Consider the following 83,956-nt stretch of genomic DNA (forward strand, 5'->3'; position numbering starts at 1 on the left):
GCTGGACTGCACCCAGAGCTGGTGAGGAACCCGCCGAAGAGGCCATTCGATCCGGACAGGGTGTCCATAGTGTTCGACCACTTCGTGCCGCCGGCAACCGTAGAGCTGGCGGAGGGCACGAGCAAGATAAGGAAGCTTGCAAGGGCGTGGGGCATAAGAAACTTCTATGACGCCGGCAGGGGAGGCATATCGCATGCCCTCGGGGCCGAGCTTGGCTGGTTTGTGCCCGGGTCGATAATAGCGAACACAGATTCGCACTCGGTAGCAGCGGGTGCCTTCAACTGCCTGAGCAGGGGGCTGGGCACCCCGGAGCTCATGCAGGTGCTCTGCACGGGCAGGACGTGGTTCATCGTCGGGGAGACAGTGAGGATAGACTTCCAGGGTGGCCTCAGGAAGGGCGTTGAGGCCAAGGACGCCTTCTTCGAGATAGCCAGGCGGGTGGGTGACATATCCAACATGAACATAGAGTTCGGTGGAGACATGCACTCTCTCTCCATGGACGACAGGTCCTCAATATCCGCCATGACGGCGGAGCTGGGGGTGGAGTTCTCCATCTTCGAGCATGACAGCGTCTTATCTTCATACCTTTCAGGCCGGGTAGGTAACTACAGGCCCGTGGCACCGGATGCAGGTGCCCCGTACGCACAGACGCACACTGTTGACCTCGGGGAGCTGGAGCCAATGGTCGCGGTGCCCCACAACGTCGTGGGCAACGTAAGGCCAGTCGGTGACGTGCAGGGCACCAGGATAGACCAGGCTGTAATCGGCTCATGCGCCAACGGACGCCTGCATGACCTTGAGGTGGCCGCGCGGATACTGAAGGGCAGGAAGGTAAACAGGGACGTGAGGCTCATCGTCACTCCGGCCACGGTAAACATATACAGGGAGGCCCTGGAGCTGGGCTACATAAAGGCGATCGCGGAGGCCGGGGCGGTGGTCACAAACCCCACGTGCGGCTCGTGCTTCGGTGGCCACATGGGGCTGCTGGCCCCGGGCGAGGTTGCTGTGACCTCCACCACCAGGAACTTCAGGGGCAGGATGGGCTCCAGGGACGCCAGCATATTCCTGGCCTCGAGCGCCACAGTGGCCGCCTCCGCCCTGAACGGCTACATCTCAGACCCCAGGGAGGTGATGGCACAGTGACAGCCCACAGGGTCATGGGGAGGGCCTGGGTCTTCGGCGACAACGTAAACACCGATAATATGTACCCGCACATCTGCTACACGCTGCCGGAAAGGGATAGGCCAAAATACACCATGTGGGCCAACAGGCCGGGCTGGGCCGAGCAGGTCAGGCCCGGAGACCTCCTGGTGGCAGGGAAGAACTTCGGCCTTGGGTCTTCCAGGCCTGCGGCGACAAACCTCCTGATGCTCGGCATCAGGGCTGTATTCGCAGAATCGGTGAACGGCCTCTTCCTGAGGAACGCCGTGAACGTGGGCCTCCCGGCCGTGGCCGTGCCTGGCATAACCTCCGCGGTGACGGAGGGCCAGACCCTGGAGGCCGACCTGGACGAGGGGTGGGTGAGGACGGAGGAGGGGGAGGAGATAAGGTTCAGGCCCCTCCCGGCCTTCCTTATGGAGATAATAGACGCGGGAGGCATAATCGAAGTGCTCAGGGCCAGGGGGCTCCTGAGCGAGGAGCCGCTTTAGGTGGTGCCATGGACAGGAGGCTCAGGCTCGCAGTGGCTGAGGGCGATGGGATAGGCAGGGAGGTGGTGCCGCAGGCCATCAGGGTCCTCAGGAGCGCCCTGGAAGCGTATGGGGAGACTGAGGTCGAGTTGGTTGGCGTGCCCGTGGGCTGGGTATCGGTGGAGAGGTTCGGGAGGCCTCTGACTGACGCCGTCCTTGAGACCATAGCGGGGTGCGATGCACTGGTCCTGGGCCCGCTGGAGGTCGGCAGCTACCCGGGGACGCTGGAGGAGACGGTGAGCCCATCGGGCAGGATAAGGCGGCACTTCGATTTATACGCGAACATAAGGCCATCAAGGTCAAGGGGGAGGAACATCTGCGGGAAGGAGGTCGATATTGTCATAGTGAGGGAGAACACAGAGGACTTCTACGCGGACAGGAACATGTTCAGAGGCTCCGGTGAGTTCATGCCCACCCCGGACGTGGCTATGTCCCTGAGGGTCATAACGAGGGCTAAGAGCCAGAAGATCTCAGAGGTCGCGTTCAGGTACGCCATGGGGAGGAGGAAAAAGGTAACCGCTGTGCACAAGGGCAACGTGCTGCGCATGACGGATGGCCTCTTCCTGCAGGCATTCCGGCAAGTGGCCTCCAGGTACCCTGAGGTGAAGGCAGAGGACAGGATAGTGGATTCCACAGCCTACGACATGGTACTGCACCCTGAGAAGTTCGATGTCATCGTTACCACCAACATGTTCGGCGACATACTCTCCGATGAGGCGGCAGCCCTTTCGGGGACACTAGGGCTGGCACCCTCGATCAACGCTGGCGACAGCTTTGCCATGGCCCAGGCCGTCCACGGGTCCGCACCTGACATTGCAGGGAAAGGGATATCGAACCCCATATCCGAGATACTCTCCGTGTCCATGCTCATGTCCTGGCTCTCTGAGAGGAAGGGCCTCAGGGACCTGGAGAAGGTAGCCTGGGCCATCGATGGTGCCGTAGACAGGGTGCTCCGGTCTCCGGAGGATCTGACCCCGGATCTGGGCGGCAGAGGCACCACAGTGTCCCTGGCTGACAGCATCATCGCGGAGATGCGCTGATACGATCTCCTGAATGTACGGTACGGAATACGTAACAGACTGTCCTGATGGCTGGCAGGGAGACTGAGAGGTATATATTTTGAAATTTTCTGGAAAAGATGAAGAGAGACACGATCCGTCATCTATACGAAATTCGTAATCTGATTACGATTAATGATAATTTTATATCTCACATTGCCATGGGGGCAGGATAGCATGACACATGGGATCAGGGTTGGCCTCCTGGACTCCACCCTGCGGGAGGGCGAGCAGACACCGGGGGTCGTGTTCACGAGGGAGCAGAGGGTCGAGATTGCGAGGGCGCTTTCGGGCGCTGGCATCAGCATGATAGAGGTGGGCCACCCGGCGGTGTCTCCGGACGTTTACGACGGCGTAAAGGAGATTATGCGGCTTAGGCGTGAGGGGGAGATCACGAGCGAGGTGGTGGCTCACAGCCGTGCAGTGCGCTCTGACGTTGACATTGCGATGGGCCTGGAGGTTGACAGGATAGCCATATGGTACGGAGTGAGCGACATCCACCTGGCGGCAAAGACCAGGGACACAAGGGAAGCTGCACTGCAGAAGATAGGCGACGCAATACAGTACGCGCATGACCATGGCTTCAGGGTGCGCTTCACCCCGGAGGACGCCTCCAGGACGGACCAGGAGTACCTCATCCAGGTGATCAGGACAGCGAGGGAGTGCGGTGCGGACAGGATAGGCGTCGCGGATACTGTGGGCCTCCTTGACCCGGAGCAGACATCGGGCCTCTTCAGGAGGCTGAGGGCCGCAGAGCCAGGCGTTGAGTATGACTTCCACGGGCACAACGACCTGGGGTGCGCGGTGGCCAACTCTCTTGCCGCCATATCAGCCGGGGCGACCATAGTACACTGCACGGTCAACGGCCTCGGCGAGAGGGTGGGGATAACGCCAACGCAGGTCATTGCTGTCGCCATCAAGCAGAAGTTCGGCGTGGACGTGGCCAGGCTGGACAGGCTCAGGGATCTCTCGGTCCTGGTGGAAAGGTACAGCGGCATACAGATGCCCCCCAACTATCCCATCACAGGAGACTTCGCCTTCGTGCACAAGTCGGGCGTACACGTCCAGGGCATACTGAGCGACCCGAGGACCTACGAGTTCATGGACCCATCCCTGCTAAACAGGAGCAGGGACTATGTGATCGACAAGTACACAGGCAAGCACGCGGTGAAGGCCAGGCTGGAGCGCATGGGCATCCCGCTAAGCGATGACGAGCTCACCAGGGTCATATCTGCCATAAAGAGGGCTGAGGATACCAGGTCGTTCTCCGATGCCGATCTCGTCGAGCTTGTGGAGAGGGAGACGGGAAAAAGGGTCTCCTCCAGCACGCCGGACAACATCGAGGCCATGGTGTCCGTCAAGTGCGAGTCGAACATCTACACAACATCAGTGGCCAGGAGGCTCAGCTCCATCCAGGGCGTCAGGCAGGTCGTGGAGGTTTCCGGGGAGTACGACATTGTTGCATGGGTTGAGGGCAGCAGCACGAAGGAGATAAACAGGATAATAGAGGCCATGAGGTCGGTCAAGGGCCTCTCATCCACAAAGACGGACATGGTGCTCAAGAAGCTGCCCGCCTGAGGACCGTGCTAAGGGCAGGCTTGCTGCCGGTGGCCTAGCGGTACAGGGCATCCAGCCAACACATTCAGCAGGGGCACCATATGTGGCCAGCCCATGCCTGTGGTCAAGGGAGAGCGGAGTGCACAAGGCCCTACGGGCTAGGGATGCCAGGAAACGGTCTCACGCGGGGCTGTGCAGAGGGACTGGCCTATACGCCCTCATCAGGGGGCGCTATTATCTGCTGCCTGTCTAGCCTGGCCACCCTGAGCTTCAGGCCGTCCACGCCCAGGACTATGACCTCATCGCCCACGTTTATGCTTGGCCCCACAACGATGGCGGACCATAGCTGGGAATTCACGCTCACAGTTACGTTCCCGTTGCTTATGCTCTTCACTATGGCCCTGCTGCCTATGAGGGCCTCCTTGCCCGTAACGGGTTTCCTGCCCCACGGCCTCCTGAGGAAGAGCCTCGCGAACCAGGCGCCGAAGAAGAAGGCGAGAACCGCTGTGAGGATGATTTCCGCGTCGAATGTGAGGGAGGAAATATACATAATCCTTAATACAAAGTGGTGTTATAAAACCATTACCACCCTGCAGCCATGTTTTATAAGGGCGTGTATGCTGTATGCCCGTGTACATACCGAGGGAGTTCGCTGTCAGGGAGAGGGAGAGGATCGTTGGCTTCATGCAGAAGTACCCGTTTGCGCAGCTGCTGACGCCTGTTGATGGGGACATTGAGATGACCCTCGTTCCCGTGGTCACAGTCCCTGGCGAGCAGATAGAGGCCTACTTCCACCTCTCAGTATTCAATGAGCACTGGAAGAAGGCCCAGGGCAGGAGGTCATACCTCGTGTTCTTCGGGCCACACCACTACATATCAGCCAGGTGGTACGGCGACAGGAGGTCTGTGCCCACCTGGAACTACGCTGTGGTGAAGGCCGCTGGCAGTGCCCAGGTAACGGACGAGGAGAAGAAGGCTTGGATCCTGAGGCGGCTCTCAGAGGTCTTTGACGCCGAGTGGGCGTCATGGCACATGGAGAGGGAGGACTACTACCGCACCATGATGAGGGAGATCGTTGGGATGAGGTTCCTGGTCGAGTCTCTGGAGGCCAAGTTCAAGATGAGCCAGAACAGGCCTTTGCCTGACAGGCTCAGTGCCATAGAACACCTGAGGGGCCTGCCGGACGGCAGGGAAACTGCTGAGTTCATGGAGGGCCTCCTGGGAAATGTGGAGTAGGGCTCTGCCCTGAGCCCTCACTGTGATATCTCATCTATGTTTTCACTCAGCTTTTCTATGAGCCTGTAGAACTCCCTGAGCTCCTCCTTGGAGAACGACTTTAGCGATTTCTCCACGAACCTCATGTGCGTCTCCCTGGCCTTCTCGAAGGTCTGCCTCCCGAGGTCGGTGATGGCTATCTTTATGACCCTCCTGTCCTCGTCTCCCCTGACCCTCCTGACCAGCCCCCTCTCCTCAAGCTTGTCTATCAGCCCGGTCATCCAGCCCTGGGAGACGTGCAGCATTTCGGCCAGGTAGGCCATATTGCACTCTCCCTCCTCGGAAAGGATGCGTATGGTGGAGTAGTCGTTGACCCCGAGGCCCAGGGAGCTCAGGTTCCTTTCAACGCACCTGTACCACTTCTTCCACGTCCGCGAGTAGAGGCGCCATATATTTATCGGCTCAACGTCACTTCCCTCTCGGAGCACTGCTATCACCCCTCTGCACCTGTAAGCTGCCGTCCAGGTCGTGCACGTACTTCTTGCCCCTCATGGCGGACGCGACCGCCGCGATGAAGGAGAGTGCCATGCCGAAGTAGAAGGTTATGTGGAGTGCCTTCATGAAGGCAGGCGCTATGACATGCGGGAACCAGGTGTTGCTCTCAAGCGTCGATATTACCGAGGCGCTGAGGCCGCTGGTGGCGGATGATGGCAGGCTGCTGAGTATGGTGCCAACCGGGTTATAGCCCAGGAAGGCTGAGAAGAGCGCTGAGGTCGGCGGTATGTTGCTGAAGTACGGGACAAGCGAGCTGGCGCCAGCCGCTGTAAGCGTGGAAGCGAAAGCGTGTGGCAGGCTGTAGGAGAGGTCGAGTATCACTATTGAGAAGAATATGGCAAGGCTCGCTGTCATGCCTGCGTTCTGCATCGTCGTCCTCATGCCTGATGCAGCACCCCTTGTCTCCGGGGGCACGGAGTTCATTATTGAGGCGGAGTTGGGCGAGGCGAACATGCCGCTGCCGAGGCCGAAGACAAGGAGCACGAGGGCGAAGTAGATGTAGACGAAGTTGTACGGGAGGAGTGCCAGGATTATGAAGGCCACACCTGCGACGACCATGCCGAATGTGGCCAGGAACCTTGCCCCGTACTTGTCGGAGAGCGCACCGCTCAGCGGGCCCATGATCAGGAAGCCCGCGGTCAGGGGGAGCATGTAGACGCCTGCCCAGAACGGCGTCACAGAATAAGCGTAGCCATGGAGCGGGAGCCATATGCCCTGGAGCAGTATGATGAGCATGAACTGCAGCCCGCCCCTGCCTATGGAGCTGAGCATGCCCGCCAGGGTGCCATATGTGAAGGGCCTTATCTTGAACAGCTCCATCCTGAACATGGGCGAGCGCACCCTCTTCTCAACGAAGACGAAGGCCACAAGTACCGCGGCACCAACGACGATCGCTGCTATGACCAGCGGGTTTCCCCAGCCCATGGTGCTCTTGCCGTACGGCATCAGGCCGTATGTTGCACCTACGAGTATTGAGGTCAGGCCCGCAGCGAACATCATGTTGCCCACATAGTCGATCTTCTGCTGCGTGTCCCTCCTGCCGACGTCCTTCAGCTTGAGGTATGACCAGACCGTTCCGAGGATGCCCACGGGCACGCTAACCAGGAACACGAACCTCCAGTTTATCGTGGCCAGTATGCCCCCCAGGAGGAGGCCAATGAAAGAGCCAGAGAGGCCGGCCACCTGGTTCAGGCCAAGGGCCTTGCCCCTCTCCGTCGGCGGGAAGGCGTCCGTGAGTATGGCGGCGCTGTTGGCCATGAGGAAGGCTCCGCCGACGGCCTGGACAAGCCTGAAGAGTATGAGCTCGAGGGCGCCGGTTGTACCCTTGCCCGGCGTCAAGAAGAGCAGTATGGAGCCGATGGTAAATATGAGGAAGCCCATGTTGTAAAGCCTTGTCCTCCCGAATATGTCTGAGAGCCTGCCGAATGTCACGAGCAGTGTGGCTGTGACTATGTTGTAGCCCATTATGATCCACAGCAGGTACACGAACGAACCAGGGGCGAACGGGTTCAGGTCTATGCCCCTGAATATGGCTGGGAGCGAGATTATCAGGATCGTCTGGTTGATGAAGGCCATCAGTATGCTTATTGTGGTGTTTGACAGTGCTATCCATTTATACTGCACCATGATAATCATGTCCTAAATTATTTCAGCTATAAAACATTTCACTGGAAAAGTAAAATATCGGCGTTGATATACATCTCTTGGATGGAAAGGAACCGCAAGATACTCCTCATAGTGATCCTCCTCATAGTCGCGAACTTCGCGATGATGCTGATAGCGGCCATGATCAACGAGGGGATGCTGAACCCCTGAGCTAAGTTAAAATACCGTCTGGGGATTTTTGATACGATAGGGATGGCGCAGCTCAGAGAGCTCGAGCGTTTTGAGGAGAACTTCCTCGACCTGTGCCTAGATCCTGAGTACAAGGAAAAGCTGAGGCAGGAGATCGCCAAGAGGAGCGAGCCACTGGACAGGAAAGCCATGAAGAAGTACAAGGACAAGATAGAGAAGGTCAATGAGAAGTACAGGGAAAAGACGCTGAAGCACTGAGATTTTAAGTGGCCTGGCGATATCCATCCGATGCAAGCCGCTGTCCTGACCATAGGAAACGAGATACTTAAGGGAAAGACCGTTAACACCAACGCGGCCCACATCGGCCGCGTGCTCACATTTTCTGGCCACACCGTTGTCCTGGGCCTCACGGTAAGGGACGTGCGTGAGGAGATAGTCTGGGGCTTCAGGACAGCATCACAGTTCGCTGACATAGTGGTCTCCACCGGAGGCCTTGGCCCTACATTCGACGACATGACATCGTCGTCTTTCGCTGAGGCCCTGGGACTACCGCTCGTTGAGAACCCTGAGGCCATGGAGATGATAAGGTCCCGCCTCACCGCCAGGGGCCTGGAGATGACAGAGAACAGGAGGAAGATGGCCATGATGCCCCAGGGGGCCAGAGCCATCAGGAACCTGGCAGGGACTGCCCCCGGGATATATCTCGAAGCAGGGGGCAAGAAGTACCTGGTGACGCCTGGCGTGCCTGACGAGATGAGGTCTGTGCTCGAGAACGCCATAGAACTGATCGCTGACAGGAACGTCAGGTACGCGGAGAGGTCGACGCTGGTGCGCGGCATAATGGAGAGCTCCTTTGCGCCCCATGTGGATGAGGTGATGAAGATGTTTGCGGGCAGGGTATACATAAAGAGCCACCCCAGGCCCAGGGGCCCCAGGGGGCCTGAGATAGAACTGGAGGTTTCCGCTTCTGGCCAGGACCCCGAGGGGGACGTCGAGGGTGCCCTGCGGGAGCTGGAGAGAAGGGCAGCCTCGATGGGGGGCGAGTACTCCAGGATCTAGTGTGCCCCCGGCGGGAATACTATGCTGTCGTACCGCAGGTAGCGCTCGTCCTCGAACCTCAGGTAGTCAGGGTTGATGCCCATCCTCAGGGCTAGGTGGTAGGCGAAGAAGTAGACAGAGAGGATGTAGGTGAACGGCGACCTCATCTCGTCTATGTAGGGCACATCCATGCTGTGGTCGCCATCGCCGTTCACCACGAGCGTCTCTGTATCTGTCTCCCTGCACGCCCTCACTATGTCGGAAACCCTGTCCTCAACAGTGGGCGTGCTGAATATTATGACCAGCGTTTCCTGGTCTATGACCGAAGTGCAGCCGTGGTTGAACTCTTCGAGCTCGATGCCCTCAGCGTGGAGGTGCGTGGCCTCCTTGAGCTTCTGTGCGCACTCCCTGGCGCTGACCTGGTTTGGGCCAGCCCCAAGCACGAACATCCTCTTCGGCACACGGATGCCCTGGGCCATCTCCCTACCTAGCCTGTCTAAGTAGGGTATGTTCCTTGAGATGATGGAGGAGACCGTTTCCCAGTCGTCCCAGGCGCCTAGGGCATTTCCCGTCAAGATGTACGAGGCGATGGCGTTGTCGAAGAACGCCTTTGTGTTGCAGAGCGAGATATCGGGCGAGTTCCCTATGACAAGACCCGTGTCGCTCTCCCTTATGATGGGCGAGTCCCTGTAATGCGATATGCCCACGGTCCTGCACTTCCCCCTGTGCTTCCTGAGGGCGTCAACGGTGGACTTCGTCTTCCCGGTGTGGGAGATGCCTATGATGGTTCCTGATGGCCTCATGAACCTCTCCAGCTCGAAGGCCTGGACGCACCTGACCCTCATATCGTCCGCTGGCTGCGAACCGACAAGTGCGGAGTGGTAGCTCGTACCGTTTCCAGTGAAAAGGATCTGGCCTGTGTCACCACCAAGCCTGAAGTCCTCGCAGGCTGAGACCGTGGCCCTGAGGCCGTTCGGTATGTCCATGAGCATGTCGTACATTGCGTATGGGTGTCCGCTCCTCCTTGGTGGCAGCTCGTCTGTCATCGTGGAGTTCAGTCACTCATGATATAAAGGATTTTCACAAACGGCCCTTTGGATATTGCTCACAGTGAAATGAAAAAAGTACCCTGTAAGGGGTATCTACGAGAAGAAGTTCAGGTAGAAGTTTACGTCAGACTGGCCGTAGTAGACCACCAGCACTTCGGTGACAGGCGTGGAGGAGGAGAGGACTTTGGAGCTCTCTAGGCTGCTTATCAGTGCCGTGTTATACGAGAGTGTTGCACTGACCTTGTACTCCGTGTACTTGACCCCGGACACGGTCTTTGTCGTTCCTGTGGGTGAAATGCTGGGCGTTCCTGACAGCACTGCGACCATCCTGGAAGTGTTGTTGGATGTGACGTAGGCTGACGGGGTCGCTGTGGCCCACACCTCTGCGGTCACCGTGTAGGACGTGCCTGATATCGTAACGTTTGTCACCTGGGGCGTTGCGTTCATGACGTCGGGAATGTAAGTGGGAGATATCGAGGAGGAGGAGTGCATGAACGGGACATAGTATGCTGCTGCCAGCCCTATGCCCGCTATGATGGCAACTATGACCGCTGTACCGAAGACCATGAGGAACTTGTCATCCTCGAACTGTTCCTGGTTCTCATCCCTTTTCCTGCCAGGTCCCATTGGCATGAGTATCAGATCTAAATCGAAGATGTGGATTTTAAACTTGTGCGTTTCTGCGCTGGTGAAGGCCCCAGAGCGCCGGACATGCGCCAGCCGCATGTGGGAGGTGTGCGGGCGTTAAAATTCATTTCCGTATACACGGGATCCGGGATGTAAAAATTTCAATATTGGCCCGGTCTACAGGTGGACAGTTTGCCTGGCTCCATATTCCTTAAACTCCCCGGGAGGAGGTACAGCGAGGTCCTCTCCAGCCACCGCATTAGGAGGTATATACTCTCATACAACCTATTCTTTGTTTCGAACAGCGTGGCGTCAAGTTTCATAAATGTACTGCTCTTCTCAACCGGCAGCATAGCAAGGGTCGTGGAGTTCCAGGCCATGAACCAGGCCGCGCAGTTCCTCTTCTTCTTCATGAGCGGCTTTTTGAGCTCCCGGGCCAGGGACGAGACGCTCTTCGCCCTCGGCAACCTGCTGAGGGGCTTCTCAATGCTCCTGGCGATCCTGGTGGGTGGTGTGTTCTTCAACCCCCTGGTATTCGGCACCATCTACGGCATATCTGGCGGCCTCTTCTGGGGCTCGAACAACGTGATGCAGCAGGAGGTCACCAGGGGCAACGACAGGCTCACCTTCCTCTCCCTCAACTCCACAATCTCGGGCATAATCTCCCTCGTGGGGCCCGTGGCTGGTGCGCTCATAATAGGGGCAACACCTTTCCACGGTGTGGCCAGATACGTACCTGTCTTCTCAGTTTCCGCAGCTGCCCTCATAGTCGCGGCTGCGGTGGGGAGGACCATAGGCGTTTCCAGGGAGAGGCGCAGGCTCACTGCCAGGGACCTCAGGGAGGCGAACAGGAACATACCGCTTAGGTTCAAGGTCTTCTTCTTCTCATCTAACATCTACACCCTGGCCCTCTCCGTGGTGCTTCCAGTGTACTTATTCGCGCAGACGCACAACTACTACCTGGTCGGTGTCCTGGGGAGCGTCCTGGCCTCCGGCAGCGTGCTCGGCAACCTTCTCACCCCATGGCTCCTCTTCAGGGACAGGCCATGGGTGCACGCACTCTACGGCATAGCGGTGATCGCAACTGGCCTCCTGCTCATGGACAGTTCCCTTGCCGCTGTGGCGGCCTTCCTATCCGGCTTCACTGCCAACCTCCTGACTGTACCGATAAGCAACGGCACGCTTACGGCGTTCATGGGCATAATGGATGTACCTGCAAGCTCGTACCCGTACTGGATCAGCAGGGAGTATTACCTGGTGGGTGGCAGGGTGTCAATGCTCGTAGCCCTCCTGGCCAGTTCCATTCTGGGGGGCATCGGCGTTACAGCGGCTGTGGCATCCCTGCTCTCTGTGAGCTTCATGGCTATGGTTCCAGCGCTCTTCGTTACCGGTGCAGGGAAGAGGTGATGAACACGGCCGGATGGGTCTACAAAACAATATATACCCCACTAAATTCACAATCGGTCAGATGAGTCCAGCTGTTTATGAGCCGGTGAACACATCAATAGGCCTCAACCAGATATCCAGGGAAGTGCTAGACTTCTGGGAGAGGGAGGGCACAGTGAAGCGCGTCCTCTCAGACAGTTCGAGGCCCAGGGTCTTCTCCTTCCTTGAGGGGCCGCCAACGGCAAACGGCAGGCCGCACGTGGGCCATGCCATGACGCGTACAATAAAGGATATAGTGCTCCGTTACAAGTACATGCAGGGCTACTCCATCTCGAGGAGGTACGCAGGCTGGGACTGCCACGGCCTGCCGGTTGAGCTCGAAGCGGAGAAGCACTTCGGTTTCAAGGTCAAGAAGGAGATAGAGGACTTCGGCATAGAGAAGTTCAACTCTTACTGCAGGGAGAGCATTTTCCGGTACGTGGATGAGTGGGAGCAGGTCGACAGGCTCCTGGGCTTCTGGATCGACCACTCAAAGGCGTATGTGACGCTTAGGAACGAATACATCGAGAGTGAGTGGTGGGCCCTGAAGAACCTGTACAGCAGGGGCCTCCTGGTCAAGGACTTCAAGATCGTTCCCTACTGCCCCAGGTGCGAGACTTCGCTGAGCTCGCACGAGGTATCGCAGGGGTACGAGGAGGTCAAGGACCCCTCAGTATATGTGAAGTTTCCGGTCAGGGGCCAGGAGGGCACCTTCTTCCTTGCCTGGACGACCACTCCATGGACGCTTCCCTCGAACGAGTTCCTGGCGGTCAACCCCGACTTCGATTACTCCTTAATATTGGTTGGTGAAGAAAAATATTACATGGCCACCGCTGCAGTTGACCGGGTCATGGAGGGGAAGCAGTACAGGGAGGAAAAGAGGCTCAAGGGATCGGAGCTGCTGGGCATGGAGTACGAGAGGCCCATAGACTTCATACCAGCACCTGACGGCTCCTGCAGGGTTGTCGGGGGTTCCCACGTCACCCTCGAGGAAGGCACAGGCATAGTGCACACGGCGCCGGCCTTCGGGGCAGAGGACTTCGAGATAGGGAGGCGGGAGGGTGTTGCTGTCATAAACCCTGTGAACGCCTCCGGAAAGTTCGAGGACGACAGGCTCCCGTGGTCAGGCCTCTTCGTGAAGGACGCTGACCCGAAGATAATATCGTACCTCAAGGGCAGGGGCCTCCTGTTCAGGAGCGGCAAGGTGAGCCACACTTACCCGTTCTGCTACAGGTGCGGGACGCCACTCCTGTACTACCCCCTTGAGGCCTGGTTCATTAAGGTCTCCAGGATAAGGGAGGAACTGCAGAGGAACAACTCGAAGATAAACTGGTACCCGGACCACCTGAAGGACGGCAGGTTCGGCAACTTCCTAGCAGAGGCCAAGGACTGGGCGCTGAGCAGGAACAGGTACTGGGGGACGCCGCTCCCCGTCTGGGACTGCAGCAATGGCCACACGGTCTTCCTCGGCAGCATGTCGGAGATAAGGGAACTCGGCGGCGAAGTCCCGAAGGACCTGCACAGGCCCTACATAGACCAGGTCACTCTGAAATGCCCGGAGTGCGGCGGGGAGATGAGGAGGGAGCCGTACGTCATAGATACCTGGTTCGACTCAGGAAGTGCCACTTACGCAGCCATGCACTACCCGTTCTCGAAGGACTTCGACCCATCCTCTGACCTGCCGGTGGACTTCATAACCGAGGCCATAGACCAGACCCGCGGCTGGTTCTACACACTGCACGTGATCTCGTCCCTCCTGTTCCAGAAGAATGCTTACAGCAACGTCCTCTCCATAGACTTCATCCTTGACGAGCAGGGGAGGAAGATGAGCAAGAGCAAGGGCAACTCCGTCTACGCCCTTGACTTCATCAACGAGTTCGGTGCAGATGCTGTCCGCCTCTTCTTCCTCAGCAATGCGCCTTGGAGGCCCAAGGCCATAGACAGGAAGCTGATCCTGGAGATGTCCAGGAAGACCATATACACTATGCTTAACGTTTACCAGTTCTTCGCGTCCAATGCCAACCTGGACGGTTACATGTACAGGGGCCTGGTGCAGCCCAAGAACATACTGGACCGCTGGATAGTGTCAAGGGTCAACAGCACCGTCAGGGACGTGACCAGGGAGATGGACAACTACCAGGTGCACACTGCGCTGAAGCTCATAATGGACCTCATAGACGACATATCCAACTTCTACCTCCGCCTCTCAAGGAGGAGGTTCTGGTCAGATGAGATGGGCATAGAGAAGGAGAGGGCCTACTCTTCACTGTTCTATGCCATGTTGAACACAGTGAAAATGATGGCACCGCTGACGCCGTTCTTCTCCGAGTACCTATACAAGCGCCTTGTGCCCGGGGGAGGGAGCGTCCATGAGGAGCGTTATCCGGTGGCCGACCCGGACCTGATAGACAGGGAGATAGAGGGGGAGATAGAGTTCGCAAAGACCGTGATCGAGGGCGTCAGGAGGCTGAGGCAGGAATCCGGGATAAAGGGCAGGCAACCGGTGACGGAGATACTGATATCTGCACCCGGCAGCATACCGGAGGACATCATAGAGATAATAGCGCCGGAGTGCAACGCGAGGTCTGTAAGGTACATAGCAAAGGAGAAGAGGCCCCTGATGCACCAGGTCAGGGTCAACATGTCCAGGGCAGCGCCAGTGCTCCGTTCAAAGGTCAGGCAGCTCCAGGCCTATGTGGAGAGCACAGAGCAGGAGGAGATATACAGGGAAGTATCGGAGAAGGGCTACGTGACCTGGGAGGACAGGGAGATAGAGAAGGACATGCTTGAGATAACGGAGGTTCCAGACCCGAGGTACGCATACCTGCACGAGGCAAAGAGCGACATCGACATATTCCTGAACAAGGAGATCGATGAGGACCTGGAGATGGAGGGCCTGGCCAGGGAGGTCATAAGGAGGGTGCAGGTCATGAGGAAGGAGATGGACCTCGAATACGATGAGAGGATCGTAACGACCGTGGAGTGCTCTGACAGGGTAAAGAGGGCACTGCAACAGCACATGAAGATGGTGAAGAACGAGACACTCTCTGACTCGGTTATCTTCGCCGATGCGCCCGGCGGGAAGGAGTGGGAGATAGAGGGCGAGAAGGTGAGGATAAGCATAAAGACCTCTCCCGCCTAGCTGCCGGAGGCTGAACAGTTGGCAAAACCGAGGAAGGAGACGGGCAGGGCGTTCATGGTGGGCCGGTTCCAGCCCTTCCACAACGGCCACCTGGCTGTGATAAAGGAGATACTGAAGGAGAACAGGAGCATCATAATAGGTATCGGGAGTGCGCAGTACTCGCACACCCTAAAGGACCCCTTCACGGCAGGGGAGAGGCACCTCATGATATCCAGCTCGCTGGAACAGGAGGGCATCTACAACTTCTACCTCGTCCCGATCGAGGACGTGAACTCAAACCCACTCTGGGTGGCGCACGTGGAATCGCTCACCCCGGGCTTTGACAGGGTCTACACCAATAACCCCCTTGTGAGGAGGCTCTTCCAGGAGAGCGGCTATGAGGTGCGTTCGATGAAGCTGCTAAACAGGAAGGACTGGTCCGGGACGAGCATAAGGAAGAAGATCATAAGCGGTGAGGACTGGAAGTCTGATGTGCCGAAGGCCGTGGCGGAGATCATAGAGGAGATAGACGGCGTCACAAGGCTCAGGGAGCTGACGCAGTCAGACGAGTGAAAATGTTTAACTCTCCCATCGCCTTCATAATTGCAGATGCGTGACTTCTCGGGCACAGGCTTCATGGTCTCTGAGATTGGTGTCGGTACCTACTACGATCCTGGTTGGATCGTCCGTGCCAGGCTCTTCGGGAGCAGGCCGAACAGGGACATGAAGGTGAAGGCCATTTCGACCGCCCTGGAGTGCGGCGTTAACATGATCGATACTGCGGAGATATACCAGTCGGAGGACATGGTGGCCGAGGCGCTGGGGGGCAGGGACAGGTCCAAGGTGTTCCTGGCCACAAAGGTCTGGCCATCGCACTACAGGAGGGAGAGGCTCCTCAAGTCCCTGAGGGCAAGCCTGAGGCGGCTGGGCACAGACTATGTGGACCTCTACCAGCTGCACCTCAATTCATCCCGGGAGAAAGTGGGAGAGGCCCTCAAAGCCATAGAGGAGCAGGTCAAGGAGGGCACAGTCAGATACATAGGCATAAGCAACTTTGACGCCGAGCTAACGAAGTTTGCCCTGTCTGTGGTCAGGGATGCGAGGATCGTGTCAACGCAGATGCCGTTCAACCTGCTGAATAGGAAAATCGAGGCCGATATCTTGCCAATATGCAGAGAGAACGGCATGTCGGTGCTGGCCTATTACCCCCTCGGGCATGGCAGGCTTGTGACATCCAGCGGGAAATTCGCCGAGGCGGTCAAGAAGATACAGGAAGACCATCCAGGCAAGACCGTCCCGCAGATAGTGCTCAACTGGTTCCTGTCCAAGTTCGATAACGTCTACCCCATACCCAGGGCATCGAACCCTGAACACGTCAGGGAGAACACCGGCGCAATGGGCTGGAAGATGGATGAGGAAGAGATAAAGATGCTTGAACAGTCAGTTTCCTGACTGTTCCAGGTCAACCTCGATGAACCCCTCGTTCTCCCTCACTGCGAATGTCTTCTTGCCCATCTTGTCCATCATCGCGTTCGGTGCGACGAATGGTGGCTCCAGCATCCTGCCGGTCTTGACGTCGAATACAGCCTTGTGGCAGAAGCACTGCACCTGGTTCTTCTCCGCGTCGTACTTGCCCAGGATGCACTTGGCGTGGGAGCAAACAGCGTCCATGGCGTAGAGGTTGTTCCCGCTCTTTGCTATGAAGACGACCTCGTTATCTACCCTGGCAGCAAACGACCCTCCTGCAACCTCCAGTGCCTTCATTGACACTACTCTCTTCCAGGCCATGGCACACTGTATCTGCAGAGAGAGTTAAACTTTGTCACTCCATGAAAGACGGGCCCCCAGCCATACGGTGGTTACCGGAACTCCATTTCCATCTGCCAGCACATTTGGCCGTGGTCGAAAGAAAAACCTCCTTCCTCTCCGTCCGGCGTGGTGGCATCCACCACTCCGCTCTCTGTAAGGAACACAAACAGGCGACCTGGCACGGTAACGGGAAACCTTGTTGCCTCTGCCTCCTGAGAATGGCATAGGCGGTTGGGGTCTGGGAACAGCAGCCGGCAATTCCGTCATTGATTTGCGCGAAAGGACCGATCCGTAATTTTGGCCCGCACCGCCACTGCCAAGGCAGCAGGTCAGGGTTCATACCCCGGTGGTCTCCATTGCGGCCGGCGAGAAAGAAATATTTCAAGGGAGCGATACATACCCATGGACGCCAGGGAAGCCTATTCGGTCAAGGTCCTGTCCGACCCTTTCGTGAACGGTGACGAGTGCTACTTTGTCCAGAACTGGATAGAGGGTAATGAGTACGGGTCTTCCATATTCAGGATGGCCCACGGCAGGGTGGAGAGGGTCACCTTCGGTGGTTCCGAGAGGTCCCCTTCTGTATACGGTGGGTACCTCTATTACATATCCTCGGCTGGCGGTGAGGAGAGCCTCATGAGGATGGGCAGGATGTCAGGGCCAGAGAGGGTAGCAACCTTCGGCAAGATACACAAGTTCCTGCCCTACAATGATGACATGCTCGCCATAGTGGAGGCGAAGGCGGAGGCTGGCACACTCTTCGTGGCGAAGAGGCAGATGTACAGGTACGACACAAGGGGCTACCTGAGGAGCAGGAAGAAGCTCGTTTCAGTGAAGGGCGGCAGGGACATAGTGGCCGGTGACTTCGATGTGGTGGACTTCGCCGTTAGCGGTGACGATGTCATCGTGTCCACAACCGAGGAGGACGACAGCACAGGCCTGCACCAGGTCTACAGGCTCATCAGCGGCCTCTCAGGGAGGGAGAAGCTGACGGGCGGCAGGGGCCTGGCCACATCCGTGGGCTTCACGCCATCCGGCGAGGCTGTGTTCATCGGCCACAGGTCCGGCATTGCGCCGTGGAAGCAGAAGAGCGTAATGGCAGCTGATGGGAGGGTGCTGTCTGGCGGCGTGAACTGCTCCCTGGATGTCATCACGGACCTCTTTGTTGGCGGTGCACAGGGCCTTGTGACCGACGGCAGCCTCTACACCATAGCCCATGAGGGCGGAGACACTTACGTCTACGACGTCCTGGCCCGGAAAAGGCTGACGGGCCGGGGCATGTCAGTGAGGTACTTCCACTCCTCTGGCGGCAATCTGGCGTACATCCTCACGGAGCCAGGGAGACCGTCCCTGCTAAGGTTCGGCGAGCAGGAGTACGACCCGAACCCTGGAGTGAGGGGTGCTGAGGTGGAGAACTTCAGGACTGGCGGGGGAGAGTACTGGTTCATCCACTCAGGCAGTGAGCGCCCGACAGTCCTCTCCGTGCACGGTGGGCCCCATATGGCGTACGGAAACTGCTACTACATAGAGTTCAACTTCCTAGCGGCCAACGGCTTCAACGTCGTCTACGGCAACCCCAGGGGGAGTTCAGGGTACGGTGATGACTTCGCCAGGGCATGCGTGGGCGACTGGGGAGGGAGGGACTTTGAGGATGTTCTCTCCTTCCTTGACGATGCCAGGGACAGGTTTGGCCTCACCGGGAAGGTAGCCATCACGGGAGGCTCCTACGGGGGCTTCATGACCAATGTGGCCATCGTGAAGAGCAACAGGTTCGCCTGCGCTGTTTCCGAGATGCCCGTGTCGAACCTCCTGAGCATGCTCGGCACCAGTGACATAGGCTTCTGGTTCAATGCTGTGGAATCGGGCATAGAGGACCCGTGGAGCAGGGAATCGCAGGAGAGGCTGCTGCGCATGTCCCCGATATACAGCGTCAAGGATGCCAGGACACCCACCATGTATATACATGGCGAGGAGGACTTCAGGTGCCCCATCGAGCAGTCGGAGCAGATGTTCATGGCGCTGCGCTATTACGGCGTGGACAGCGAGCTTGTCAGGTACTCAGGGGACTCGCACGAGCATGCAAGGCACGGGAGGCCGCAGAACATGGTCGACAGGCTTGAGAGGAAGCTGGCCTGGTTCAGGAAATACATGGTGGACGGGGAGGGGGTGGGGCAGGGTGCCGCTCCTTGACGGCATGCTCTCGCTGGTCACGGGCGCATCAAGGGGCATCGGGAGGGCGGTGGCACTGCGCCTGGCCTCGGAAGGCAGTGACGTGGCACTGATATACAGGGAGGACCACGTGGATGCGGAGTCGACAGCCAGGGAGATAGAGGCCATGGGGTGCCGTGCTGTGGCAGTGAGGTGCGATGTGTCGGAACCTGAAGATGTTGCCAGGGCGTGCAGCCAGATCCGTGTTGAAGTGGGCTGGCCGGACGTTGTGGTGAACAACGCCGGCGTGATGCTGAACGGTGACATCATGGAACAGCCCCTCAGCGACCTGGACGCGATGATGCGCACCAATGTCTACAGCATAGTCCACCTCACCAGGGCCCTCGGTGAGAGGGTCAGGAAGGGTGACATGAGCATTGTGAACGTGGCAAGCAACGCAGGCCTGGGCACGGCGCTGGAGGGCTACACATTCTATTCGGTCACAAAGGCTGCTGTGATGGCTCTGACGAGGAGGATGGCCTTCGACCTGGGCAAATATGGCGTCAGGGTGAACGCAGTGGCACCCGGAACCGTGGACACTGAAATGATGAGGCGTGGGAGGAGCGAGGAGCAGGTCAATGAGGTCTACCCCTCTAGGGCATCCAGGACCATCCTCTCCAGGGTCGCACAGCCAGGGGAGATAGCAGATGCCGTCCTCTTCCTGGCGTCCCCGCTCTCACGCTTTGTCACGGGCCAGGTGCTCGTTGTGGACGGCGGGCGCCTCGACTACCTCACCCACTCCCTCTAGATGACTATCCTCTCCTTGGGGAGGTGCCTGTCCTCAACGCCCAGGGCGGCGACATCTATTTCCTGCCCGCCATAGAGCATTGCCTTCTCCCTGCCGGCGAGGAGTGCAGAGACGATCCTGCCCGCTGCGTCCCCCTTCATGATGCCGCTTCCGCTGGTGCCTGTGGCCACGATCACGTTCAGGTCCCTGAAGATGTAGTGTGTCCTGTCAATGGTGTTGTAGGCGTAGTGGCCAGCCCACATCGACGTCACCCTGGACCTTGAGACAGCCGGTATGTAGGCACTCACAACTGGCACTATGCTCCTCTCGTAGAACTCGGGTTCCGGCTGGGGGTCCTCCTCGAAGGAATAGGGGCGACCGTAGTCATCGGCAACAGAGAACCACACGGACCCACTTTTTGGTTCCGGCCTCATTATTATGCCGTGGGCTGGGAGTATCGTGAAGGGGAGGACGTCCTCCCCCTCCACCATGGGGTGCCTGACCAGGGAGGATATCTCGCTCCCGCTCACCTGGAAGACCTGCCTCTTCTTTGGCCTCGTGTGGCTGTCTATGCCTGTTGGGTCAAGGAGTGCGGTCGTCCACATGTCGGTGCAGAGCACGTACTGTTCCGCCCTGACCGTGCCCCTGCTGGTATCCAGAGTGTCCACATGCACAGACTGCCAGAGGAACGGCTCTCCCGGATAATTGAGTGGTTCCACGGGCTTCAGCCTCAGCGGCCTCACCTCTGTGTTGTAGAGGAACTCCACCCCCATTCTCCTGCACTCGCCCTCGTAGTAGGCTGCCAGCCTGTCCGGCTCTATTATGCCGCAGTTCCTGCCGAGGAGGCCGGCATCTATGTCAGGCACCGAGAGCAGGGCCTTCTCCTCGCTTGATGGCCTGGTGTTGAAGCCTGCCTCCCTTATCTCGTCCTCCTCCACTACCCTGGCCCTCCCCTCCCTTATGAAGCCCTGGACCACATCGCACTCCACGAACTTCCTGCCAGCGAGGAACAGGTAACCGTTGAACTTCATGCCAAGGTTGAAGCCAGATTCCTGCACCTTTCTGTAGAAGGAAATGGAGGAGGACGTGAGCTTCCTGTTCACCTCAGAGGAGAAGAGGTCCCTGAAGCCGGCGGCACTCCTTGCCGTGTTACCCTGGGCAAATGTCCCCTTCTTCTCCACAACCGCCACGTTCATGTCCGGGTTTTCCCTCTTTATGTGGTAGGCCGAGGCAAGCCCGGTTATGCCAGCACCCACCACAACTGTGTCGAAAGTGAGCACAACGGGGTATCGCTTGCTGGATTAACTTTTATCGCTCCTTTTTCCTGGAAAAACATTGGTTTTCAACGCAACAGCATGCCGGCCTTTGTGTTTTCCAGAGTCCATTGCAACAGTCTCCTCAGGTGCACCATGGAACCCTCATCCAGTGGCGGGAAAGGGTCCCTTGTCAGAGGTTCAGATATGACGCCCAGCTCCTTCAGTATGGCCTTCTTCACAGCCACAGTCCTCTCAGGGTAGAAGTTGGCCAGGGGAAGCGTTTTGGCGAAGAGATCGGTCGCCTCCTCCACCTTCCCCTCCCTGAAGAGCCTGTATATGGACACAAGGTGCTCCGGGATAGGTGCAGATGTCATCACCCCGTCCGCACCCTCAGCCAGCTCCCAGAGCAGGTTCCTGCCGTGGAGTGCCCCCAGTATGGAAATCGATGTGCCCAGCGCTGCCCTGATTGCCCTGACCTTGGGCGGCGAGGGCTGCTCCTCCACCTTCACGCAGACCACGTTCTCTGCCTCTGAGACTATGGCCCTCAGGGTGTCCACACCGATCCTGGCGAAGCCAAGGGCCGGGTTGTCCAGGACAACTGTGGGCAGTGCATATTTTTTGGAGACGGAGCGGTAGCGCCCCAGGATGGTGCTCATGGGTACCTGGCCCCTGTGCGGGCCCAGCAGGAACGCGTCAACCCCGAGCCTGGCCGCCCTCTCGGCCTCCATGAGGACCTGCCTGTCCGAAGGCATGGTAATGCCACACACCACGGGTACACTGCCGGACGTTTCCTCCATCACTGTCCTGATTATGCTCTCCCTCTCCTCCTGGGTGAGCGCTTCGCTCTCCGACACCTCCCCGAGGATCGTGAGGCCGTCCACGGACGCCCGCATGTAATAGCGAACCATGCGCCTTAGGCTTTCCAGGTCCAGAGAACCGTCGCGGCTGAAGGGTGTGAGCAGGATGGGGAATACGCCCCTGAACTCCATGGAATGGCATCACGGTCCCGGATAATTTGGTTTCCATTTGTGCGATCACCCGGGGCATCCATTTTTAAATCCAATAGCCATGTGGACGATCGGGAAGAGGGGAACGCAACACGATCGGGCAACATGGTGGTGCCCCTGCAGGGATGATATGGATGGAGAAGGTGGACCCCACAGTGAAGGAGGAGAAGCTGCCATCGGGGGTGGCATGCATAGACTACGTGATGTCAGGTGGCCTGGAACCGGGAGTCATGACAGAGCTCTACGGTGAGGGTGGTACGGGGAAGAGCAACATGTGCATGGTCTTCGCTGTCTCGGCCCTCTCCCTGGGCAGGTCCGTCATATTCCTGGACACGGAGGGCCTCTCCACAGAGAGGCTCCTTCAGGTCTCGGGGGGTGACACTGGCCTCCTGCGTCACCTGATGCTCTACAGGATCACCTCCCTGGACGACCAGGAGGTGGCCATCATGCGCTCCTCCAAGATGATGGAGAGGGAGAGGAAGGTCGGGCTCCTCATCATAGACTCGTTCACTGAGTACTTCAGGCTCGAGAAGAGTTCGGACACGAGGGAGAGGGTCGCGGCCATGCAGAGGCACATATCGCTCCTCAACTCCATCGCGGTCAGGTTCAGGGTGCCTGTTCTCCTGACAAACCAGATATACCTTGACCCTGAGGAGCAGAGGCTGGAGCCGTTCGGCGGCTATGTCATAGACCACTCCATGAAGGCCATATTCATGCTCGAGAAGTCTGACGGCGTGAGGAGGATCGTCACGGTGAAACACAGGTCCGTGGAGGAGGGCAGGTCGGCACAGTTCAGGATAACCGAATCTGGCATTTCATGCGAGGTGTGATGCATGGGCGTAGACCTGGGTGAGATCGTTGTCAGGTCCCCCACAACTCTGAAGGAGCACTCGGGGCAGACGGTCAGCGTGGATGCCTACAACATAATCTACCAGTTCCTGAGCAGCATAAGGGGCCCGAACGGAGAGCCCCTCAGGGATTCGCAGGGCAGGGTGACCTCACACCTGTCCGGGCTCTTCTACAGGACAGTGAACCTTCTGGAAAGCGGCATAAGGCCCGTCTTTGTCTTCGACGGAAGGCCTTTCGAGCTGAAGGCAAGGACTCTCGAGGAGCGGGCCATGGTCAAGGCCAGGGACCTTGAGGCGTACCAGGAAGCTGTGGAGGCAGGCGATGCTGAGAGGGCCAGGTCGCTGGCGTCCAGGATAAACTACATAACGGATGAGATTGTCCAGGAATCCAAGGCACTCCTGGGCCTCATGGGCCTCCCGGTGGTGCAGGCCCCTTCGGAGGGGGAGGCCCAGGCCTCGTACATGTCCAGGGCTGGCCTGGTCTACGGTGTCATAAGCCAGGACTATGACTGCCTCCTCTTTGGTGCCAGGAGGGTGCTGAGGAACTTCACGGTATCGGGCAGGCGAAGGGTGCCTGGAAAGAACGTCTACCAGAACGTATCGCCAGAGGTGGCCAGCCTGGAGGAGACGCTGAGGCAGAACGGCATAACGTACGAGCAGCTGGTTGACATAGGCATAATGGTCGGCACCGATTTCAACAGCGGACTCAGTAGGGTGGGCGCGAAGACTGCGCTGAAGCTGGTCAAGAAGTATGGCGATATCACCAGGGTGCTCGAGGCCAGGGGCGAGGTGATAGAGAACCTGGACAGGATCAGGTCGTTCTTCCTCGACCCGCCGCACGTGGACACGGAGATAAGGTTCGGCAGACCGGACAGGGAGGGCATATTGCGGTTCCTGTGCGGTGAGCACGACTTCTCCAGGGAGAGGGTTGAACCCTATCTTGACACAATAGAGGCAGGGCTGTCAAGGGGCTCACAGTCCAGCCTGGACACATTCTTCTGATGGCCAGCGGGCCTGTGAATCCTTATCGGTGCAGCAGGCCCCCTGATACATAAATGTCCGGATGCGGTCTCGATTCACGCCACTGAAGCCCACGGTGGGTCCAGTCCCTGCCTGTGCCGGCGTCAGACAGGGGATGAGGGGGTTCCGGCAAGGATTCGGGCAGTTTATAGTTTAAACAGATTTTAGAACTGGAAAATTGTTTTTATGGATTTTTAATCCAAGATTTAAAACAGATGCAATTAAATACCAGATTTACCATGTAGAATCATGCCTCAGCAGAAATCATTGGTAGATGTGGCGCATGTATCAAAAAGGGGAAGCTCTCTAAGGATAACCCTGCCGAGAAAGGTGGCGGAGAGGTTGAAGATCGAGCCAGGTGACATATTGGGCTTCTACACGGACGGCGAAGTGATCTTCCTGGAAAGGATGCAGTGAGCTCAGAGGCTCTCAGGCACCAGGTCCCGGTACCTGGACACCTGGCCTTCGAGCGCCTCTGCCACGGCCTCCTTCAGTGAACGCGGGTCTATCTGGCCCTGCACGTAGCTCCTCTCGAGGTCCTCGAACCTCTTAAACTCAACCTCGCCGTTCCCAGTCTTGACCCTGAGGGGGGCCTGTGGCAGGATTATGTACCTGGCTATGTCCGTCACAGGGTTCCCCTGCACGGTTCCCTGCGGGCAGTATGCCCTGGAGATCTTTCTCCTTATGGCCTCCTCGCTGTCAGAGAGGAATATGGCGGACTCCGGGTCGCTCTTTGACATCTTCTTGAACTGATCCATCCTGCCGGAGCCGGTCAGTGATGATAGAAGTGGCCCATGGAGCGATATGGGCTTCTTCCTCCCCATTTTCTCCGCGATGTCCCTGGCGAGCATGTGGGCATGCCTCTGGTCCATGCCGCCCATGGCTATATCCAGGTCCATGTAGAATATGTCCGTGACCTGCATCAGGGGATATATGTATTTGCTGAAGTCCCTGTCAGCCTCCTCCTCGCTCCTCCCCATGATGGGCAGGGCCCTCCTTATCCTGCTGAGTGACGACCGCTTTGCCACAGAGAGGAGGAGCGACCAGTAGTTATCGTCCCGGGCCAGATCGCTCGCCCACACGAAGTGCACCCTGCCCTCTCCTGCCCTCCTCTCTATGACTCTTTTGAGTACGTCCCCGCTCCTGTGTATCCTCTCCATGTCGCCCCCGAGCTTGTCGTTGACCATGGCATGCCAGTCCGCGAGGAGTACAGTCGTGTTTATTCCGGCGTCCACGAGATCCCTGATCTTGCCGGGCCACAGCAGTCCGGTGCCCAGGTGCGGTATCCCGGACGGCTCGAAGCCTATGTAGGCCCTGGCCTTTCCTGCTTCAATGGAATCGAGTTCCTCCCTCCTTATTACCTCCACCAGTCCCCTGGTGACCAGGTCCACTGTCTGTCTGTCCACGGCAGGTTATGCTTTCACACTTTAATGTTTTCCGCCTGTTCCTGCCAGGGCCCCCTGGAAACGAGTATCCTCCCGTAAGGTTCCTCCTGCTCCATGCGTATCCTGCCCTGCTTTGCCAGGAACATGCAGTAGATGAAGAAGGGCACCTTGCCGTACCTGAACCTCTCCCACACGTCCTCGAGGTAGAACTGATCCGCCCTTATCCTCTCGACGAACCTGGCGGCCTCCTCTATCTCCCTCTCAGGCTCCTCTGTGTGGAGCTTGCTGAATATCTCATCGTTCACGTGGATGATCTCCTGCCGCCTCTCCCTCCTCTCCCTGAACTTCTTCCTGAGCGCTTCTATTATCTCCACCACCATCACGGGCCTCCTCTCCGTGTGGGCTATGGAGGGCACGACCTGGATGGCCCCCTCCTCGGGCTCCTCCACTTCCCGCGCCGGTTCCTCCTCGGGCACCGGGTCCTCATCACTGAACGAGCTCTTGATGGAGAGGAGGTGCCATGATTCGACAAGGAGCTCGCCGGCCTCGAAGTACCTGTCGAAGTTCTCGTCAAGGAGCGTGGAATACACGAAGAGCATGTCCCGGAGGTCCACCTTCCACGGGTCTATGGCCCCCTCCTCGCACTTCCTCAGTATCTCGAGCACTAGGGACGAGAAGGCGTCCCTGCTCCCGCTCACCCTCTGGAGGAGATCCCTGTAGAAGTCCACGTTGAGGTCGAGCATGGTGGCCTGCACCAGGACCTCGTCGACTATGCTCAACTCCCCACGACCTCCCCTATGTACTTCTGGAAGAAGTGTGTCCTCTCATCAGGGCCCACCGTAACGCCTATGACAGAGTTCGCGTACTTCAGCATTGCCTTCCTCAGTGAGATCACTATTATCTGCGCGTTCTTTGAGGCATCCCTGAGCAGCTTCCCGATCCTGTCGACGTTGGCCCCGTCAAGGAACATGTCGACCTCGTCAAGGAAATAGAAGGGCGACGGGAAGGTCCTCTGGACAGCGATTATGAATGACAGCGCGGTCAGGCTCTTCTCCCCTCCGCTGAGCGCCTCGAGCCTTGTGTACCTTGTCCCCTTCGGCCTAGCCTTTATGTGCACCTCGCTCCCCATGGGGTCGTTCTCATTGGAGAAGTAGAGGATGGCATCGCCGCCGCCGGACAGTTCCTGGTACACCTTTCTCATCTCCTCCCTTATCGAATCGAAAACTCTCAGGAACGTCACCTTCCTCTGCTCGAGGAGCCTCTCCGTGAATTCCTCTATTGCCTTCTTCTCCTCCAGCAGCGCAGACATCTTGCCCTTCATCTCGCTGAGCCTTGAGTTCTCGGCTTCGTATTCCTCCAGGGCCCTCATGTTGACCTGGCCGAGGCTGTCCAGATGCCTCTGCGTCTCGGCCATGAGCCTCGATACCTCGTTCCTGTCGGTGAGAGACACGTCAGGCTCGCCCCCCGACGCCTCCAGCTCCCCTTCCTTCGAGGAGAGCTGTGCCCTGAGGTCTGAGATGCGGCCCCTGAGGGACGACTGGACGTCCCTCTTGCTGGACACCTCCGCCCTGGCCCTGTCGTACTCCCTGGCCAGGGATTCCAGGGCCCTCACCTCTGCCTCCCTCTTTGCCTCGAGGTCCTTGAGGCCCTCACCGTAGGTGGCTATGCTCGCACGTATGGAAGCGATCTCTTCCTCAATGGAAGAGACCCTGTTCCTTGCCTCGGTGTTGGCCCTCTCAATGTCCCTGAGGCGTATTGCTGTGTCTTCCAGGTTTTCCCTCTCCCTCTCAACCTCCTCCCTGGTGTGCTCCACATCCCTCTTCACTCCGCTCAGTTCAGTGAGCACCTCCCTGATCCTTTCTCCCAGCGACCTGAGTGCCTCTTCCCTGGCCTCCATTTCCCTGAACTTCTCCGGCGATGTCTCCCTCAGGGCGGCGGTGAGTTCGGCGATCCTGGACGATACCTCGGACACCCTCGTCCTCACCGAATCCATTTCCTCGCGGGTCGTCCCGATCCTCCTTTCCACCGCTGCCCTCTCCTCCTCCAGTTCCCTTATCCTTTGCCTGGCCTCCTCTATTTTCGACGATACAGACGCCATCCTTGACTCCAGTTCCCTCTTCAATCCCTGGGACGACGCCACATCTCCGGTGGCCTTCCTGAGTTCCTCGGACACATCCTCGAGCATGGCAGACTTCGACGACAGGTCTGCTGTGAGGGCCTCCATCTCTTCGCTCTTCTCCCTTATGGCCTGTGACACCTGCTGCAGCCTTGCATCCACGTCCAGCCTGGCCGCCGCCTTCTCCTGTGAACCGCCGGTGATGGCTCCACTGGCCTCGAAGATGTCGCCGTCCAGGGTCACGAGCCTCACTCCACCCATGTACTTCCTCGCCTCTTTCACGCCCGGCACGAGGACTGTGTCCTGGAAGGCGTACCATACAGCACTCTCGAACTGCCTCTCATACCTCACTATCTCGAATATGTAGCCCAGCGATTCGGGCTGGTTCCTCACTATTATGGCCTTGCCCCTGGGCCTGCCGGTGGACATCTTGTTAAGCGGCAGGAACGTGAGCCTCCCAGCCCCGCTCTGCTTCAGGAGGCCCAGGCACTCCTCCGCAACGCCATCGTCCCTGACAACGACAGCGTTGAGCCTCCCTCCCGCAGCGCTCTCCACTGCGGCCCTGTACCTTTCCTCGAAGCTTATGAGCTCCCTGAGTGTCCCGAATATGCCATCGATCTTCCCTTTCCTCCTCGCCTCCATGACCTCCTGCAGGGCCCTGGATGACTGGCCCCTCTGTGACTGTGCAACAAGCCTCTCGTACTCCCTCCCAAGGTCAGAGAGCTCCCTGGCGAGCCTGTCCTTCCTCTGCCTCATCTCCTCGACCTCTGCCCTGAGCCGGTAGTATTTGGCCGAGAGATCCCTGAGGGCCTCCTCGCTCCTGGGCACCATCTTCTTGAGCCTCCAGTCGGTGTCCCTGAGCTCTGCCTCCAGATCCGCAAGGTCCTCCTGCCTCGCCGCTATTGCGCTCTCAGTCTGCGATTTCCTGGCGCTGTCCGCCATGAGCCTCTTCTGCATCTCCTCCATCTCTGCCTGGAGCCTCTCCCTCTCCGCGTTGAGGCCCTCCAGCTCCCTGTTCATCCTCTGGAACTCCTCCAGCTCCCCGGACCTCAGTGCCCGGAGCCTCTCCAGCTCTTCCCTGGCCCTTTTTTCCTTCTCACGCAGATCCACGAGCGCCTTCTCCATCTCGCCTTCCCTGCGTAGCAGTTCGGAGAGCCTGCCCTCCAGGGCCGCTAGCCTCTGATCCCCGCGCTTCCTCTCTTCCTCGAGTTCCCTGTACTGGCCCTCCCGGTCCTCTATCCTCATCCTGATCTCCGCTGCCTGTATGCGCTTCCTGTCAAGCTCCTCCTGCAGCCTCCTTATCTCCGCAGAGTACCTCTCCTCGATCTCGCTGGACAGTTCAGCGACCCTCTTCCGCCTCTCATCCTGCTCCTGCTGGATCTCCTCCAGCCTGTTCTCCAGCCTCGATATCCTCTCCTCATTGTCCCTCAGCGTCCTTTCCAGGGCCTCGATCTCGGCCCTGATGGCCTGCGCCTCAAGGTGTATGTAGGTGGCCCTTAGCTGGCGGAGCCTCCCCTGCATCTCGATGTACCTCTCAGCCAGTTCCTTCTCTGCCCGCAGCACGCTTACCCTGGTCTCTATCTCCTGTGAAACTGCCTGCAGTGTGTTTAAGTTCGATATTACGCTCTCCCTGTCCCTCCTGCTCCTCTCTATGTCCATGTCGATCACGTCTAGGCCGGCAATGCTCTCTATGAGCCTGCGCCTCTCGGTGCCGCTCATCTTTATCAGGTTGTTTATGTCGCCCTGGAGCACGAAGCTGTAAGAGTCCAGTGAGATCTTGTTCCTCAGGAGGAAGGCCTCGATATCCGATAGCCTTGCCTTCTTGCCGTTCATGTAGTAGTTGCCCTTGATCTCCCCGTCCTCCTCCACCAGCTCTCTCTTGATCGATACCGTCTCGCCTGTGCCCTCCTCCCTGAGGTTCAGGGTCACGGAGCAGTGCCTTGGGGCCCTCTCTCCCTCCTTTGGCCTGTAGATCAGGTCCCCCATCTTCTCGGCCCTGACTATCTTCGAGGAGCGTGTGCCGAGGACGAAGACGAGTGCGTCCCCGATGTTGCTCTTTCCTGAACCGTTGGGGCCGCTTATCACCGTCAGTCCAGGCTTAAAGAACACCCTGCTCCTCGAGCCAAACGACTTGAAGTTCTCAAGCTCGACACTTTCTATTATCATTTCACCACTGTCAGACAGGTGTCAAGCTTGTACCGGGGAAAAATATATAATAATTCGTATCCACAGTGAAAGGGAGGCGCTCACCTGAACTTCGGCTTCCTCTTCTCAAGGAACGCGTTCACGCCCTCCCTGGGCTCTGGCCCCTCGAAGCAGGAGGCGAAGAGCTCCATCTCCCTCTCGTACATATCGCTGTTGCGCCACCTGACCAGCTCCTTCGCCCTGCACAGGCTGGACCTGGGGAGCTGGAGGAGCTGCCTTGCAAGTTCCAGAGACCTGGAGAACGGGTCATCCGATAATTCGTTGACCAGGCCCAGCTGCCTTGCCTCCTCTGCGCCAATCCTCTTCCCGAACAGGACCATCTCCAGGGCCCTGGCCTCACCCAGAACCTCCCTGAGCCTCTGGGTGCCGCCGAAGCCAGGTATGATGCCCAGTGTAACCTCTGGGAGGCCCAGCAGGGTGCCCGGGGCGGCTATCCTGAGGTCACACGCCAGTGCCAGTTCCAGGCCCCCGCCCAGGGCATAGCCGTGGATGCTTGCTATTACGGGGTCAGGGTGCTCCATTATCGCCCTCACGGTGTCGTGGCCTGCCTGTGCGAACTCGTACGCCCTCTCAGGGGTCATTTGCAGGAACTGCTTCACATCCGCTCCCGCGCAGAACGCCTTTCCGCTCCCCCTGATAACCACTGGCCCCCCTGAAGATGCCAGGTGGTCCCTTATCTGCTTGAGGTCTTCCACCGTTAGCGGGTTCAGGGGTGGCCTCTCCAGGGTCAGGACACTTATCCCCTCGATCTCCTCCTTCTTCACCATCCCGACACCTCAATACTTGTAGAACCCCTCTCCACTCTTCCTGCCCAGCTTGCCTGCGTTCACCAGGTTGCGCAGTGTTATCGGTGGCTTGAACCTGGGATCACCGAAGTCCCTGTACATGACTTCCATTATATCCAGCAACACATCAAGGCCTATGAAGTCGGCGAGTTCGAGCGGGCCCATGGGGTGGTTGAGTCCGAGTCTCACGGTCTTGTCTATGTCGTTCTTGGTTGCCACGCCCTCCTCCAGGAGCAGTATGGCCTCCCTGATCAGGGGCACTAGCACCCTGTTCGCTATGAAGCCCGGGAAGTCCTGGCTTATCACTGGCTCCTTCCCCAGGGCCTTCACCATCTCGAATACCTTTCTCACAACGCTCTCCTGCGTCCTGTCACCCTTAACGACCTCCACGAGCTTCATCACCGGGACGGGGTTGAAGAAGTGTATACCCAGGAACCTCTCAGGGTTCGAGACGAACTTTGAGAGGTAGGTTATGGATATGGAGGAGGTGTTCGATCCTATTATGGCCTTCTTCGGCGCGACCTCCGAGATCTTCTTCAGTGTCTCCGCCTTCACCTCTGGCTTCTCGAACACAGCCTCGATGTAGACATCAGCACCCTCAAGGTCGGACGGGGACGTGGTGAACCTTATCCTGGAGACGATATCCCTCGGCTCCTCCTTTATCTTCCCGCTGTCCCTGAGCTTGCCCAGCGATTCCTCTATCCTGACCCTCGCGTTCGCTATCTGGTTCTCGTAGATATCGTAGAGGACAACCTCGTTGGAAGATATTGCAAATACCTCGCCGATACCTGAGCCCATTGTGCCGGAACCGATCACACAGACCTTCATCAGAGCACCTCCACGGTCATGGTATGGCCTCCTCCCCCACCGTGGCATATGGTTGCCAGGCCGGTCCGGAGCCTTCTGCGCCTCAGGGCGTGTATGAGCGTGACCAGGATCCTGGAACCGCTGTTGCCGAGCGGGTGTCCCAGGGCAATGGCGCCGCCGTTGACGTTGAACCTCTCCGGATCGATCCCGAGTTCCCTCTGAACCACGATGGATGCCACGGAAAAGGCCTCGTTGTGCTCCACGAGATCGTAGTCGTCTATCTTTTTCTTTTGCCTCTCCAGGAGCTTCCTGGTGGCAGGTATGGGCGCCTCAACGAAGTCCCTGGGGTTGAGTGATGCGGAACTGAACCCTGTTATGCGCGCTATGGGCCTGAGTCCATGCTCGTTCACAGCCTTCTCCGAGCACAGCAGCAGGGCGGATGCCCCGTCGGAGAGCTGGGACGAGTTGCCCGCGGTGAGTATGCCGTTCCTGTCGAATGCTGGCAGTAGTCTCCTCAGGTCCTCCATGGAAGTCTTCCTTATGCCCTCGTCCCTCTGGAGGTTCTCCACCGGCACGACCTCGTCAGAAAAATCTCCCCTCTCTGTTGCCCTGGCGGCCCTCTCCTGGCTTCTCAGCGAGAACTCATCGGCCTGTTCCCGGGTTATGCCGAACTTTCTAGCCGAAGATTCTGCGGAGACGCCCATGTGCTCGAAGTAGAATGCATCTATCAAGCCGTCCCTGAGCATTGCGTCCTCGATCCTGTAGTTCTTGAACAGGAGCTGCTTTGGCCCCCACCTGAGGTCGGGCGGCAGCAGGAACGGCGCGTTGCTCATGCTCTCCATCCCGCCGGCCACAATAATGTCGTGCTCTGACAGCGCGATTTCCCTGTATGCGCTTTCCACGGCGAGCATGCCGGAGGCGCACACCACATTGACAGTGTACTTCAGGGTCTCGTCCCTCAGGCCGGCCAGGGTGGCCACCTGCCCGGCAGGGTTCTGCCCCACGCCTGCCTGGATGACGTTTCCGAATATCACCTCCTCCACCATGTCGGGGTCAACTGAGGATTCCTGTATGACCGCCTTCACGGCGGCTGCCCCCAGCTCCGGGGCCCTGACCTTTGCGAGGGACCTGCCAAACTTTCCTATGGGTGTCCTCTTGGCAGATACAACGTAGACATCAGACATCGGCACCTCACAGGTATCCGGCCAAGGTTTAATACACTTTGTGGGACGCTCCTGTATGCAATTGCGTGGCAGTCTCAAGGGAGACAGCTCTGCGTCGATCTGCTCGCTCCAAACGCCCGTCCGCGGTTGCAGTATTGCGTGCCTGAACCCGGCGCAGGTGCACATGGGCTCCACGGCCCGCCCGTCCTGTGTTAAGGCATTTATCCAGGTCCCAGATCCCCTGTGGTGCGCCTGACCAGCGATGAGAAGAAGTACATCGCATTCATCGTGATCTTCGCCACAATCCTCCTTGTGACCTCCTACCACTCACTCTTCCTCCTCGCCCCTCCGTTCGCGGTTTCCACCTACCTCCTCACCTTCGACCACGGTGGCAGGTTCTCCACGTACTCCTCCATCTCCGCGTCCTACCTCTTCGTGATCCTCACCACAGAGGCCATACATGTGCTCCTCGGCACAGGGACGCTCCAGATGCTGCTGAACGTTGTCCTCGTCTCCCTCTTCATAACCTTCCTCCCGTACAGGCACCCCCCTGCGCTGGCACTCACAATCTTTTCCTATATCACGCACAGCACCTTCGACTTCACGCTGAGCTCCATCACTGTGCTGCTGATCCTCCTCGCCTCACGCTACATACTGGGCCATATTAGATCTTACCCTCGTTAGGCCCTGGATGCGTAGAATAAGTGTTAAATCCAAGAGTAACTGTTATTGTAAGACCCTGGGCTTACGGTGCTCAACATGGACCATGAACAGGTGTATGTCATAGTGATCCTGGTGGCGTCTGTGGCACTGCTGATAACGAACAGGATCCGCTATGACCTGGTGGGCCTCGGCACGGTGCTCGCACTTGTCCTGCTGCACATAGTATCGCCGACTGCGGCCATAGAGAACTTCGGATCGATACCTGTCATCACGCTCGCCCTCGTGATGATAACGAGCAAGACAATTGCCAATTCAGGCATACTGGACAAGGTCGGGGACATACTGATCAGGAGGCTGAAGAACGAGTATGTGATCCTGGCGATAATCTTCCTCCTGGTCGGTGTGCTCTCCGGCTTCATGAGCGACGTCGCCCTCACGGTAATGATGATACCGCTTTTCTTTTACATCGCGGATAAGATGGGCAGGTCCTCCTCTAAGTACCTCATGCCCCTGGCCTTCGTCGCTGTGCTCGGTGGCAGGTACACGGTTCTGAGCACCTCATCCAACATAGTGCTCTATGACCTCTGGTACCAGAAGACCGGCTCTTTTCTGCCATTCTTCCAGTTCTTCATCCCGGGGTTCATTATACTCATAATAGGCATTCCGGTCCTCCTCATCATATCGCGCATCATGCCGAACCGCAAGAACCCGGTGAGCACCATAGAGGGCTTCAAGACCGGCGAATACCTGACAGAGGCGGAGGTGCAGGGTGACAGCCCGCTGGTGGGCAGGACGCTGGGCGAGGTGGAGAAGCAGTTCAGCATCAGGGTGGTGAGCGTCTATCCAGGCCGGCTGAGCAGCCCGGAGAGGGTGCTGGCGGCCGGTGACATACTCGTGATCAGGGTGCGCCCAGAGAACATCCCAGCCCTGTCCGGGATAAGGGGCCTACGCCTGGCACCCTCGGAGAAGATGACCCCCGGCGACAGCGTGGCCGAGGTCTTTGTCATGCCGGACTCGAGGCTTGTGGGGAGCACCATAAGCGAGAGCCAGTACGTTAAGAGGTACAATATCTCCATCATAGGCATATCTGCCTACGGGAAGCGCATAATAGGCAGGCTGAGGACAGTGAAGATATCCGCGGGCGATGTCATCCTCCTCTCGGGTAAGGAGGAGGACATAGCGGAGTTCATATCCCAGATGTCCCTGGCCCCCATGCACAAGAGGGATATCAGGATCCTCAGCTGGAGGGACGGCCTGATCTCGCTGGGTGCCCTTGCCCTGGCTGTGGCCCTGTCCGAACTGGGCCTTGACATCGTGTACGCGTTCCTCATAGCAGTCCTGATACTCGTAGCGACCAGGACGCTGAACTTCAAGAGCATGTATCAGTACGTGGAGTGGCAGATAGTGGTCTTTGTGGGGTGCTTCCTCTCGCTGGGCTCGGCCCTCACCAGTTCCGGTATAATCACCTACCTGGGCCACGTGGTGGCCGGCTCCCCGTTGTTCCTGTTCCTGATGACGGTGCTCCTGGCAAACACCATAGGGAACGTGGGGGCAGCCATCATAATGGGCCCTGTTGCCATAGGCTTTCCCAGCGCGGTGAAGGCACTGACCGTGGTCGCCATGGCGGCCTCCTCCACATTCATGACTCCATTTGGTAACCAGTCTAACCTCGTCGTCCTCTCTCCAGGGGGCTACAGGCCTAGGGACTACCTTGTCTTCGGCTCTATCATAACGGTGGAGGTCATGGCGCTCACGCTGGCCTACACCCTCCTCTGACCCCACTGGCCTGGAGAGCGGAGAGGAAACCCGGAAGGTTCAATTTCCGGTGAAAACCTCGATCCCGTCCATTGTGAATCCATCAGCCCCCTGAAGCCCGTGTTACTGGTGTACCAAAAACTATTAAGGACAGGCTCAGCATTACTAAGGGATGTACAAGAGAGGTAACGTAGCAGTCTTCATAGACTTCGAGAACTTCTATTACAGCCTTAAGAACTTATACAGCCTGTCGTTCGACCAGGCAAATGACCGCTCTGTGAGCATAATATCGGAAGTCACCGAAATGATAGAGAGGGAATTCGGCCCAGTGGTAATAAGGAGGGCTTACGCGGACTGGAGCAACCTCTCCGATGTGAAGAGGGAGCTGGAGAGGATGGGCGTAAGGATAATCGATGTGCTCTCAACTGAACACAAGAACAGCGCTGACATCGAGCTCTCACTATCGGTGTTCGAGATCCTGCTTACCAGGCCAGATGTGGAGACCATGGTCATTTTCGCGGGTGACAGGGACTACATGCCCATCGCCATGAGGGTGAAGGAGAGCGGTAAGAAACTCATGTTCATAGGGTTCCAGCATAGCCTGTCCGGTGACCTGAAGAAGCTCGTTGGTGAGGGCAATTACATGTACGTGGACAGGGAGATACAGGGCATAGGCATCCCTGCAGGTGAGAACCAGGTGACGTCACTGGACGACCTGTCACCAGACGAGCAGCTCGCACTGCAGGCATGCCTGGAGGCTTACGACCAGTACAGGGACAGGTACGGCTCTGTGAAGCTTGGGGGCTTCCTGGTGGACAGGCTCCAGAAGGTGCTCCCGGAGCTCGACCACATGGCCAGGAAGGCCATATTCCAGCGCCTGGTCAGGTACGGTGCTGTCAGGGTGCTGCAGTCCTCCTCCAAGGCCGGCACCGAGACTTTTACGGTCTTCGTTGTTGACGAAGACCACCCGATCGTCCAGGAGGCCAGGAGGAGGATGGTGCAGTAGGCCTACTGCCTGATGCTTGTGTCCTCCAGCAGCTGCTGCCTCACTACCTCCCTGATGTTCTTCGGGTATCTCATGGCAACTGTTATCACAAGGGCGACCAGTGCAGGTATGTCCATGAGGTAGAGCATGCCTGTTTTCAGGGGCACGTTCCTGGCCACCTCGTAAGCGAGGAGGAGGGGGCCTATTATTCCGCCGATGTTGAACGTCATCAGTATGGCCCCGCTCACGCTACCCACAACCTCGTCCCTGACCATGTCTTGTCCGGCTGCGGGGCTGAGTATCGAGAAGATGCTCCAGCCTGTTCCGAAGGCCAGGGTCAGGAAGATGAAGAGGCCCATGTTTCTCGGTGAGTACGTGATGCCCAGGGCTCCCAGGGCGATGAGGGTTATCCCTATGACCAGGACGCCCTTCCTCCCGATCCTGTCACTGAGGTAGCCCGCAGGTATGCCGAAGACCACACCCCCAACACCCAAGAGAGAGATGATGACAGCAGCTTGAGCATCGCTGAACCCTATGACCTTCTCGAGCAGGTCTGAGTAATAGCCGAGGATGTTTAGGAGCGTGAACCCGAAGAAGAACATGGCCAGCATGGGGAAGATGGAATAGCGGTTCACCATGTCCTTCAGAGGGTTCCTTGCCCTGGGCTCGTTCTTGAACACCCTGGGTATGACCGTCTGGAATATGCCCGCAACGACGAACCCCAGGATCCCGGAGATCAGGAATGGTATGCGGTAATCTGGCAGGAACGGAAGGATCACGTAGGGGGCAAGGAAGGTGCCGACTCCGGCCAGGACACCCCACACCATGACACCGGTGCCCCTCGCCTCCGGGTTCGCGTCCCCGAGGAACGATACGGATGCAGACTGGAACATCCCAACGCCGAACCCCACCAGGACCCTTGAGGCCACCAGCTCGGCAGCAGATGTCGAATACCCAGTGAGTATCGTGAATACGCTGAAGAAGAGCACCGAGGCCACAACAACAGTCTTCGGGGAGACCCTGTCAAAGAGGAAGCCGCCAACGAGGCTGAACACCGCTATCCCTGCGGCGTATCCGCTTATCAGGACGCCGTAATAGTATGCCGGCAGGTGGACCGCGCTTATTATGTACGTGGAGGCATAGGTATAGGCCGAGCCGTCAAAGTCGGATACCAGTGCAGGTATGGCGCCCACAATGAATATGGCTATTATCGAGAGCCTGCTGGCCACGGCCATCTTTCTCGTGCTTTCCATGGGTTGTGCAGTTGCATGGTATATATTAACATGCCCCTTGCGGTCGCAAGGCACACACCACCTCTCAGCGAAATCCGCGAAATGCCCCCAGCGCATGCAGGAGCGTCCTGTACGGTTTCCCTGGAAAACAAGACCCCCTGTGACGGACGGGCTGGCGCAGAAACATTTATGTACATTGTGTAGGTGCTATTGAATATGCTCTCCCGTCAGGCCCTCCAGTCAATACAGAAGGGCGCCAGGGTGGTAGTATACCCGTTCAGCGAGAAGTACGGTGATGATTTCACGACCCCGGCCCTGGAGTGCTTCGGGTCGCCACTTTCAGCATCGAGCCTCATCGAACTTGTCCAGGAGCCCACTGAGGCCTACTTCCTCGACTTCGATGGCTATTACATAAGGCTACAGACGGCGGAACACTGGTGCATAAGGGTGCCGGTGGAGGCCATAAGGGATATCAGGCTCGTAGCCTAGGGAACCTCTCCAGCACCTCATCCCTGAACGCCTCGTAGTTTCTCCTGTAAAGGGGTGAGTAGGCGAAGCACCTCTCCACTGCGCTCAGCATGCTCCTGTGGTCCGCCTTCCCCTGCCAGGCTATGTCGAATGCGGTGCCGTGGTCCACGCTGGTCCTCAGGAACGGCATGCCGGTGTTCATGCTCACGGTGCCGTAGAAGTCGTGCATCTTCGACGCTATGTGCCCCTGGTCATGGTAAAGGGAGACAACACAGTCAAACTCACCGCTGGCTGCCCTGTGGTACACCGAATCTGAAGGGAAAGGCCCCCTCACGTCTGCCACCCTTGACGCCTCCTCCACTGCTGGGGCCAGTATATCTATCTCTTCCTTCCCGAGGAGGCCGTTCTCGCCAGCATGGGGGTTCAGAGCAGCCAGGGCGATCCTCCTCCCCAGGCCGAGCAGGCGCAGTGAAGTGTCGGTCTCTAGTATGCACCTCACGACCGAAGCCACATCCAGGGATTCTATGGCCTTCCTCAGTGGCATGTGCTTCGTGACGAATGTTGTGCGCAGGCTGCCAGATTCGAAGAGCGTCAGCAGTCCACGCACCCCAGTGAGGTGTGCCAGCATCTCCGTATGGTCTATGAACCTTGAGCCTGCAATTTTCATGGCCTCTTTGTTTATGGGGGCCGTGCATATGCCCTCAACCTCACCGGACATGGCCAGCCTGACGGCCCTCTCTATTGCCATCACTGCCTGCCTGCCGGCCTCCTCCTGCACCCTGCCGGGCTCCACGGCATCCCCAGGTACCTCCTCAACGTCCACCCTCTCCAGGATGTCTGTGAGGCCCAGCAGCCTGGAGGCCCTCCGCATCACCTCCATGTTCCCGACAACCACAACCGACCGGGACCTCTCACCCAGGGCAGCGAGGCTTCTGAGCACGATCTCAGGCCCGATGCCTGCGGGGTCTCCGAGCGTGATGGCAATTTTGCCCATGGTGGTGCAAGCATAGCCTGCACCATTAACTTTCCCGTGAACGCTTTGCCACCTCCGCAAGCATTCCGGACGCCGCGGCCACATGGCACCTACCCTGCTCATATTACCGGGCCAGATGCGCCTCCTAGGGCACGGCCATGATAAAGGCCACAGGCCTCCAGGACTTTGGCTGCGCAACCGCATTTCACCCGTGTGCCTGTAGAGAACCTGACCCTGCTGGTTCCCGCGCCGTGCATTGCAGTTCACGTTCACCGGGAGTTCAAAGGTACCTCTGCATCACCTCCGCTCGCACACCCTTTACCACAGCTTGGTTGGAGAGGTGTGCTCATATGACCCTAAGAGCCTGCCTCCTGACAGCAACGGTCACAGGCGCCTCAAGGGAGTTCTCACCGTCGACCTCGGTGGGCGCCTTTCCTTTGATTTCGATCCTCTCTGCCCTCATGGATGCGATCCCGGGCATTCTCACGTATGATCCGTCCACCAGGTGCCTGAACCTTGCAAGCAGGGAAATGCGCCCCATTTCCCCTATGACGTGGACATCCACCAGTCCGTCAGTGAGGTCGGCGTAGGGAGCAGAGAGCATGCCTCCCCCAAAGTACCTGCCGTTTGCCAGGATCACCTCAATGGCCCTGTAGTGCGCTACCTGCTCCCCATAGAGCAGGTCAAGTTCGTACGCCCTCAGGCCCGGCAGTTCCCCCAGCACGGCGATCTCGAAGGGGAGGCGACCGTGGCCACCGCCGGAGCGGTTGACCCTGGAGACGACCCTGGCACCGAAGCCAACCTCCATGATGTTCACGAAGAGCCTCGTCCCCTCCAGGTACCTCGCTTCGCACACGTCTATGCGCCTGAACTCTTCATCCCTTATCATTTCGGCCACAGAGCGCCCGGCACGCCAGTGGAATGACCTGACGAGGTCCGAGCCTGTGCCCGCCTGGAAAGGCACAAGGCACACGTCAAACGCGATGGCGCTCTCAAGCAGGCTGTTCACCGTGCCATCGCCTCCCACAACAACCACCGTCTGGTGTCCTTCTCCCGCTATCCTCTCCATCACCTGCGTGGCCTCCCCTGGCGATGATGTTGTGAATATGGAGAGGCTGAAGGGCGAGAGCTCCCTCCTGACAGCTGGCAGCGCCTCCCTGTACCTGCCGTGGCCCGAGGTGACGTTAACTATAACAGGTACCTCCACCACCCGCGGCATCACCTCCGGCCAGTTCCCTGTGCACCGTTGGATCATAGAAGAACCACCCCTCCCGCCTGACATAGATGTCCTCGGGGAAAATGGCGCACTCGTAGCGCCTGTCCCAGTCCACAGGGTCAGCAACGGCGGGCCTCCTGTAGACGATGTCTGGGCCTGAGCCCGATACCCTCTTTCCAGTTATCCCCGACACGGCCCTGGCCGCCCTCCTCGCTGTGACCCTGTGGTCGGTGAGCTTGCCACCCAGCACGTGAACCACGTTCCCGGTGACGACTATCGAGGAATCCCTCGATGCCCTGCCAGGGTCGGAGTGGGAGCCTATGAGGGGCCTGATGCCGGTGTACCTGGCAACGACACCGCACTGCCTTACCCAGGGAAAGACCGCAGATGCGGAATCCATGAGGTACATCTCCTCCTCCCTGGAACACTCCAGGTCGTCCGGCGACTCCACCTTCACCTCGGTGGTACCCAGTATGACCGTGTTCCCCCTGGGCACCATGAAGAGCTGCCTGCCATCTATGGCCGACCTGAAGGCCACCGCATTCCTCAGCGTACCGCCCGGGCAAGTGAGGACCAGGTGCATACCCCTGCTCAGTGTTAGGCTCACGGGCAGCCCAACGCCAGCCATCCTTGCCACGTCCCCGGCCCACGGGCCCGAGGCGTTTACCAGGCATGTGCAGGTGAACTCCGCCACCTGACCGTCCAGGGAGTCACGTATGCGGACTGTGTATGGCCCGCTGCCACTTATGGAGAGGATGTCCACGTAGTTGAGGCATGTTGCGCCCATCTGCCAGGCCGAGCACACGTGTCCGATGACCAGCCTGGCGTCGTGGGTGACAGCATCCCAGTAGGTGAAGTATCCTCTCACTGCCTCCGGGTACTCACCTGTGTTGTCCTTCACCCTGGGCACCTCGAACCTGCCGTCCAGGAGCGAATACAGGAAGAGGCCAAAGGCCAGCATGTGGCGGTTCCAGCCGTGCTCGGTAAGGAGCAGGTCAAACCGCATCCTGACCACGTCACCGGAGGAGCTCAGCCAGTAGTCCCTCTCCCTGAGCAGGCGCCTCACCTCCATCACGCGCCCCTGCTGGAGGTACCTGAGGCCGCCGTGGATCATCTTGGAAGACCTGGAGCTTGTCCCGTAGGCGAAGTCCCTCCTGTCCAGCAGTACTGTCCTGATCCCGGAGGTGGCCAGGAGGTTCGCAGTGGCGGACCCGTTTATGCCCGCACCCACCACCGCGACGTCGAACACCTGGCCGTCAGCGTCACGCAGCGCCTCCTTCCTGGTACTGGAACTGAACTCCCTGGCCCCACTCACCATCCCACCACCCCATCCCTCTCTATGTGGTCGAAGGCGTGCTTGGCGAAGGGAAGGAGGAGCCTACCGATCCCGTGGTGGTGGGTTAGTGAGCCGCCATGTCTGAGGAAGGCCCTGACCACGCTGTTGCGCACCCCCACGAGCTGCCCCACTCCCAGGGGCCCCTGAAGCAGGAAGGTGAAGTACATGCACGCTCCGGAGGTGTAGAGGTGGGACACGTGTGCCATGATTATGCCCCTGATCCCCTCAGCAGAGCAGGCATTCCCGAATGCTTCCCTGACCCCGTGGTAGAGGCCAGGAAGGCGGTCCCAGTCTGCAGAGGTCTCCAGGGTATCCGGCACCACACCGGACATCCAGAGCCTGTTTGCAAGCCCCGGCCTCTGGAACCTCCCCTCCTCCCACTTCCTGGCCGGAAGGGCGCCGAGCGAGACACCACCATCAGGGAGCTTTGCGGGCATTTCGTTGTTCACGACCACCAGCATCGACGGGTCACCGAGGCCCCTGAACCTCAGGTACCTCCTGGCCAGCGATGTGAGGGCACCGTCCCCAGCCACTGCCAGGGAGATGCCTGTCTCCACGGTATCTGAGAGCCTGGCCACAGTCGGAAACCTGTCAAGGGAAGAGAGGAACCCTATGCCCTCCTCGAAGGACCTGAAGAACCTGGAGGCGTAGAACCTGCTCCTTGGCAGCCTGTGCGTCCGCAGTGTCACTGTGGTTATGACTCCAAACCTGCCCTCAGAGCCGATGGCCTGCGCCCAGCGGCCGTTTGGCCCGGATTCCCTCGGAACCTCATGGCCCTCCACAGTGCCGTCGCTCCTGACGCAGGTTGCTGAGATGACCATGTCCTCAATGCCGCCGTACTGGTTCGATTCCTGCCCGGTGGCCTTCGTGGAGACCCAGCCCCCAGCGGTTGAGTGCATGAAAGACTCCGGGAAGTGGCCCAGCGTCCAGTTCTCCCTGTTCAGGGCCCCCTCGATCTCGGGGCCCCTCATGCCTGCGCCCACCGTGCACCTGCCCTTTGACACAGAGATGCCCCTGAGGTTCGATGTGTCTATGACAAAGCGCCTCTGGCCAGGGATGAGGGCACCGGTCACGCTGGTGCCTCCTCCAAACACAGTTGCACGGGAGCCTGAGGCATGGAGCCTTTCCAGGAGGGCCGGGAGGTCCCCGTAGCGTGGTCTGAAGACGGCATCCACTCTCCCGATCCTATGGCCGTTCCTGGCCATCAGTATCTCCACGGATGACTTGCCGATGGAGTGCATGAAGCGGTCAACTGGGTCAGTGGAGACGTCGGAGGGCCAGGTTTCTTCGGGGGCGGCTGGCCTGAAGTGCTCCGGTACCCTCACGGTACCGTCCCACGGTTGCCCGGAGAGGCCGAACGCGCTCATTATGTAATCGGCCTCTGCAGCGAAGTTCTCCCCTGAAGAACCGTACAGTATGAACGGCAACATGTGTAAATGCACTGTATACTTAAAAGAGATCCCGCAGGCACATGGAACATGGACACTTCCGAATGTAACATGCAGGCTGCATGAATATATACGATTTGATATACTTTTATATTATCCTTAAAAGACTTTACCATTCCATAGCATTATTTCTGCGGATCAACAGAATTATTTAAATAGCGTGTACTTGATACTTACCCATGTCGTATTTCCACGAGATAGACAGTGCAAGAGTCGGGTCATTCCACAGGAGGCTTGCGGTCACTGCGGCGCTGGGCCCGTTCACAGATGCCTTCAACGAGTTCGGAGCATCGATATCCCTCATAGCAGTCGGCATACTCTTCCACCTGCCGAAGGTGCTGGTAGCTGTTGCTACCGCGGCTTACTGGGTCGGGGTTGCAGGCGGTGCCATCGGTGGTGGCATACTCTCCGACGCCATAGGCAGGCGCCGCCTATTCCTCTATGATACCATAGGCATGGCTGTGTTCGCCATCCTCAGTGCGGCCTCCACAGACTACACCTTTTACTTCCTGACCAGGCTGGCACTGGGGATATTCATAGGCATAGACTACGCTGCTGCAGTTCCGCTCCTCGCCGAATACTCCCCAGTGCGGAGGCGCGGGAGCCTACTGTCGTTCGAGAAGGTGTTCTTCATGCTCGGCACCATAGCCACTGTGGCCATAGGCCTCGGCCTCACGCTCTATGTGGGTGTGCTCCTGGCCTGGAGGTACGATTTCCTCATAGCTGCCGTGCCAGCAATCATACTCTTCGTACTGAGGTTTGAGATGCCTGCGAGCCTGAGGTGGGCCCAGTCGGCGGGCAGGAAGGACCTCATACCTGAGATCGTGGAGAAGCTGCGGAAGAACGGCATTCTGGTGGACCCCTCCAAGATACAGGTGGAGGAGAAAAAGAGCGTGCGGGACAATATAAGGGCCTTCTTCAACAGGAGGAATGCGAGGGCCATTGCCTACATATTCTGGATAGGGGCCGCCTACGCGCTCACGGTCAACCTCGTGTCGGTGTACTCCTCCACTGTCCTCGAGGACCTTGGCGCCAGTTCAGTCCTGGCTGAGATAGGTACCCTCATTATCGATGTGGTGGGCACCCTGGGAGTGGTCATAACGCTCTTCACAGTGGACAGGCTCGGGAGGAGGCTCATCGGCCTCCTTGGGTTCGAACTGAGCGCGGTCCCTGTGGCAGTGCTTATCCTCGCTTACATACTGCACTTCCTCTCGATCCCCCTTGTCATAGGCATGTTCTCTCTCTTCTTCCTGATAAACGTGGGCTTCGTTGGCACACTGCAGTACGTGCCGGCCGCTGAGGTGAGCGCAACCAACGCCAGGGGCCTCTCCGTTGGATGGGAAAAACTGTTCGAGTTCGGCCTGGCGCTCCCGGCACTGACCCTCTACGCTGCCATAGGCCTGTACCATTCCCTCATCTATGACTTCGTCATGGTGATCGTTGCCGGCATAGTCCTCTACCTCCTGTCCTATGAAACTGCTGGGAGGAGCCTTGAGGAGAATGCGGAGATGGTCTCATCTGGAAGGAAGGACATGGGCGAGAAGGAGACGGCCGATACATGAGGCCGTTTCCTACTGGTTCACAGACTGGTAGAACTCAGCAATTTCTGACACGTCTTTCTTCCCCACCCCTGAAAGGATGGCTGACTTCATCATCAGGTTGTTCATCTCCACAATCGGGAGCTTGTCCACGCCCAGCGACCTGGAGGATTCAAGGGCCATCTGTATGACGTGCTGTGCGAGGCTGAGTGAGAAGGATTCTTCGTACTCACCGCTCACCTGCCACCTGAGCCTGAACAGCTGCACGGTGTCCGCACCGCCCATGGACAGTGCCCTTATGGCAGTTTCCCTATCTATCGAGACACGCCTGAGTACCACCGAGACCTGTGCCAGCAGGTCAACAATCGCAGTGCCGACCATGTTGCTGACCAGCTTCATGACTGTTGCCTGCTGGTGGCTCCCTATGTAAACATGCTCGCCGAGGGCATCGAGGAGTGGCCTGCACCTCTCGTACGTGCTCATTGGCCCGCCTATGAACATTGCGAGCCTGCCCTCACTGGCCTCCTTCGGCCCGCGCTCGAGCCTGCAGGTGAGGTAGTTCTCCGGGTTCCGTAGCGATGATGTGATCCGGCTCACCTCGTCAACGCCAAGTGTGGTGGTGTCCACCAGCACCGACCCTCCGCCCCACAGGGAGACCATTTCCCTTACCTCCTTTCCTGTGGGCAGGGAGAGGATGACGAAGTCCGCATCCAGTGCGTCTGCCAGCCCACTGGCCGCAGTGAAATTGCCGCTCCCGCTGAGCCGCTCCATGGCCTGCCTGCTCACGTCGTACCCCTTCACCCTGTGCCCTGCCCTCAGGAGGGTCGAGGCCATGCCGCTGCCCATCCTGCCCAGGCCTATCACAGACACTTCCATGGTTTGTGTCAGTGGAACATGGGGCATAAACCATTGGGTCTGTGCCCCGGTAACGTATATAGGCCGCCACGGATTCGCATGGTATGATAGGGGACAAGCACATAGTGATAATAGGCACAGGCGAGCACATGGGCAGGGCCACAGCTGCACTCCTGCTCAGGGAGGGGGCAAGGGTGACGCTCAACTCCAGGAACAGGGCCAGGCTGGACCGGCTCGCCTCATCCCTGGGAGGGGGAGACAGGGTGAAGGTTGTGGACGGCGATGTCCTTGACAGGGACATGCTGCGCTCTGTCCTTGACAAGGCGGTTGAGAAGAACGGATCCATAGACGGCATATCGGTCCAGGTCGGCGGCTATTACGATGAGACGCCTGAGAGCATGGAGCACCTCGATGAGATGCTCGATGTCAATGTGAGGCTTCCGCTCAACGTCATATCCCTTGCCAGGGATTATCTATCCAGGGGTTCCTCCATCGTTTTCACGTCTAACGCGAACACGCTCTTCAGGCCCAGGGCCTCGAACACACCGTACTCCGTGACGAAGTTCACCATGAACGGCATAGTGCACCTGGGTGCAGAACACCTGAAGAAGCATGGCATAAGGGTCAACGCTGTGGCCCCCGGTATAATCGGTGAGTACAGGGGCCTGGACATTGACTACGCATCGGTCATAGGAAACAGCACGACAGACCCGGTTGCCATAGCATCGGTCGTGGCCTTCCTCCTCTCAGGCGAGTCCTCCGCTATCACCGGCGCAGTCATACCTGTGGACGGTGGGGCCAGGCTCTAGGCGGCCACGTGCTCTGCCTGCTCACCGTGGCCGTGCGGCTGTGCCGGCCCCTTGGGCAGCGAGACGTCCCTGTTGATGACAACCGCCTCTACCTTTTCCCTCCTCTTCAGCAGCTGCTCTATGGAGATGCCTAGCTGGTTGGCCACCTCACATATGCCCTGGGCGTCCCTGCCCTCTATTACCTTGTACTTTTCGCCCGCGAAAGAACCGGGGCCACTGCCTGCGTAAATCACTGTAATTTTCCTGATCTTGCTGCAGTCGTAGGCGACCATGGTGGGAAATTACATAATTGTATAATATATTTATGCACTTCACTAAATGAACTTAATCTTCGACCTTCTCCAGCCTCCTCCTGGCCTCCTCAAGCTCCTCCCTGAGCTGCTTGTTCAGCGGGTTCTTCTTCACCTTCTCCTCCAGCTCATGCACCTTCTGCTCAAGGCTCTTCCTCTTCCTTGAGAGGTCCCTCTTGCTTAGCCCCACGACCAAACATCGCTCCTGCTATTAAATACTCTCCCTTTCACCTGCCGAAGTCCTCTATGGCCTGCACCACAGGGAGGAGAGAGTCTGAATTGATTATGAGCATGCAGCGCTTCCTCACAGCCTCGTCCTTCGGATCAACGGCAATGGAGAGTGCGGACAGTTCGAACATGCCAACGTCCTGCTCCGTATCGCCCACCGAGACCGTCTCGCCCCTGCCTATACCCAGCCTCCTCTGCAGGCCAGCAAGCACAGCAGACTTGTTCTTGGGGTCTACGACCATCCTGCCGTCCGGCACCAGGAAGCCGTCACGGCAGTATATCTCGTTGGCGAAGACATAGTCTGCCCCGTACCGCTCGCCAATCATCCTGGCCAGCCAGAAGATGCCACCCGATATTATGGCAATGGCCGACCCTAGGCTGTGCAGCCTTGAGAATGCTTCCCCGATGTCCCTCCTTAGGGGGATCCCCTGGAGCACGGAGATTATGTCCTGGGCCCTCACCGGCCCCCTGGCGGAGAGCCAGAGCCTGACATCGCTCCTCAGGAACTCCATGTAGTCGATCTCGCCCGCAAGGTACCGCCTGAGGTTCTCGCTGTTGTCCACGCCGAAGTGCTCGTGCACATACTGCCAGCTGCTTATTGACCTCGTGAGGACACCGTCCATGTCAAAGACCGTGAGCCTTGGCCTCATTGACCGAACATGCGTGGTTCATAGATAACTGCTATGGGCTGACGCTGGTTGTCGATATCACCCCGTTCGTCCTGGTGTCTATGAGCTGTATCTCGGAGATGTAAGGGTCCGTGCTCGCCGTTGCCCTGCCGCTAATCGTCATGGCGGTTGTTGCGCCCAGGTAGTCACCGCCCTTCACCGTGATGTTCCAGGTGTTTGCGACGTTGTAGGTCTGGTCGGGTATGAGGTGCGTGATGTATATGGAACCGTTAGCGTCGATGATCCTCATGTCCACTGAGCTGAGCGATATGTTCCCGCTGAACTGGTCCACATAGACTATGTAGAACGCCTGGTCCCCGGCCGAAGAGTTCTGCACCTCCACCGATGCAGTCGGTGTCGTTGCCCCCAGGAGGCTGGTGTAGCCACCCAGTATAGTGTATAGAGTGGCTGCGAGCACAACCGTTATGGCCACCAGGAGTATGGTCGCAATTATGGGCGATACAGCCTCATCATCCTTTGTGATTACCTTCCTCATCTGAACCCCTGCACTGTTACAGACAGTCTAACCTACAGTGCATACTAAAAGGTTGATGCCAGCTGCTCGCTCATGTTTCAGTTTCGCACACCGCTCCGGCGCCAGTCAGTGCCCTTCTCAGTGACCAGATTCCCTATGAGGTGGCTGGGGCATACCTCGAAGTAGACGTTCAGGCAGTCCAGGCCTGGCTCCACCTCCGTGCAGCCCATTTCCCTGAATGCCGGAGGCCTCTCCATGCTATGCTCCCCATCGAACCTCATGGAGGTCCCGATGGCGAGTGTCCCCTTCCCTCTCCCGTTAGCCACCAGGAAGAGCGGCAGAGTCCCTGACTTGTTCACTATCGAGGCGTCAGAGAGTATGGCGTCGCAGCCAGATACCGCCACCTCTGCTCTGGCGACGGCATGCGACACCATCCCGTCCGGGACCACAATGGCCTCCCGGACGCTGCCCCTGAGGCTCCTGCACATCAGGACGCCCTCCCTCATGGGCCTGGATTCCAGGACAAAGACCCTTTTGAGGCCAGAAAGCACCATGGCTTCCCTTACCAGGCTGCTCTGGCTCAGCGTCACAGCGCTATCGTACCGCGAAAGAAGGAGGGATGCGTTCTCCGCAGCCATCCTGTTCTGCTCCCTGACCATGTTAGCGAGCCGCTCAGATGCCTCCCTGGGGCCCTCCTGGGGGCAGAGGTCCAGGAACAGGCGCATGCAGTTGCGCACCATCGCCATGTCGCTGAACGCGGACGCTATCTGAGATGCTCCCCTGGCGGCGGCAGCCGCATCCAGTGCCGAAAGGGCAGAGAGCGCCTTCTCAACTATGACAGAAGCGCCACTGCTCCTGTCCGCCAGCACCTCTTCGACGGTGGCCATCAGAGGACCTCTACGCTGAAGGAGAAGGTGGCGCTGGAACCAGGCCCTAATTCCCTGAGCCCGATGCCGTTGTTGAAGGCGTCCGGCGCGCCTACCATGGGCTCTATGGCCACCGATCCGCCTGGGGCGTACTGGCCGTTGTAGATGACGAAGAAGCGCATTGAACGGCGCCTTATCACGAGATCTCCAGCCTGGGAGCTCAGCCTTATGCTCCCCATCCCCCTGAAGCAGTTGTCCAGGGAGAGCGAGGAGAAGTCCTGGACACCTTCGAAGTCAAAGTGCCTGAACGTCCCGTCAGGGAAGTAGCCCTGCCTGTAGCCCAGGATGTCCGCGCCGCCCACCACCGATATCCTGTAGGGGCCCTTCACAGCAAAGTACGGGTGAAAGCCCGGGCTCAGGGGGAGGGGGATTGCGGATTCGTTCCTGACAGTGAGCCTGCAGAGGAACCTGTTGGACCTCAGGACGAAAGCCAGGTGGACCTGTAGCCTCCCGGGATAGCCAGGGTGCTCGAAATCGGTGTGGAACTCCACCCGGTCACTGTGCTTCGTGGCCTCGAAATCCCTGTCCAGTACAAGGCCGTGTATGCTGTTCTCACCGTCATTCCTAGGCAGCTCGTAGACTCTTTCCCTCCACCTGTAGCTGGCGCCCTTGACCCTGTTGGCGAATGGGAAGAGGAATGCGGATCCACCGTGGGTCTTCTTCCCGTCCCGGGGCGGCACTATGACCTGCCTGCCCCTCAGCACCAGGCTCTCCACCCATGCGCCGGTGCTGTCGTAGACTATGGTGCTGGAGCCCACAGAGAGAGAATCCCTCGTTGGGATCACTCCTGGCCAAACCTGAACATGAAGGAGACCTGCTTCACTATATACCTCTCGATCTCTTTCATCACCTGGGCCTTCAAGAGGCCTGGCTGGAGGTCAGGCATCCTGTTCACTGCGTAGAGGTATACGAAGTACCTGTGCGTGCTCCTGCCTGGCGGACACGGGCCGCCGTAGCCCGTCCTCCCGAAGTCGTTCTTTCCCTGGACCCAGCCGTTTGGGAGGTGCTCTTCCTTCTGCAGACCCTCCGGCACCTCAGATATGCCCTGTGGTATGTTGTAGAGGACCCAGTGAACGAAGGTGCCCCTGGGCGCATCAGGGTCTTCCATGACCAGGACGAATGACTTGGCGGACTGCGGGGGGTCAACCCATTTCACCTGTGGGTTTATGTCCTGCCCCCTGCACGTGTACTTCGGATCAATCTTCTGCCCGTATTTCACCGCAGGGATATCGATGTTGAAGGTCATGTTCCTGTTATCCCCCATCTGGTTAAAAAACTTCATCTGGCCCCCATGGCCCCGCTCTTCGAGGAGGACAGGCGCAGGGTGTAGGAATGTGATGTCGATATATATGCCAGGAAGGTGAGGAGCGAGAGCACCGCAACGGTGAGCCAGAACTCCCATGTGACGGCACGGTAGAAGTAGAGGAGGTAGAGGCCCACTGCGGTGCCAGCAACCCTTCCAGCACTGGTCAGGAGGTTGTACACGCCTATGTACGTGCCCCTGGCTTCCTGTGGCGCTATGTTAGTTATGATTGCCTGTGTCGTAGGGCTCACGAAGTCCTCACCGACCGTTATGATGGCCATGATCGCCAGGAGGAAGCCCAGGCTGTGGAAATGGGTGAGAAGTGCAAAGGAGGCTGCGTAGAAGAGCATGCCGATGCCCCTCCAGAAGACCGCGTTGGATCTCATGGTCATGACGCGCAGGACGAAGAACTGGAGGGCCACCACCAGGAGGCCGTTCATGGAATATATGTAACCGATGTCTATGATGGGCATCCTGTTGAAGTCAAACACATAGAGTGTCAGCGCGGGCCCGTCCTGCCTTATGACAAAGCCCGCCAGAACCCCTATGAGGGAGAAGATGAGCAGGAACCTGTCCCTGCCGAGTACCGTGAGGTCGATCCTCTCCCTCTCCCTGCCGCCGGTGGGCGTGTAGGTCTCAGACATGGTCGAGTAGAGCATTATGACCTCCACCACCGTGGCTACGGAGGCGGAGAGGAACACGTACTGGAAGCCCATCGTTGCAAGGAAGCCGCCCAGCAGAGGGCCAAGGGCGGCACCCACGTTGACGAGCATCCTGACCGCCGTGAAGGCTGAGAGCCTCTGTTCCGGCCTGCTTATATCGGCAACCGAAGCCTGTATGGCTGGGTACTGAAGGGCGTTCACGCATATTGTGCCGAGCCAGGTGAGGACAAGTGAGGCCGCTGGCCATCTGTAGGCCACCTCAAAGTACATGAGGAGGTAGAGGAATATGACAGGCAGGGGCGCATAGATCAGGAAGGCGCGCCTCCCGACCCTGTCTGTCCAGAGGCCAGCGTAGTACTGGACAAGGCTCATAACAGCGGTACCTATGGCCAGTATTATGCCTGACAGGAGGAAAGATATGCCGTAAACGAAAACGAATATCAGGGGGAGGAACAGGAAGGAAGAGACCCTCCCGAGGGAGCGTATCAGCCTGCTGCCCGCTAGCAGCCAGACCCTCCTGTCCAGCCCGCGTAGATTGTATTCATCTTTCATCTGGTTTAATCCAGAGTATTCCGGGTATCTATTTAACTGAATTGGAAAATGGAAACTCCGGGACGGAGACCTTCCTTACCGGACTGACAGGCACCCCGGTTCACATGACCTGGCCGCGGGACCCCTGGCCGCCCTTGGCCGGGATGCCAGCCCTGGCTCCGCACCTGCCCGTCCTTGACCCCTGCCCTTCAGGCCTCCGCTATCACGTCAAGCTCCACCATGACACCCTTTGCGGCGAAGCCCGTTACGACTGTGGTGCGTGCTGGCGGCGCAGATTTGAAGCGTTCGGAGAAGAGTGCGTTCATCTCCTGGAAGCTCGACGGGTCAGAGAGGTATACAGTGACTTTCACAGTCCTGTCCAGCGAGGAGCCAGAGGCCCTCAGTATCTTCTCCACCCTTGAGATGGCATCCTGGAACTGCTCCCTGAAGCTGTTCCCCTGCCCTGTCTGGCCGGACACGAAAACGAGGCCACCGGCGACAACCGCGTGCGAATATGGTCCACCCTTTCCCAGGTCCGGAAGGTCAATGCATTTCTTCATGCCACTGAAATAGGGTCTCTGTTCAAAACACTTTGCAGTGCCCTGGAAACATTTGCTGCCCTGCCGGTGATTCAGCAAACTTTCCTATCCAGTTTAACATTTTGCAAATAAAATAATATCATTGCCTTCATTATACATGATACTGTGCGTCCTCATATACACATCGACTCAATCTGGCCACAAGAGTTATTATAAGTCTTTGTATATTGAACATGGAAGGTGTGTGGTGGAAATATGGAACAGGGTAAGCAGGTAAGTATACAGGACATAATGTCAAGGCTTGACAGGACAAAGGCCACCAGATTCTACTGGCTCCTGACGCTGCTGTCAACCATCGGGGGCTTCCTGTTCGGGTATGACACTTCCAACATAGGCACGGCAATGGTCTTCATGCCAGCCTCGTACCACTCGGGAGCCCTTGTGGAGGGGTACCTGGTATCTGGCGCCTCCCTGGGCGCAGCCATCGGCGCGCTGATCGCGATGGCCCTCACTGACAGGTACGGCAGGAAGTCGATGCTGATATTCGACGCTGCCCTTTACACCGTCGGTGCAGTGCTGTCGGCAGTCACGGTGGACCTTGCCATGCTGCTCATATCGAGGACGCTCATTGGCCTCGCGGTGGGCGCGGATTCAGCAATTGCGACCGCATACATAGCGGAGTATGCTCCGAAGGGTGAGAGGGGGAGCCTGGGCATACTGCAGCAGTGGATGATCACCGTTGGCATCCTGGGCGCATACCTTGTGGGCATGGCAACGCTCTTCTTCGCCCCCGGGCTCGCATACACCGTGGACTGGAGGCTCATGCTGGGAGTTGCGGCCATACCATCGCTCATAGGCCTGGCCTTCAGGTTCATGATGCCGGAATCTCCGAGGTGGCTCCTCCTCAGGGGTGAGAGGAAGAAGGCCCTAGACGCGCTGAACAAGCTGGGCATACAGACAAGCGAACAGGAGCTCAGTGCTGTCAACATACCTGAGGAGAGGAAGAAGTTCACCCTCACAAAGGGCATGAAGAGGGCACTCCTGGTTGCCGGCCTCTTCATGATGTTCCAGCAGATAACCGGCATAAACATACCGTTCTACTACGGCCCCACCGTGATCTCCTCGCTCCACATATTCAGGGCCGGTTCAAGCGTTGTTTACTCACAGGCATATGCAGTGGCGGCCTCATCCATACTAGCCGTGATAAACGTAGCGGCGACCTACATAGGCTTCAGGCTCATAGATAGGCTCGGCAGGAGGTCGCTGGCCCTGACAGGTTACATAGGCATGGCCGTGTTTGGCTTCGTGGGCACGATACTGCTCCTCGAGCACATCCTGATAGGCCTCCTGATAGCCTTTGCGGGCTTCATCATATTCTTCGCCTTCGGCGTTGGTGGCACCGGCTGGATCATACAGGGAGAGTACTTCCCCACAGAGGTCAGGGGCAGGCTCGCAGGCATCGTGGCCTTCATAGACTGGATAGCGAACTTCGCCATCGTGGAGGTCTTCCCACTCCTGCGCATAACCATAGGCCTTGCCTACACCGAAGCGCTCTTCGGCATCCTGTCGGTTGCAGCGTTCATAGTGTTCTACTTCATCATGCCCATGACCAAGGGGAAGTCAGTGGAGGAGATAGCGGAGATGTTCGAGAAGGGCTATTCGGTCAGGGAGAGGGCATGAATCACCTGAGGTCGCTGAAAGCCTCCCTTATGCTCTCTCCCTTTATCATTACGAGCGTCTCAGTTTCCATGTGTGCCCTCAGTGCGTTCAGTGACCTTATGAGGTCCCGCTCTCCTATACCCCTCACGAACATGACTATGTCGTACCTTCCGTACGTGTCGAACTCCTCCGACTCTGCGCCGGCGGCAGATATGGACCTCTTCCATAACCTGTAGGCATCGTACTGTTCCTGTCCCACCGGGCCCCTCCACCTTCCCAGCACAATGCAGTCCATAGGGCCAGCAGTGAAACATTAAATAAGTATCCTATCATGCATTCCTGTGTCCAATTCAGACCACCACTTCTCGACCACGGTTGTGGAACTGGAAAAGCGCGAATACAGGAACCCCCTTGTCATCGGGGGTTTCGTGGGCGGAAGCGTGGCAGGCGTCATGGCCGCCGGTTACATAATCAACGCACTCGGGCTGCACCAGGTTGCCCACCTGAAGTCCCCGCACATACCTCCGGTCGCGGTCTTTGTCGGCGGGAGGCTCAGGCACCCCTTCAGGATCTATGCGAACGACATGAACGACCTGCTCCTCCTAACCTGTGAGGTGCCCATTGAACAGGACGGCCTCTACGAGGTCTCGTCTGCCCTCATGGACTGGCTGTCAGGTGTGGGAGCGAGGGAAATCGTGATTCTTGACGGTATACCAGTCCGGGACATACCGGAGGAGCACCCCATCTTCGGTGTGGCTGACGAGAGGGCCATAGGCGAGCTCTCGAAGCGCGGCATACAGATAGCGCAGACCGCACTTATAACCGGCGTGGGTGGCAGCATCCTGAGCGAGTGCATGGTCAGGGACGTCCCTGGCAGCTCCCTCCTGGTGCCCATGTCGGTGGCCTACCCTGACCCGGAGGGCATCCTCTCCCTCATAGACTCCGTGAACAGGGTCTACGGCCTATCCATATCCACGGAGGCCCTGGAGAACGATGTGAAGAGGATGCACCAGGAGCTGAAGGCCATAGAGAAGAACTACCAGGAGATGGTTGACAGGAGCAGGAAACAGGGTGAGGAGGGGCTCTACGGCTGAGGCCCCATGAGTCTGAGGGCGGTTCCCCTTAGTATCTCTATGCCGTATGCAAGGGCGTCCTCATCCAGGTCGTAGTGAGCGCTGTGCTGCGGTGCGACGATGCCCTTCTCACTGTTTCCCACTCCCAGGAAGAAGAATGCCCCCGGCACCCTCTGCAGGTAGTAGGCGAAGTCTTCGCCCCCCAGGTCGGGTGGAGGGTGCAGCACGTTCTCCCTGCCAAGGATGAGTGATGCCACCTCCTCCACTGTGCGCACCACATCAGGGTTGTTGACCAGCACGGGGTAGCCCTCCTGGTAATCCAGGGAGCATTCCGCGCCAAAGGATCTGCACACCCCTGAAACGACCTCACCCATCCTGCGCCTGACCATATCCCTGACGCCGGTGTCCAGCGTCCTGACAGTCCCGGTCATCTCCACCTTCTCCGCGATGATGTTGTACCTGTCCCCTCCCCTGACCGTGCCGACTGTAACCACCGCCGCGGCCTGCGGGTCAACGTTCCTGGACACGATGGTCTGGAGTGCCTGCACAAGGTACGAGGCCACAACGATGGCGTCCACAGTCTCGTGTGGCGCAGAGCCGTGGCCGCCTTTCCCCCTCACAAGGACCGAGAACTGGTCGGCATTGGCCATCATGGGGCCCGGGTATACTGCCACAGTGCCCCTGGGGAACCTGCTCATCACATGGAGGCCCAGGACGAAGTCCACGCCATCCAAGAGACCAGCCCTTATCATCTCCACCGCACCTCCCGGCGGGCTCTCCTCTGCCGGCTGGAAGAACACCCTGACCCTGCCCCTGAAGTGCCTGTCCCCGGCAAAGGAGCGGGCCACAGCCAGCGCTATGGCCATGTGTGCGTCGTGGCCACAGGCGTGCATTACACCTTCGTTCCTGGAACTGAACGGCAGGCCAGTGTCCTCGTGCACCGGAAGCGCGTCCATGTCTGCCCTTATGGCCACCGTCCTTCCCGGCAGTTCGCCCTCAATGTCCGCGTACACTCCGGTGCCCGCGACCCTCACGGGCCTCAGGCCCATTGAGGAGAGCTCCCTCTCGATCCTCTCCGCTGTCCTGTGCTCCCTGAAGCTCAGCTCTGGGTTCTCGTGGAAGTACCTCCTCATCCTCACCGCATAATCATAGAGGCCTGTCAAAGCGCAACACCCCTTTCCTTATCCACCAGCACGCTGCCACCCTTCATTACAAACGACACCCTTTCGATATCCCCTATCCTGGTTAAGGGGGACCCGTCAACAGCGATTATGTCGGCGGGCTCGCCAGGGGCTATGAGGCCTCCCCTTATGCCCAGGGCCCTTGCGTTGTATGTGGCGGCCCTGAGGATGTAATCGTTCGGCAGGCCGCACAGCTCGTGCATCAGGACGAGTTCCATGTGGTTCCTGCCTATGTCGATTTCCCTTCCGGTCTCCATCCCCAGGTCAGTGCCGCAGAGGATGTTTATGCCCATCCTGTGGGCCAGAGGGAGTACCCTTATTATGCCGTCCCTCACCTCGCCTATCTTCTCCAGGCCCCATGTGTCGATACCGATCTCCTTCCCGTGCTTCCATATCAGCTGCTGTATGGACAGAGTCGGCGTCAGCGAAACATCCCTCTCCTTCATAATGGCAAGCGTCCTTTCCGAGAGGAGCGTCCCGTGCTCGATGCTCTTCACCCCGGCGAGCACCGCATTCAGGGCACCCTGATCGCCGTGTGCATGCGCAGCCACATACTTCCCAGCCCTGGATGCCTCACCCACTATGGCGCCCAGCTCCTCCGGGGTGAACTGTGGGCTCTCAGGCCTGTCCCTCTCCGACAGGACGCCACCGGTGGCGAATACCTTGATGAAGTCCGCCCCAGACCTGAGGACAAGCCTGGCCTTCCTCATGCACTCGTCACTGCCGTCACAGAACTCTGCCATGCCCCTCTCGACAGACCATGAGAGCGGTATGGAGTGGGAGAACTCCCCGTGCCCGAACGTCTGGCTCAGCGGTCTTCCTGCAGCGTACACCCTCGGGCCAGTGATGCTGCCCTCTGCTATGGCATCCCTCAGCGGAATTGCCAGTTCCTCTCCGCAGTCCCGGACCGTGGTGAAGCCATCGGAGAGGAGGCGCCTGCACCAGCCCGGGAGCCGGAGGAGCCTGAGCCTGGGGTCTGTCATCAGGTACTCCTTCGTGAGCCCGCCGCCCCTGGAGCCGCTCAGGTGGATGTGGGCATCGACCATGCCAGGCATCATGAAGCGGTCTCCGAGGTCGATGACACTGTCTCCCCTGAGGCCGTTGCCCGTCTCCACTATCGTGCCGCCCTCCACAGCCACCTCCCTGAAGGCCTCGGTCCGCAGGCCGCTGAAGACCGTCCTGGCCCTGATAACTGTCCGCATGACACATGCATGGCCCATGGGCCTAAAAAATTACCACTCCCCTAGAAGAACTGGTAGTCGAAGATGACCATCGTCTCCGCCCCAGGGTCGATCCTCCTGGCCCTCTCTATTATGCCCTTGGCGGTGGGCAGGTTCTCGACGAAGAAGACCAGTATCCCGGAACGCTCATCGTTTATGGCAAATACCAGGCCCTCGTTGAAGGCACCGGAGATCTGTGGCATGTTCTCAGTGAATATTGAGAAGAGCACGCCGTCAGTCTTTGAGAGGTCGATGAGCGGTACCACCTCTATCAGGTGCCTGGAGAAGAGGGTGTTGAGCCTCCTCTTCACGGTGTTGTACGGTATGCCCAGGTCCTCCGAGACCTTCGCTGTGGGCACCCTGGGGTCATTTCTCAGGTATTCGACAACCTGCCTGTCGATGCTGTTCGGCATATAAGGCTGGCCGGAGGGCGGCACGTACCTCATGATGGGCTGGCCGTAGCGCTCCGAATACCTCCTGAGGGTGTCCTGCATCTCCGATGCGTCCCTGACACGGAAGCCGATCACTGTGGCCTTTTCCAGGCACCTGAAGTACTTGGTGACCTTCCCATCCGGGCTTATGTCGCCGTTGAAGGCGGCGAAGAACTCACCCTCCCCGTAGAACTTAGGTGTCACGTGAAGCTTGAACCCCCTGACCACACCCTCTGACATGAGGCGGTTGAGCCTGTAGTTCAGTGCCTGGGCAGATATTCCGAGATTCTCGGCCATCTGCCTCTGCGTTGTCCTCCCGTCCCTCAGGAGCTGCGATAGGATGCCCTTGTCTATCCTGTCCATTCATTGAATGAGTTATTCGTTGTAATTAATATTAACGCACTTCCCCAGTCACCTGAGGGCCTCAAGTATCTCAGAGGTCTTCCTGACCAGGCCCATCCTCCTGAATATATACTCCACTGCAACCCTATGGCTCTCCTCAGAAACGTCGCTCATGGCGTCCTCCGCGAAAATTATCTGGAAGCCGTACTCATAACCGAACCTGGCGGTGCTCTCCACGCCGTAAGAAGTTGCTATTCCTCCGAGTACGAAGGTGTCTATGCCCCTCCTCCTCATCTGGAGCTCCAGCTCCGTGCCGTAGAAGGCGCCCCACTGCCTCTTCACGATCTCTATGTCCTTCTCGCTCCTGTTCAGTTCTGGCACGAACTCGGCCCAGTCCCTCGGCACCTGTCCCGTTCCACCCAGCTGCGCATCTGTCTTCGGCCTCAGTGCCACCTCCGGGGGAGCGACCACATGTACCAGGAAAACGGGCATCCCCGCTCTCCTGAAGGCATCTGCCAGAGATGCCGCGTTCCTTATGACATCCTTCGCGCTGTATGGCTTCGTCTGCATCGCCGCTATTCCCTTCTGCAGGTCTATGAGCACCAGTGCCGTCCTCTTCCTGTCAACCTCAAGGGCCATGGATGTACATGCCTGGTATGGAGATAAAGGAGGCGGTGCCCCAAAAATATGTCATGTCTCAATTAAATGAACTCGCTCTCCGTCTCCTCGAACCTCAGGTGTATTGCTTTCGACGCGCTGTCCACATCGAGTAGCACCATGGCTATCACGATTGCGAATATCACCGTTCCACCGAAAAATATGCCTGCGAGCAGCGAGAGAGTCCTGCTAGAGCCACCGACGTAGTAGAGGCCTATCAGGAGGTAACCGGACGCGGATATGGTTATGCCGTATATAAGGAGGGTTCTGACGACCCATTTTATGCCGTTCCTAACCCTGTCCAGGTAGAGGGACGCCTCCGCGGCCCGCCTCAGGGACGGCACGAGGTCTACGATCCCTGACTTGACTTCGCCTGCAGCACTCTCTATCTCCTCCCTGCCCAGGTTCACGCCCATGCTCACCAGTGCCCTGGCCCTGCTTGCCTCCATTGCGCTCCTGGAGGCGAGGAATGTGAAGATCTCCTTGGAGAGGTGCTTTGCGGAGATGTCCTCTATCTCGGAGGCCTTCCTGTTAAGCGTTGAGAGCACCTTTCCAAGGGATTTCCTGGACACGTACGATGCTATGACAGAAAAGAGGAGTATGAGGCCAGGGATGACCGGGAGCAGTAACACACGCAACAGCATGGCTGGGCTTAAAAAACTTCACACGCTCTGCACTCTCATGTTATGTGGAGTGCCATGCCCACCAGTGCCATGAGGATGCCCAGGGCCAGCATGCCCGTGGGCCATGTTATGTAGGAGCCGGATACGGCCCTGGCCAGGCCGATGCCAAGCAGCACCAGGGACACAAAGGCCGCAAGGAACGGGGCATAAGGGCTCAGGGTGAACGCAGCGGCGGCCAGGGGTATGAGGGCGCCTGTGAACCCAGATACGCCGGATGCGGATGTGCCAGTTATGGCCTCCACCAGGATCGAGCGGCCGAGCCTTGTCCTCAGGAGGAATGATGGCGACGGGTACCCCAGCTGCCTTGAGGACCTTGAGAGCTCGTTCCTCAGCCTTGAGTACTCCGCCACGAAGAAGCTGAACATGCCAACGATTGCGGAGCCCGCGGCCACCCGGAGGGCAAAGTAAGCGCTCACCGACGATGGCTCGGCCATCCTTGAAGCGGCTATCATCAGCGATGTTATTATGCCGTCGGACAGGCCTATGGTCACTGGAAAGAGCAGTCTGGGCCTCAATCCCTGGTCTTCTTGGTGTTCTCAATCAGCCTCTTGCCCACAGCGATCTCGTCCACTGAGTGCACCGCGGAGCCGGTGTCCTCTATGGTCTCTATGAGCCTCTCGAAGTCTATGTCCTCCCCCTCAACAGTTATGCTGGTCCCCATTGTCTCCATGTCCATCTCCGTGACCAGTATGTTCACTGCGTCCACGCCCGGCACAGCCTCTATCGCCCTGGCCAGTTCAACCAGTGTGGGCCTTATCAGGCCCTTGTCGACGTCCAGCACCACTCTCCTTATGCCCAATGCTGATCACATCCGCATGTGGTGAACAGTAATCTATCTTACTCACTCCCGGCCCCGCCTGCCACACCCCCGCCCTTTGCCCTGCGGCCCAGCAGGAACATCACCACGTACACTGCGGGGAGGGCGTAGAAGCCCACCACCATGGTTATGTCTGCGGCGCTTATGAATGGCCCCGTGCCGAAAGCAGCCAGGGCCCTGATATGCGCAGGGTTCGTCGACACCGCCATGCCAGCGAAGGCGAGGGCGAAGGCCGCCCATGCTGCCTTTCTGGAGCCGAGGGCCACAAGGAAGCCGACCACCATGAGAGCTGTGGCGGCTGTATATGTGGCCACTGTGAGGTAAAGGGGCACCATGTGCCTGTACCTCATCACAGCAGCTCCCGCAGATATCACCACTGCCGAGGCGAAGACCGGTACGGCGAGGGCGTGTCCCCTAGAGTTCCACACGGACGAGCCACTCCTTGTACGACTGCACGGTGCTCACCTGCAGGCCCCTTGACCTGATCCTCTCTGCAAGCTCGTTGGCCTCGCTCTCCGTGTTGCACCTGAATACGATTGCATCATAGCCCACGTCCGGCATTAGGTTCCTCTGCCCAAGGATGGGCCTCATGAGCTCCACGTCCTTCAGGAACCTGTCCCTGTCCACCTTCATGGCCCCCCTCTCTATCCTCTTCAGGCCCTGGTCGACGATCCTCTCGTACACAATGCTCTCCACTTTCCTGTTTATCTGCTCCTGGTCAACGTAAGTTGCACCGCTTATGACCAGGTACAGGCCAGGGATCATTATGACGAGGTAGAAGAAGTCCCTGTACACGACATACAGGGCCGCTGAAAGGACGATAAGGAGGAGACCCGAGAGGAGGTAGTTGAGCCTCAACAGCATCTTAATGCAAAATAAAGTTAAAATTATATCGGATTCCGAAACGCGCGCTCATACTGCGGATACTGCCATGAGCACGAGGGTTATGAGGGCGGTGATGGCCATGGCCCATGAATAGGCCCTTATCCTCCCGATCTCCCTGGCGTATCCGGAAGGCTCCGACCTCCTCAGGGCCCTGATTCCCCTCATGAGCATGCCCTCCCCGAAGCCGCCGTAGGCCACAAACGCCAGCACTATCCCTATCAGGAGGGCAACGCCAGCGGCCGACGAGAAGCTGGGGAGCTTCCCCGTCACAGCGTCAACAACCAGGGCCGCTATGCCGAGTATTATGGCTATGCCCCCGGTGCCCCTGGACACCATGGACAGGGTGAGGAGGAGCCTGAAGTGAGACTGCTCCTTTATCTGCCCCGCCCTGGACTTCAGCGATGTGCTGTAGAAGCCCAGGGCGAGGGCCACCACCACCCATATGGCCCCGAATGCACCGTGAACAGCTGTCAGTGCCTGCATGCGCTGGGATTTGGGGCCTGCTCTTAAGGCTTCCCCATGGCCTGAATGGTACCTTTTAAGTGCGGCCCCCGCATGGCATGGCGTGAAGAACGCCGAGCTTGCTGATATCTTCATGGACCTGGCGGACATGGAGGAGGTGGAGGGCAACAGGTGGCAGTCCCTGGCGTACAGGAGAGTAGCAACCGCCCTGGCAGACCTTAGCGAGGACATAGAGGAGGTATGGAGGGAGGGCAGGCTCAGGGAGATAGAGGGCGTGGGGGAGGCCATAGAGAAGAAGATAGACGAGTACCTGCGCACCGGTAGGATGCGGAAGTACGAGGAGATGAGGAAGAAGTACCCCGAGGACTTCAGGACGCTGAGGGCCATCCAGGGCCTGGGGCCCAGGAAGATACACGCACTCTACACCGGCGCGGGCATAAGGGACCTGGAAACCCTGAAGAAGGCAATAGAGGAGCACAGGGTAGCCCTGGTGCCCGGGTTCGGCCAGAAGAGCGAGGAGAAGCTGGCGAAGGCACTCCAGTACTACATGTCAACGTCTGCGGGCAGGCTCCTGCTCGCACAGGCCCACGCACTAGCAACGGAGATCCTGGAGGCCATGCGCTCCTCCGGCCTCTTCGAGAGAATCGAGGTGGCCGGTTCGGTGAGGAGGAGGAAGGAGACCGTCGGTGACCTGGACTTCCTGTGCATCTCGGCCGACGTCCCTGGAGCCACAAGGTTCTTCTCTTCCCTGCCACAGGTCAGTGGCGTCGTGAACTCTGGCGAGAGGAAGGGAACCTGGATGCTCAGGGCGGGGATCACCTGCGACCTGAGGTTCATAGACAGGGGGAGCTTCGGTGCCGCCCTGCAGTACTTCACTGGCAGCAAGTCCCATAACATAGCCCTCAGGAACCTGGCCATATCCAAGGGCCTGAAGCTCAACGAGTACGGCCTGTTCAGGGGCGACGAACCAATCGCGGGGAGCGATGAGGAAGGCATCTACAGGGCACTCGGGCTCGAATACATCGTCCCGGAGCTGCGCGAGGGTACCGGTGAAATAGAGGCTGCCCAGTCCCACTCACTTCCCATGCTCGTGGAAGGAAACGGGATCCTGGGAGACCTGCACCTGCACTCCGACTGGAGCGACGGCAGGGACAGCCTGGAGGCCATGGTCAGCGCGGCGGCCAGCATGGGCTACAGGTACGTCTGTGTGACCGACCACAGCGCCTCGCTGAGGGTGGCCAGGGGCCTGGACGCTGCCAGGTTCAGGGATAGGCGCGTCCAGCTGGACATGCTCTCAGAGAAATACGGTATAACTGTTCTGGACGGCGTGGAGGCGGAGATAATGCCCGACGGCTCCATGGACCCGGAGGTGAGGGGTTACAGGGACTTCGACTTCGTGGTCGCGTCCATGCACCAGTGGGTCTCAGACGACGCCTCAGAGAACACGGCACGCCTGATAAGGGCGATAGACGGGGGCTGGCCCAGCACCATAGGCCACCCAACCGGCAGGCTGATAGGCACCAGGGAACAGTTCAGAATGGAGTGGGGGGAGGTCTTCAGGGCATGTAGGGACAAGGGCGTCGCACTTGAGATAAACGGCACACCGCACAGGTCAGACCTGCCCTGGGACCTCGTGCTCCAGGCCCGGAAGGCCGGCGTCCGCTTCAGCCTGGGCAGTGACGCACACAGCACCTCTGAGATGCGCAATATGACCTACGCTGTCTGGATAGCCAGGAGGGGGTGGCTCACGCCGTCGCATGTCCTGAACACCTCCATGGTCGGGAGGCGCCAGTAGGTGACGTGGCCTTCATCTATCCTGGAGGTGCACCCTTGCGATCCACTCCACCCGGTCACCGGCCGAGAACCTCTGCCCTTCTAACCGCGTCCCTGTGCAGCGGCCACCTCAGGAGGGAAAATGCCTCCTCTACGCTGCACCACCTGCACTCTGTGTGCTCCCTCTCAGGGTTCCTGGATATGTCCGGTACGCATCCCGGGCCCACGCCTACAGCGTACACAGATTCTGTGAACCTTGCCCCGTTCTTCTCGTAATCGTAGGTGAAGAGGAGCCTGGGACCGTAGACAACGCATCCTGCACCGAGGGAGGCCTCCTCGGCCAGCTCCCTCATGAGCGCGTCGGTGTCGGTCTCGCCCTCCTCAACATTGCAGGTCATGTTCTCCCAGTAGCCTCCCTTGGCGGGCACGTAGTGGAATAGAAGGAACTCCCTCCTGCCGGTGTCCCTGAATATAACCGCCTGTACCTTTCTCCCTGTTGGCATGCATGCGTATCGCTGCGCTGCATTTATATGGCTTCTCCCAGGGGTGCCACCAGCGCGGGCCTTGCGGTTGCCCCGCGGGGGAAGTAATAAATATTGGCTATGACTGAAGTGCCCTTAACACCTGGTCCAGGATGAAGAACGAGACCATAATAAACCTCAGGTACTTCGCTGTGGCATTCGGCGCGAACACTGCGTCTTCCTTCGTGGGCGTCTTCGGCGTCCTCCTGGGGGCCTCTGCCTTCGAGATGGGCCTCCTGCAGGCACTGTCCAACGCCATATCCAATGCGAGCCAGATATTCTGGGGGAGGCTCAGCGACCGCTACGGCCTGAGGAGGCCATGGCTTGTCGGTGCGAGTGTTGTCATGGCCGGCCTCTGGCTCGCGATGGGCTTCGTGGAGGGCCCGTACCAGCTTATCCTGCTTTACTCGAGCATAGCGCTCACCTCATCCGTCATATCGGTGAACTGGTTCTCCCTCCTCGCAGACCTCACGAGCTCGGGCAGCAGGGGCTCCTTCCTCGCCAGACTCCAGAACATCTCCTCCTTCGGCAACCTGGCCAGCCTACTCCTCATGGCGTTCATACTGCACGGTGACAGCAGGTCGCAGCTCATAATACCGTTCTCACTCGGATCCGCTGCATACGTTGCCTCCGCGGTGCTCCTCTCAAGGATCGTGGAGGTGAAGAAGGAGAGCAGGCTCAGCGGCTCCTTCGTGAAGGGCGTCAGGGAGGCCAGGGCAAACAGTGCCTTCTTCAGGTACATGACGAGCATGCTTGCCCAGGGGTTCTTCTGGTCCATGGCCTGGCCCATATTCCCGATAACCGTGGTGGCCGTCAGGGGCTTCGACCTACCCGAGGTCTCTGCCCTCACAGCAATGAACATATTTGCCGCTGTGGCCGTGCAGCGCTACCTCGGCCGTCTGGCCGACAGGTTCAACAGGGTGCCCCTGATCTTCCTGAACAGGCTCATGCTCGGCGCGATTCCCCTGATGTACGCGTTCTTCTTCAACTTCGACGAGTTCCTTGTAATGGAGGCCTACAGTGGCGTGGCCTCAGCGCTCCAGAACGTTGTCATGAACTCCTACCTCATGGACCTCCTCCCTGAGGGGAAGAGGGCGGAGTATGTGTCGATAATGAACGGCTTCAACGGCATAGTCTACCTCTTCGGCTCCCTGGCAGGGGGTTTCCTCCTGCAGTACCTCGAGGGCACAATGCCGCTTGCCAGGGCGGTATCACTCTCGCTCACACTGATATCGGCCGGGAGGTTCGCCACCTCTTTCCTCTTCCTCAGGCTGAAGGAGCCCGAGAACAGGGGGAGGAGGGGGATCCCCATCTTCTCCGTGCTCCTTAGGCTGGTGAGGCCGGGCCTGCCATCCGGCAGTTCTGTCAGGGAGAGGTGAGCCTCTCCCCTATGCACCTTATCACCTTATCCACGTTGGCCTCGGTCACCTCAAGGAGCCTCTCCTGCCCCAGCATCCTGCCCAGGAGGCCGAAGTCGATCTCGGCTGTCCAGGAGACCTCCGAGCCCTCGGCGGATGGGCTCACCTGCAGTGAGAGGGATAGGTTAAGCGAGGCCCCGGCCACCCGCCCCTGTATCCTGTACCCTATGGCATCGCCCTGGAGTGGGCCCTCAATGGACATCTTCCCTGACAGCTTTGTGAGGTAGCCGGAATCGATGCCCGCTGTGTCCAGCCTGACCCTGCAGACCACCCTCTCATTCTGCCTCTCGCAGCCTGACACGCCTGGCAGGCATGAGGAGAGGCGCTCAGGGTCAGAGAGCAGTTTCCCTGCGACATCCGGGCTTACCTTCATAGTGAACCTTCCGGAGAGTCCGGGCATCAGTCCATCAGCCTCCTGGAGAGCAGGAAGGCCAGCGCTGGCATGAGCCTCTCCTGGTCTGTCGATCCGAAGTGCAGGAGGAGTGAATCGACTGCCCTGTCACCTCCCCTGAATGACAGGAACCTCTCGTAGGTGGTGTTGAAGTCAAACTCAACATCTTTCACATGGAAGCCGGAGTACTCGGACGCATGCCTCGCAGCCTCGTAGCCCACCAGGCGGCCTGTGGTGAATTTGCCGCCGAGCACGCTGAGGAAGCCGGGGAGGCCAGAGGTCCCGTGGTCGATGATGGCGAAGCTCCTGGTCGCCTTTCTCGGGTCGTCACTGGACCTTATCAGTGGCCTCACAGACGAATATATCCTCTTGTACTGCATGGCACCTATTACCGGCACCATCCTCTTTGCCTCGTCGAGCATCATAGCCACGTCCTCCTCATGGACCTTGAAGTTGTCCGGGTCCTCTATGACCGTGGCTATGGTGCCCACAACGGACACCTCACCGTAAGGCAGCACTATGTCCCCATCGGACGGTTCCCTCATCCTGTTTATGACGCTGTTCACGTACCTGCCGCCGTACACTACCATCGAGCCTGCTGTGGGTGCCAGGGGGAAGTCCTCTATGCCCGATGCCTTCAGTATGGGCATGCTGTAGGGCCCGGTGGTGTTGACCACCACACTGTACCTGTCCCTGCCCTTCTCGCTCTCCACCTCCAGCGACCCGTCCCTACTGGCCACCCTCCTGACGCCGTTGAAGAGGCTGAACTGCACCCCCGCCATCCTTGCCTCCATTGCAACCGCTGCGCAGAACTCAAAGCCGTGTATCACAGCGTCTGGCACCAGGAGCGCCCTCCTCACCTCCCTGGATAGGTAAGCCTCCCTCCTGAGCAGCTCCTCAGGGTCCATTTCCTGGGCCTCTATGCCGGCTTCAGCGCAGGCCTTCCGCAGGCTGTCCCCGTACTCCTCGTCCTCACCGTCCAGGGCCACGAAGTAACCGCCCGTGTCGTCGATGAACCTCCAGGCCTCCCTCCTCAGCCTCATGTTCTCGGTTATGCACTCCCTGGCAGACACCGGGTCGTTCACCGCATACCTGGCGCCGCTGTGCAGCATGCCGTGGAACCTGCCAGAGGTACCGGAGCATATGTCGGACCTGTCGTAGACAGTGACGTCCATGCCAGCCAGAGAGAGGTAAAGCGAGGTGAAAAGACCCGTTATGCCAGCCCCTATAACCGCTGCCCTGCCGTCCATGCCTTACTGGATCGCCTCTGTGGATATATTACATGGCACATGGGCTCCCGGCATGGCCATGCTTGGCCATGGGCCCAGGTGGTGGATCGCGCTCACCCACAGCGCCACCGTGAAAATGGTATGGAAAAATGTTGTTCCGGGGGGAGGTGCAGCCTCATGCCTCGGGGGACTCCACTGTCCCCGGCGTCCCTTTAGGTTCATCCGCAGGTGCCCTGGCGATCATCTGCGGCAGGTCCCTTATCGCCTTCCTCGGTGCGCTGACCTGCGATATCACCCAGAAGACTGCCGAGTAGACTATGACAGCCAGGACATCGTACGGGAAGGGAATCGTGCCTGTGCCGCCAGTCTGCAGGCCCCCAAACCTGGATAGGGCTATTAGGCCTGCTATGTACACTGGGATCCAGGCCGAGTGCCTCAGCCCTATACCCTTCCACCTTAGCCTGTAGGCGTGGTAGAGGAACACCAGGCTGCCACCCAGGGTCACTCCCAGGGCGTAGAGCGTGACAGGCCATGTGGCCCAGTATATGAGAAGCGATGCGGAAACGAATGCAACCAGCGACCACGCAGTTGCCGCAGGTATCCTGAATGGCCTCTCCACATCGGGGTAGATCTTCCTGAGCACCGGGACGCTGGCGTTCACTATGGCGAAGTTCACCGCGCCCGCAACGACCACGAAGTCCACCAGTGTGTACCACCTGGGGTACGGCACTATGAAGACAACTGCCAGCACCGAGGCCAGGACGATCGCGGCTATGGGCGCGCCCCTCCTGTTAGTTATGCCGAGGAGCCCCGGGAGCGAGCCCTCCTTTGAGTAACCGTAGATTATCCTGGCTGCACCCGTGAGGTCTGTGCCGAAGGTGCCCAGCGGCGAGTATATGGCGAAGAGGAGTGCGAGGACTATGAGGCCGGACAGGAACAGCGCCGCGCCGCCGAATACCGTTGTGTGCAGGGCCTCCTTCATCAGGTCCGCAAGGGGCGATGTCAGTGAGGCAACAGCGGCCCAGTCACCGGGCCCTGTTGAGTTCGGCACAAGTGCGAAGTCGACAGCACCCACTATCACTATGGCCATGAGCACGTAGAGCACGCTCTGTATGATAAGCGTGAGGAGCACGGCCCTGGGCACGTTCCTCTTCGGGTTCCTGATCTCGCCAGCCATGTCAGCGACCTGCCTGTAGCCACCGAAGGAGAAGAGTATCCCGGTGGCGGGTATGGCGATGAATATGCCCGGTATGCCCGTCTTCGGGTCGAAGTAGGGCGGTGAGAGGCTGAAGTTCGATGGGTGGAAGATCATCAGTGGAACCGCTATGATGAATATCACAACGGCACCGACCTTGAGCCATGTGAGCACGGTGTTGAACCTGGCATATGTGCCAACGCCTATTATGTTGAGGACAGCGAACAGCACTGTGAGGCCTATGGAGAGGAGAACGCCCTCTGTGGTAAGTACGCCCGTCTTCAAGTTGAATAGTGATGGCACATAGTATGCGGCGTAGGTAGAGACCGCAATGGCTTCTATGGGCGGTATCATCACGGTCCAGACAAGCAGGCCCCACCCACCCATGAAGCCACCGTACTCGCCGAAGGCGTAGTAGGAGATCCTGGCGCTTATCCCGGCCCTGGGGGCCATGGAAGAGATCTCAGCGTAGGGTATGGTGACAATTGCGATCAGCACTGCCGCAACGATCCACGAGAAAACGACAGCGCCACCTGCGTATTCTGTGCCACCTGCCGCTGCGAAGAGTATGCCTGAGCCTATTGCACTGCCAACGCCGAAGAGCACGGCATCGTGCAGTGTCATCTTCCTCAGCAGGGTGCCGCCCTTTTCCACTTCGGTATTTTCCGTCACATTTTCTAGTACATATGGTTAAATATATAAACGTGCTGATGTGCGCAGTTAACCTCCTGGCTACCGCTGCTGTCTGGTGCGCATGGACAACTGCCTCTGGGGCAGTGAAAGTGTGGATCGCAGGACATCAGCGGACGGATGCCATGCCCCACTCCAGTACTCTTTCCCTGATCCATGCGGTAACATTCTTTACAGCAAAGATGCCGCCTCTAGGCACCAGCGTGCTGAGACCTTTCACCAGTCCGGTGTCCTTGATCCTGTTCTTATTCGCCTCCACCTCATCCAGGCTGTCCGCATACCCCATGAACACGTAGCAAGGGGGATCGACCATGTGCCAGATGGCCTGCAGGCCCATGCCCTGAAGCGTGCTGGTGGCACGCAGATCACCCGGGTACACCAGGAGTGCATAGAATATGCCGCCCTGTGACCTTGTAAAGTCAGGTATGAAGATGGTGCAGAGCTGGTTGCTCGAGAGCATTCTGGCCTTGTGTTTACCCACTGTCTTGCCCGAGAGGCCTGTGAGCCTGGAGACCTCCTTTAACGGTACCCTGGGATCCCTGCATATGTGCTCTAGGATCCTGAGGTCAACCCTTGAAAGGTAAGAGCCGCTGAGGTCCGGTGGCATCAGGGAGAGCGGGGTCCGGCGTGCGACTGCTTCCACGCTAAGCACCTCTGACAATCGCTCCACGCTGCTCCTTTCCTCCTCCTTCTGGCGGAAGAACAGCGTCACGGTCATGTCACCGTCATAGTCCAGCCAGGCAAATGCCACACCGCTGATGTCTGCTATCTCTCTCAGCCTCCTGGAAGGTTCCTGGATACCCCTGAATACAAATGTCCCCGGGTACATATGGAAGTTCAGGGGTGAGGGAAGCAGGTGAAGGCCCCTGATGAAGCCGGACCTGAACATCCCCAGGACCCTTCTCCTCGCGGAGACCCCTGACAGTCCGACCCTCGAGCCGATCACTTCATATGGCGCAGTTGGGTCCCTGATGAGTTCGGTGACGATCCTGTAGTCCAGAAGATCCACTCCTGGAGTAGTTTCATAGGTCATATAAAGGGTTATATTTCAAAACACCCAGCTAACGCAGCTTCTAATCCATAGTCATTTTCCTGGCCACGGGTGAGGATGACGCGGACAGTGGGTGGGCAGGGAAATGGGGCACCGGTACTGGCCCGAGACCACGTGTTGGTCCTGAGGATGAGGGGTATCACTATAGCACTCCTGGTCTTACTGGTCGCCCAGTTCTGGCTGGGCATGTCCATTAACCTAGAGGTTAGCCTTCCGGTAATGCACCTCGGCGCCATCGGATCTCTCGTTTACTACGGTGGGCACTTCAGGTTCGTGCTGGCGCACATCGTCAATGGGTCTGCCATACTCGCACTGTCGTTGGCCCTGCTGGGTTCCGCCCTGAAGACCCGCTCAGCTGCACTGAAGGCATCATCTGCCATAACGGTGGCCTCCGTCACTGGCGCCATCACCAACGGCGTCCTCTTCCTCATGTCGGGGCAGTTCTTTGGCTTCTCTATTGGCATGGCCATGAGTGCAGTGAGCGTCCTCCTGTCATGCGCTGCCATCCTGTACTATGTAGGCCTGCACATGGGACTAGCGGAACCGAACATAGGCCAGGGAAATTGATAGTTTGGCCCACAGGACCCTCAAGCTGGACTCAGGCGTCCATGAAGGCACTCGCTGGCACCTTTGACACCCCTGCACCGGCCTCGCCCAGGCCCGCGGGCCAGGGCATGCTATACTCACGCTTCAACTCTTTGTACCTTATGTAGAGCTCCGGATAGTACTCAAGTGGCGGTATGCTCACACCGTTCCTGCCGAACCATGACAGTGGCTCCAGGCCCCAGGTATCGAACTTTGGCACGATCTCATTCTGCATCAGTATTTCTATGCCCTCCGCGGTGGACCTGACAGCCTCCTCGACATTCCTGAACCCGTGCGGGAATGCCTGCGAATAGGCCATCTCTATGCCGGCCACAAAGTTGGGGCTCACGTTTCCCGTGCCGAATAGCCTGGCAGCCTCGGCAGTCCTCCTGATCCATTCATCCCTCCCTATGTTCTCTTCTTTGCCTGGGCATATGAGGGAGAAGAGGCGCCTGTCCCAGACCTCGATGTTCGGGTGGTAGTAGTCCACCCCTGTCTCATAGAACCTCTCCAGGGCATGTGGTTCAAGGGCCTGTGTGTTCAGCCTTGATGGAAGTTTCCTGGAGAGGCTTTCCTCGGCCCTCTGGATGTAGCGTAAGTAGAACTCCCACTCCCTCCTGGAATCCAGGATCGCCCCGCCCGTTATGAGGTACCTCTTAACCCCCTGGTCCCTGGAGGCCATTTCCAGAGACTCGGCCACGATGTCCTCAGGCACTATGGCGCCCAGCCCCTTCCTGAGGTGGCCCCATGACCTGAAGTTTTCGTTGATGTCGCAGAACAGGCACTGCTTTCCGCGGTTCCAGTACTCGCATATCCTGAATGCAGTTACGTCTGCGGTCTCTCCCCAGTATATGGCTGGGGCCACTTCCTCCACGCGCATTCCGTCCCTGAGCTCCTGCCCGTAGTATGCAGGCCTTGGAACAAAGGAAACATCGGCCACCGGAACGCCGTCGAGGAGGAGGACTCTCTTTCCGTCCAGGACATCAACGCTGTAGGGCGAGTCCTTAGAGTGCCTGCTCTGTATGATTGTCCTCCTGAGCCCGTATGAGCCACCCTGTATGCATATCTCCTGCGGTATCATCGCCGGCCTCTCCCTAACCACCTCGGGCCTGTCCGAGTCGAACGTGAAGAGGTAGTAGGCCTTCTCCTGGTAGGCCCCTTTGAGTGATCTCTCGGAGAAGTTGAGGCCGTGGAGCAGTATGTCATCCTTGATTATGGCCTCCCTGGAGACCTCTCCTGAGTACCTGTCGAACGTTGCCTCTATCCTTTCCCTTTTTCCGATAATTTTACCATTCTGTTCCATCACTTCATGTCATGAGGACAGTCAATAAAAGACTTATTCTATGTGAAATCATGTTTGAACACATGTTCGGAACACATGTTCGACTGTAAAGGGGATTGAAACCTCCATTCACAACAATATGTTCTTCCAGATGCACACGGAAATGGTGGGGGGTTGAATTAGACAGAAAGTTTGAACCCTACCGGCACCCAGCATGAAAGGGATCGCCACCTTTCACCCCAATGGTGGGCATTTGAAGGAAGCCCATGGCTAAGCCGCACTGCTTTCCATGCAGGCCTATGGATAGAGAATGATATGCCAGTGCATCGATCACTGTTTCAAGCCCGTGGGTGCGGTTTTCCACGGCTCGGTGCTTTGCCATGGAGAGGATTGTCTGCCTCCACGCGCGCTACCATATTCCTGTACCGGTTGCCTGGCCTTAGGAATGAGTGTGTGTCCGTTGGCCCGGAAACAGGGCAGTATTATCGTCTACGGCGCAGGTGTGTTCCGGGGTCGTGAAGGGAAATGCCCATACAACCTACCCACCTGGCCCATCGGTACCAGGTGGTGCCTGTGCTGTTTCCAGGCGAGGTGAAGTTGGGCTCATAAGAGCAATGGCGTTTGTCAGTGGTCCACCCACGCGCTCTTTATGTTGGTGAACTCAAGGAAGCCATACCTTGAAAGCTCACGACCGAAGCCGCTCTTCTTCACCCCTCCGAATGGCATCCTGGGGTCTGACGCGACGATCCTGTTCACGAAAACCATGCCTGCCTCTATCCTCGGTATAAGGTTCTCGGCTTCCTCGGGGTCTCCCCATATGGACGCCCCCAGTCCAAAGGGCGTGTCGTTGGCGAGCCTGACGGCATCGTCCAGCGTATCGAACCTCTGGAGCAGGGCCACCGGCCCGAATACCTCCTGTTCGTACCTCACACCCTCTGGCACGGACACTATGGTGGGTGGCACGATCTGCTCGAACCTGCTCTCGGCCGCGATAACCTTCCCTCCGAGGCCCCTGAGCTCTTCCACCTGCCTCCTGACCGTTTCCGTCTGCTCCCTTGATGAAAGCGGGCCAAGGTAAGTGCTCTCCTCCATGGGGTCCCCCTGCACAACCCTGGAGAACTCCTCTTCCAGAGCCTCCCTGAATTCCTCGTATATGCTGCCCTGGACCAGGAACCTCTTGGAGGCAATGCAGCTCTGACCGTTGTTCTGCAGCCTTGCCAGGGCAGCCTGCTTCGCCGTCTCCCTGATGTCAGCAGAACCGAGGACTATGAACGGGTCCGAGCCGCCCAGTTCCAGGACACACTTCTTTATGTGCTTCCCGGCTTCCTCCGCCACCCTGGCGCCCACTGATGTTGACCCGGTGAATGTCACACCGTCAACGTGCGGGATATAGCGGAGGGCATCGCTACCCCTCAGGAGTAGGGTGCTGAACGCTTCGCTGTCAAAGACTTCCTGGATCATGAGGGCAGTCCCGGTGGTTATCGAGGCATGCTTGAGCACCACACCGTTGCCGGCTGATATGGCAGGAACCGCAGCCCTCATGACCTGCCATACAGGGAAGTTCCAGGGCATTATGGCCATGACAACGCCTATGGGATCGAACCTCACATAGCTCTTCCGGGCCTCAGTCATCACAGGCTCCGGTGCGTAGAATCTCTCAATGTTCTCCACTGCATAGTCCACGAGCCTTATGCACTTCTCGACCTCGGCGATGCTCTGCTTGATTGGCTTCCCCATCTCCATCGTGATGGTCCTGGCCAGTTCCCCCTTCATCCTCTCAAGGTTCCGCTTAACCGTATCCCTCAGGTACTGTTTCCTCTGGTCGATATCGCCTCTGAACTCCTCAGAGGCCTTCCTGGCAAGCCTGATTTTCCTCAGGACTTCCTCATCGCTGTCCTCCCTGTACTGGGACAGCTCCTGCTGCCTGAATGGGTCAAAGGTCTTTATCACCGATACCACCACCTCCCCATCCGGAATGGGAAGTGCATTCATCTGATTGGAAATCTGTATTATAGTTTTTCATTCTCCAGATTGGCGCAACACTATATCACCATGTTGCAGTTCCTTGTATAGAGTTAAATTCTAAACCTGAAATAACAAATATAATACATCAAGTACATCTGAAAATATATTGTCACAGTATGGCTGATTGAACTCATCCCACAGTCATGGCAGCCATCTTTGTATGCCGTGGCCGGGGAGGTGGGGAACCTTGGCGAGGAGATGGCCATTACATGAGCCGGGACCACCATCTCGGCGGAGCCTGGGCAGATAAGGCCGAGCGGGATTGGATGCCTACAGAGTCTGCTTCCAGGCAGCCCCCACAGGTCATGCCTGCCAGGTCACATGGGATCATGGAGACCCGACGACGCCACCCCTGGCAGACCGCGGACAACCCGTTTACACCATCTCCCCAAAGAGCCTTTCCAGGTCCCTTCTCCCGACCCTCTTGGGAGATAGGCTGAGGAGTCGCTGCTGTGCAAGCGTACCATCCACAAGGCCAGGCACGTCAGAACTCCTGAAACCGAGGTCCCCAAGTTTGGTCGGTATCCCGAGGTCTTCGAGCAAGTGCACGTAGTACTCAAAGAGTGCGTCCGATAGTTCCTTAGAGCCCATTTCCCTGTGCCCAATGCCGAGGATCTCCGCCACCTCGCCGAACCTCTCATGCGAAGATGGCGCAAGGTACCTGAAGGTGTAGGAAGCAGGGATTGCCGTGCTGATGCCGTGCGGGCTTATCGGGTAACCGAAGTCATAGTCCTCAGGGTGCCATTCCCTGACCATTCCCGCTATCGGGTATGCCATGGCATGGGGCACATGCACACCCGCGTGACCGAAGCCAATGCCCGCTATGCTGGCCCCGAGCATCATGTAATAGCGTGCTTCAATATCAAGAGGGTCTGCAACAGCCCTCCTCAAGTACCTGTGAACCCACATTATCGCCTGCCTTGCGAAGATATCAGAGATGGGAGTGGCCCCGGAGTAGACAGGTCTCTCATCCGGCGAATGGGGCTTCTCCCTGGCAGTGTATGGGTGGGACGTGAACGATTCGATGGCGTGGTTGAGCACATCCAGGCCAGACGATGCCGTGACCATCGGGGGAAGGGAGAGTGTTGTGAGTGGGTCGACCACCGCAACCGTGGGCCTCATGTGCTGGTTGCTTATCCCTGTCTTGACACGCATGCTGTGGATGTCGAAGATCGTAACATTCGTGTTCTCGCTCCCTGTCCCGGCAGTTGTGGGAACCGCTATCATGGGCTTCAGTGGACCTGGTGGAGACAGGCCCCTGCCTATGGGCCTGTTAACGTAGTCCATAATGTCCCTGGGGTAGGTGTAGAGGAGGTTCAGGATCTTCGCTGTGTCTATTGTTGACCCGCCCCCGAGGGCTATGAACCCATCGAGCCTCATGCCCTTTATGGCCTGGTATGCCCTGATCAGTTCCGCGTCCTCAGGTTCCACCCTGACATCCGTGCTCACGTGAACTTCCAGACCACCGTTCTCGAGGGAAGACCTCGTCTCCTCATACAGCTTCGTTTCGGCAATCTTCTTTCCAACCACCATCAGGACACTCTTCATACCGAGGCGGCTGGCCTCGTGGGCAATCTCCTTCGCCGAGCCTATCCCGAACTTAACCCTGGGTATGTTTATAACGAATACGCTGTCGTTCGCTTCAGTGCTGGCCAGAAAGCTCGCTTCCATGCCGGTCACTCCAGGAACTTCGGTGCCCTCGGGTACTTGGACCAGAACTCCGGGTCGTGGCTGATGACGATCCTGGCCTTCCTCGCCCTTTCCATGACCTTCAGCTTCCTTATGTAGGAGTGCCACTCGTCTGCATCTGAAAGGAGCCAGCCCTTCGCCTCGATCTCGTACTCCCTGGGCAGGTGCATGTAGTCGCCTGTGAATGTGTAGAAGTTACCGTTTCTGGTCTCCACGTGCATGACCTGGTGTCCAGCGGTGTGGCCTCCGGTGAACTCAACGGCTACCCCGTCCACGATCTCGAAGTAATTATCACTGATCGGCGTTAGGTTGGGCCCACGCAGGGGCATGAGGTCTGACATGTCGTACGCGCCACCCTTCCCCTGCCAAAGCATGGAGAGTGCGGACTGCAGCTCCCTCTTCTGCACTATCACAGGGACTTTCTCATCCATGAAAGGCCTGACCTGGCCCGCGTGGTCAAGGTGCAGGTGCGATATCACAACGAAGCTCACATCACCCGGGGCCAGGTCTATGGCCCTGAGCTGCTTCTCTATGCTGTTTTCGCCCGAGATCTTCGTTATTGGGAACGCCTCCATCAACCCCTTCTCATGGGTCTCCATGGCATCGAGCGCTATGCCGGTATCGAAGAGAATGTTGCCGTCAGGGTGTTCCACGAGTGCCGCTGTCACCGGGATCTCGATCCAGTCCCTCTTCGGGTCCCTGTTGCTGTATGTCATTGCTCCCCCAGCCGCACCGGGAAGGAACCACCCGCAGTCGCCCCCCAGCCAGCCAAGGTCTAGGAGATGTATCCTCGAGGCCTTCATATCAGAGAAATAATTCTCTGCGTATTTCAATATTTTTCACAGGATGCAGTGCACCACACCTCATTGTATTCACATGGATCGGGAACCCCGGTACACTGACACTCGTAGCCACCAGGTCATTTCCCCACCCCATGTTGGTCGGAGCTGTGAGCCCTAATAGGCCCCAGACCACTGGGATTCTCAAATCCCACACTTCTCCTCGTGATGGTAGGGGCTTACCCTGGGGCCAACCATTCAGCCCGACGCACAGGTCTTGCCGTGTGGCTGGTTCTGCATTGCCAAGGGCCACTCAGGGTATGCCCAACGGAGTGGACACCAGGGTTGCGGGTCCCGGATCCTCTGGCATGGCAGCCTGTGCATTTCACCATAGGGGTGTGGGGAAGCCGCTTTCAAGTTGACAATGCCCCGCACAGCCTGGATGGGGTGGAATTTCATGGCATGGGATCGGTGAGTATGCACGACCCTGTATACCACTCCCCGTATGCCTCCACTGGCAGAAGGTGATGTCCAGAGACCCACTGCCAGTGGAGGTGTTGCCACGCGTGCCATTAAACCTGCCGCCACGCCCAGAGTGCTGCCTAGCATGCGGAATGGACTTGCTTTCCTTCTGTGCAGTTTTTGTCTGCCAACTTCATCCGACCGACAGCGCACAGGCCACCCTGGCAAGCGCTTCGGGTGAACCGGAAACCATATAGTCCCTGGAGAGCAAGTTTTTTAACATTTACCACTCTGATCTCATATGGGCAAGAGGGTTGTGGTCGTTGGGGCAGGTGCGGGAGGAGGCCTAGCCGCAAGCAGGATCAGGAAGCTCCTGCCAGTTGACAGTGTGGAGGTTATGGTGATAGACAAGTACGGCAGGACGGACTTCCAGCCCTCATACACGCTGGTTGCGCTCGGGAACAGGCAGCCGCACCAGATAAGCACAGGTATAGAGAACTTTGCGAGGACAGGTATCAAGCCGGTGAGGGGTGAGGTGACAGCAGTGGACCCGAAGGAGAGGACCGTTACGGTGTCAGGCCAGAAGATCCAGTACGATGTCCTCGTGCTTTCCCCTGGAGTGAAGTTCGACCCCGCATCGTTCCCTGGTTACGAGAACGCCTACCACTTCTGGGACATGGAGAGCGCCATGAAGCTCAGGGAGAAGGTAGCGGGGTTCAGGTCCGGAAAAATCGTCATCAGCGTGACAACGCAGGTATACAAGTGCCCCCCTGTGCCCTGGGAGATGGCCCTCATGCTAGATGACTACTTCAGGATGAAGGGTATCAGGCGGAACGTGAGCATCACCGTGGCACACTGGGCACCCAGACCCATGGCCATGTTCGGCCCCGTGATATCGGATCCTATGACGGAATGGCTCTCTGAGAGGAACATCGAGGTGGTGAACGGGTTCAGGCTTGCCAGGATCGACGGCGGTTCCAGGAAGCTCATCGGGGAATCTGGAGAGACGGTTGACTATGACCTCGCCATAGTGGCGCCGCCACACAGGCCGCACGACTTCATCTCTCAGAACCCTGACATCGCCTCACCGAACGGGTGGCTTGATTCCAACATAAGGGACTTCAGGACAAGCAAGTTCGACGACATATACGGCATAGGGGATGCAATAGCCCCCTCCATTGGCCTGGGAATGGCCGGGGTGTTCGCACACTTCCAGGCCGATACCGTGGCCTCTCTCGTTGCTGGGGATATCCTTGGTTCCTACAGCCCGGTGCCGTACAACACGGTAGGCCTCTGTGCTGCGGACACGGGGGATGCCGGTTGGATCGCTTACTGCGACTTCAGGAAGAAGCTAACTGTGCCTAACACGCCTTTCCCGGACTGCAGGTCCATGGGGAGGAACCGCCTGATGAAGATGGCCCACGCCATATACGAGAAGTACTTCCTTGCGAACATCTACGGGGGCTGGTACTCATGAATGGAGAAGAAGAGGAAAGGGTAGAGAGGATACTGGAGAAGCTCTCTGAGATCGAGCCTGCGATAAACACCGTCAAGAAGCTGCAGCAGTCCGGGCTGCTCGCGGTGCTCGATGCTATAGCGGAGCAGTCCGATAACATATTCAACTACGCGAGCACGATGGGCATCCTCGATGCAGCCTCGGCAATGGCCAGAATTGCTCCGCTGGTCAGCGATATCATGGGCAACGTAGATGTGGAGGCCCTTGAGGGAAAGCTGCGCAGTGTGCCCTGGAAGACGCTCTTCAGCGCACTCCTTGCACTCCTTGACTTCATAGCCACAGACCTGCCAAAGATCAGGGCCCCGCAGGGAAAGGTCACAACACTGCAGATCCTTTCAGAGATGAGGAGCCCGGGCATGGAATACTTCCTCAGGATAGCAGAGTCCCTGAGCACCAAGGTGATGAAGGAAATGGGCGAGAAAGACTCCAAGTGAGCACACCCCACCCAGTGGAATCTGCTCATTGAGCCTGTTGTGGGTCCGGTGAGTGCTCCGGAGTGCTGAAAGAGTGATATTCAGATGACTGAAGGGGTGGTATAGATGGCCCCCCAGTGCCTTTTTCCCTTGGCCGGGCCCCATTGTGGGAACCTTAAACCGACGGCCCGCCACCCGATTTCTTCCTGGTCCGGCCCTTCTAACGCAGTTCCCGTCCATTGCGAGCTCGCTTAAACTGCCATTACCATCTTTCGGAGGGCGGTCAGAAACCATGGTCAGACAGCAATGGCACTGCAGGTTATCAGGACGAGGAAGGATGGACGGTGACGGAAATGAAGGACGGAAGCTGCATTCTGCATGCGGCCAGCGGGCAGGCCGGCACCAACATGGGAATTTATGTTTTCGATCCTAACCTCTCCAGTTCTGACGATGACATAATCAGGAGTATCAGAGAGTCCATCAAAGGCATTGTCGGTTACAACTATTCGGTGGTAATCATCCCATCAGATATTTACGACCAGATCATTCCTGAGGTTGCAGGGAGAGGGGGTTGAGGCCAAGTTTACAGCATCCAAGGAGATGCTTGCACTCTTGAATGCCATATCGTTTGCATCATCCGATGGCCGAACCTAGACGTTTGGGGATTACTGTCCTTTAGCAGTGTCCATAAAGCCGTTTGAGGAAATGCTCCACGAATCCTGGGAGTGGTTTAATGAAAGGTTCCCGCAACTGGATGTGCCCGATCCGGAAGAGGTGGGTATGGAGCACAGGCGGCTCAAGGCGACTGCCGTAAGGTATTTCTTAGAATCTGTGAAGCTCAAGCCGAACGAAATATACGTGGAGGTATCCTTCAGTAGAATGAAACCCGATGTATATGATGCACACAATAACATAGTATACGATGCCAAGACTTCACGCGGTAGGACACCCAGCGAAGAAATCTACGATCTTACGAAGTATTACGGACTATACCCAAAGGAGATAAGGGCTGTCATGAGGCCCCTGCCGTTGATACTGGACATCGAGAGCGTTGTAAACAGACTGAAGGCACTGCCCAGAATGGGAGTATATGTGCCCATGCTGGATGACGGGTTTAGGCTTGTAGGACTGGACGAACTCTTCAGGATCATGGATGAGAAATACAATGGGTTCTTATCTTACAAATAAACATGTCTATCATTGCTGGAGCCTTACCACTGGGTTGGTAACATTCAGTATAACGTCGTTAAGATTGATTATGCTTAGAGATTGAACCGCGAAGGCCACAATTAGAGACTCCGTTGAAAGATTAACGCAGGAGAACGCCCCGAAAAGTACCGTTCTATTGTCGCTTAGCCAACCGAGGACTGCAACAGGGACGGCCCGCATCAAAGGCCTTTCTGCCCGAGAAGTGCAGCGAGTAGAGAAGTACTTGATTTGGCAGGGCAACGCCAGTGAGTTGACAAAGATAGGAAAGGGAAGGCTGTACCTGTACCCTGACCATTAGGCCTATCCACCTTATTGCTGAGACGGGCACAGGACGGACACGTACCTGGCCATGTTAGAAACGAAAGCCGGGCAGTTACGCAGAAGGATCGATGAATACCTCACAAGAGATCTCGACGGGTGGATTTGCGTCCTTGTTGTCGACCTGATTACCTGGAGGTACGAAACGTCCGATCCCATGCGTTCCCACAAGGAACGGTTGGAACACCTCTTCGTGCTATTCGAGAGGTGCAGGCGATAAGTTTCGCCCCGAGAATTGAGGATCAATCCAAGACACATACAGAACCCTTGGGGATAAAAACGGAGCACTGGAACTAGACATGCCTTTCCAGCCTGACGAAATAGAGTTGAAACTTGCCCCTCTATTCATCATGGAGGCACCGGGCCGGTGTTCTGACGATCAGGAGGGGACTACCAGTTCGATCAAGGATATCGATAGCACCGGGATCAGGAGTGCACTGAAAATCCACGTGACCTCATTGTCTGCAGCACCTTTCCTGACCTAAGGAAGCGCGGGAAAACCATCATGGATTTCCTATCCAGACTTACCGAAAGGAGGTTAGGCCAGGGAAGCGTTGCGGGATCCAAGGCTACCACAAATCATGATGCATGGTATTATATAAAAGCAAACAAATATTAAAAGCAGAATCATAAAAGCAAGGAATTTTCAAACGTATGCCGGGATTGGGGATTGAACCCAAGGCCTCCGGATTTCTCAGAGCGTGTCTTATGAGTCCGGCGCTCTACCAACTGAGCTACCCCGGCAGGCGTGAGGAGTAAAGCTGAGCGTGAATTAAACCTTTCGCAGTTCAGAGGAGGTCCCAGACACCGCTCTCGTACTGCATGTACCTTAGGAGGGTTACCCTGCCCTCCACAGCGCTGCCAGCAACCACCTTCAGGTAGTCATGGGCCTCGCTCTCCGGCAGGAAGACGTTGACCTCGAGTTCGCTGCCAACTGGCCTGATGAAGTGCACGATCCTCATTATGTGCATCTCGTTCGATTGCCTCCTCATTTCCGCCAGGAGCCTGTGCCTGAAGTAGGCGTGGTAAAGGCCGGTGCTGCCGTCGATCTCCTCAAGGCCCTTACCGCCTGAAATGGGCCTGCTGGAATAGAGTATAACCTGGAACCCATCGGCATCGCCGACGCTGCTCTTGGTCTCAGCAAGCAGTTCCACCTCGCCCAGGTTGCCCGTGAGCACCGGTAGCTCATCACCACCAGGGACCCTGTAGCTCACCAGCGTGACCCTGTACTCCTGGTTTATCCTGTCCATTATCCTCGTTATCCCTGGGCTTGGCCCCAGCCAGTCAAGTACCACCTTGTCCTCGCCGGCGAACTTCACAAGCTCCTCGGAGACCAGGTTGATGTGGCTGTGGTGGAACCTGGCGTATATGTTCACATACCCGTTCATGCTGTCGGAACGGTTCATTGCAAAAGACGGCACCTCAAGCAGCTTCTGCACCACAGACATCTGCTCCACGTTGTTTATCCTCTCATCTACCACGTAGGCGTCCCTGGTCTCCCTGCAGTCCATGCGCCTCAGGGCCATTGAGAGCCTGCTGTCCAGGTCCTGTTTCCTCACGTATGTGGACATCCAGAGCTGCCCCGACCTGCTGTATATGAAAACGGGCAGCTTCATCCTCAGCTCTGCCGCCATGCGCATCAGTTCGGTGTCCTGCTTCACCCGGACAACGACCCGCACGTCGAGCGCCCTGTCGATGTCCCTGACTAGCATCTTCTTTCCATGTGCAAGGGATTATAACTTCTTTGCCCCTCTTGCCCTGCGGTTTCCTTCACCTCTCTAGGAAGGCGCGGAAGGCCGCCTTCGCCTCTCCGCTGACGCTGAGCCTAGCCAGCTCCATGACGTTCCTGTGCACTGCATCCTGCAGTCCCATGAACCTTGACCTCGCGCTCCTCCTGCCGGGGGCAGGTGACCCGGAAACCGCGGACACGAAGGAGAGGCACTCTGCCAGCGGGTCGGAGGAGACCGAATCTATGATGCCCAGCCCCTGCGCTTCCTCCACACCAAACTCCCTGCCGGTGAGTATGTACTTCCTGAGCCTCCTGTCCTGCCCGGCGAATATGCAGCCGATGGGTGAGATCAGGCCTATCTTAACCTCCGGGAGTGCGAACCTCGCACCCGGCACTGAGGAGTTGAAGTCGGAGAGCAGGAGCATCTCGCAGCCCCCTCCGTATGCAAGGCCGTTCACTGCACAAGCCACAGCGAGGGGTGTGGAGGCGATCCTCCTGAAGAACGTGGATATCAGGGAGAAGAAGGCTACCGATTTCTCCTCGCTGTCCAGCCCGTACATGGAGGATATGTCGTCCCCGGCGGAGAATGCCCTGCCAGTGCCTGTGAACACCATGCCGGCCAGTCCCCTTTCCTCGGCCCTTGAAACGGCATCAGCCATTGAGGCCCACATCTCACCGTTTAGTGCATTCAGCTTCTCTGGCCTGTTCATCCTCACCACCATCGCCGGGCCCTCTTCCTTGATCTCTATCAGAGGCAGTACAATCACCATGGTGGGATGGTGCACACTTAAATATCAGTTCCCACTGTAACCCTGTGTTCATGTTCTATCCATCCCCAGGGCCAGGACCGGAAGGTGCGAACTGGATTCCCGGGCCACTGGAATACCCAGACATTGACTACGATGCCATATTCTCGCAGGTCAGGAGGCTCGTGAAGTCTGTAATAGGGAAAGAACGCTCAGGCCTGGGCCTGGCCATAGGCGAGTTCGATCCCAGGATCGCCGCCTTCTGGGAGGTCGGTGGGAACTACCTTGTCCTCAACGGTGCCCTGCTGAGGAAGCTCGGTGAAACCGTGAAGGATCGTGGGGAGCTCAGGGACTACGTGCTCGTTGTCCTGATGCATGAATACGTTCACTCTCTCGGTTTCACCGACGAGCTGGCAACGAGGAAGATAACGGAACAGATAATAAGGGAAACCATGGGAGACAGGAGCAGGGCCGCAAGGATCAGTTCACAGGACCTGTGGTCCGTCTACCCACAGCTCATGGAGGCCACACCCGTACATGGAGCGCCTCTGGTCATAGTGCCAAGGTTCAGCACCGAGGACCTGGGCTACATAGCCTAACGGCTCCTGGCAATCTCCTCCGTGGCGTGCAGGAAGGCCTTAACTTCGTCCGGCGAGTTGTAGTGCAGGAACGTTGCCCTCAGGAACGACTGCTTCCCGTAGAAGTCCTGCGCCATGTTCCAGTGGCTACCGCCTATCACCGTCATGGCATGCTTCTTCCAGTAGGTGACCTGCGCCTCGCTGTCCGGTATGCCTGTGAAACTGAATGAGAACGTCGTACCCCTCTCCCTGTACCTCGCCACGTCAGCTATCCCGTAGAGTTCGACACCCTTTATGGACACCAGGCCTTCCTGGTCCTCCAGGCCACCGAGCAACCACTTTGTCATGGTATCCTGGTACCCCTCTATCCTGGCCATCCCTTCCCTTACAGCGTTCCTGTCCACACTGTTCCTGCCGGAGAGCCCGGCTATGTACCTGACGACCTCCGACATGGCCGCGAAGTAAGCCTGGTCCCTGGTGCCAGTCTCGAAAAACGAGTGGTCCCCCCTTGAGGCCTCCCTGTCAACGTGGAATGGGTCGATGAGGGACACTGCATCCTCGCTCATGTAGGCGAATGCGCCCCTGGGCCCGAACATCTTGTATGAGGAGAAGACGAAGAAGTCGCAGCCTATGGCCTGGACATCGCAAAGCGCCTGCGGCATGTAGTGGACCCCGTCGACCAGGAGTATGGCGTCGTTCTCGTGCGCAATCCTCGATGCCGCCTGCAGGTCGCTCTTGTTGCCCAGCAGGTTGCTCTCCGCAGTTACCGCAACTATCCTGGTCCTGTGGTCGGCCATGGAGGCCAGCGAGTCCATGTCGATCGTGCCGTCCTCCCTGTGCAGGGGGACGGCCCTCACCTCTGACACGAAGCCGTCCCTTTTTAGCTGAATGTAGGGTGCGTAGTTGGCGAGGTGCTCCGACATGGTCGTGACTATGTTCGCATCCCTCCCCTTGTGGTTGCGCAGTGCATAGGCGAACCGGAATATCATGGAAGATGCAGACTCACCGCTGAAGACATGCCTGCCAGACGGGGCGTTGAACAGCATCGCTATGTGCTCCCTGCCCTCTGCTATCGTGTTCTCGTTCGCCACGCTCTCATCGTAGCCTCCGTCCGTGTTCGCGCTGAACCTGAGCCTGGCCTCCATCTCCGCCCTTGCCGCCGTGTCCAGGACAAGGCTGCCCGCGCCGTTGTCCAGGAAGGCCCTCTTCCTCCCGGTGAAGTCCCTCTCGGCGTAAGGGAACCTGCTCCTCACTTCCGCCACCGGGAAATCTGTGTCCTGCCTCTGCATGGCATGACATGGCAGATGCTGTATTAATGGGCTCCGGTGCCACATGCCCACCGGGCTCTCGTTCTGGACGCCAGGGGGCCCGCCACCCAGGTGCAAAGCGACCACGTGCAGCTAGGGGATGGGCATCGAAAAAACACCTGCACCAGGGCAGCCCCTGGCCCACCTGAAACCTGGCAACGCTGCGGGAATACCGATTAAATGCATTCAAAAAGGGGCACAGGCCCACAAACAACTCTACCGATTCGCAGTTTCATTAAAGAATACCTGGGGAGGCACCCGGATACCTGCCCCCCCCCCC

The 83,956-nt window shown here is 58.1% G+C and carries 84 protein-coding genes and 1 tRNA gene (1 of these 85 cut by a window edge); 32 read left to right on the plus strand and 53 right to left on the minus strand.

Going from position 1 to position 83,956, the window contains the following annotated elements:
* The 4 genes from IEW66_RS06215 to lysS form a co-directional block, all read left to right on the plus strand.
* Positions 1–1,143, plus strand: partial view of an aconitase/3-isopropylmalate dehydratase large subunit family protein gene (locus IEW66_RS06215; protein ID WP_188681586.1) — the 3' portion only. It extends 111 nt beyond the left edge of the window; 1,143 of the gene's 1,254 nt are visible here — the last part of the coding sequence; its start codon lies off the left edge, out of view; the stop codon is at positions 1,141–1,143.
* Positions 1,140–1,649 (plus strand): LeuD/DmdB family oxidoreductase small subunit, encoded by a 510-nt coding sequence (locus tag IEW66_RS06220; RefSeq protein ID WP_229657531.1) that lies wholly within the window; start codon positions 1,140–1,142, stop codon positions 1,647–1,649. The genes IEW66_RS06215 and IEW66_RS06220 overlap by 4 nt, the downstream gene beginning before the upstream one ends.
* A gap of 8 nt (positions 1,650–1,657) precedes the next feature.
* Positions 1,658–2,728, plus strand: coding sequence for an isocitrate/isopropylmalate dehydrogenase family protein (locus IEW66_RS06225; RefSeq protein ID WP_188681361.1), 1,071 nt, complete (start codon positions 1,658–1,660; stop codon positions 2,726–2,728).
* A gap of 195 nt (positions 2,729–2,923) precedes the next feature.
* Positions 2,924–4,324 carry a homocitrate synthase gene (gene lysS / locus IEW66_RS06230; protein WP_188681363.1) on the plus strand — a complete coding sequence of 467 codons (1,401 nt, stop codon included), beginning with the start codon at positions 2,924–2,926 and terminating at the stop codon, positions 4,322–4,324.
* Between the two features lie 187 nt (positions 4,325–4,511).
* Here lysS and IEW66_RS06235 read toward each other — a convergent pair whose 3' ends face one another.
* The gene (locus IEW66_RS06235) at positions 4,512–4,853 is read right to left on the minus strand and encodes an NfeD family protein (RefSeq protein WP_188681365.1); all 342 of its coding nucleotides are present in this window, start codon (positions 4,851–4,853) and stop codon (positions 4,512–4,514) included.
* A gap of 80 nt (positions 4,854–4,933) precedes the next feature.
* Here IEW66_RS06235 and IEW66_RS06240 point away from each other — a divergent pair, with 80 nt between their 5' ends.
* A complete protein-coding gene (locus tag IEW66_RS06240; protein WP_188681367.1) occupies positions 4,934–5,539 on the plus strand; it encodes an FMN-binding negative transcriptional regulator in 606 nt (201 codons plus the stop codon).
* Positions 5,540–5,556: 17 nt separating this feature from the next.
* Here the strand turns inward: IEW66_RS06240 and IEW66_RS06245 are convergent, their stop codons facing one another.
* Positions 5,557–6,006 carry a MarR family winged helix-turn-helix transcriptional regulator gene (locus tag IEW66_RS06245; protein ID WP_188681369.1) on the minus strand — a complete coding sequence of 150 codons (450 nt, stop codon included), beginning with the start codon at positions 6,004–6,006 and terminating at the stop codon, positions 5,557–5,559.
* Positions 5,987–7,699 carry an MFS transporter gene (locus tag IEW66_RS06250; protein WP_188681370.1) on the minus strand — a complete coding sequence of 571 codons (1,713 nt, stop codon included), beginning with the start codon at positions 7,697–7,699 and terminating at the stop codon, positions 5,987–5,989. Before IEW66_RS06250 ends, IEW66_RS06245 begins: the two co-directional genes overlap by 20 nt.
* Positions 7,700–7,930: 231 nt before the next feature.
* On the opposite strand from IEW66_RS06250, the gene IEW66_RS06255 reads away from it, so the two are divergent.
* Both IEW66_RS06255 and IEW66_RS06260 read left to right on the plus strand, forming a co-directional pair.
* A complete protein-coding gene (locus IEW66_RS06255) occupies positions 7,931–8,125 on the plus strand; it encodes a hypothetical protein (RefSeq protein ID WP_075056986.1) in 195 nt (64 codons plus the stop codon).
* Positions 8,126–8,155: 30 nt separating this feature from the next.
* Entirely contained in the window at positions 8,156–8,926 is a 771-nt protein-coding gene (locus tag IEW66_RS06260; RefSeq protein ID WP_188681371.1) for a molybdopterin-binding protein, read from the plus strand.
* On the opposite strand, the gene IEW66_RS06265 is transcribed toward IEW66_RS06260, so the two are convergent.
* Positions 8,923–9,951 (minus strand): SIS domain-containing protein, encoded by a 1,029-nt coding sequence (locus IEW66_RS06265; RefSeq protein WP_188681372.1) that lies wholly within the window; start codon positions 9,949–9,951, stop codon positions 8,923–8,925. The two genes, IEW66_RS06260 and IEW66_RS06265, sit on opposite strands and share 4 nt — an antisense overlap.
* Before the next feature lie 96 nt (positions 9,952–10,047).
* Positions 10,048–10,587: a hypothetical protein gene (locus tag IEW66_RS06270; RefSeq protein ID WP_188681373.1), complete on the minus strand. Its 540-nt coding sequence runs from the start codon at positions 10,585–10,587 to the stop codon at positions 10,048–10,050.
* A gap of 186 nt (positions 10,588–10,773) precedes the next feature.
* Between IEW66_RS06270 and IEW66_RS06275 the strand changes: the two genes are divergently transcribed.
* The 4 genes from IEW66_RS06275 (at position 10,774) to IEW66_RS06290 (ending at position 16,579) form a co-directional block, all read left to right on the plus strand.
* Entirely contained in the window at positions 10,774–11,988 is a 1,215-nt protein-coding gene (locus IEW66_RS06275) for an MFS transporter (protein ID WP_188681374.1), read from the plus strand.
* A gap of 61 nt (positions 11,989–12,049) precedes the next feature.
* A complete protein-coding gene (gene ileS, locus IEW66_RS06280; RefSeq protein WP_188681375.1) occupies positions 12,050–15,148 on the plus strand; it encodes an isoleucine--tRNA ligase in 3,099 nt (1,032 codons plus the stop codon).
* A gap of 54 nt (positions 15,149–15,202) precedes the next feature.
* Complete coding sequence (locus IEW66_RS06285; RefSeq protein ID WP_188681588.1) at positions 15,203–15,700, plus strand: nicotinamide-nucleotide adenylyltransferase; 498 nt, start codon at positions 15,203–15,205, stop codon at positions 15,698–15,700.
* Between the two features lie 36 nt (positions 15,701–15,736).
* The gene (locus tag IEW66_RS06290; RefSeq protein ID WP_188681376.1) at positions 15,737–16,579 is read left to right on the plus strand and encodes an aldo/keto reductase; all 843 of its coding nucleotides are present in this window, start codon (positions 15,737–15,739) and stop codon (positions 16,577–16,579) included.
* On the opposite strand, the gene IEW66_RS06295 is transcribed toward IEW66_RS06290, so the two are convergent.
* Positions 16,568–16,915: a Rieske (2Fe-2S) protein gene (locus IEW66_RS06295; RefSeq protein WP_188681377.1), complete on the minus strand. Its 348-nt coding sequence runs from the start codon at positions 16,913–16,915 to the stop codon at positions 16,568–16,570. The two genes, IEW66_RS06290 and IEW66_RS06295, sit on opposite strands and share 12 nt — an antisense overlap.
* Positions 16,916–17,338: 423 nt before the next feature.
* On the opposite strand from IEW66_RS06295, the gene IEW66_RS06300 reads away from it, so the two are divergent.
* Complete coding sequence (locus IEW66_RS06300) at positions 17,339–19,123, plus strand: alpha/beta hydrolase family protein (RefSeq protein WP_188681379.1); 1,785 nt, start codon at positions 17,339–17,341, stop codon at positions 19,121–19,123.
* Positions 19,110–19,889 carry an SDR family NAD(P)-dependent oxidoreductase gene (locus IEW66_RS06305; protein ID WP_188681381.1) on the plus strand — a complete coding sequence of 260 codons (780 nt, stop codon included), beginning with the start codon at positions 19,110–19,112 and terminating at the stop codon, positions 19,887–19,889. Before IEW66_RS06300 ends, IEW66_RS06305 begins: the two co-directional genes overlap by 14 nt.
* Here IEW66_RS06305 and IEW66_RS06310 read toward each other — a convergent pair.
* Together IEW66_RS06310 and IEW66_RS06315 are read right to left on the minus strand one after the other, a co-directional pair.
* A complete protein-coding gene (locus tag IEW66_RS06310; RefSeq protein WP_188681383.1) occupies positions 19,886–21,148 on the minus strand; it encodes an NAD(P)/FAD-dependent oxidoreductase in 1,263 nt (420 codons plus the stop codon). The two genes, IEW66_RS06305 and IEW66_RS06310, sit on opposite strands and share 4 nt — an antisense overlap.
* A gap of 62 nt (positions 21,149–21,210) precedes the next feature.
* Positions 21,211–22,113: a dihydrodipicolinate synthase family protein gene (locus IEW66_RS06315; protein WP_188681385.1), complete on the minus strand. Its 903-nt coding sequence runs from the start codon at positions 22,111–22,113 to the stop codon at positions 21,211–21,213.
* 152 nt (positions 22,114–22,265) lie between these two features.
* Here IEW66_RS06315 and radB point away from each other — a divergent pair, with 152 nt between their 5' ends.
* The 3 genes from radB (at position 22,266) to IEW66_RS06330 (ending at position 24,416) form a co-directional block, all read left to right on the plus strand.
* Positions 22,266–22,961 (plus strand): DNA repair and recombination protein RadB, encoded by a 696-nt coding sequence (radB, locus tag IEW66_RS06320; RefSeq protein WP_188681589.1) that lies wholly within the window; start codon positions 22,266–22,268, stop codon positions 22,959–22,961.
* Between the two features lie 3 nt (positions 22,962–22,964).
* Positions 22,965–23,981, plus strand: a complete 1,017-nt coding sequence (fen, locus tag IEW66_RS06325) for a flap endonuclease-1 (RefSeq protein ID WP_188681387.1) — start codon at positions 22,965–22,967, stop codon at positions 23,979–23,981.
* Positions 23,982–24,248: 267 nt separating this feature from the next.
* Positions 24,249–24,416 carry an AbrB/MazE/SpoVT family DNA-binding domain-containing protein gene (locus IEW66_RS06330; RefSeq protein WP_188681389.1) on the plus strand — a complete coding sequence of 56 codons (168 nt, stop codon included), beginning with the start codon at positions 24,249–24,251 and terminating at the stop codon, positions 24,414–24,416.
* A gap of 2 nt (positions 24,417–24,418) precedes the next feature.
* Here IEW66_RS06330 and IEW66_RS06335 read toward each other — a convergent pair whose 3' ends face one another.
* The 6 genes from IEW66_RS06335 to IEW66_RS06360 all read right to left on the minus strand — a co-directional run bounded on the left by IEW66_RS06335 (position 24,419) and on the right by IEW66_RS06360 (position 32,481).
* Positions 24,419–25,405 carry a tyrosine--tRNA ligase gene (locus tag IEW66_RS06335; RefSeq protein WP_229657532.1) on the minus strand — a complete coding sequence of 329 codons (987 nt, stop codon included), beginning with the start codon at positions 25,403–25,405 and terminating at the stop codon, positions 24,419–24,421.
* Between the two features lie 14 nt (positions 25,406–25,419).
* Positions 25,420–26,163 carry a hypothetical protein gene (locus IEW66_RS06340; protein ID WP_188681392.1) on the minus strand — a complete coding sequence of 248 codons (744 nt, stop codon included), beginning with the start codon at positions 26,161–26,163 and terminating at the stop codon, positions 25,420–25,422.
* Positions 26,160–29,666 carry a chromosome segregation protein SMC gene (gene smc, locus IEW66_RS06345; protein ID WP_188681393.1) on the minus strand — a complete coding sequence of 1,169 codons (3,507 nt, stop codon included), beginning with the start codon at positions 29,664–29,666 and terminating at the stop codon, positions 26,160–26,162. Before smc ends, IEW66_RS06340 begins: the two co-directional genes overlap by 4 nt.
* Before the next feature lie 80 nt (positions 29,667–29,746).
* Entirely contained in the window at positions 29,747–30,472 is a 726-nt protein-coding gene (locus tag IEW66_RS06350; protein WP_188681395.1) for an enoyl-CoA hydratase/isomerase family protein, read from the minus strand.
* A gap of 9 nt (positions 30,473–30,481) precedes the next feature.
* Positions 30,482–31,318, minus strand: coding sequence for a 3-hydroxyacyl-CoA dehydrogenase family protein (locus IEW66_RS06355; protein WP_188681397.1), 837 nt, complete (start codon positions 31,316–31,318; stop codon positions 30,482–30,484).
* The gene (locus IEW66_RS06360) at positions 31,318–32,481 is read right to left on the minus strand and encodes an acetyl-CoA C-acetyltransferase (protein ID WP_188681591.1); all 1,164 of its coding nucleotides are present in this window, start codon (positions 32,479–32,481) and stop codon (positions 31,318–31,320) included. The genes IEW66_RS06355 and IEW66_RS06360 overlap by 1 nt, the downstream gene beginning before the upstream one ends.
* 222 nt (positions 32,482–32,703) lie before the next feature.
* Here IEW66_RS06360 and IEW66_RS06365 point away from each other — a divergent pair, with 222 nt between their 5' ends.
* The 3 genes from IEW66_RS06365 (at position 32,704) to IEW66_RS06375 (ending at position 35,884) form a co-directional block, all read left to right on the plus strand.
* Complete coding sequence (locus IEW66_RS06365) at positions 32,704–33,144, plus strand: hypothetical protein (RefSeq protein ID WP_229657533.1); 441 nt, start codon at positions 32,704–32,706, stop codon at positions 33,142–33,144.
* Between the two features lie 75 nt (positions 33,145–33,219).
* Complete coding sequence (locus tag IEW66_RS06370) at positions 33,220–34,899, plus strand: SLC13 family permease (protein ID WP_188681401.1); 1,680 nt, start codon at positions 33,220–33,222, stop codon at positions 34,897–34,899.
* A 151-nt stretch (positions 34,900–35,050) separates the two neighbouring features.
* A complete protein-coding gene (locus IEW66_RS06375; RefSeq protein WP_188681403.1) occupies positions 35,051–35,884 on the plus strand; it encodes an NYN domain-containing protein in 834 nt (277 codons plus the stop codon).
* 2 nt (positions 35,885–35,886) lie between these two features.
* On the opposite strand, the gene IEW66_RS06380 is transcribed toward IEW66_RS06375, so the two are convergent.
* Positions 35,887–37,116 (minus strand): MFS transporter, encoded by a 1,230-nt coding sequence (locus IEW66_RS06380; RefSeq protein ID WP_188681405.1) that lies wholly within the window; start codon positions 37,114–37,116, stop codon positions 35,887–35,889.
* A gap of 195 nt (positions 37,117–37,311) precedes the next feature.
* Between IEW66_RS06380 and IEW66_RS06385 the strand changes: the two genes are divergently transcribed.
* Positions 37,312–37,584 (plus strand): hypothetical protein, encoded by a 273-nt coding sequence (locus tag IEW66_RS06385; RefSeq protein WP_188681406.1) that lies wholly within the window; start codon positions 37,312–37,314, stop codon positions 37,582–37,584.
* Here IEW66_RS06385 and pdxA read toward each other — a convergent pair.
* The 4 genes from pdxA to IEW66_RS06405 form a co-directional block, all read right to left on the minus strand.
* A complete protein-coding gene (pdxA, locus tag IEW66_RS06390) occupies positions 37,568–38,557 on the minus strand; it encodes a 4-hydroxythreonine-4-phosphate dehydrogenase PdxA (protein ID WP_188681408.1) in 990 nt (329 codons plus the stop codon). The two genes, IEW66_RS06385 and pdxA, sit on opposite strands and share 17 nt — an antisense overlap.
* A 325-nt stretch (positions 38,558–38,882) precedes the next feature.
* On the minus strand, positions 38,883–39,746 hold the full coding sequence (locus tag IEW66_RS06395) for a diacylglycerol/lipid kinase family protein (RefSeq protein ID WP_188681410.1): 864 nt from the start codon (positions 39,744–39,746) through the stop codon (positions 38,883–38,885).
* A complete protein-coding gene (locus IEW66_RS06400) occupies positions 39,721–41,070 on the minus strand; it encodes an FAD-dependent oxidoreductase (RefSeq protein ID WP_188681412.1) in 1,350 nt (449 codons plus the stop codon). Before IEW66_RS06400 ends, IEW66_RS06395 begins: the two co-directional genes overlap by 26 nt.
* A complete protein-coding gene (locus IEW66_RS06405) occupies positions 41,064–42,518 on the minus strand; it encodes an FAD-binding oxidoreductase (RefSeq protein WP_229657534.1) in 1,455 nt (484 codons plus the stop codon). Before IEW66_RS06405 ends, IEW66_RS06400 begins: the two co-directional genes overlap by 7 nt.
* 197 nt (positions 42,519–42,715) lie before the next feature.
* On the opposite strand from IEW66_RS06405, the gene IEW66_RS06410 reads away from it, so the two are divergent.
* Positions 42,716–44,098: an MFS transporter gene (locus IEW66_RS06410; RefSeq protein WP_188681416.1), complete on the plus strand. Its 1,383-nt coding sequence runs from the start codon at positions 42,716–42,718 to the stop codon at positions 44,096–44,098.
* A gap of 9 nt (positions 44,099–44,107) precedes the next feature.
* Here IEW66_RS06410 and IEW66_RS06415 read toward each other — a convergent pair whose 3' ends face one another.
* On the minus strand, positions 44,108–44,950 hold the full coding sequence (locus IEW66_RS06415) for an NAD(P)-dependent oxidoreductase (protein WP_188681418.1): 843 nt from the start codon (positions 44,948–44,950) through the stop codon (positions 44,108–44,110).
* Between the two features lie 83 nt (positions 44,951–45,033).
* Between IEW66_RS06415 and IEW66_RS06420 the strand changes: the two genes are divergently transcribed.
* Positions 45,034–45,738: an SDR family oxidoreductase gene (locus IEW66_RS06420; RefSeq protein ID WP_188681420.1), complete on the plus strand. Its 705-nt coding sequence runs from the start codon at positions 45,034–45,036 to the stop codon at positions 45,736–45,738.
* On the opposite strand, the gene IEW66_RS06425 is transcribed toward IEW66_RS06420, so the two are convergent.
* From IEW66_RS06425 to IEW66_RS06465, 9 genes are all read right to left on the minus strand, one after another.
* The gene (locus IEW66_RS06425; protein WP_188681422.1) at positions 45,735–46,010 is read right to left on the minus strand and encodes a hypothetical protein; all 276 of its coding nucleotides are present in this window, start codon (positions 46,008–46,010) and stop codon (positions 45,735–45,737) included. The genes IEW66_RS06420 and IEW66_RS06425 overlap by 4 nt on opposite strands.
* A gap of 52 nt (positions 46,011–46,062) precedes the next feature.
* Entirely contained in the window at positions 46,063–46,224 is a 162-nt protein-coding gene (locus tag IEW66_RS06430) for a hypothetical protein (protein WP_188681607.1), read from the minus strand.
* Between the two features lie 31 nt (positions 46,225–46,255).
* A complete protein-coding gene (locus IEW66_RS06435) occupies positions 46,256–46,906 on the minus strand; it encodes an HAD-IB family phosphatase (RefSeq protein WP_188681424.1) in 651 nt (216 codons plus the stop codon).
* A gap of 31 nt (positions 46,907–46,937) precedes the next feature.
* Positions 46,938–47,420 (minus strand): archaellin/type IV pilin N-terminal domain-containing protein, encoded by a 483-nt coding sequence (locus tag IEW66_RS06440; protein WP_188681426.1) that lies wholly within the window; start codon positions 47,418–47,420, stop codon positions 46,938–46,940.
* Positions 47,421–47,497: 77 nt separating this feature from the next.
* Entirely contained in the window at positions 47,498–48,286 is a 789-nt protein-coding gene (locus IEW66_RS06445) for a translation initiation factor eIF-2B alpha/beta/delta subunit family protein (protein ID WP_188681427.1), read from the minus strand.
* Entirely contained in the window at positions 48,286–49,110 is an 825-nt protein-coding gene (locus tag IEW66_RS06450) for an aldose 1-epimerase (protein WP_188681428.1), read from the minus strand. Before IEW66_RS06450 ends, IEW66_RS06445 begins: the two co-directional genes overlap by 1 nt.
* The gene (locus tag IEW66_RS06455) at positions 49,107–49,571 is read right to left on the minus strand and encodes a YbhB/YbcL family Raf kinase inhibitor-like protein (RefSeq protein ID WP_188681429.1); all 465 of its coding nucleotides are present in this window, start codon (positions 49,569–49,571) and stop codon (positions 49,107–49,109) included. Before IEW66_RS06455 ends, IEW66_RS06450 begins: the two co-directional genes overlap by 4 nt.
* A 32-nt stretch (positions 49,572–49,603) precedes the next feature.
* Positions 49,604–50,842 carry an MDR family MFS transporter gene (locus IEW66_RS06460; protein WP_188681430.1) on the minus strand — a complete coding sequence of 413 codons (1,239 nt, stop codon included), beginning with the start codon at positions 50,840–50,842 and terminating at the stop codon, positions 49,604–49,606.
* 188 nt (positions 50,843–51,030) lie between these two features.
* The gene (locus tag IEW66_RS06465) at positions 51,031–51,381 is read right to left on the minus strand and encodes a RidA family protein (protein WP_188681431.1); all 351 of its coding nucleotides are present in this window, start codon (positions 51,379–51,381) and stop codon (positions 51,031–51,033) included.
* Between the two features lie 234 nt (positions 51,382–51,615).
* Between IEW66_RS06465 and IEW66_RS06470 the strand changes: the two genes are divergently transcribed.
* Positions 51,616–53,040, plus strand: a complete 1,425-nt coding sequence (locus IEW66_RS06470) for a sugar porter family MFS transporter (protein ID WP_188681432.1) — start codon at positions 51,616–51,618, stop codon at positions 53,038–53,040.
* Between the two features lies 1 nt (position 53,041).
* Here the strand turns inward: IEW66_RS06470 and IEW66_RS06475 are convergent, their stop codons facing one another.
* Positions 53,042–53,314 carry a hypothetical protein gene (locus IEW66_RS06475; RefSeq protein ID WP_188681433.1) on the minus strand — a complete coding sequence of 91 codons (273 nt, stop codon included), beginning with the start codon at positions 53,312–53,314 and terminating at the stop codon, positions 53,042–53,044.
* 46 nt (positions 53,315–53,360) lie between these two features.
* On the opposite strand from IEW66_RS06475, the gene IEW66_RS06480 reads away from it, so the two are divergent.
* Positions 53,361–54,113: a proteasome assembly chaperone family protein gene (locus tag IEW66_RS06480; RefSeq protein ID WP_229657535.1), complete on the plus strand. Its 753-nt coding sequence runs from the start codon at positions 53,361–53,363 to the stop codon at positions 54,111–54,113.
* Here the strand turns inward: IEW66_RS06480 and IEW66_RS06485 are convergent.
* From IEW66_RS06485 to IEW66_RS06530, 10 genes are all read right to left on the minus strand, one after another.
* Entirely contained in the window at positions 54,104–55,255 is a 1,152-nt protein-coding gene (locus tag IEW66_RS06485) for a M20 metallopeptidase family protein (RefSeq protein WP_229657536.1), read from the minus strand. The genes IEW66_RS06480 and IEW66_RS06485 overlap by 10 nt on opposite strands.
* A complete protein-coding gene (locus IEW66_RS06490) occupies positions 55,252–56,475 on the minus strand; it encodes a metal-dependent hydrolase family protein (protein ID WP_188681434.1) in 1,224 nt (407 codons plus the stop codon). The genes IEW66_RS06485 and IEW66_RS06490 overlap by 4 nt, the downstream gene beginning before the upstream one ends.
* A gap of 41 nt (positions 56,476–56,516) precedes the next feature.
* A complete protein-coding gene (locus tag IEW66_RS06495) occupies positions 56,517–57,287 on the minus strand; it encodes a winged helix-turn-helix transcriptional regulator (RefSeq protein ID WP_188681435.1) in 771 nt (256 codons plus the stop codon).
* 48 nt (positions 57,288–57,335) lie between these two features.
* On the minus strand, positions 57,336–57,905 hold the full coding sequence (locus IEW66_RS06500) for a hydrolase (protein WP_188681436.1): 570 nt from the start codon (positions 57,903–57,905) through the stop codon (positions 57,336–57,338).
* A gap of 62 nt (positions 57,906–57,967) precedes the next feature.
* Positions 57,968–58,561, minus strand: a complete 594-nt coding sequence (locus tag IEW66_RS06505) for a hypothetical protein (RefSeq protein ID WP_188681437.1) — start codon at positions 58,559–58,561, stop codon at positions 57,968–57,970.
* A 41-nt stretch (positions 58,562–58,602) separates the two neighbouring features.
* Complete coding sequence (locus tag IEW66_RS06510) at positions 58,603–59,121, minus strand: hypothetical protein (RefSeq protein WP_229657537.1); 519 nt, start codon at positions 59,119–59,121, stop codon at positions 58,603–58,605.
* Entirely contained in the window at positions 59,118–59,405 is a 288-nt protein-coding gene (locus IEW66_RS06515) for a DUF211 domain-containing protein (RefSeq protein WP_188681438.1), read from the minus strand. Before IEW66_RS06515 ends, IEW66_RS06510 begins: the two co-directional genes overlap by 4 nt.
* A 38-nt stretch (positions 59,406–59,443) precedes the next feature.
* On the minus strand, positions 59,444–59,851 hold the full coding sequence (locus IEW66_RS06520) for a hypothetical protein (protein ID WP_188681439.1): 408 nt from the start codon (positions 59,849–59,851) through the stop codon (positions 59,444–59,446).
* Complete coding sequence (locus IEW66_RS06525; protein ID WP_188681440.1) at positions 59,838–60,281, minus strand: hypothetical protein; 444 nt, start codon at positions 60,279–60,281, stop codon at positions 59,838–59,840. The genes IEW66_RS06520 and IEW66_RS06525 overlap by 14 nt, the downstream gene beginning before the upstream one ends.
* Before the next feature lie 54 nt (positions 60,282–60,335).
* The gene (locus tag IEW66_RS06530) at positions 60,336–60,791 is read right to left on the minus strand and encodes a hypothetical protein (RefSeq protein WP_188681441.1); all 456 of its coding nucleotides are present in this window, start codon (positions 60,789–60,791) and stop codon (positions 60,336–60,338) included.
* Positions 60,792–60,873: 82 nt separating this feature from the next.
* Between IEW66_RS06530 and IEW66_RS06535 the strand changes: the two genes are divergently transcribed.
* Positions 60,874–62,565, plus strand: coding sequence for a PHP domain-containing protein (locus IEW66_RS06535; RefSeq protein WP_188681442.1), 1,692 nt, complete (start codon positions 60,874–60,876; stop codon positions 62,563–62,565).
* 55 nt (positions 62,566–62,620) lie between these two features.
* On the opposite strand, the gene IEW66_RS06540 is transcribed toward IEW66_RS06535, so the two are convergent.
* Complete coding sequence (locus IEW66_RS06540; protein WP_188681443.1) at positions 62,621–63,046, minus strand: NUDIX domain-containing protein; 426 nt, start codon at positions 63,044–63,046, stop codon at positions 62,621–62,623.
* 131 nt (positions 63,047–63,177) lie between these two features.
* On the opposite strand from IEW66_RS06540, the gene IEW66_RS06545 reads away from it, so the two are divergent.
* Complete coding sequence (locus IEW66_RS06545) at positions 63,178–64,443, plus strand: MFS transporter (protein WP_188681444.1); 1,266 nt, start codon at positions 63,178–63,180, stop codon at positions 64,441–64,443.
* Here IEW66_RS06545 and IEW66_RS06550 read toward each other — a convergent pair.
* The 4 genes from IEW66_RS06550 to IEW66_RS06565 all read right to left on the minus strand — a co-directional run bounded on the left by IEW66_RS06550 (position 64,430) and on the right by IEW66_RS06565 (position 68,996).
* Positions 64,430–64,882: an SRPBCC domain-containing protein gene (locus tag IEW66_RS06550; protein ID WP_188681445.1), complete on the minus strand. Its 453-nt coding sequence runs from the start codon at positions 64,880–64,882 to the stop codon at positions 64,430–64,432. The genes IEW66_RS06545 and IEW66_RS06550 overlap by 14 nt on opposite strands.
* Positions 64,882–66,123 (minus strand): FAD-dependent oxidoreductase, encoded by a 1,242-nt coding sequence (locus IEW66_RS06555; protein WP_188681446.1) that lies wholly within the window; start codon positions 66,121–66,123, stop codon positions 64,882–64,884. Before IEW66_RS06555 ends, IEW66_RS06550 begins: the two co-directional genes overlap by 1 nt.
* Before the next feature lie 154 nt (positions 66,124–66,277).
* Positions 66,278–67,969 (minus strand): APC family permease, encoded by a 1,692-nt coding sequence (locus IEW66_RS06560; protein ID WP_229657538.1) that lies wholly within the window; start codon positions 67,967–67,969, stop codon positions 66,278–66,280.
* Between the two features lie 127 nt (positions 67,970–68,096).
* Positions 68,097–68,996 (minus strand): AsnC family transcriptional regulator, encoded by a 900-nt coding sequence (locus IEW66_RS06565; RefSeq protein WP_188681447.1) that lies wholly within the window; start codon positions 68,994–68,996, stop codon positions 68,097–68,099.
* Positions 68,997–69,167: 171 nt separating this feature from the next.
* Between IEW66_RS06565 and IEW66_RS06570 the strand changes: the two genes are divergently transcribed.
* Positions 69,168–69,605 (plus strand): hypothetical protein, encoded by a 438-nt coding sequence (locus IEW66_RS06570; protein WP_188681448.1) that lies wholly within the window; start codon positions 69,168–69,170, stop codon positions 69,603–69,605.
* Between the two features lie 31 nt (positions 69,606–69,636).
* Here the strand turns inward: IEW66_RS06570 and IEW66_RS06575 are convergent, their stop codons facing one another.
* From IEW66_RS06575 to IEW66_RS06590, 4 genes are all read right to left on the minus strand, one after another.
* Positions 69,637–70,926 (minus strand): radical SAM protein, encoded by a 1,290-nt coding sequence (locus IEW66_RS06575; protein ID WP_188681449.1) that lies wholly within the window; start codon positions 70,924–70,926, stop codon positions 69,637–69,639.
* A 603-nt stretch (positions 70,927–71,529) separates the two neighbouring features.
* Positions 71,530–72,897, minus strand: coding sequence for an aldehyde dehydrogenase family protein (locus tag IEW66_RS06580; protein ID WP_229657539.1), 1,368 nt, complete (start codon positions 72,895–72,897; stop codon positions 71,530–71,532).
* A 408-nt stretch (positions 72,898–73,305) separates the two neighbouring features.
* Complete coding sequence (locus IEW66_RS06585; protein ID WP_188681450.1) at positions 73,306–74,601, minus strand: hydroxyacid-oxoacid transhydrogenase; 1,296 nt, start codon at positions 74,599–74,601, stop codon at positions 73,306–73,308.
* 5 nt (positions 74,602–74,606) lie between these two features.
* On the minus strand, positions 74,607–75,422 hold the full coding sequence (locus IEW66_RS06590; RefSeq protein WP_188681451.1) for an N-acyl homoserine lactonase family protein: 816 nt from the start codon (positions 75,420–75,422) through the stop codon (positions 74,607–74,609).
* Positions 75,423–76,161: 739 nt separating this feature from the next.
* On the opposite strand from IEW66_RS06590, the gene IEW66_RS06595 reads away from it, so the two are divergent.
* The 4 genes from IEW66_RS06595 to IEW66_RS06610 all read left to right on the plus strand — a co-directional run bounded on the left by IEW66_RS06595 (position 76,162) and on the right by IEW66_RS06610 (position 78,977).
* Positions 76,162–77,337 (plus strand): NAD(P)/FAD-dependent oxidoreductase, encoded by a 1,176-nt coding sequence (locus IEW66_RS06595; protein ID WP_188681452.1) that lies wholly within the window; start codon positions 76,162–76,164, stop codon positions 77,335–77,337.
* Positions 77,334–77,810, plus strand: a complete 477-nt coding sequence (locus tag IEW66_RS06600) for a hypothetical protein (RefSeq protein ID WP_188681453.1) — start codon at positions 77,334–77,336, stop codon at positions 77,808–77,810. Before IEW66_RS06595 ends, IEW66_RS06600 begins: the two co-directional genes overlap by 4 nt.
* Positions 77,811–78,142: 332 nt before the next feature.
* Positions 78,143–78,364, plus strand: a complete 222-nt coding sequence (locus IEW66_RS06605) for a hypothetical protein (RefSeq protein WP_188681454.1) — start codon at positions 78,143–78,145, stop codon at positions 78,362–78,364.
* Between the two features lie 106 nt (positions 78,365–78,470).
* The gene (locus tag IEW66_RS06610; protein WP_188681455.1) at positions 78,471–78,977 is read left to right on the plus strand and encodes a hypothetical protein; all 507 of its coding nucleotides are present in this window, start codon (positions 78,471–78,473) and stop codon (positions 78,975–78,977) included.
* 994 nt (positions 78,978–79,971) lie between these two features.
* On the opposite strand, the gene IEW66_RS06615 is transcribed toward IEW66_RS06610, so the two are convergent.
* The 3 genes from IEW66_RS06615 to IEW66_RS06625 form a co-directional block, all read right to left on the minus strand.
* Positions 79,972–80,060, minus strand: a tRNA-Met gene (locus tag IEW66_RS06615).
* A gap of 44 nt (positions 80,061–80,104) precedes the next feature.
* Positions 80,105–81,028: a hypothetical protein gene (locus IEW66_RS06620; RefSeq protein WP_188681456.1), complete on the minus strand. Its 924-nt coding sequence runs from the start codon at positions 81,026–81,028 to the stop codon at positions 80,105–80,107.
* 58 nt (positions 81,029–81,086) lie between these two features.
* Complete coding sequence (locus IEW66_RS06625; RefSeq protein WP_188681457.1) at positions 81,087–81,815, minus strand: enoyl-CoA hydratase/isomerase family protein; 729 nt, start codon at positions 81,813–81,815, stop codon at positions 81,087–81,089.
* A 44-nt stretch (positions 81,816–81,859) separates the two neighbouring features.
* Here IEW66_RS06625 and IEW66_RS06630 point away from each other — a divergent pair, with 44 nt between their 5' ends.
* Positions 81,860–82,390 carry a hypothetical protein gene (locus IEW66_RS06630; RefSeq protein ID WP_188681458.1) on the plus strand — a complete coding sequence of 177 codons (531 nt, stop codon included), beginning with the start codon at positions 81,860–81,862 and terminating at the stop codon, positions 82,388–82,390.
* On the opposite strand, the gene IEW66_RS06635 is transcribed toward IEW66_RS06630, so the two are convergent.
* Complete coding sequence (locus IEW66_RS06635; RefSeq protein ID WP_188681459.1) at positions 82,387–83,658, minus strand: aminotransferase class V-fold PLP-dependent enzyme; 1,272 nt, start codon at positions 83,656–83,658, stop codon at positions 82,387–82,389. The genes IEW66_RS06630 and IEW66_RS06635 overlap by 4 nt on opposite strands.
* Between the last annotated feature and the right edge of the window lie 298 nt (positions 83,659–83,956).

It is taken from the genome of Thermogymnomonas acidicola (assembly GCF_014646795.1).
Classification (GTDB): Archaea; Thermoplasmatota; Thermoplasmata; order Thermoplasmatales; family Thermoplasmataceae; genus Thermogymnomonas; species Thermogymnomonas acidicola.

Excerpts from the sequence above, each read along its gene's own strand:
- IEW66_RS06225 (WP_188681361.1), top strand. The coding sequence starts at position 1,658 with ATGGACAGGAGGCTCAGGCTCGCAGTGGCTGAGGGCGATGGGATAGGC.
- lysS (WP_188681363.1), top strand. The coding sequence starts at position 2,924 with ATGACACATGGGATCAGGGTTGGCCTCCTGGACTCCACCCTGCGGGAG.
- IEW66_RS06235 (WP_188681365.1), bottom strand. The coding sequence starts at position 4,853 with ATGTATATTTCCTCCCTCACATTCGACGCGGAAATCATCCTCACAGCG.
- IEW66_RS06250 (WP_188681370.1), bottom strand. The coding sequence starts at position 7,699 with ATGGTGCAGTATAAATGGATAGCACTGTCAAACACCACAATAAGCATA.
- IEW66_RS06255 (WP_075056986.1), top strand. The coding sequence starts at position 7,931 with ATGGCGCAGCTCAGAGAGCTCGAGCGTTTTGAGGAGAACTTCCTCGAC.
- IEW66_RS06260 (WP_188681371.1), top strand. The coding sequence starts at position 8,156 with ATGCAAGCCGCTGTCCTGACCATAGGAAACGAGATACTTAAGGGAAAG.
- IEW66_RS06265 (WP_188681372.1), bottom strand. The coding sequence starts at position 9,951 with ATGACAGACGAGCTGCCACCAAGGAGGAGCGGACACCCATACGCAATG.
- IEW66_RS06270 (WP_188681373.1), bottom strand. The coding sequence starts at position 10,587 with ATGCCAATGGGACCTGGCAGGAAAAGGGATGAGAACCAGGAACAGTTC.
- ileS (WP_188681375.1), top strand. The coding sequence starts at position 12,050 with ATGAGTCCAGCTGTTTATGAGCCGGTGAACACATCAATAGGCCTCAAC.
- IEW66_RS06285 (WP_188681588.1), top strand. The coding sequence starts at position 15,203 with ATGGTGGGCCGGTTCCAGCCCTTCCACAACGGCCACCTGGCTGTGATA.
- IEW66_RS06290 (WP_188681376.1), top strand. The coding sequence starts at position 15,737 with ATGCGTGACTTCTCGGGCACAGGCTTCATGGTCTCTGAGATTGGTGTC.
- IEW66_RS06295 (WP_188681377.1), bottom strand. The coding sequence starts at position 16,915 with ATGGCCTGGAAGAGAGTAGTGTCAATGAAGGCACTGGAGGTTGCAGGA.
- IEW66_RS06300 (WP_188681379.1), top strand. The coding sequence starts at position 17,339 with ATGGACGCCAGGGAAGCCTATTCGGTCAAGGTCCTGTCCGACCCTTTC.
- IEW66_RS06315 (WP_188681385.1), bottom strand. The coding sequence starts at position 22,113 with ATGGAGTTCAGGGGCGTATTCCCCATCCTGCTCACACCCTTCAGCCGC.
- radB (WP_188681589.1), top strand. The coding sequence starts at position 22,266 with ATGGAGAAGGTGGACCCCACAGTGAAGGAGGAGAAGCTGCCATCGGGG.
- fen (WP_188681387.1), top strand. The coding sequence starts at position 22,965 with ATGGGCGTAGACCTGGGTGAGATCGTTGTCAGGTCCCCCACAACTCTG.
- IEW66_RS06330 (WP_188681389.1), top strand. The coding sequence starts at position 24,249 with ATGCCTCAGCAGAAATCATTGGTAGATGTGGCGCATGTATCAAAAAGG.
- smc (WP_188681393.1), bottom strand. The coding sequence starts at position 29,666 with ATGATAATAGAAAGTGTCGAGCTTGAGAACTTCAAGTCGTTTGGCTCG.
- IEW66_RS06350 (WP_188681395.1), bottom strand. The coding sequence starts at position 30,472 with ATGGTGAAGAAGGAGGAGATCGAGGGGATAAGTGTCCTGACCCTGGAG.
- IEW66_RS06355 (WP_188681397.1), bottom strand. The coding sequence starts at position 31,318 with ATGAAGGTCTGTGTGATCGGTTCCGGCACAATGGGCTCAGGTATCGGC.
- IEW66_RS06360 (WP_188681591.1), bottom strand. The coding sequence starts at position 32,481 with ATGTCTGATGTCTACGTTGTATCTGCCAAGAGGACACCCATAGGAAAG.
- IEW66_RS06370 (WP_188681401.1), top strand. The coding sequence starts at position 33,220 with ATGGACCATGAACAGGTGTATGTCATAGTGATCCTGGTGGCGTCTGTG.
- IEW66_RS06375 (WP_188681403.1), top strand. The coding sequence starts at position 35,051 with ATGTACAAGAGAGGTAACGTAGCAGTCTTCATAGACTTCGAGAACTTC.
- IEW66_RS06380 (WP_188681405.1), bottom strand. The coding sequence starts at position 37,116 with ATGGAAAGCACGAGAAAGATGGCCGTGGCCAGCAGGCTCTCGATAATA.
- IEW66_RS06385 (WP_188681406.1), top strand. The coding sequence starts at position 37,312 with ATGCTCTCCCGTCAGGCCCTCCAGTCAATACAGAAGGGCGCCAGGGTG.
- pdxA (WP_188681408.1), bottom strand. The coding sequence starts at position 38,557 with ATGGGCAAAATTGCCATCACGCTCGGAGACCCCGCAGGCATCGGGCCT.
- IEW66_RS06400 (WP_188681412.1), bottom strand. The coding sequence starts at position 41,070 with ATGGTGAGTGGGGCCAGGGAGTTCAGTTCCAGTACCAGGAAGGAGGCG.
- IEW66_RS06405 (WP_229657534.1), bottom strand. The coding sequence starts at position 42,518 with ATGTTGCCGTTCATACTGTACGGTTCTTCAGGGGAGAACTTCGCTGCA.
- IEW66_RS06410 (WP_188681416.1), top strand. The coding sequence starts at position 42,716 with ATGTCGTATTTCCACGAGATAGACAGTGCAAGAGTCGGGTCATTCCAC.
- IEW66_RS06415 (WP_188681418.1), bottom strand. The coding sequence starts at position 44,950 with ATGGAAGTGTCTGTGATAGGCCTGGGCAGGATGGGCAGCGGCATGGCC.
- IEW66_RS06420 (WP_188681420.1), top strand. The coding sequence starts at position 45,034 with ATGATAGGGGACAAGCACATAGTGATAATAGGCACAGGCGAGCACATG.
- IEW66_RS06425 (WP_188681422.1), bottom strand. The coding sequence starts at position 46,010 with ATGGTCGCCTACGACTGCAGCAAGATCAGGAAAATTACAGTGATTTAC.
- IEW66_RS06435 (WP_188681424.1), bottom strand. The coding sequence starts at position 46,906 with ATGAGGCCAAGGCTCACGGTCTTTGACATGGACGGTGTCCTCACGAGG.
- IEW66_RS06440 (WP_188681426.1), bottom strand. The coding sequence starts at position 47,420 with ATGAGGAAGGTAATCACAAAGGATGATGAGGCTGTATCGCCCATAATT.
- IEW66_RS06445 (WP_188681427.1), bottom strand. The coding sequence starts at position 48,286 with ATGGCCACCGTCGAAGAGGTGCTGGCGGACAGGAGCAGTGGCGCTTCT.
- IEW66_RS06455 (WP_188681429.1), bottom strand. The coding sequence starts at position 49,571 with ATGACCTTCAACATCGATATCCCTGCGGTGAAATACGGGCAGAAGATT.
- IEW66_RS06460 (WP_188681430.1), bottom strand. The coding sequence starts at position 50,842 with ATGAAAGATGAATACAATCTACGCGGGCTGGACAGGAGGGTCTGGCTG.
- IEW66_RS06465 (WP_188681431.1), bottom strand. The coding sequence starts at position 51,381 with ATGAAGAAATGCATTGACCTTCCGGACCTGGGAAAGGGTGGACCATAT.
- IEW66_RS06470 (WP_188681432.1), top strand. The coding sequence starts at position 51,616 with ATGGAACAGGGTAAGCAGGTAAGTATACAGGACATAATGTCAAGGCTT.
- IEW66_RS06475 (WP_188681433.1), bottom strand. The coding sequence starts at position 53,314 with ATGGACTGCATTGTGCTGGGAAGGTGGAGGGGCCCGGTGGGACAGGAA.
- IEW66_RS06490 (WP_188681434.1), bottom strand. The coding sequence starts at position 56,475 with ATGCGGACAGTTATCAGGGCCAGGACGGTCTTCAGCGGCCTGCGGACC.
- IEW66_RS06495 (WP_188681435.1), bottom strand. The coding sequence starts at position 57,287 with ATGGACAGGATAGACAAGGGCATCCTATCGCAGCTCCTGAGGGACGGG.
- IEW66_RS06500 (WP_188681436.1), bottom strand. The coding sequence starts at position 57,905 with ATGGCCCTTGAGGTTGACAGGAAGAGGACGGCACTGGTGCTCATAGAC.
- IEW66_RS06530 (WP_188681441.1), bottom strand. The coding sequence starts at position 60,791 with ATGCAGGCACTGACAGCTGTTCACGGTGCATTCGGGGCCATATGGGTG.
- IEW66_RS06540 (WP_188681443.1), bottom strand. The coding sequence starts at position 63,046 with ATGCCAACAGGGAGAAAGGTACAGGCGGTTATATTCAGGGACACCGGC.
- IEW66_RS06545 (WP_188681444.1), top strand. The coding sequence starts at position 63,178 with ATGAAGAACGAGACCATAATAAACCTCAGGTACTTCGCTGTGGCATTC.
- IEW66_RS06550 (WP_188681445.1), bottom strand. The coding sequence starts at position 64,882 with ATGCCCGGACTCTCCGGAAGGTTCACTATGAAGGTAAGCCCGGATGTC.
- IEW66_RS06555 (WP_188681446.1), bottom strand. The coding sequence starts at position 66,123 with ATGGACGGCAGGGCAGCGGTTATAGGGGCTGGCATAACGGGTCTTTTC.
- IEW66_RS06570 (WP_188681448.1), top strand. The coding sequence starts at position 69,168 with ATGAGGGGTATCACTATAGCACTCCTGGTCTTACTGGTCGCCCAGTTC.
- IEW66_RS06575 (WP_188681449.1), bottom strand. The coding sequence starts at position 70,926 with ATGGAACAGAATGGTAAAATTATCGGAAAAAGGGAAAGGATAGAGGCA.
- IEW66_RS06580 (WP_229657539.1), bottom strand. The coding sequence starts at position 72,897 with ATGAATGCACTTCCCATTCCGGATGGGGAGGTGGTGGTATCGGTGATA.
- IEW66_RS06585 (WP_188681450.1), bottom strand. The coding sequence starts at position 74,601 with ATGGAAGCGAGCTTTCTGGCCAGCACTGAAGCGAACGACAGCGTATTC.
- IEW66_RS06590 (WP_188681451.1), bottom strand. The coding sequence starts at position 75,422 with ATGAAGGCCTCGAGGATACATCTCCTAGACCTTGGCTGGCTGGGGGGC.
- IEW66_RS06595 (WP_188681452.1), top strand. The coding sequence starts at position 76,162 with ATGGGCAAGAGGGTTGTGGTCGTTGGGGCAGGTGCGGGAGGAGGCCTA.
- IEW66_RS06600 (WP_188681453.1), top strand. The coding sequence starts at position 77,334 with ATGAATGGAGAAGAAGAGGAAAGGGTAGAGAGGATACTGGAGAAGCTC.
- IEW66_RS06605 (WP_188681454.1), top strand. The coding sequence starts at position 78,143 with ATGAAGGACGGAAGCTGCATTCTGCATGCGGCCAGCGGGCAGGCCGGC.
- IEW66_RS06620 (WP_188681456.1), bottom strand. The coding sequence starts at position 81,028 with ATGCTAGTCAGGGACATCGACAGGGCGCTCGACGTGCGGGTCGTTGTC.
- IEW66_RS06625 (WP_188681457.1), bottom strand. The coding sequence starts at position 81,815 with ATGGTGATTGTACTGCCTCTGATAGAGATCAAGGAAGAGGGCCCGGCG.
- IEW66_RS06635 (WP_188681459.1), bottom strand. The coding sequence starts at position 83,658 with ATGCAGAGGCAGGACACAGATTTCCCGGTGGCGGAAGTGAGGAGCAGG.